At 71.4% G+C, this 114,291-nt stretch carries 99 protein-coding genes, 1 tRNA gene and 4 pseudogenes (2 of these 104 only partly in view); 29 read left to right on the top strand and 75 right to left on the bottom strand.

From position 1 onward, the window contains the following. Nucleotides 1-851: the 5' portion of an ROK family transcriptional regulator gene (locus tag P8A20_RS31445; RefSeq protein WP_306104693.1), read on the bottom strand. Its footprint begins 349 nt before the window's first position; only the first 851 of its 1,200 coding nucleotides appear in the window; its start codon is at nucleotides 849-851; the stop codon falls past the left edge of the window. Between the two features lie 143 nt (nucleotides 852-994). Between P8A20_RS31445 and P8A20_RS31440 the strand changes: the two genes are divergently transcribed. The 3 genes from P8A20_RS31440 to P8A20_RS31430 all read left to right on the top strand — a co-directional run bounded on the left by P8A20_RS31440 (nucleotide 995) and on the right by P8A20_RS31430 (nucleotide 4,739). Beyond that, nucleotides 995-2,224, top strand: coding sequence for an MFS transporter (locus P8A20_RS31440; RefSeq protein WP_147962393.1), 1,230 nt, complete (start codon nucleotides 995-997; stop codon nucleotides 2,222-2,224). Between the two features lie 155 nt (nucleotides 2,225-2,379). After that, a complete protein-coding gene (locus P8A20_RS31435; RefSeq protein ID WP_306104692.1) occupies nucleotides 2,380-3,774 on the top strand; it encodes a uracil-xanthine permease family protein in 1,395 nt (464 codons plus the stop codon). A gap of 200 nt (nucleotides 3,775-3,974) precedes the next feature. Beyond that, on the top strand, nucleotides 3,975-4,739 hold the full coding sequence (locus P8A20_RS31430) for a DUF5995 family protein (protein WP_187282331.1): 765 nt from the start codon (nucleotides 3,975-3,977) through the stop codon (nucleotides 4,737-4,739). A gap of 43 nt (nucleotides 4,740-4,782) precedes the next feature. Here P8A20_RS31430 and P8A20_RS31425 read toward each other — a convergent pair whose 3' ends face one another. The 5 genes from P8A20_RS31425 to P8A20_RS31405 all read right to left on the bottom strand — a co-directional run bounded on the left by P8A20_RS31425 (nucleotide 4,783) and on the right by P8A20_RS31405 (nucleotide 11,249). Further along, nucleotides 4,783-6,474, bottom strand: coding sequence for a flavin monoamine oxidase family protein (locus P8A20_RS31425; RefSeq protein ID WP_147962391.1), 1,692 nt, complete (start codon nucleotides 6,472-6,474; stop codon nucleotides 4,783-4,785). A 45-nt stretch (nucleotides 6,475-6,519) separates the two neighbouring features. After that, a complete protein-coding gene (locus tag P8A20_RS31420; protein ID WP_306104691.1) occupies nucleotides 6,520-7,317 on the bottom strand; it encodes a carbon-nitrogen hydrolase family protein in 798 nt (265 codons plus the stop codon). 229 nt (nucleotides 7,318-7,546) lie between these two features. Beyond that, complete coding sequence (locus tag P8A20_RS31415) at nucleotides 7,547-8,005, bottom strand: Lrp/AsnC family transcriptional regulator (RefSeq protein WP_147962389.1); 459 nt, start codon at nucleotides 8,003-8,005, stop codon at nucleotides 7,547-7,549. Between the two features lie 110 nt (nucleotides 8,006-8,115). Beyond that, entirely contained in the window at nucleotides 8,116-9,576 is a 1,461-nt protein-coding gene (locus P8A20_RS31410; RefSeq protein ID WP_147962388.1) for an aldehyde dehydrogenase family protein, read from the bottom strand. A gap of 206 nt (nucleotides 9,577-9,782) precedes the next feature. Then, nucleotides 9,783-11,249 (bottom strand): GuaB1 family IMP dehydrogenase-related protein, encoded by a 1,467-nt coding sequence (locus tag P8A20_RS31405; RefSeq protein ID WP_147962387.1) that lies wholly within the window; start codon nucleotides 11,247-11,249, stop codon nucleotides 9,783-9,785. Nucleotides 11,250-11,541: 292 nt separating this feature from the next. Here P8A20_RS31405 and P8A20_RS31400 point away from each other — a divergent pair, with 292 nt between their 5' ends. Continuing rightward, nucleotides 11,542-12,594 (top strand): terpene synthase family protein, encoded by a 1,053-nt coding sequence (locus P8A20_RS31400; RefSeq protein WP_306104690.1) that lies wholly within the window; start codon nucleotides 11,542-11,544, stop codon nucleotides 12,592-12,594. A gap of 85 nt (nucleotides 12,595-12,679) precedes the next feature. Here the strand turns inward: P8A20_RS31400 and P8A20_RS31395 are convergent, their stop codons facing one another. After that, nucleotides 12,680-13,726 carry a sugar-binding transcriptional regulator gene (locus P8A20_RS31395; RefSeq protein ID WP_147962386.1) on the bottom strand — a complete coding sequence of 349 codons (1,047 nt, stop codon included), beginning with the start codon at nucleotides 13,724-13,726 and terminating at the stop codon, nucleotides 12,680-12,682. A 78-nt stretch (nucleotides 13,727-13,804) separates the two neighbouring features. Further along, nucleotides 13,805-14,488 (bottom strand): ribulose-phosphate 3-epimerase, encoded by a 684-nt coding sequence (rpe, locus tag P8A20_RS31390; RefSeq protein ID WP_014157399.1) that lies wholly within the window; start codon nucleotides 14,486-14,488, stop codon nucleotides 13,805-13,807. Nucleotides 14,489-15,201: 713 nt separating this feature from the next. On the opposite strand from rpe, the gene P8A20_RS31385 reads away from it, so the two are divergent. The 4 genes from P8A20_RS31385 (at nucleotide 15,202) to P8A20_RS31370 (ending at nucleotide 18,917) form a co-directional block, all read left to right on the top strand. Continuing rightward, nucleotides 15,202-15,978: an ABC transporter permease gene (locus P8A20_RS31385; protein ID WP_306105220.1), complete on the top strand. Its 777-nt coding sequence runs from the start codon at nucleotides 15,202-15,204 to the stop codon at nucleotides 15,976-15,978. Nucleotides 15,979-16,043: 65 nt separating this feature from the next. Beyond that, nucleotides 16,044-17,099, top strand: a complete 1,056-nt coding sequence (locus P8A20_RS31380) for a taurine ABC transporter substrate-binding protein (RefSeq protein ID WP_147962384.1) — start codon at nucleotides 16,044-16,046, stop codon at nucleotides 17,097-17,099. Then, nucleotides 17,083-17,937: an ABC transporter ATP-binding protein gene (locus P8A20_RS31375; RefSeq protein WP_306104689.1), complete on the top strand. Its 855-nt coding sequence runs from the start codon at nucleotides 17,083-17,085 to the stop codon at nucleotides 17,935-17,937. The genes P8A20_RS31380 and P8A20_RS31375 overlap by 17 nt, the downstream gene beginning before the upstream one ends. A gap of 50 nt (nucleotides 17,938-17,987) precedes the next feature. After that, nucleotides 17,988-18,917 carry a TauD/TfdA dioxygenase family protein gene (locus tag P8A20_RS31370; protein ID WP_306104688.1) on the top strand — a complete coding sequence of 310 codons (930 nt, stop codon included), beginning with the start codon at nucleotides 17,988-17,990 and terminating at the stop codon, nucleotides 18,915-18,917. A 29-nt stretch (nucleotides 18,918-18,946) separates the two neighbouring features. On the opposite strand, the gene P8A20_RS31365 is transcribed toward P8A20_RS31370, so the two are convergent. Further along, entirely contained in the window at nucleotides 18,947-20,380 is a 1,434-nt protein-coding gene (locus P8A20_RS31365) for an RsmB/NOP family class I SAM-dependent RNA methyltransferase (protein ID WP_147962381.1), read from the bottom strand. Nucleotides 20,381-20,465: 85 nt separating this feature from the next. Further along, nucleotides 20,466-21,398: a methionyl-tRNA formyltransferase gene (fmt, locus tag P8A20_RS31360; protein WP_109882161.1), complete on the bottom strand. Its 933-nt coding sequence runs from the start codon at nucleotides 21,396-21,398 to the stop codon at nucleotides 20,466-20,468. A gap of 268 nt (nucleotides 21,399-21,666) precedes the next feature. Here fmt and P8A20_RS31355 point away from each other — a divergent pair, with 268 nt between their 5' ends. Next, nucleotides 21,667-22,179, top strand: a complete 513-nt coding sequence (locus tag P8A20_RS31355) for a hypothetical protein (protein ID WP_147962380.1) — start codon at nucleotides 21,667-21,669, stop codon at nucleotides 22,177-22,179. 83 nt (nucleotides 22,180-22,262) lie between these two features. Here the strand turns inward: P8A20_RS31355 and P8A20_RS31350 are convergent, their stop codons facing one another. The 14 genes and pseudogenes from P8A20_RS31350 to pyrR form a co-directional block, all read right to left on the bottom strand. Then, nucleotides 22,263-24,407 (bottom strand): primosomal protein N', encoded by a 2,145-nt coding sequence (locus P8A20_RS31350; protein WP_147962379.1) that lies wholly within the window; start codon nucleotides 24,405-24,407, stop codon nucleotides 22,263-22,265. Between the two features lie 116 nt (nucleotides 24,408-24,523). Then, nucleotides 24,524-25,747 carry a methionine adenosyltransferase gene (metK, locus tag P8A20_RS31345; protein WP_147962378.1) on the bottom strand — a complete coding sequence of 408 codons (1,224 nt, stop codon included), beginning with the start codon at nucleotides 25,745-25,747 and terminating at the stop codon, nucleotides 24,524-24,526. A 240-nt stretch (nucleotides 25,748-25,987) separates the two neighbouring features. Then, nucleotides 25,988-27,191, bottom strand: a pseudogene (coaBC, locus tag P8A20_RS31340) (bifunctional phosphopantothenoylcysteine decarboxylase/phosphopantothenate--cysteine ligase CoaBC). 176 nt (nucleotides 27,192-27,367) lie between these two features. Further along, entirely contained in the window at nucleotides 27,368-27,640 is a 273-nt protein-coding gene (gene rpoZ, locus P8A20_RS31335; RefSeq protein ID WP_003970369.1) for a DNA-directed RNA polymerase subunit omega, read from the bottom strand. Nucleotides 27,641-27,736: 96 nt separating this feature from the next. Further along, nucleotides 27,737-28,354, bottom strand: coding sequence for a guanylate kinase (gene gmk, locus P8A20_RS31330; protein ID WP_147962376.1), 618 nt, complete (start codon nucleotides 28,352-28,354; stop codon nucleotides 27,737-27,739). 38 nt (nucleotides 28,355-28,392) lie between these two features. Then, entirely contained in the window at nucleotides 28,393-28,716 is a 324-nt protein-coding gene (locus P8A20_RS31325; RefSeq protein ID WP_018524251.1) for an integration host factor, read from the bottom strand. A 245-nt stretch (nucleotides 28,717-28,961) separates the two neighbouring features. Next, the gene (pyrF, locus tag P8A20_RS31320; RefSeq protein WP_147962375.1) at nucleotides 28,962-29,801 is read right to left on the bottom strand and encodes an orotidine-5'-phosphate decarboxylase; all 840 of its coding nucleotides are present in this window, start codon (nucleotides 29,799-29,801) and stop codon (nucleotides 28,962-28,964) included. Then, nucleotides 29,798-30,907, bottom strand: coding sequence for a quinone-dependent dihydroorotate dehydrogenase (locus P8A20_RS31315; protein WP_147962374.1), 1,110 nt, complete (start codon nucleotides 30,905-30,907; stop codon nucleotides 29,798-29,800). The genes pyrF and P8A20_RS31315 overlap by 4 nt, the downstream gene beginning before the upstream one ends. A gap of 60 nt (nucleotides 30,908-30,967) precedes the next feature. Further along, nucleotides 30,968-34,276 carry a carbamoyl-phosphate synthase large subunit gene (gene carB / locus P8A20_RS31310; RefSeq protein ID WP_147962373.1) on the bottom strand — a complete coding sequence of 1,103 codons (3,309 nt, stop codon included), beginning with the start codon at nucleotides 34,274-34,276 and terminating at the stop codon, nucleotides 30,968-30,970. Next, nucleotides 34,269-35,411, bottom strand: a complete 1,143-nt coding sequence (gene carA, locus P8A20_RS31305) for a glutamine-hydrolyzing carbamoyl-phosphate synthase small subunit (RefSeq protein WP_147962372.1) — start codon at nucleotides 35,409-35,411, stop codon at nucleotides 34,269-34,271. The genes carB and carA overlap by 8 nt, the downstream gene beginning before the upstream one ends. Continuing rightward, nucleotides 35,408-36,031, bottom strand: a complete 624-nt coding sequence (locus P8A20_RS31300; RefSeq protein ID WP_147962371.1) for a PH-like domain-containing protein — start codon at nucleotides 36,029-36,031, stop codon at nucleotides 35,408-35,410. The genes carA and P8A20_RS31300 overlap by 4 nt, the downstream gene beginning before the upstream one ends. Further along, nucleotides 36,028-37,314: a dihydroorotase gene (locus P8A20_RS31295; RefSeq protein ID WP_147962370.1), complete on the bottom strand. Its 1,287-nt coding sequence runs from the start codon at nucleotides 37,312-37,314 to the stop codon at nucleotides 36,028-36,030. The genes P8A20_RS31300 and P8A20_RS31295 overlap by 4 nt, the downstream gene beginning before the upstream one ends. 2 nt (nucleotides 37,315-37,316) lie before the next feature. Next, nucleotides 37,317-38,333 (bottom strand): aspartate carbamoyltransferase catalytic subunit, encoded by a 1,017-nt coding sequence (locus P8A20_RS31290; protein WP_147962369.1) that lies wholly within the window; start codon nucleotides 38,331-38,333, stop codon nucleotides 37,317-37,319. A 90-nt stretch (nucleotides 38,334-38,423) separates the two neighbouring features. Continuing rightward, nucleotides 38,424-39,008, bottom strand: a complete 585-nt coding sequence (gene pyrR / locus P8A20_RS31285) for a bifunctional pyr operon transcriptional regulator/uracil phosphoribosyltransferase PyrR (RefSeq protein WP_147962368.1) — start codon at nucleotides 39,006-39,008, stop codon at nucleotides 38,424-38,426. A gap of 221 nt (nucleotides 39,009-39,229) precedes the next feature. Here pyrR and bldD point away from each other — a divergent pair, with 221 nt between their 5' ends. Then, the gene (gene bldD / locus P8A20_RS31280; RefSeq protein WP_014157378.1) at nucleotides 39,230-39,730 is read left to right on the top strand and encodes a transcriptional regulator BldD; all 501 of its coding nucleotides are present in this window, start codon (nucleotides 39,230-39,232) and stop codon (nucleotides 39,728-39,730) included. Between the two features lie 165 nt (nucleotides 39,731-39,895). On the opposite strand, the gene nusB is transcribed toward bldD, so the two are convergent. From nusB to P8A20_RS31215, 13 genes are all read right to left on the bottom strand, one after another. Continuing rightward, nucleotides 39,896-40,327, bottom strand: coding sequence for a transcription antitermination factor NusB (nusB, locus tag P8A20_RS31275; RefSeq protein WP_031097763.1), 432 nt, complete (start codon nucleotides 40,325-40,327; stop codon nucleotides 39,896-39,898). Between the two features lie 2 nt (nucleotides 40,328-40,329). After that, nucleotides 40,330-40,896 carry an elongation factor P gene (efp, locus tag P8A20_RS31270; protein WP_014157376.1) on the bottom strand — a complete coding sequence of 189 codons (567 nt, stop codon included), beginning with the start codon at nucleotides 40,894-40,896 and terminating at the stop codon, nucleotides 40,330-40,332. 73 nt (nucleotides 40,897-40,969) lie between these two features. Continuing rightward, nucleotides 40,970-42,076, bottom strand: coding sequence for a M24 family metallopeptidase (locus tag P8A20_RS31265; RefSeq protein WP_306104687.1), 1,107 nt, complete (start codon nucleotides 42,074-42,076; stop codon nucleotides 40,970-40,972). A 70-nt stretch (nucleotides 42,077-42,146) separates the two neighbouring features. Then, the gene (locus tag P8A20_RS31260) at nucleotides 42,147-42,956 is read right to left on the bottom strand and encodes a Pro-rich N-terminal domain-containing protein (protein WP_306104686.1); all 810 of its coding nucleotides are present in this window, start codon (nucleotides 42,954-42,956) and stop codon (nucleotides 42,147-42,149) included. A 107-nt stretch (nucleotides 42,957-43,063) separates the two neighbouring features. After that, on the bottom strand, nucleotides 43,064-43,507 hold the full coding sequence (gene aroQ, locus P8A20_RS31255) for a type II 3-dehydroquinate dehydratase (protein WP_147962366.1): 444 nt from the start codon (nucleotides 43,505-43,507) through the stop codon (nucleotides 43,064-43,066). Then, a complete protein-coding gene (gene aroB, locus P8A20_RS31250; protein ID WP_147962365.1) occupies nucleotides 43,504-45,150 on the bottom strand; it encodes a 3-dehydroquinate synthase in 1,647 nt (548 codons plus the stop codon). Before aroB ends, aroQ begins: the two co-directional genes overlap by 4 nt. Then, nucleotides 45,147-46,331 carry a chorismate synthase gene (gene aroC / locus P8A20_RS31245; RefSeq protein WP_015576384.1) on the bottom strand — a complete coding sequence of 395 codons (1,185 nt, stop codon included), beginning with the start codon at nucleotides 46,329-46,331 and terminating at the stop codon, nucleotides 45,147-45,149. The genes aroB and aroC overlap by 4 nt, the downstream gene beginning before the upstream one ends. A gap of 258 nt (nucleotides 46,332-46,589) precedes the next feature. Further along, nucleotides 46,590-47,426, bottom strand: a complete 837-nt coding sequence (locus P8A20_RS31240) for a shikimate dehydrogenase (RefSeq protein ID WP_147962364.1) — start codon at nucleotides 47,424-47,426, stop codon at nucleotides 46,590-46,592. Further along, nucleotides 47,413-49,251, bottom strand: coding sequence for an endolytic transglycosylase MltG (gene mltG / locus P8A20_RS31235; RefSeq protein ID WP_306104685.1), 1,839 nt, complete (start codon nucleotides 49,249-49,251; stop codon nucleotides 47,413-47,415). Before mltG ends, P8A20_RS31240 begins: the two co-directional genes overlap by 14 nt. Nucleotides 49,252-49,351: 100 nt before the next feature. Beyond that, nucleotides 49,352-49,837 (bottom strand): Holliday junction resolvase RuvX, encoded by a 486-nt coding sequence (gene ruvX / locus P8A20_RS31230; protein WP_147962362.1) that lies wholly within the window; start codon nucleotides 49,835-49,837, stop codon nucleotides 49,352-49,354. Next, nucleotides 49,834-52,503 carry an alanine--tRNA ligase gene (alaS, locus tag P8A20_RS31225; RefSeq protein WP_147962361.1) on the bottom strand — a complete coding sequence of 890 codons (2,670 nt, stop codon included), beginning with the start codon at nucleotides 52,501-52,503 and terminating at the stop codon, nucleotides 49,834-49,836. Before alaS ends, ruvX begins: the two co-directional genes overlap by 4 nt. Next, nucleotides 52,503-52,799, bottom strand: a complete 297-nt coding sequence (locus P8A20_RS31220) for a DUF6167 family protein (protein WP_147962360.1) — start codon at nucleotides 52,797-52,799, stop codon at nucleotides 52,503-52,505. The genes alaS and P8A20_RS31220 overlap by 1 nt, the downstream gene beginning before the upstream one ends. 7 nt (nucleotides 52,800-52,806) lie before the next feature. After that, nucleotides 52,807-53,256, bottom strand: coding sequence for a DUF948 domain-containing protein (locus P8A20_RS31215; RefSeq protein ID WP_147962359.1), 450 nt, complete (start codon nucleotides 53,254-53,256; stop codon nucleotides 52,807-52,809). 241 nt (nucleotides 53,257-53,497) lie between these two features. Between P8A20_RS31215 and P8A20_RS31210 the strand changes: the two genes are divergently transcribed. Next, nucleotides 53,498-55,750, top strand: coding sequence for an ATP-binding protein (locus P8A20_RS31210; protein ID WP_306104684.1), 2,253 nt, complete (start codon nucleotides 53,498-53,500; stop codon nucleotides 55,748-55,750). A gap of 14 nt (nucleotides 55,751-55,764) precedes the next feature. Here P8A20_RS31210 and rpsD read toward each other — a convergent pair whose 3' ends face one another. Beyond that, nucleotides 55,765-56,379 carry a 30S ribosomal protein S4 gene (gene rpsD / locus P8A20_RS31205; protein ID WP_014157362.1) on the bottom strand — a complete coding sequence of 205 codons (615 nt, stop codon included), beginning with the start codon at nucleotides 56,377-56,379 and terminating at the stop codon, nucleotides 55,765-55,767. Nucleotides 56,380-56,567: 188 nt separating this feature from the next. Between rpsD and P8A20_RS31200 the strand changes: the two genes are divergently transcribed. Beyond that, nucleotides 56,568-57,269, top strand: a complete 702-nt coding sequence (locus P8A20_RS31200) for a DUF2470 domain-containing protein (protein ID WP_147962357.1) — start codon at nucleotides 56,568-56,570, stop codon at nucleotides 57,267-57,269. Nucleotides 57,270-57,279: 10 nt separating this feature from the next. On the opposite strand, the gene P8A20_RS31195 is transcribed toward P8A20_RS31200, so the two are convergent. The 4 genes from P8A20_RS31195 to P8A20_RS31180 all read right to left on the bottom strand — a co-directional run bounded on the left by P8A20_RS31195 (nucleotide 57,280) and on the right by P8A20_RS31180 (nucleotide 61,742). Further along, nucleotides 57,280-58,653, bottom strand: coding sequence for a replication-associated recombination protein A (locus tag P8A20_RS31195; protein ID WP_147962356.1), 1,374 nt, complete (start codon nucleotides 58,651-58,653; stop codon nucleotides 57,280-57,282). A 44-nt stretch (nucleotides 58,654-58,697) separates the two neighbouring features. Beyond that, nucleotides 58,698-59,333, bottom strand: coding sequence for a vitamin K epoxide reductase family protein (locus P8A20_RS31190; protein WP_147962355.1), 636 nt, complete (start codon nucleotides 59,331-59,333; stop codon nucleotides 58,698-58,700). A gap of 444 nt (nucleotides 59,334-59,777) precedes the next feature. Then, nucleotides 59,778-61,040: a histidine--tRNA ligase gene (gene hisS, locus P8A20_RS31185; RefSeq protein ID WP_147962354.1), complete on the bottom strand. Its 1,263-nt coding sequence runs from the start codon at nucleotides 61,038-61,040 to the stop codon at nucleotides 59,778-59,780. Nucleotides 61,041-61,055: 15 nt separating this feature from the next. Next, nucleotides 61,056-61,742 carry an MBL fold metallo-hydrolase gene (locus P8A20_RS31180; RefSeq protein ID WP_147962353.1) on the bottom strand — a complete coding sequence of 229 codons (687 nt, stop codon included), beginning with the start codon at nucleotides 61,740-61,742 and terminating at the stop codon, nucleotides 61,056-61,058. A 149-nt stretch (nucleotides 61,743-61,891) separates the two neighbouring features. Between P8A20_RS31180 and P8A20_RS31175 the strand changes: the two genes are divergently transcribed. The 3 genes from P8A20_RS31175 to P8A20_RS31165 all read left to right on the top strand — a co-directional run bounded on the left by P8A20_RS31175 (nucleotide 61,892) and on the right by P8A20_RS31165 (nucleotide 64,896). Further along, nucleotides 61,892-62,680 (top strand): peptidylprolyl isomerase, encoded by a 789-nt coding sequence (locus P8A20_RS31175; protein WP_147962352.1) that lies wholly within the window; start codon nucleotides 61,892-61,894, stop codon nucleotides 62,678-62,680. 188 nt (nucleotides 62,681-62,868) lie between these two features. Then, nucleotides 62,869-64,098 (top strand): DUF349 domain-containing protein, encoded by a 1,230-nt coding sequence (locus tag P8A20_RS31170; RefSeq protein WP_306104683.1) that lies wholly within the window; start codon nucleotides 62,869-62,871, stop codon nucleotides 64,096-64,098. 192 nt (nucleotides 64,099-64,290) lie between these two features. Next, nucleotides 64,291-64,896 (top strand): ALF repeat-containing protein, encoded by a 606-nt coding sequence (locus P8A20_RS31165; protein WP_147962350.1) that lies wholly within the window; start codon nucleotides 64,291-64,293, stop codon nucleotides 64,894-64,896. Nucleotides 64,897-64,949: 53 nt separating this feature from the next. Here the strand turns inward: P8A20_RS31165 and P8A20_RS31160 are convergent, their stop codons facing one another. The 15 genes from P8A20_RS31160 to pgsA all read right to left on the bottom strand — a co-directional run bounded on the left by P8A20_RS31160 (nucleotide 64,950) and on the right by pgsA (nucleotide 80,447). Continuing rightward, complete coding sequence (locus P8A20_RS31160) at nucleotides 64,950-67,646, bottom strand: RelA/SpoT family protein (protein ID WP_306104682.1); 2,697 nt, start codon at nucleotides 67,644-67,646, stop codon at nucleotides 64,950-64,952. 167 nt (nucleotides 67,647-67,813) lie between these two features. Further along, a complete protein-coding gene (locus P8A20_RS31155; protein ID WP_147962347.1) occupies nucleotides 67,814-68,371 on the bottom strand; it encodes an adenine phosphoribosyltransferase in 558 nt (185 codons plus the stop codon). Next, a complete protein-coding gene (gene secF / locus P8A20_RS31150; protein WP_306104680.1) occupies nucleotides 68,371-69,468 on the bottom strand; it encodes a protein translocase subunit SecF in 1,098 nt (365 codons plus the stop codon). The genes P8A20_RS31155 and secF overlap by 1 nt, the downstream gene beginning before the upstream one ends. Nucleotide 69,469: 1 nt before the next feature. Continuing rightward, complete coding sequence (gene secD / locus P8A20_RS31145; RefSeq protein WP_147962345.1) at nucleotides 69,470-71,227, bottom strand: protein translocase subunit SecD; 1,758 nt, start codon at nucleotides 71,225-71,227, stop codon at nucleotides 69,470-69,472. A gap of 147 nt (nucleotides 71,228-71,374) precedes the next feature. After that, nucleotides 71,375-71,851 (bottom strand): preprotein translocase subunit YajC, encoded by a 477-nt coding sequence (gene yajC / locus P8A20_RS31140; RefSeq protein ID WP_147962344.1) that lies wholly within the window; start codon nucleotides 71,849-71,851, stop codon nucleotides 71,375-71,377. Between the two features lie 167 nt (nucleotides 71,852-72,018). After that, on the bottom strand, nucleotides 72,019-73,104 hold the full coding sequence (ruvB, locus tag P8A20_RS31135; RefSeq protein ID WP_306104679.1) for a Holliday junction branch migration DNA helicase RuvB: 1,086 nt from the start codon (nucleotides 73,102-73,104) through the stop codon (nucleotides 72,019-72,021). Between the two features lie 81 nt (nucleotides 73,105-73,185). Next, nucleotides 73,186-73,812 carry a Holliday junction branch migration protein RuvA gene (gene ruvA / locus P8A20_RS31130; protein ID WP_147962342.1) on the bottom strand — a complete coding sequence of 209 codons (627 nt, stop codon included), beginning with the start codon at nucleotides 73,810-73,812 and terminating at the stop codon, nucleotides 73,186-73,188. Beyond that, nucleotides 73,809-74,342 carry a crossover junction endodeoxyribonuclease RuvC gene (gene ruvC, locus P8A20_RS31125; protein ID WP_147962341.1) on the bottom strand — a complete coding sequence of 178 codons (534 nt, stop codon included), beginning with the start codon at nucleotides 74,340-74,342 and terminating at the stop codon, nucleotides 73,809-73,811. The genes ruvA and ruvC overlap by 4 nt, the downstream gene beginning before the upstream one ends. Before the next feature lie 114 nt (nucleotides 74,343-74,456). Continuing rightward, on the bottom strand, nucleotides 74,457-75,209 hold the full coding sequence (locus P8A20_RS31120) for a YebC/PmpR family DNA-binding transcriptional regulator (protein ID WP_147962340.1): 753 nt from the start codon (nucleotides 75,207-75,209) through the stop codon (nucleotides 74,457-74,459). A 61-nt stretch (nucleotides 75,210-75,270) separates the two neighbouring features. Then, nucleotides 75,271-75,903, bottom strand: a complete 633-nt coding sequence (gene pdxT / locus P8A20_RS31115) for a pyridoxal 5'-phosphate synthase glutaminase subunit PdxT (protein WP_306104678.1) — start codon at nucleotides 75,901-75,903, stop codon at nucleotides 75,271-75,273. Nucleotides 75,904-75,909: 6 nt separating this feature from the next. Continuing rightward, entirely contained in the window at nucleotides 75,910-76,830 is a 921-nt protein-coding gene (gene pdxS / locus P8A20_RS31110; protein WP_147962338.1) for a pyridoxal 5'-phosphate synthase lyase subunit PdxS, read from the bottom strand. Between the two features lie 225 nt (nucleotides 76,831-77,055). Beyond that, nucleotides 77,056-77,601 carry a LemA family protein gene (locus P8A20_RS31105; protein ID WP_147962337.1) on the bottom strand — a complete coding sequence of 182 codons (546 nt, stop codon included), beginning with the start codon at nucleotides 77,599-77,601 and terminating at the stop codon, nucleotides 77,056-77,058. A 100-nt stretch (nucleotides 77,602-77,701) separates the two neighbouring features. Then, complete coding sequence (locus tag P8A20_RS31100; RefSeq protein WP_306104677.1) at nucleotides 77,702-78,862, bottom strand: glycosyltransferase family 4 protein; 1,161 nt, start codon at nucleotides 78,860-78,862, stop codon at nucleotides 77,702-77,704. Next, nucleotides 78,859-79,782: a phosphatidylinositol mannoside acyltransferase gene (locus P8A20_RS31095; RefSeq protein ID WP_147962335.1), complete on the bottom strand. Its 924-nt coding sequence runs from the start codon at nucleotides 79,780-79,782 to the stop codon at nucleotides 78,859-78,861. The genes P8A20_RS31100 and P8A20_RS31095 overlap by 4 nt, the downstream gene beginning before the upstream one ends. Continuing rightward, nucleotides 79,779-80,447 (bottom strand): phosphatidylinositol phosphate synthase, encoded by a 669-nt coding sequence (gene pgsA, locus P8A20_RS31090; protein ID WP_147962334.1) that lies wholly within the window; start codon nucleotides 80,445-80,447, stop codon nucleotides 79,779-79,781. The genes P8A20_RS31095 and pgsA overlap by 4 nt, the downstream gene beginning before the upstream one ends. 272 nt (nucleotides 80,448-80,719) lie before the next feature. On the opposite strand from pgsA, the pseudogene P8A20_RS31085 reads away from it, so the two are divergent. Both P8A20_RS31085 and P8A20_RS31080 read left to right on the top strand, forming a co-directional pair. After that, nucleotides 80,720-82,944: pseudogene (locus P8A20_RS31085) on the top strand (elongation factor G-like protein EF-G2). Nucleotides 82,945-83,101: 157 nt separating this feature from the next. After that, nucleotides 83,102-84,772, top strand: coding sequence for an AbeC-like domain-containing protein (locus tag P8A20_RS31080; protein WP_147962769.1), 1,671 nt, complete (start codon nucleotides 83,102-83,104; stop codon nucleotides 84,770-84,772). Between the two features lie 51 nt (nucleotides 84,773-84,823). Here P8A20_RS31080 and P8A20_RS31075 read toward each other — a convergent pair. After that, nucleotides 84,824-86,433 (bottom strand): annotated as a pseudogene (locus P8A20_RS31075) (acyl-CoA carboxylase subunit beta). Between the two features lie 61 nt (nucleotides 86,434-86,494). Then, nucleotides 86,495-87,496 (bottom strand): acyltransferase domain-containing protein, encoded by a 1,002-nt coding sequence (locus P8A20_RS31070; RefSeq protein WP_147962331.1) that lies wholly within the window; start codon nucleotides 87,494-87,496, stop codon nucleotides 86,495-86,497. A gap of 174 nt (nucleotides 87,497-87,670) precedes the next feature. On the opposite strand from P8A20_RS31070, the gene P8A20_RS31065 reads away from it, so the two are divergent. After that, nucleotides 87,671-88,702 carry a ketoacyl-ACP synthase III family protein gene (locus P8A20_RS31065; protein WP_147962330.1) on the top strand — a complete coding sequence of 344 codons (1,032 nt, stop codon included), beginning with the start codon at nucleotides 87,671-87,673 and terminating at the stop codon, nucleotides 88,700-88,702. 75 nt (nucleotides 88,703-88,777) lie between these two features. Here P8A20_RS31065 and P8A20_RS31060 read toward each other — a convergent pair whose 3' ends face one another. The 9 genes and pseudogenes from P8A20_RS31060 to P8A20_RS31020 all read right to left on the bottom strand — a co-directional run bounded on the left by P8A20_RS31060 (nucleotide 88,778) and on the right by P8A20_RS31020 (nucleotide 97,239). Next, nucleotides 88,778-89,764 carry an aldo/keto reductase gene (locus tag P8A20_RS31060; protein WP_147962329.1) on the bottom strand — a complete coding sequence of 329 codons (987 nt, stop codon included), beginning with the start codon at nucleotides 89,762-89,764 and terminating at the stop codon, nucleotides 88,778-88,780. 172 nt (nucleotides 89,765-89,936) lie between these two features. Beyond that, complete coding sequence (locus tag P8A20_RS31055) at nucleotides 89,937-90,710, bottom strand: cyclase family protein (RefSeq protein ID WP_147962328.1); 774 nt, start codon at nucleotides 90,708-90,710, stop codon at nucleotides 89,937-89,939. A 274-nt stretch (nucleotides 90,711-90,984) separates the two neighbouring features. After that, a pseudogene (locus P8A20_RS31050) lies at nucleotides 90,985-91,893 on the bottom strand (FAD-dependent monooxygenase); the annotation flags it as partial. Between the two features lie 76 nt (nucleotides 91,894-91,969). Next, nucleotides 91,970-92,761, bottom strand: a complete 792-nt coding sequence (locus P8A20_RS31045; RefSeq protein WP_306104676.1) for an SDR family oxidoreductase — start codon at nucleotides 92,759-92,761, stop codon at nucleotides 91,970-91,972. 23 nt (nucleotides 92,762-92,784) lie between these two features. Next, a complete protein-coding gene (locus P8A20_RS31040; protein WP_306104675.1) occupies nucleotides 92,785-93,018 on the bottom strand; it encodes an SDR family oxidoreductase in 234 nt (77 codons plus the stop codon). Further along, nucleotides 93,006-93,524: an SDR family NAD(P)-dependent oxidoreductase gene (locus P8A20_RS31035; protein ID WP_306104674.1), complete on the bottom strand. Its 519-nt coding sequence runs from the start codon at nucleotides 93,522-93,524 to the stop codon at nucleotides 93,006-93,008. The genes P8A20_RS31040 and P8A20_RS31035 overlap by 13 nt, the downstream gene beginning before the upstream one ends. Next, entirely contained in the window at nucleotides 93,514-95,364 is a 1,851-nt protein-coding gene (locus P8A20_RS31030) for an AMP-binding protein (protein ID WP_306104673.1), read from the bottom strand. Before P8A20_RS31030 ends, P8A20_RS31035 begins: the two co-directional genes overlap by 11 nt. Beyond that, the gene (locus tag P8A20_RS31025; RefSeq protein WP_147962323.1) at nucleotides 95,357-96,400 is read right to left on the bottom strand and encodes an aromatase/cyclase; all 1,044 of its coding nucleotides are present in this window, start codon (nucleotides 96,398-96,400) and stop codon (nucleotides 95,357-95,359) included. The genes P8A20_RS31030 and P8A20_RS31025 overlap by 8 nt, the downstream gene beginning before the upstream one ends. A gap of 35 nt (nucleotides 96,401-96,435) precedes the next feature. Then, entirely contained in the window at nucleotides 96,436-97,239 is an 804-nt protein-coding gene (locus tag P8A20_RS31020) for an SDR family NAD(P)-dependent oxidoreductase (RefSeq protein ID WP_306104672.1), read from the bottom strand. A 245-nt stretch (nucleotides 97,240-97,484) separates the two neighbouring features. On the opposite strand from P8A20_RS31020, the gene P8A20_RS31015 reads away from it, so the two are divergent. The 3 genes from P8A20_RS31015 to P8A20_RS31005 all read left to right on the top strand — a co-directional run bounded on the left by P8A20_RS31015 (nucleotide 97,485) and on the right by P8A20_RS31005 (nucleotide 100,936). Continuing rightward, on the top strand, nucleotides 97,485-98,159 hold the full coding sequence (locus tag P8A20_RS31015) for an O-methyltransferase (RefSeq protein ID WP_147962321.1): 675 nt from the start codon (nucleotides 97,485-97,487) through the stop codon (nucleotides 98,157-98,159). Between the two features lie 135 nt (nucleotides 98,160-98,294). Next, the gene (locus P8A20_RS31010) at nucleotides 98,295-99,851 is read left to right on the top strand and encodes a GMC oxidoreductase (RefSeq protein ID WP_306104671.1); all 1,557 of its coding nucleotides are present in this window, start codon (nucleotides 98,295-98,297) and stop codon (nucleotides 99,849-99,851) included. Nucleotides 99,852-100,129: 278 nt separating this feature from the next. Then, complete coding sequence (locus P8A20_RS31005) at nucleotides 100,130-100,936, top strand: AfsR/SARP family transcriptional regulator (RefSeq protein ID WP_147962319.1); 807 nt, start codon at nucleotides 100,130-100,132, stop codon at nucleotides 100,934-100,936. A gap of 60 nt (nucleotides 100,937-100,996) precedes the next feature. Here P8A20_RS31005 and P8A20_RS31000 read toward each other — a convergent pair whose 3' ends face one another. After that, a complete protein-coding gene (locus tag P8A20_RS31000; RefSeq protein ID WP_147962318.1) occupies nucleotides 100,997-101,452 on the bottom strand; it encodes a nuclear transport factor 2 family protein in 456 nt (151 codons plus the stop codon). A gap of 83 nt (nucleotides 101,453-101,535) precedes the next feature. After that, nucleotides 101,536-102,009 (bottom strand): MarR family winged helix-turn-helix transcriptional regulator, encoded by a 474-nt coding sequence (locus P8A20_RS30995; RefSeq protein ID WP_147962317.1) that lies wholly within the window; start codon nucleotides 102,007-102,009, stop codon nucleotides 101,536-101,538. Between the two features lie 346 nt (nucleotides 102,010-102,355). Between P8A20_RS30995 and P8A20_RS30990 the strand changes: the two genes are divergently transcribed. The 5 genes from P8A20_RS30990 (at nucleotide 102,356) to P8A20_RS30970 (ending at nucleotide 106,391) form a co-directional block, all read left to right on the top strand. After that, nucleotides 102,356-103,627: a beta-ketoacyl-[acyl-carrier-protein] synthase family protein gene (locus P8A20_RS30990; protein ID WP_306104670.1), complete on the top strand. Its 1,272-nt coding sequence runs from the start codon at nucleotides 102,356-102,358 to the stop codon at nucleotides 103,625-103,627. Next, the gene (locus tag P8A20_RS30985; RefSeq protein WP_306104669.1) at nucleotides 103,624-104,898 is read left to right on the top strand and encodes a beta-ketoacyl synthase N-terminal-like domain-containing protein; all 1,275 of its coding nucleotides are present in this window, start codon (nucleotides 103,624-103,626) and stop codon (nucleotides 104,896-104,898) included. Before P8A20_RS30990 ends, P8A20_RS30985 begins: the two co-directional genes overlap by 4 nt. Before the next feature lie 38 nt (nucleotides 104,899-104,936). Then, nucleotides 104,937-105,182: an acyl carrier protein gene (locus P8A20_RS30980; protein ID WP_014157319.1), complete on the top strand. Its 246-nt coding sequence runs from the start codon at nucleotides 104,937-104,939 to the stop codon at nucleotides 105,180-105,182. Between the two features lie 70 nt (nucleotides 105,183-105,252). Next, nucleotides 105,253-106,155: an NmrA/HSCARG family protein gene (locus P8A20_RS30975; protein ID WP_306104668.1), complete on the top strand. Its 903-nt coding sequence runs from the start codon at nucleotides 105,253-105,255 to the stop codon at nucleotides 106,153-106,155. After that, on the top strand, nucleotides 106,152-106,391 hold the full coding sequence (locus P8A20_RS30970) for a DUF6059 family protein (protein WP_147962314.1): 240 nt from the start codon (nucleotides 106,152-106,154) through the stop codon (nucleotides 106,389-106,391). Before P8A20_RS30975 ends, P8A20_RS30970 begins: the two co-directional genes overlap by 4 nt. 44 nt (nucleotides 106,392-106,435) lie before the next feature. Here the strand turns inward: P8A20_RS30970 and P8A20_RS30965 are convergent, their stop codons facing one another. After that, complete coding sequence (locus P8A20_RS30965) at nucleotides 106,436-107,008, bottom strand: HIT family protein (RefSeq protein WP_147962313.1); 573 nt, start codon at nucleotides 107,006-107,008, stop codon at nucleotides 106,436-106,438. Between the two features lie 66 nt (nucleotides 107,009-107,074). On the opposite strand from P8A20_RS30965, the gene P8A20_RS30960 reads away from it, so the two are divergent. Then, nucleotides 107,075-107,755, top strand: coding sequence for a potassium channel family protein (locus P8A20_RS30960; RefSeq protein WP_147962312.1), 681 nt, complete (start codon nucleotides 107,075-107,077; stop codon nucleotides 107,753-107,755). A gap of 29 nt (nucleotides 107,756-107,784) precedes the next feature. Here the strand turns inward: P8A20_RS30960 and thrS are convergent, their stop codons facing one another. The 3 genes from thrS to P8A20_RS30945 form a co-directional block, all read right to left on the bottom strand. Continuing rightward, nucleotides 107,785-109,761, bottom strand: coding sequence for a threonine--tRNA ligase (gene thrS, locus P8A20_RS30955; RefSeq protein ID WP_147962311.1), 1,977 nt, complete (start codon nucleotides 109,759-109,761; stop codon nucleotides 107,785-107,787). Between the two features lie 98 nt (nucleotides 109,762-109,859). Beyond that, entirely contained in the window at nucleotides 109,860-111,101 is a 1,242-nt protein-coding gene (locus P8A20_RS30950; protein ID WP_306104667.1) for a hypothetical protein, read from the bottom strand. Beyond that, on the bottom strand, nucleotides 111,101-111,700 hold the full coding sequence (locus P8A20_RS30945) for a DUF4365 domain-containing protein (protein ID WP_306104666.1): 600 nt from the start codon (nucleotides 111,698-111,700) through the stop codon (nucleotides 111,101-111,103). Before P8A20_RS30945 ends, P8A20_RS30950 begins: the two co-directional genes overlap by 1 nt. 194 nt (nucleotides 111,701-111,894) lie before the next feature. Here P8A20_RS30945 and P8A20_RS30940 point away from each other — a divergent pair, with 194 nt between their 5' ends. After that, a complete protein-coding gene (locus P8A20_RS30940; protein WP_041667632.1) occupies nucleotides 111,895-112,620 on the top strand; it encodes a 3'-5' exonuclease in 726 nt (241 codons plus the stop codon). 61 nt (nucleotides 112,621-112,681) lie between these two features. On the opposite strand, the gene P8A20_RS30935 is transcribed toward P8A20_RS30940, so the two are convergent. Then, nucleotides 112,682-112,753 (bottom strand) — tRNA-Val (locus P8A20_RS30935). Nucleotides 112,754-112,868: 115 nt separating this feature from the next. Here P8A20_RS30935 and P8A20_RS30930 point away from each other — a divergent pair. Next, nucleotides 112,869-114,291: the 5' portion of an SCO7613 C-terminal domain-containing membrane protein gene (locus tag P8A20_RS30930; protein ID WP_261988907.1), read on the top strand. 992 nt of this gene lie beyond the right edge of the window; 1,423 of the gene's 2,415 nt are visible here — the first part of the coding sequence; its start codon is at nucleotides 112,869-112,871; its stop codon lies off the right edge, out of view.

The raw sequence follows: 114,291 nt of genomic DNA, 5'->3' as shown, positions 1-114,291 counted from the left end.
ACAGAGGGGCCCCATGGCTTGATGCCGTGGTGGGCCGCCAGCTCGCAGACGGCGGCCGAGCCCACCAGGGAGTGGAATCCCCCCTCGCAGTTGACCGACGAGGGGACGCCCGAGGTTCCGGGCACCGGCAGGAACCCGATCTCCCCGGCGCCGCCCGAGGCGCCGCGTCGCAGCTTCCCGTCGAGCATGACGGCGGCGCCGATGCCGTGGCCGAGCCAGAGCAGGACGAAGGTGTCGCGGTCCTGGGCGGCTCCGATGCGGTGTTCGGCGACGGCGGCGAGGTTGGTCTCGTTCTCCACGAGGACGGTGGCGTCCAGGCGCTGCTGGAGTTCCCTGACCAGCCCCCCGTGCCAGGCGGGGAGCCCCGCGGTGTTCCTGAGCTCGCCGGTGACCGGGTCGATCAGGCCGGGGGCGCCGATGCCGACGCTGTGCAGCGGGGCCGTGCCCGCGGTGCGGGCGGTGCGCTCCAGCATCCCCACGGCCCGCTCGACGGCGAACCGCGTGCCGGTGTCGCTGCCGATCGGCAGGGTCGCCTCGGCGAGGGTGACGCCGAGCAGGTCCGCGACGGCGACGGCGACGCTGTCCGTACGCACGTCGAGGGCGGCCAGGTGCGCACGGTCGGCGACGATCCCGTACAGCCGGGCGTTGGGGCCCCGGCGGTCCGATCCGCTCTCCCCGACCACCCGGACCAGGCCGGCGTCCTGAAGCCGGTCCACCAGATCGGCGACCGTGGGGCGGGACAGGCCCGTCAGGGTCTTCAGCTGAGTGGCCGTCAGCGGGCCGTCCTGCTGGAGGAGTCGCAGGGCGAGCCGGTCGTTGATGGCCCGGGCGGTGCTCGGGGATGCGGGCATGCCGGAATCCTTCCAGACCTCTGACGGTCCGCCGCCATAGGGGGTTATTTATCAGGCAGGGTTCCTGATAGTTTACGGCCCGCACCGCACGACAGGCGCCGGGGCACCGGTCTGCCGCAATTCATCAGGGGAGGGCACGGCGTATGACGAAGGACTCGACTGTCCCGGTCTTCGGCACGGAGCAGATCAGGCGGGCCAGATACGCGGTCGCCGCCGTCTTCGCCGTGCACGGTGCGGTGACCGGCAGTTTCGCGACCCGGGTGCCGTGGATCCAGGACCACGCCTCGGTGAGCGCGGGCCAGCTCGGTCTCGCGCTCGCCTTCCCCGCCATCGGGGCCTCCCTGGCCATGCCGCTGGCCGGCAGCGTCAGCCACCGCTTCGGTGCCCGGACGGCCCTGCGGGGTCTGCTGGCGCTCTGGACACTGGCACTGGTCCTGCCCGCCCTCGCCCCGAATCTGCTCACGCTCTGCCTGGCACTGTTCGTCTACGGGGCGACCGCCGGCATGTCGGACGTGGCGATGAACGCCCTCGGCGTCGAGGTGGAGAACCGGCTCGACCGGTCGATCATGTCCGGGCTGCACGGCATGTGGAGCGTGGGCGCCCTGGTCGGTTCGGTGGCCGGCACGGTCGCCGCGCACATCGGGTCCGACGCGCGGCTGCACCACGCCCTGGCAGCCCTGGTGCTGACGGCGCTCGGCCTGGTGGCCTGCCAGGGCGTCCTGGACCTGCGCAGCGAGCCCGACGAGGAGCCGCCGCCGCGCTTCACCCTTCCGCCGAAGTCCGCGCTGGTCATCGGAGCGGTGGGCTTCTGCGCGGTTTTCGCCGAGGGGGCCAGCATGGACTGGTCGGCGGTCTACCTCCGCGACGTCATGGGCAGTTCGGCCGGGCTCGCCGCGGCGTCGACCACGGCGTTCGCCCTCATGATGGCCATCGCCCGGATCGCCGGCGACAAGGTCGTCGACCGGTTCGGAGCGGTGCGCACCGTACGCGTCGGAGGCGTCCTGGCCACGATCGGCGGACTGCTCGTGGTCCTGTCGTCCGGTCCGGCCCTGGCGCTCTGCGGCTTCGGCCTGCTGGGCCTCGGAGTGGCGGTGGTCGTGCCGCTGGCGTTCGCCGCGGCCGGACGCAGCGGCACGAACCCGAGCAGGGCCATCGCGGGCGTCGCCACCATCACGTACACCTCCGGGCTCATCGCACCGTCCGCGATCGGTTCACTGGCCGAGGCGACCTCGCTGCTCGTGTCGTTCGGCCTGGTGACGGTGCTGGCGTTCGGGCTGGTCCTGGGCGCGGGAGTGCTGCGGGCGGGCGACCGCAAGGTCGCGGAGGGTGGCATGGCGCTGCCGTCGCCGACCAGGAGCACGACGGACGGCTGACAGCTGACGGCGGCCGGCCGGGAGCGGGACCGTGCCCGGTTCCGCTCCCGGCGGGCCCGCGCGCGAGTGCACCGGCCGACGGCACTACCATGGCTCTGATCTTTTCCGCGGGTGGACCCCCAGGGCGCACCGCACACACCAATCAGGGAGCGACCATGGGCGGCCTCGGCGTGCGCTGGACCTTGCACGGCGACGGGAAGACCCCCGCACCAGGGGCTGTCGTACGCCCCGACGAGCGGCTGTCCTGGCCCCGGACGTTCGGGCTCGGCGCCCAGCACGTGGTGGCCATGTTCGGCGCGTCCTTCGTGGCGCCCGTCCTGATGGGCCTCGACCCGAACCTCGCGATCATGATGTCCGGTGTCGCCACCGCCATCTTCCTCCTGGCGACGAAGGGCAGGGTGCCGAGCTATCTGGGCTGCTCGCTCTCCTTCGTGGGTGTGGCCGCGACGATCCGGGCCAGTGGGGGCAGCAGTGCCACCGTGACCGGCGCGGTCCTGGTGGTCGGTGCCGTGCTGTTCCTGGTGGGGCTCGTGGTGCAGCGGTTCGGCGCGCGGATCATCCACGCGGCGATGCCTCCCGTGGTGACCGGCGCCGTCGTGATGCTAATCGGCTTCAACCTGGCGCCCGTCACCGCGTCGACCTACTGGCCGCAGGACCAGTGGACGGCCCTGCTGGTGATGCTGTTCACCGGCCTGGCCGTGGTCTGCCTGCGCGGCTTCTTCTCCCGTATCGCCATCTTCCTCGGGCTCGTCTTCGGCTACGTCCTGTCCTGGGTGCTCGACCTGGTCCTCGGGAAGATCCACTCCCCGGCCGGCGGCGCCGAGGCGGTCGACCACTGGCGGCTGGATCTGTCCGCCGTGGCGGACGCGGACTGGATCGGGCTCCCGTCCTTCCACGCGCCGAGCTTCGAATGGTCGGCGATCCTGGTCGCTCTGCCGGTCGTCATCGCGCTGATCGCCGAGAACGCCGGGCATGTGAAGGCCGTCGGCGAGATGACCGGCGACTCGCTCGACGACAAGCTGGGCACCGCCATCGCCGCGGACGGCGCCGCCTCGATGCTGTCCACCGCCGTCGGCGGCCCGCCGAACACCACCTACTCCGAGAACATCGGGGTGATGGCCGCGACCCGCGTCTACTCCACCGCCGCGTACTGGGCCGCCGCCTTCTTCGCGCTGCTCTTCGGCCTCTGCCCCAAGTTCGGTGCGGTCGTCGCCGCGATCCCCGGCGGGGTCCTCGGAGGCATCACCGTCATCCTGTACGGCATGATCGGCCTGCTGGGCGCCCAGATCTGGCTGAACGCCAAGGTCGACCTGCGCAATCCCCTCAACCTCGTGCCGGCCGCCGCGGGCATCATCATCGGTGTCGGCGGGGTCAGCCTGAAGATCAGCGACAACTTCGAGCTGAGCGGCATCGCGCTCGGCACGCTCGTGGTGATCACCGGCTACCACGCGCTGCGGGCCTTCGCCCCCGCGCATCTGAAGACCCAGGAACCGCTGCTTGACTCGGGCACGTCCCAGTACGACGAGAAGCCGCCGGCCGGGACCTCCTGAGCACGCCGAGCCCGGGCCGCTCGGCCCATGGCCGACTGGTCTCCGGCGCCCGGCCTCGGTCCTGTCCCACGCGGGTCCTGTTCTGCGCGCGTACACCCGGAACCCTTCGTCGCCTCCCCGGGCGCCCGGTGTTCGCCCGTTCCGATGAAGTCTCCGGCCGGTCGGCGCCGTGGCGAGCCCATGGCTGGGACGCTGCCCGCATGGAGCGGATCGAGCAGTTCGCACGTCCGGCCGGCGCCGCCGGCACGGTGACCGATGTCGGCACGGTGACCGATGTCGGCACGGTGACCGATGTCGGCACGGTGACCGATGTCGGCACGGTGATCGAGCGGATGCGCGGGTTCCGCTCGGACTGGCCGCCCGGGGACGGAGTCGCGGTCTTCAACGAGGTCTACCTGACGGTCACGGAGACGCTCGGCCTGCACCTCGCGGACGGCTCGTTCCGGGACCGGGAAGCCGTGTCCGCGCTGGACGTGCGGTTCGCCGAGCGCTATCTGACGGCGGTCGACACGGCCGTCTCGGGCGGCCTTCCCCCGGAGTGCTGGCGCCCCCTGTTCCAGTACCGGCGCCATCCGGGCGTACGTCCGCTGCAGTTCGCACTCGCGGGTATCAACGCGCACATCGGACACGATCTCGCCCTGGCCGTGGTGGACACCTGCCGGACCCTCGGCTGCGCTCCGGGGGATCTGGAGGGGGACTTCGAGCGGGTGGGCGATCTCCTCGTGATGCTGGAGGAGCAGATCCGCGAGGACCTGATGCCGGGTCCCGACCTGCTGCAGGTCGCCGATCCGCTGACCCACCTGGCGGGGGCCTGGAGTCTGGAGCGTGCCCGTGAGGCGTCCTGGTCCGCGGCCCGGATGCTGTGGCGGCTGCGTGGGGTGCCGCCGCTGGCCGAGGAGTTCAGGTCGCGGATGGACGCCGGGGCCGGGCTGGTGGGGCGCTTCCTGCTCACTCCGTGCCGCTGAAACGATGCGGCAGCACCGCACACCTCCCCCGGCTGTCTCCCTCTCAGCCCTCCGGGAGCTCGACCGGCGCGATCTCGTCGAAGACGTCTCCGGGGCCGGGGTTCGTGGGGTCGGTGGCGCCTCCGAACTGCGCCATCACCCCCCACACGGCGTTCAGCGCGGTCTGCACCGCTCCCTCGGCCCAGCCCGCCGTCCACGAGATGTCGTCGCCCGCGAGGAAGAGGCCGCGCTTGTCGGCGGGCAGCCTGTCCTGCATGAAGTGGGTGAACAGCCGCCGCTGGTAGCGGTAGTGGCCGGGCAGGTTGGCCTTGAACGCGCCCATGAAATAGGGCTCGTTCTCCCAGGAGACGGTGACCGGGTTGCCGATGACGTGCTTGCGGATGTCGACGCCCGGATAGATCTCGCCGAGTGACTTGAGCATGACGTCCATACGCTCCTTCGGGGAGAGCGGCAGCCACTTCAGGCTGTCGTCGCACCACGTGTAGGAGAGGCAGATGACGGCCGGCTTGCCGGGCCCGTCGTCCAGGAGGTACGTGCCCCGGGTCATCCGGTCCGTGAGCGTCATGGACATCGTGTCCCGGCCCGTGGTGGCGTCCTCGTCGAGCCAGAACGGCCGGTCGACCGGCACGAACAGCTTGGACGACTCCATGTAGTGGGTGCGCTCCATCGCCGTCCAGTGGTCGATCGGGAAGAGCGCGTCGTCGCAGGCGATCTTGGAGAGCAGCAGCCAGGACTGCCCGGTGAAGACCGCGGCCCGGTAGGTGCGGATGTCGCCGGTGGCGTCGGTGACGGTGATCCGGTTCCCGGCGGTGCGGTCCAGCCGGGTCACCGCGGTGCGCGGCTGCCCGTCGTGCAGGGAGGACAGCGATGTGCCGAGCGGCCAGTGCACGAGCTTCTGCGGCTCACGCTCCCAGAGGCGCAGCGGCAGTTGCTGGCTGCCGCCGACGATCCCCCGGTGGTGGTCGTCGGCCTCGGTGTAGACGACGCGGAGGATCTCCAGGATCGAGTTGGGGAAGTCGGTGTCCCAGCCGCCGGTCCCGAAGCCGACCTGCCCGAAGATCTCGCGGTGCCGGAAGGAGGAGAAGGAGTCGGAGGCGCAGAGGAATCCGTAGAAGGTCTGGTCGTCGAGCTTCTCGACGAGCTTCGCCCAGATCTCCCGGATGCGCGGCACGTCGCGCTCGCGCATCGCGCGGTTCATGTCGGAGAAGTCGGCGCCCTCCTCCAGGCAGGAGTTCCAGGCGTCCATCACCTCGCGGTACACCGGGGGCAGGTCGTCGATGGTCCGCGCGTAGTGGGACTCGCCCTTGAGGTCCACGACCGTGGACGGGGTGGCCGGGGAGAGTGGGTTGGGGAAGGGCTTGGTCTCCAGACCCACCAGGTCGATGTAGTGCTGGAGCGCCGTGGAGGAGGGCGGGAAACGCATCGCGCCCATCTCGGCGGTCAGCGTCGGGTCGCAGCCCTCGAAGCCGACGGTTCGCAGTCGTCCGCCGATCCGGTCCGCCTCGTAGACGACGGGCTTCAGCCCCATCTTCATCAGCTCGTAGGCGGCGACGATGCCGGAGAGCCCGCCGCCGATGACGGCGACCTCGGCGCCGTGTTCGGTGGCCGGTATCTGCCCGATGCCCGCCGGGTGGGCGAGGAAGTCGTCGTAGGCGTACGGGAAGTCCGGCCCGAACATGGTGATCGGCGGCTGCGCGTCGGTGTGCTGGACGGCGTTGGGCACGGTGGACGTCATGGGGTGCGGGCTCCTGGCGGGAAGGACGTGCGGCGGGGTGCGGGATCAGACGAGGGAGCCGTACAGACCGGTAACACGGTCCCGGAGGTACGGGTTGGCCGCACGGGACGCGGCGAGCAGTCCGGGGTCGGCGTCGCCGACGACGAGTTCCTCGCCGCGTCCGGCGCGGGCCCGTACGGTGCCGTCGGGGCCGGCCAGGCAGCTCAGTCCGGTGAAGTCGAACTCCCCCTCCTGGCCCGTCCTGTTGACGTACGCGATGTAGAGCTGGCTCTCGAAGGCGCGGACCGGCACCACGGCCTCGGCGACGAACGGGAAGGGGTGCATCAGCGCGGTCGGTACCAGCAGGAGCTCGGTCCCGGCCAGGGCGTGCGCGCGCACGTTCTCCGGGAACTCGACGTCGTAGCAGATCAGCAGCCCGATCCGTACGCCGTCCAGTTCGGCCTGCACCACCGGGTCCTCGCCGGGGGTGAACCACTTCTCCTCGAAGCTGCCGAAGAGATGGGTCTTGCGGTAGTTGGCGAGCGGCGCACCGTCGGGGCCGATGAGCTGCGCCGCGTTGTGGATGGTGTCGCCCGACCGCTCCGGGTAGCCGTAGTGGACGGCGAGGCCGTGGCGCACGCAGAGGTCGGCGACCGCCCGGGCGGAGGGCCCGTCCGCGGGCTCGGCCAGTTCGGGGACGGCGTCGCCGATGGCGTATCCGGTGAGGAACAGTTCCGGGCAGACCAGCAGCCGGGCACCCGCGGCCGCGGCGCGCCCCGCGGCTTCGTCCAGCGTGGCGAGGTTGGCGTCCACGGAGCCGGTTCGTCCGGAGCTCTGGAGCAGGGCGGTACGCAACGGCGGCATGGCTGACCTCGGGCGGGACGGGCGGGGTGGGGAGACGTATCGAAGGTACGGCGCGGGGGTCACGGCCGACAAGGCGCGAATGTTGCGCGTCCACCGTCGATCCGTTGCGCGCAACGGCACCCTTGCGGCGATTCGTTGCGTGGGGCGTTTTCGCAGGTCAGGCGAGTGATTTCGGTCTCGCCGCGCTCGGCGCCGGCGGGCCGGGGCGACGACGGTCCCGGCTCGCGCGTCAGGCCGGCGGGCCGGAGGAGGAGAACCGCCGCAGCAGCGGGGAGAGCACGAGGACGGACTTGGTCCGCTCGACGTAGGGCTCACCGGCGATGCGTTCCAGCACCTGTTCGAAGTGCCGCATGTCCGCGGCGAAGACCTGCACGATCGCGTCGGCGTCGCCCGTCACCGTGGACGCGGACGCGACCTCCGGGTAGCTCGACAGCCCGCGCTTGATCGCCTCGGGGGCGGTGTTGCGGCTGCAGTAGATCTCGATGAAACCCTCGGTCTCCCAGCCGAGCGCGGCGGGGTCGACCCGCACGGTGAAGCCCGTGATGGCGCCCTCGGCGCGCAGCCGGTCCACCCGGCGCTTGACCGCGGGTGCGGAGAGTCCGATGAGGGCACCGATGTCCGCGTAGGAGCGGCGGGCGTCTTCGGCGAGGGCGTGGACGATGCGTTCGTCGAGGTCGTTCAGGCGCACTTCGGGCGGATCACTTTTCTGCGGCGGAGGGCTTCGGGGGCGGCACATGCCGCCCCCGAAGTAGACCACGGGCCGCCCCGCCGGGCGCGCTCACCGCAGGCGGGGTCCGGTCAGAAGGGGAACTGCGAGCGGCCGTGCTGGACCGAGATCCACTTCTGTGTGGTGAACGCCTCCAGCATCGACTCGCCGTTCAGCCGTCCGAGGCCGGAGTTCTTCTCCCCGCCGAAGGGGACGATGGGCTCGTCGTGGACCGTGCCGTCGTTGATGTGGATCATGCCGGTGCGGATCCGCTGCCCGACCCGTACGCCGCGCTCGATGTTGCCGGTGTGGACCGCGCCGCTCAGTCCGTAGGGGGTGTCGTTGGCGATCCGGACGGCCTCGTCCTCACCGTCGAAGGGGACGAGCAGGGCAACCGGCCCGAAGATCTCCTGCTGGAGGACGGGGGAATCGGCGGCGAGGCCGGTCAGCACGGACGGGCTGACCACATTGCCCTCGGCCCGGCCGTGCAGCAGTGCGGTGGCACCGGCCGCCACGGTCTCGTCGACGAGCCTGGAGACCGCGTCGGCCTGCGAGGAGCTGATCAGCGGGCCGATGTGGGTCGCGGGGTCGGCCGGGTCACCGACGCGCAGCGAGGCGACCTTGGCGACGAACTTCTCGGTGAACTCCTGCTCCACCGAGCGGTCCACCAGGATGCGGTTGGCCGCCATGCAGACCTGGCCCTGGTGGATGTAGCGGCTGAAGACGGCCGCGTCGACGGCGTAGTCCACGTCGGCGTCGTCCAGGACGATCAGGGCGCTGTTGCCGCCCAGTTCGAGAACCGCGCGCTTGAGGTGGGCCGCGCAGACCCGCGCGACGTGGCGGCCGATCCGGTCGGAGCCGGTGAAGGAGATGACCTGCGGGACTGGGTGCTCCAGCAGGCTGTCGCCGATCTCCGCGATGTCGGTGACCACGACGTTCAGCAGCCCGGGGGGCAGGCCCGCCTCCTCGAACACCTTGGCGATCAGTGTGCCTCCGCAGACCGGGGTGTTCTGGTGCGGCTTGAGGACGACGGCGTTGCCGAGGGCCAGCGCGGGAGCGACCGACTTCAGCGACAGCAGGAAGGGGAAGTTGAAGGGGCTGATGACCCCCACGACGCCGGCGGGCAGCCGGTAGACGCGGTTCTCCTTGCCCTCGGTCGGAGACGGGAGGATCTGCCCGGTGGACCGCAGCGTGAGCTGGGCGGCCTCGCGCAGGAACTCCTTGGCCAGGTGCAGCTCGAAGCCCGCCTTGAGCCGGGTGCCGCCGAGCTCGGCGACGATCGCCTCGCCGATCTCGTCCTCACGCTCCTCGACGACGCGGAGCGCCTTCTCCAGCACCGCCCGCCGGGCGTACGGGTTCGTGTCCGCCCACTCCGGCTGGGTCCGCTCGGCGGCCCGGTAGGCCTGGTCGACCTCGTCGGCCGTCGCGACGGTGATCGAGGCGAGCTTCTCCCCGCTGTACGGGTTGAAGTCGATGATGTCCCAGGACCCCTTCCCCGGCCTCCACTCGCCGTCGATGTACTGCTGGGCCAGGTCGGTGAAGAAGGAAGTCATGGAATCCCTTTACCGCAGAGGGGGGCAGCCTGATTGCGACTCATATTACTTACCCTTCATTCAAGTTGAAGGGTTTGAAGGGGTCCTCACAGGTGCGGGTGTTCCGGCGCGCACGATCCTTCGGCACACGGACGAGAGGTGCCCCTCCCCGGCGCGATCGCCGGGGAGGGGCACCCGTGGTGCGAGCCCGTACGGCCCCCTCGTCGTCAGCTCCAGCTGGCGTGGAGCGGCTTGCCCTCCGCGTAGCCGGCGGCGCTCTGCACACCGACGACCGCCTTCTCCGCGAACTCCTCGAGCGAGGACGCCCCCGCGTAGGTGCAGGAGGAGCGGACACCGGCGATGATCGAGTCGATCAGGTCCTCCACACCGGGACGGGTGGGGTCGAGGAACATCCGCGAGGTGGAGATGCCCTCCTCGAACAGACCCTTGCGCGCACGGTCGTAGGCGGACTCCTCCGACGTACGGTTGCGGACCGCACGCGCCGAGGCCATCCCGAACGACTCCTTGTAGTAGCGCCCGTCGGCGGACTGCTGGAGGTCTCCGGGCGACTCGTACGTACCGGCGAACCAGGAACCGATCATGACGTTGGACGCACCTGCGGCGAGCGCCATCGCCACGTCGCGCGGGTGCCGGACGCCTCCGTCGGCCCAGACGTGCTTGCCGTGCTTCCTCGCCTCGGCGGCGCACTCCAGCACGGCGGAGAACTGGGGCCTGCCGACCCCGGTCATCATGCGCGTGGTGCACATCGCGCCCGGACCCACACCGACCTTGATGATGTCTGCGCCGGCCTCGATCAGGTCCCGCACGCCCTCGGCCGCCACGACGTTGCCCGCGACGATCGGCACGGCCGGGTCGAGTGCCCGGACGGCGGCGACCGCGCTGATCATGGATTCCTGGTGGCCGTGCGCGGTGTCCACGACGAGGGTGTCGACACCTGCGTCGAGGAGCTGCTTGGCCTTGCCCGCCACATCACCGTTGATGCCGACGGCCGCCGCGATCCGCAGCTTGCCGTCCGCGTCCGTCGCGGGGGTGTACAGCGTCGCCCGCAGTGCGGCCTTACGGGTGAGGATGCCGACGAGGCGGCCGTCCGCGTCGACCGCCGGGGCGAGCTTGCGGTTGGCGCCGTCGAGCTTGTTGAAGGCCTCCCGCGGGTCGATGTCCGCGTCGAGCACCACGAGGTCCTTGGACATGACCTCGGACAGCTGGGTGAAGCGGTCCACGCCGGTCAGGTCGTGGTCGGTGACGACCCCGACAGGACGGCTCTCGGCGTCCACGACGACGCCGGCCCCGTGAGCCCGCTTGTGCAGGAGGGAGAGCGCGTCGGCGACGGTCTGGCCGGGGGCCAGCACGATCGGCGTGTCGAGCACGAGGTGGCGCTTCTTGACCCAGCCGATGACCTCGGTGACGACCTCGATCGGGATGTCCTGGGGGATCACGACGAGGCCGCCGCGGCGGGCGATGGTTTCGGCCATCCGGCGGCCCGCGATGGCGGTCATGTTCGCCACGACGAGCGGGATGGTGGTGCCGCTGCCGTCCGGCGAGGAGAGATCCACGGCCTGCCGGGACCCGACCGCGGAACGGCCGGGGACCATGAAGACATCGTCGTACGTGAGGTCGTAGGGGACCGAGGGAGAGGTCGTGTAGCGACCGGTTCCGGGCTCAAGAAAACGCATAAGAACCATTTTTTCATACGAAACGGTGCAGGTCGTTTCCACGAAGACACAGCAATGAGCCCCCGCGTTCGTCAGTTCCTCCAAGGAGGCTGCCCGGGGGCCGGGCAAGTGGAACCTGCCTTACCCATGGACCCTACCCGAACACGATTCGCTCGTTCGTGATCACGATCCCTGGACCGGGTGACGAGGGGTCAGGTAGCTTCAAATCCGCAGGTCCTCGCGGTAGGCGCGACGCCGCCCACGAGCCCGGAACACCTGTCATGCGTTCGGCCGGAGAGGATGGGGACCGCCTGTGGAGAGCGAACTACCCGATATCTACTGCCCGTTCCCTCAGCGGAGCAATCCGCACGTGAGTCACACCCGCGAGCACCTCGACGCCTGGACACGGCGCACCGGCCTGGTGCACCGGGAATCGGCCAGACGACGCTTCGAGCAGGCCGACTTCGGCGCCTTCGTGGGCATGGTCCATCCGACGGCGAACAGTGAGCACCTGGATCTGGTCGCCGACTGGTTCGTCTGGCTGTTCCTGGTCGACGACCAGCTGGACGACGGGCATCTTGGGCGCAGCCCCGACCGCGTACGCGACGTGGTGGAGCGGATGCGCGCCGTGGTCGAGGGCAGGGCCCCCGCCCCCACCCCGGACGAGGAGACCCCCGCAGCACTGGTCGCCCTGGCGGACCTGTGGGAACGTACAGTTCCGCAGGCCGCCGCCCACTGGCGCACCCGTTTCACCTGGCACCTCATGACCTACCTGACGACCGCCACCACCTGGGAGGCGGGGAACCGGGCGGACGGGGTAGTGCCGCCCGAGGCCGTGTACATCGCCAAGCGCCGGCACACCGGGGCCATCCATGTCTGCATGGACCTCATAGAGATCGTGGCCGGCATCGGGGCGCCCGAGTCGGTCCACAACGACGCCCGGTTCATCACGGCACTGGAGGCGTCCTGCAACGTCGTGTGCTGGGCGAACGACGTGTATTCCTACGAGAAGGAGCAGGTGCTGGGCGAGATCCACAACCTCGTCCACCTGGTCCGCCACCACCGTGGCTACGACAAGCAGCAGGCGCTCGAACACGTATGCGACGAGATCGCCACCGAGACGGAGCGGTTCCTCACGGCCGAGAGCGAGCTGCTCGGCCTGTACCCGGAACTGGCGGACCTGCTCGTGCCCTATCTCGACGGGATGCGGAGCTGGATGCGCGGGAACCTGGACTGGTCGCGGCAGACCCCCCGCTACAACCCGGCGGACGTCAGCCAGTACGCGGAGCCCGGGGCCTATCTGGAGGAGTCCGTCCTCGGCGTGAGCGAGGACCACGCGCGGCTGGGCGCGGGCAACGGCCTCTGACCGGACACGACGGAGGCCGGGCACCCGTGCGGTGCCCGGCCTCCGTCGTCATCGGTCCGTGCCAGGCCGGCCGCGACGCCCCGGGTCAGTTGTCGGGGTCGGCCCGCTCCAGCGCCGGCCGCTGTCCGGCGGGCGACTCCGTGAGCAGGTAGTCGGCCGCCGCGGTGTCCGTGACCAGGCTGGTGACCAGCCCGGAGCGCAGCACCGCGCCGATCGCCGCCGCCTTGCGCTGTCCTCCGGCGATGGCGACCACCTCGGGGATCCGGCGCAGCCGGTCGGCCTCCACGGTGATGCACCGCTCGCCGAGGTCCCTGCCGACCCGCCGACCGTTCGTGTCGAAGAGGTGCGCGGACATCTCCGCCGCCACTCCGAGCGAGGCGTAGTGGGCACGCTCCTCGTCCGAGAGCATGTCGTGGACGGTGGAGATGCCGGGCTCCCACGATCCGATGGAGACCGCCGCGACCGTCACCTTGTCGAAGTACTCGAAAGCGCGGGCGATCCCCGTCTGATGACGCAGTGCGGCCGCCGTCGCCGGGTCGGGCAGCAGCATCGGGGCGTAGATGGGATGCGCCTCTCCGCCGGACACCTGCGCGGCGCGGCGGACAGCCTCGACCGAACCGCGCTCGGCCGTACCCGCGTCGTACACGCCGGTCAGCTGCACGACCGTGCACGGGGGCAGCCGGTCGAGGGCCGCCGCCATGTGGATCGTGGAGCGGCCCCAGGCCAGGCCCAGCACGTCGCCCTCGTCGACCAGCTCGCCGAGCAGCTCGGCAGCCACCTCACCGAGGTTCTCCGGGTCGGCGGCGTCGTCCTGCTCCTCCGCCGGGGATTCGACCACGACAGCGTGCCGCAGGCCGTAGCGCGCCCGGAGCGCGTCGGAGCGCTCCGCGTCCAGCTCCGCCGGTACCCGGATCTCGATCCGTACGAGATCACGCTCGAGGGCCGTCTCCAGGACCCGGGCCACCTTGAAGCGGCTGACGCCGAACTCCTCGGCGATCTGGATCTTCGACTTGCCCTCCAGGTAGAACCGGCGGGCCATGGCCGCCGCCTGCACCAGCTCCGCGGGTCCCATCCGCATGGCTGACCGACCCGCCGAGATGCCAGACACCGCGATCTCCTCACTGCTGTTCACACGCTCGTACGCCGTTCATCCTGTCAGATCCGGCGTTGCTTGATCAGGCCCGTCGGGCCGCGTTCATCTGAGCTTTGTTCAGTGGCCGCACGCCCAGGGCGCGGAAGCGGTGACCGTGTCCGCCTGCGCGCGCAGTGCCCGCACCGCCTCTGCCGGGTCCTCGGCCCCGTACACCGCGGAGCCGGCGACGAACACGTCCGCGCCGGCCTCGGCACACCGCTCGATCGTGGTGGCGGAGACCCCGCCGTCGACCTGGAGCCACAGTTCGAGGCCGTGCTTGGAGATCAGCTCACGGGTGCGGCGGATCTTCGGCAGCATGATGTCGAGGAACGCCTGGCCGCCGAAACCCGGCTCCACCGTCATGATCAGCAACATGTCGAGCTCGGGGAGCAGGTCCTCGTACGGCTCGATGGGCGTGGCGGGCTTGAGCGCCATGGAGGCGCGGGCACCCTTGGCCCTGATCTCCCGGGCCAGGCGTACGGGCGCCGCCGCGGCCTCCGCGTGGAAGGTGACCGAGCCCGCACCGGCCTCGACGTACTGCGGTGCCCAGCGGTCCGCGTCCTCGATCATGAGGTGGCAGTCCAGCGGGGTGTCCGTGGCCTTGCTCAGCGCCTCCACGATCGGTACGCCGAGCGTCAGATTGGGCACGAAATGGTTGTCCATGACATCGACATGGAGCCAGTCGGCGCCTTCCACGGCCTTCGCCTCCTCGGCGAGGCGTGCGAAGTCGGCGGACAGGATGCTGGGGTTGATCTGGGCCATGCCCCCAAGCCTGCCATGCCCGGCGCCACTTCCTCGCCGCAGTGCGCCCCAAAGCCTCACGGGATCATTACGGTTCACGCGATCCCGCCCGTCAGGCCCCGGGATTCCCTCCCCGCCCGTTGCCGTCCGCGCCCTCCTCCGCTGTTCCCCTCAGCGGTCCGGCGGGCGGCGGTCCGGCGGGCGGCGCACCGCTCCGGTCCGTACCAGGACGCGGACAGCCCCTGGTGCCCGCCTTGAGCCTGTGTTAGAAAATTCCCGTGATCAGCGACCAGTTCCTGAAGGAGCGTCTCAGCATCGATCTCTGCCGTGTGACCAGCTGCTCCTGTTGAGCCTGGCCCGGCAGCGCTGAGCGCTTCCAGAACTGTGCGGCATCGTCCGCCCGCCTTCCGGCCACCCCTCGGGTGAGCCGGCGGCCCCCTCCAGAACCCGCACCCGATCCGGACCGGACGTTTCCGTCCCTTCCCGGCGTCCGGCCGCACGCGTTCTGCGGGGTCCCTCCCCCGTTGCCCGCGGGCGCCGTCGTCCGCGCGCCCCGCGTCCCCTGCCGCACGCCCGTCCGCCGCCCGGCGGCCGGGTCTCCGCGGCACCTCTCGACGGAGCCCGCCCATGACCACGTCCACCACCACGGAGAAGCAGCCGTCAGGCCCGGCCCTCTCCCCGGACCCGCCCCCGCGCGCCCGGCGCGCCGCCGATCGCCGGAGAGGACCGCGCGGCTGCGCCGGGCCGGGCTGCGGCTGGTCGCGCTGGTCGTGCTGCTCGCCCTGTGGCAGCTCGTGACCGCGCTCCGGCTGTGGTCACCGCTGCTCGTGCCGCCGCCCTCGGCCGTCTGGGACGCACTCGTCACGACGTCGGGCACCCATGACGGGGTGCGCGGCTACCAGGGCCACACCTTGATCGAGCACCTCGGCATCAGTCTGCGCCGGATAGCCATCGGCGCGGGCGCCGGTGTCCTGGCCGGTCTGGTGGCCGGGATCCTGATGGGCACACTGCCGTGGGTACGCGTGGTGTTCGAACCGGCGGTGGCATTCCTCCGGACCCTGCCGCCGCTCGCCTACTTCAGCCTGCTGATCATCTGGTTCGGCATCGACGAGGCGCCCAAGCTGTGGCTGCTGGCGATCGCCGCCATGCCACCCGTGGCCGTGGCCACCGCGTCCGCCGTCGCCTCCGCGCCCGCCTCGCTGGTGGAGGCGGCACGGGCCATAGGGGCCCGACGCTCGCAGGTGGTGGCGTCCGTCGTCCTGCCGTCCGCGCTGCCGGAGATCCTGGTCGGCGTCCGGCTGGCGTTCGGCATCGCCTACTCCTCGGTGGTCGCCGCCGAGACCGTCAACGGACTGCCCGGCATCGGCGGCATGATCCGTGACGCCCAGCGCTACAACCAGTCCGACGTGGTCGTACTCGGACTCTTCGCGATCGGCGTCTCCGGCCTGCTGATCGACGCCCTGCTGCGGGGCGCCGAGAACCGGCTCGCTCCGTGGCGCCGGCTGTCGTGACCACCGGGCACCGCACCGCCGCCCCACCCGCCATGCCCCTCGATCACCGAACGAAGGACCACACCATGCCCGGAACACGCGGTCTGCGCCGCGCCTCCATGCTCGTCGCGGCTCTGGGAGCACTCGTCGTCGTCACCGCCTGCGGGACGGGAGGCGGCGGAGGCGGTGACGACCAGGGCGACGGCAGGACGATCCGGATCGGTTATCAGGCCTTCCCCAGCGGCGACCTGATCGTGAAGGAGAAGGGCCTGCTGGAGAAGGCCCTGCCGGACCACACGATCAAGTGGATCAAGTTCGACTCCGGCGCCAGCATCAACACCGCCTTCGTCGCGGGCTCGGTCGATCTCGCCGCGATCGGCTCCAGCCCGGTGGCGCGCGGTCTGTCCGAGCCGCTGAACATCCCGTACCGGGTGACCTGGGTGCTGGATGTCGCCGGTGACAACGAGGCGCTGGTGGCGCGGGACGGCGCCGGCGTGAAGGACCTCGGGGACCTGGCGGGCCGCAAGGTTGCCACCCCCTTCAGCTCGACCTCGCACTACAGTCTGCTCGCCGCGCTCGACAAGGCGGGCGTGGACGCGTCGAAGGTCGATCTGCTCGACCTCGAACCGCAGGACATCGTCGCGGCCTGGTCACGCGGGGACATCGACGCGGCCTACGTCTGGCTGCCCACGCTCGACGAGCTCGGGAAGACCGGCAAGACCCTGCTCTCCAGCCGGGAACTGGCCGCGGCCGACAAGCCCACCCTCGACCTCGGAGTGGCGTCCACCGCCTTCATCGACAAGCAGCCCGAGGTGATCGCGGCCTGGCGCAAGGCCCAGGCGCAGGCCCTGGACCTGATCCACGACGATCCGCCGGCCGCCGCCGAGGCCGTCGGCAAGCAGCTCGGAATCAGCCCCGAGGACGCCGCCGCCCAGCTGAAGCAGGGCATCTTCCTCAAGCCGGCCGAACAGGCCGACGACAAGTGGCTGGGCCGCCCCGGGAAGGTCGGCAACCTGGCGGAGAACCTGCACAGCGCGGCGGAGTTCCTGGCGGGACAGAAGCAGATCCCGGCCGCACCGGAGCTCTCGGAGCTGGAGAAGGCCGTGTACGTGGAAGGGCTGAGCGATGCCGTCTCCGGATGACCGACAGGCGGACGCCCCCCACGAGGCGCGGGGGGCCGCAACGGCAACCGCCGCGGCCGCGCGTGAAGTGACGCCGGCCGCGTCCGTGCGTGAGGTCACGCACCGCTACGGACGCGGCGCGGACGCCGTGACGGCCCTCGGGCCGCTGTCGCTCGACGTCCCGGCCGGTGAGTTCCTGGTGCTCGTGGGCCCCTCGGGCAGCGGGAAGAGCACGCTGCTGAGGCTGATCGCCGGCTTCGAGCACGCCACCTCGGGCGACGTCACCGTGCACGGCGGAACGCCTGAGCCGGGACGCCAGGCGGGCGTGGTCTTCCAGCAGCCGCGGCTGTTCCCCTGGCGGACGGTCGGGGAGAACATCGCGCTGGCGCTCCGTTACGCGGGAGTCCCCCGGGCCGAACGCCCCGCGCGCGTCGAGGAACTGCTGGAGCGGGTCGGGCTGGCCGGCACCGCGGGCCGCAGGACCTGGCAGATCTCCGGGGGCCAGCAGCAGCGGGTGGCCATCGCCCGGGCCCTGGCCGGCGGCAAGGACCTGCTGCTGCTGGACGAGCCGTTCGCGGCTCTGGACGCGCTCACCCGTGAGCGGCTCCAGGAGGACCTGCGCACGGTCAGCGCGCGTACGGGGATCACGTCGGTCTTCGTCACGCACAGCGTGGACGAGGCCGTCTTCCTCGGTACCCGCGCGGTCGTCCTGAGCGCCGGTCCAGGCACCGTTGCCCTGGACATCCGCATCCCCCTGCCCCGGACGGGGAAGGACGACCCGGACGGGCTGAGGGGGCTGCCCGAGTACGCCGCCCTGCGCGCCGAGATCGGCGCGGCCGTCCGCGACGCGGCCCGCTGAGCCCGGACGGGCCGCCCCGCCCGCACATCCACACGCAGACAGGAGTCCCCATGTCCCTCATCACGTCACCCGGTTCCGCGCTGCGCGCCACCCGGCTGCCCCCGGACGGGCTGTACGAGGGCGCCCGCGAGCTGCGCAGGCTGGCGCCGGGCCGGCCCGACCGGCCCTACACCCTGTTCGGCCTCGTTCCCCTCGGCCCGGTCATCGGCGCCGAGATCGGCGGTGTCGACCTGACCCGCCCGCTCGCGCCCGCCGTGCGCGAGGAACTCGACCGGGCGCTGCTGGAGTGGAAGGTGCTCTTCTTCCGCGGGCAGCACCCCAGTTCGGCCCAGCAGCGTGCCTTCGCCGGCAACTGGGGCGAGCTGGAGACCAACCCCCTGCTGGCGGCCGGGGACGATCCCGAGGTGGCGCGCTTCGACCGCTCCTCCGCGCCGAGCTTCGAGAACGTCTGGCACACCGATGTGACGTTCCGGGAACGGCCGGCACTCGGCGCGGTCCTCCACCTGCGCGAGGTGCCTCCGTACGGCGGGGACACGATGTGGGCGGACATGGCCGCGGCGTACGACAACCTCGCGCCGGAGATGAAGGAGCGTCTGGAGGGGGCGCGCGCGGTGCACGACTTCGTCCCGGGCTTCGCGCGTTTCACTCCTCATGAGCGGCTGGTCCCCTTCCAGGACCGCTTCCCGCCGGTCGAGCACCCGGTGGTCCGGACGCACCCCGTCACCGGACGCCGGATGCTCTTCGTCAACACCTCGTTCACCACCCGGATCGTGGGCTGGGACCGTGACGAGAGCGACCGGATGCTGCGGCTGCTGTTCCAGCAGGCGCATGTGCCCGAGTACCAGGTCCGCTTCACCTGGCGCGCGGGGGACGTCGCGTTCTGGGACAACCGGGCGACGCAGCACTACGCGGTGAACGACTACGCCCCGCACCGCAGGGTGGCGGAGCGGGTGGCCGTCGCGGGAGACCGTCCGCGCTGAACGGACGGCTCCCGCGGTGCTGCGGACCCTCAGCCCGTACGGCGCAGCAGGGCCAGGTACATCGCGTCGGTGCCGTGCAGATGGGGCCACAGCTGCACGTCCGGCCCGTCCCCCAGGGCGGGCACTCCGGGGAGCAGGGGGCGGGCGTCGATCCACTCGGCCTCGACGGCCGCCCCGCCGCGCCCCTTGAGCACGTCCTCGACGACGACCCTGGTCTCCGCGAGGTGCGGGGAGCAGGTCGCGTAACCGACGACGCCGCCGATCCGTACGGCCTTCAGCGCCTCGCGCAGCAGGCCGCGCTGCAGGGGGGCGAAGCTCTCCAGGTCCTCCGCGCGGCGGCGCCAGCGGGCTTCGGGGCGCCGCCGCAGGGCGCCGAGGCCGGAGCACGGTACGTCCATGAGGACCCGGTCGAAGGAGCCGGGCTGCCACGGGGGCCGGGTGCCGTCGGCGATGATCACCTGGTAGGGCCCCGGGTTGCCCGCCAGGGCGCGCTCGACGAGCCGTGCGCGGTGCGGCTGCTTCTCCGCCGCCAGCAGGGTCGCCCCGCGTCCGGCGGCGAGCGCGGCCAGCAGCGCGGCCTTGCCTCCCGGTCCCGCGCAGCCGTCGAGCCACCGGGTGTCGGTGCCCTCGACGGGCGCGGCGGCCAGGGCGGCGGCGACGAGCTGGCTGCCCTCGTCCTGGACGCCGGCGCTGCCGTCCCGTACGGCGGCCAGTGCTCCGGGCTCGCCGCCCTCGGCCATCCGCACGGCGTACGGCGACCAGCGGCCGGGAAGGCCGCTCTCCTCGCCGAGGGCCTCCAGCAGTTCGTCGGTGGTCGAGCGGCCGGGGCGGGCGACCAGCGTCACCTCGGGGCGCTCGTTGTCCGCCTCGAGCAGGTCCTCGATCCCGGCGCGTCCGCCGCCCAGGGCGTCCCAGAGCGCCGAGACGACCCAGCGGGGGTGCGAGTGGACGACGGAGAGGTGTTCCTCGGCGTCCTCGTCGTACGAGGGCGCGACGCGCTGCACCCATTCGTCCAGATCGTGCGCGGAGACCTTGCGCAGCACCGCGTTCACGAACTTGGCACGGCCCTCACCGAGCACCACCCGCGCCAGCTCCACGCTGGCGGACACGGCCGCGTGGGTCGGGATGCGGGTGCCGAGGAGCTGGTGGACGCCCATGTTGAGCACGTCGAGCACCGGCGGGTCGACCTCGCGCAGCGGCCGGTCGATGCAGGCGGCGACGATCGCGTCGTAGGTGCCCTGGCGGCGCAGGGTCCCGTAGACCAGTTCCGTCGCCAGCGCCGCGTCCCTCCCCTCGAAGTCGCCCTTGGCCCGTGCCTTCTTGAGCAGGGGGGGCAGGACGAGGTTGGCGTAGGCGTCGCGCTCGTCCACGGCCCTGAGCACCTCGAAGGCGAGGAACCTGACGGGGTCCTTCTTGGGACGGCGGTGAGGCTTGGCGGGACGACGGCGCTGCTGGTCGTTCACGTGAAAGGTGCTCCGCTGATGGTGAGGGGGCGAACCCGTCCAGCGTACGTCGCCCGCCCCCTGCCCCGTCCCGGGCCGCCGCGGCTCAGAGCCCCAGCAGCTCCCCGTGGGCGATGCGCACCCCGCGGGCCCAGTCGGCGGCCCGCATCGGCTTCTTGCCCTGGGGCTGGACCCAGAGGAGTTCCACGGCGTGCGAGCCGGTGCCCACGTACACGTTGTTCTTGCCCGCGGAGAGCTCGCCCGGGGCCAGATCGGTGCGGTCCAGGACGGGAGCGGCCTGGACCAGCTTGAGGCGTTCCCCGCGGAACAGGGTCCACGCGCCGGGGGCGGGGGTGCAGCCGCGCACCACGCGGTCGACGCGGAGGGCGGGCGCGGACCACTGCACCTGGGCGTCCTCGACGGTGATCTTGGGTGCGAGGGTGACGCCCTCGGCGGGCTGCGGGACGGCGTGCAGGGTGCCGTCCTCGATGCCGTCCATGGTCGCCGCGAGCAGCCCGGCTCCGGCGAAGGCGAGGCGGGTGAGCAGATCACCGCTGGTGTCGGTGGGCCGTACCTCCTCGGTCAGGACGCCGTACACCGGTCCGGAGTCCAGGCCCTCCTCGATCAGGAAGGTCGACGCGCCGGTGACCTCGTCGCCGGCCATCACGGAGTGCTGCACCGGCGCGGCCCCACGCCAGGCGGGCAGCAGCGAGAAGTGCAGGTTGACCCAGCCGCGCGCGGGCACGTCGAGCGCCACCTTGGGCAGCAGCGCACCGTAGGCGACCACGGGGCAGCAGTCCGGCGCGATCTCCCGAAGCCGTGCCAGGAACTCCTCGTCGCGCGGCTTGGCCGGCTTGAGGACCTCGATGCCCGCCTCCTCGGCCCGTTCGGCCACCGGACTGGCGACCAGCCGGCGCCCCCGTCCGGCCGGTGCGTCGGGACGCGTCACCACGGCGGCCACCTCGTGGCGGCCGGAGGCGATCAGGGCGTCCAGGGCGGGAACGGCTACCTCGGGGGTGCCTGCGAAGACGAGCTTCATGGGTGGCGGACTGCCTCTCGGGCGGAACGTACGTGGCGAGCAGCACACCAGTCTAGGGGTGGCCCCGCGCCCCCGCCCGGCCCGCCCCGGCTGTCCGGGCCCGGCGGGCAGGGGGCGTACGCAGGCCCACGCGCCCCCGCGCGCACAGACATACGCCCCAGTTGCGTGACCACATGGCCGGGTGACGCGTTGGTCAAGTGAGATTGACCGAAGTGGACCGCCCCCGGGCGGTCCGATCCCTTTCAACGCCGGTTCGAAAGGCTTGTTCATGGCCGACCACGCAACCCACGACGCCCAAGCTCGTGCCAGCCTGCATTTGTTGGTGCGGGACATCGAGCGGGTCCGGCGGCAGGTGGACGCGCTGCGTACCCTCACCGCGCAGCTGGGCAACGTCTACCGCCCTCGCCGCACGGGCCCGTCCGCGGGCTTCGTCGTCTACGGCAGGGCACCCGCCCCGACGGTCCGGCTCGCCCAGGAACTGCGCGACAGCGTCGAGACGCTGGTCACCGCCGCGGTGGACTTCGACCGCTCGCTGGGCTTCTCGTGGGACGCGGTGGGGTCCGCCCTCGGTGTCACCAAGCAGGCGGTGCACCGCCGTTACGGCGCCCGCCGCGCCACCCCTCAGCCGGGGGCGGCCGAAGCGACGTCCGAGGCCACGACCCGCACGGTCCCCGCGGTGCCGGGTTCCTCCTCCGCGGTGCCGGCCGTACCGGCCGCCCGCTCGATGCCGCCGCAGCCTTCGGACCGTTCCGGCGCCTTCCCCGGCCCGCGCAACGGCTGAGGACTACGGCCAGGACCCTGCCGGGCCCGCCGGCGGGCCCGTTCTCCGTGGCCTTCCGACGTCCCGACCCGCAGCCGGCAGCGTCAGCCGATGTCCGGCGGGTCGATCCTGATCCGCACGGGGTCCCCGGTGCCTCTGGCCGTCCGTGCGGCCTGAGCCGCCTTCAGCGCGGAGGCCAGCGCCGCTCCACGCCCGGGCGGAACCCTGACCAGCGCCCGCTCCCAAGTCTCGCCGGGCGGGGCGTCCCCCTGTCGGCGGGGCCTGCCGGGAGCGCCTCCCTGTACCGGCACAGGACCGAGCACCTGCGCCTCGGGCGGCAGCTCCGCACCGGCGAGATAGGCCGCGACCGCCTCGGGCGGCCCGGTCACCGAAGCCATTCTGGACACCGGCGGGAAACCGAGCTCCGCGCGATCCGCGAGTTCACGGCGGGCGTGACCGACCGGGTCCCAGCGGACCAGGGCCTGCACCGGCGCCAGCGTCGGCTCGGCCACGATCACCACCGTGCCTCCCTCCGGTCGGCCCCGCACCAGCGCGGCGGCGGCCGTCCAGCGCCGCAGCGCCTCCTCGCCCGCCCGCAGGTCGGGCCGGCCGACCATCGCCCAGCCGTCCAGCAGCAGCGCCGCCGCGTAACCGCCCTCGGCGACAGGCTCGGCCCCGGGAGTGCTGACGACGAGAGCCGGCAGGCCCGGCACCGAGTCCAGCACATGGTCCCGGCCGGAGGTCCGCACCGGGACGGCGGGAAACGCCCGCCCCAGCTCCTCCGCGGTCCGTCCGGCTCCGACGATCCTGGCCCGCAGGCGTACGCCGCCGCAGGCCGGGCAGTTCCACGCGGTCTCGGCCCGCCCGCACCAGGCGCAGTTGAGGTCCTGCTGGTCAGGGGCCTGCAGCGGCCCCGCGCAGTGCCGGCACCGGGCGGGTTCACGGCACCGCTCGCAGGACAGCCTGGGAGCGTAACCCCGGCGGGGCACCTGTACGAGTACGGGACCGCTGCGCAGGCCGTCCCTGACGGTCTGCCAGGCCAGGCTGGGCAGTCGTGCCGAGCGCGCGGCGCCGTCCCGCGCGAGCTCCCCGTCGTCGACGGTACGCACGAGAGGCGCCGCGATCCGCAGTTGCTCCCGGTCCGGGCGCAGGGGCAGGGCCCAGCCGTTCTCGACCAGCTGGGCGGCCTCCACCGTGCAGTTCGTGCCGCCCAGCAGGAAGCCGCAGCGGCCGTGCGCCGCCCGCAGCTCCAGCACCTCCCTGACGTGCGGGAAGGGCGCGTTGTCGTCGCTGTGGCTGGAGTCCCCGTCGTCCCAGAGGGCCACGAGGCCGAGATCGGCGACCGGGGCGAACATCGCGGCCCTGGTCCCCACCACCGCGCGCACGGAGCCGCGCCGGACCGCCAGCCACTGCCGGTAGCGTTTCTCGGGGCCGGATTCGGCGGTCAGCAGCGCGTGCCGCCCCTGCCCCAGTACCTCGGTGAGGGCGGCGTCGACCCGCCCGGCGGTCCGCCCGTCCGGCACGACGACGAGCGCGCCCCGGCCCGAGGCCAGGGTCGCGGCCATGGCACGGGCGATCTCCTCGGGCCAGTGCGGTCCGGGGAGCGCGGTCCACACGGCCCGCGGCGCACCGCCCTCGGCCAGCGCGCGCAGGAAGCCGGGGCCCTGGGCGTACCGCTCCCAGGAGCCGGGCGAGGGGGCGGGGGGCGGCGGCAGGGGTGCGGGCGACGGCTTGCTCTCGGCGCGCGCGTTCCTCGGGGGCACGGCGAGCTGGAGCACGTCGGCGAGGCTGCCGGCGTAGCGGTCGGCGACGGCCCGTGAGAGCTCCAGCAGCTCCGGGCCGAGCACCGGCTCGGGTGAGACGACGTAGGCGAGGGCCGCCAGGGCTCCCTGGTAGTCCGAGGTGGCGCGGCGTTCGATCAGGAAGCCGTCGATCAGACCGCCGCCCTCGCGCCTCCCGCCTCGGACCTGACGTCCTCCGGCCCCGAACCGCACCCGGACGCGGACGCCCGGCCGGGCCTGTGCGTCGAGCTCCTCGGGAACGGCGTAGTCGAAGTACTGGTCGAGGTGGAGTGCGCCCTTGTTCACCAGGACGCGGGCGACGGGCAGTTCCCCGGCGAGCGGGGCGCCGCGCCACGTGCGCGGCTTGGCCCGCGGCACCTTGGCCCGGCGCACCGTCTCCCGGATGAGCGCAAGCTGCTCCGGCGCCCCGGCACCGGGCTCTTCGGACTGCTCGTCGTCGCTGCTCACAGCCACATTCCTACCAGACACCACTGACACGTCCCGGGTGTGCGGGACGGGCGCACACGCCGGGGCCCGGACACCTCGTACGGTGTCCGGGCCCCGGTGTGAGAACTACCCGCGTGCTACAGGCCCGCGGCCGCGCGCAGCGCGTCCACACGGTCGGTCCGCTCCCAGGTGAAGTCGGGGAGCTCGCGGCCGAAGTGTCCGTACGCAGCGGTCTGGGCGTAGATCGGGCGGAGCAGGTCGAGGTCGCGGATGATCGCGGCCGGGCGGAGGTCGAAGACCTCGCCGATGGCGTGCTCGATCTTCTCCGTGTCGACCGCGGCGGTGCCGAAGGTCTCGACGAACAGGCCCACGGGCTCGGCCTTGCCGATCGCGTAGGCGACCTGGACCTCGCAGCGCGTGGCGAGCCCGGCCGCGACGACGTTCTTGGCGACCCAGCGCATGGCGTAGGCGGCCGAGCGGTCGACCTTGGACGGGTCCTTGCCGGAGAAGGCGCCGCCGCCGTGGCGGGCCATGCCGCCGTAGGTGTCGATGATGATCTTGCGGCCGGTGAGGCCGGCGTCGCCCATCGGGCCACCGATCTCGAAGCGGCCGGTCGGGTTCACCAGCAAGCGGTAGCCCTCGGTGTCCAGCTTGATGCCGTCCTCGATGAGCTGGTTCAGGACGTGCTCGACGACGAACTCGCGGATGTCGGGCGCGAGCAGCGAGTCCAGGTCGATGTCGGAGGCGTGCTGCGAGGAGACGACGACCGTGTCGAGGCGGACGGCCTTGTCACCGTCGTACTCGATGGTGACCTGGGTCTTGCCGTCGGGACGCAGGTACGGGATGGTCCCGTTCTTGCGGACCTCGGAGAGCCGGCGCGAGAGACGGTGCGCGAGGTAGATCGGCAGCGGCATCAGCTCGGGCGTCTCGTCGCAGGCGTAGCCGAACATCAGCCCCTGGTCGCCGGCGCCCTGCTTGTCGAGCTCGTCCTCCTCCTCACCTCGGGAGGCTCCCTCGACGCGCTTCTCGTACGCCGTGTCGACGCCCTGGGCGATGTCCGGGGACTGCGCCCCGATGGAGACCGAGACGCCGCAGGAGGCCCCGTCGAAGCCCTTCTTGGAGGAGTCGTAGCCGATCTCCAGCACCTTGTTGCGCACGAGGTTGGGGATATCGGCGTAGGCCTTGGTCGTGACCTCACCCGCGACATGCACCAGACCGGTGGTGATCAGGGTCTCGACGGCGACGCGCGAGGTGGGGTCCTCGGTCAGGAGCGCGTCGAGAATCGTGTCGCTGATCTGGTCAGCGATCTTGTCGGGGTGGCCCTCGGTGACGGACTCCGAGGTGAAGAGACGGCGGGACACATCGCTCCCTGGGGTTGCAGCGGCTGCTGGCTGATCATTGGTGGAACTCCGGGAGCTGCGCCCGGCACATTCCGTCGACCAGTTTATCGGTCGCTTCCGGTGATTGGGTCACGCGTCTCGCCCCTTGGGAGTTCTGTGATCTGCGGCACTGTTGACGGCAGTACGACAATCCCTCCTTCCGGGGGCGAGTCATCGCCGTCCGTCCCGAGTTCCCTCGCGCCGGAGCGGCATCTGTGCAATCTAACCGAAACGCGCCGTCACCAGGTCCCACACCGTGTCGGCGAGTGCTTCCTTCGGCCCGTACGGCACAGCGGTCTCGCCGCCGTCGGATCCGAGCACGACCGCCTCGTTCTCCTCGGACCCGAAGGTCTTCCGCTCCCCCACCTCGTTCACGACGAGGAGGTCGCAGCCCTTGCGGCGGAGCTTCTCGCGTCCGTTGGCGAGGACGTCGTCGGTCTCGGCGGCGAATCCGACGACGAGCTGCCCGGGCCGGGCCCGGTCGGCGGCGACCTCGGCGAGGATGTCGGGGTTGCGTACGAGCGTGATCGGCGCCGGCTCCTGGCCGTCCTTCTTCTTGATCTTCCCCGACGCGTAGGCGGCGGGCCGGAAGTCCGCGACGGCCGCGGCCATCACGACCACGTCGGCGTCCGCGGCCGCCTTCAGCACGGCCTCGCGCAGCTGGACGGCGGTCCCGGCACGCACGACGTCGGCGCCCGCGGGGTCGGGGAGCCCCGTGTTGGCCTCGATCAGCGTCACCCGGGCGCCACGCGCGACGGCGGTGCGGGCGAGTGCGTAGCCCTGCTTGCCCGAGGACCGGTTGCCCAGGAAGCGCACCGGGTCGAGCGGCTCACGGGTGCCGCCCGCACTGATCACCACGTGCCAGGCCCGCGAGGTCGGGCGTGACGGGACCACGGGCGAGGACGCGCCGGCAGACCTCGAAGATCTCCCCCGGGTCCGGCAGCCTGCCCTTGCCCGTGTCCACACCGGTGAGCCTGCCGACGGCCGGCTCGATGACGACGGCACCGCGGCGGCGCAGGGTGGCGACGTTCTCCTGGGTGGCGGGGTGCTCCCACATCTCGGTGTGCATCGCCGGTGCGAAGACGACCGGACAGCGCGCGGTGAGCAGGGTGTTGGTGAGGAGGTCGTCCGCCAGGCCGTGGGCGGCCCTGGCGAGCATGTCCGCGGTGGCCGGGGCGACCACGACGAGATCCGCACCCTGTCCGATCCGGACGTGCGGCACCTCGTGCACGCTCTCCCAGACCTCGGTCGACACGGGGTTCCCGGAGAGGGCCGACCAGGTGGCGGCCCCGACGAAGTTCAGCGACGCCTCGGTCGGTACGACCCGTACGTCGTGGCCGGACTCGGTCAGCCTGCGGAGCAGTTCGCACGCCTTGTACGCGGCGATGCCTCCGCTGACCCCCAGGACGACCTTGGGCTTGTCCACTGCGTCTCCCCGCACTCGTGTCCCAGCGCACTCGCGTGCGCCTCATGACGTACGCCCCCATGCTGCCTCACCGTCCCCGGCCCGCTCCGGCGGGCCCGGGGCCGGACACACCACAGGCCCGGCGGTTACGGGCCGCCGGGCCTGTGGTGAAGGTGCGTTTCCTGCGTGCCGCCTGCTTACTGCGCGGGGCCCTCGATGGCCTCGGAGGTCAGCAGACCCGCGTTGATCTCGCGGAGCGCGATCGAGAGCGGCTTCTCGTGCACGTGGGTGTCGACGAGCGGACCGACGTACTCGAGGAGGCCTTCACCGAGCTGCGAGTAGTACGCGTTGATCTGACGCGCGCGCTTGGCGGCGTAGATCACGAGGCTGTACTTCGAGTCGGTGGCCTCGAGGAGCTCATCAATCGGCGGGTTGATGATGCCCTCGGGCGTGGTGATGGAAGAGGACACTCTCTGCCTTCCGAAGGGGATAGAGATCAAAGAGATCTTTGATCATGCTGGTTCCGCAGTGATGCTCTGCGTCCGCGGACGTGTGGACCGTTGAGGTCAGTCGTCACTGCCGCGGAGGCCGGAAGCCTGCAGCATCAACGTTAGCAGCTCGCGTGCGACGTCCTCGACGGAGGTGTTGACGAGCGTCGTGTCGAACTCCGACTCCGCGGCCAGTTCGACCTTCGCCGCCGCCAGCCGCCGCTCGATCACGTCGGGCGCCTCGGTCCCGCGGCCGGTGAGCCGGCGAACCAGCTCGTCCCAGCCGGGCGGCGCGAGGAAGACGAGCTGCGCCTCGGGCATCGACTGGCGGACCAGCCGCGCGCCCTGCAGGTCGATCTCCAGCAGCACCGGCTCGCCCGCCTCCAGGCGGTCGAGCACGGCCCGGCGGGGCGTGCCGTAGCGGTTGCCGGCGAACTCGGCCCACTCCAGCAGCTCGCCGTTGGCGATCAGCTTGTCGAACTCCTCGTCGTCCACGAAGAAGTAGTGGACACCGTTACGCTCGCCGGGTCGCGGCTTCCGTGTCGTCGCCGACACCGAGAGCCAGACCTCGGGGTGAACCGTGCGCATATGAGCGACGACCGTGCTCTTGCCGACCCCGGAGGGGCCGGAGAGCACGGTCAGCCGCGGACGTACGTCCGGGGGTACGGGGGACGTCCCCCGGGATGTTGCAGCCATGGGGCGATTATCCCCGTTCTCAGGAGTGCCTGAGAACGTCAGGCGGCGCTGCCGCCGAACTCACGCTCCAGGGATGCGATCTGGTTGGAGCCGAGACCCCGGACCCGGCGGCTCTCGGAGATGCCGAGCCGCTCCATGATCTGCTTGGCGCGGACCTTGCCCACGCCCGGCAGGGACTCGAGGAGAGCGGAGACCTTCATCTTGCCGATGACGTCGTTCTCCTGGCCCGACTTGATGACCTCATGGAGGGAGGCACCGGAGTGCTTGAGTCGATTCTTGACCTCGGCCCGCTCCCGGCGAGCCGCGGCGGCCTTTTCGAGCGCGGCTGCGCGCTGTTCAGGGGTAAGGGGCGGAAGAGCCACGCCTACGTCACCTCGGATGTCGATCTGTCGGATACGGACCGGTACGGAGCCTGGATGGCTCCGCACCTGGTGAGCAACGAACAACGAGTGCTCGTTGGCTCTCGACGGAGACTAGCGGCCAAGGGCGCCTGAGTCAGCGAGAACAGACGAAAAGTCCTGGTCAGCTGGCACCGACCCGGACATTTAGCCCATAACAACCCGGATTTTCGGTCAGGATTCCGCCAACAGGCTGTTACGTGGCATGGTCAGCTTTCCGGGACGGCCGTTCGGACCTCGTCCGCGAACCGTCCGGCGGCTTCGCGCAGCCCTGATACATCCGGTCCGTGACGCAGCACCCCCCGGCTCACACTCGGCACGACGTTGCGCACCGCGGCGCCGAAGACCCGGGGAAGATCCGCGGGCGTGGCGCCCTGGGCGCCGATGCCGGGTGCGAGGAGCGGACCATTGATCGACAGGTCGGCTCCCGTGTCCCCGAGCGTGGCGCCGACCACGGCCCCGACGGAGCCGAGCGGCGTGGCGCCCTCGTTCTCGGCGGCCATGTGGTCGAGCATCAGCTGGGCCAGCGACCGGCCGTCGGCGGAGGTGGCGCGCTGGACCTCGGCGCCCTCCGGGTTGGAGGTGAGGGCGAGCACGAAGACGCCCGCACCGGAGGCCTCGGCGGCGTCGAGCGCCGGACGCAGCGAGCCGAAGCCGAGGTACGGCGAGACGGTGACCGCGTCGGAGAACAGCGGCGAGTCCTTGTCGAGGTACGTGGCGGCGTAGGCGCCCATCGTGGAGCCGATGTCGCCCCGCTTGGCGTCCATGAGCACGAGGGCTCCCGCGGCGCGGGCCTCCTCGACCGCCTTTTCCAGGACGGCGACGCCTCGCGAGCCGAACCGCTCGAAGAACGCGGACTGCGGCTTGAGCACGGCGACCCGGTCGGCCAGCGCCTCGACGACCGTACGTGTGAAGCGCTCGAGGCCGGCGACGTCGTCGTTCAGGCCCCAGGAGCTGAGCAGGGAGGCGTGCGGGTCGATGCCGACGCAGAGCGGCCCGCGGGTGTCCATGGCGTGGCGCAGGCGTGCGCCGAAGGGTTCAGGGGTCACTGCATGACCTTCCGTGTCTCGGCGCCGACGGCCTCGGAGAGGGTTGCGTACGGCGAGGCGGCCAGCCGGGCGGCCAGTCCCTTGTGGATCGCCCGGGCGTAGAACGGGCCCTCGTAGATGAAGGCGCTGTAGCCCTGTACGAGCGTGGCACCGGCCAGGATGCGCTGCCAGGCGTCCTCGGCGTTCTCGATGCCCCCGACGCCCACCAGGGTGATCCGGGTCCCCACACGGGCGTACAGGCGGCTCAGGACCTCCAGGGAGCGCTCCTTGAGGGGCGCGCCGGAGAGTCCGCCGGTCTCCGCGACCAGGGTGGAGTCGGACTTCAGGCCGAGGCCCTCGCGGGCGATGGTGGTGTTGGTGGCGATGATGCCGTCCAGGCCGAGCTCGACGGCGAGGTCGGCGACCGCGTCGACGTCCTCGTCCGCGAGGTCCGGGGCGATCTTGACCAGCAGCGGGACGCGCCGGTCGGTGACGGTGCGGTCGGCGGCCTCGCGCACGGCGGTGAGCAGCGGGCGCAGCGCCTCGGTCGCCTGGAGGTTGCGCAGACCGGGCGTGTTGGGCGACGAGACGTTCACCACGAGGTAGTCGGCGTGGGCGGCGAGCCGCTCGGTGGACTTCACGTAGTCGCCCACGGCCTCGGCCTCGGGGACCACCTTCGTCTTGCCGATGTTGACGCCGACGGTGGTGCGGAAGACGGGGTTGCGGGCGGCGAGGCGCTCCGCCACGGCCGCCGAGCCCTCGTTGTTGAAGCCCATGCGGTTGATCAGCGCACGGTCCGCGACCAGGCGGAACAGCCGCTTCCTGGGGTTTCCGGGCTGCGGCTCGCCGGTGACCGTGCCGATCTCGATGTGATCGAAGCCGAGCATGGACATGCCGTCGATGGCGACGGCGTTCTTGTCGAAGCCGGCGGCGAGCCCGAAGGGGCCGTGCATCCGCAGCCCGAGGGCCTCGGTGCGCAGTTCCTGGTGGCGGGGGGCGAGCGCGGCGGCGACGAAGGTGCGCAGCACGGGGGTGCGGGCGGCGAGGCGGATCCACCGGAAGGCCAGGTGGTGGGCCTGCTCCGGGTCCATCCGCTTGAAGACCAGCTGGAAGAAGAGTTTGTACATCACGGTGTCCTCATGAAGAGGGGGACACCGTTTCCGGTGTCCCCCTGCTGGGCCTGGCTGCTAGTCGCGGGCCGCGGTCAGATGTTCCGCGTGTTCCTGGAGGGAACGTACGCCGACCCCGCCGTGGTTCAGCGCGTCGATGCCCTGGACGGCGGCGGCGAGCGCCTGGACCGTCGTGAGGCACGGCACGGACCGGGCCACGGCCGCGGTGCGGATCTCGTAGCCGTCGAGCCGGCCGCCCGTCCCGTACGGCGTGTTGACGATGAGGTCGACCTCGCCGTCGTGGATCAGCTGGACGATGGTCTTCTCGCCGTTCGGGCCCTCGCCCTCGGAGAGCTTGCGTACGACGGTGGCGTTGATCCCGTTGCGCTTGAGGACCTCGGCGGTGCCGGAGGTGGCCATCAGCTCGAAGCCGTGGGCGACCAGCTCGCGGGCCGGGAAGATCATCGTGCGCTTGTCGCGGTTGGCGACCGAGATGAACGCACGTCCCTTGGTGGGCAGCGGTCCGTAGGCGCCGGCCTGCGACTTGGCGTACGCCGTGCCGAAGACGGAGTCGATGCCCATGACCTCACCGGTGGAGCGCATCTCCGGGCCGAGGACCGTGTCGACGCCGCGGCCCTGGATGTCGCGGAAGCGCGACCACGGCATGACGGCCTCCTTGACGGAGATCGGCGCGTCCAGCGGCAGGGTGCCGCCGTCGCCGGTCCTCGGCAGCAGGCCCTCCTCGCGCAGCTCGGCGACGGTGGCGCCGAGCGAGATGCGGGCGGCGGCCTTCGCGAGCGGGACCGCGGTCGCCTTCGATGTGAAGGGGACGGTCCGGGAGGCGCGCGGGTTGGCCTCGAGGACGTAGAGGATGTCGCCGGAGAGGGCGAACTGGATGTTGATCAGTCCGCGGACGCCGACTCCCTTGGCGATGCCCTCCGTGGAGGCCCGCAGCCGCTTGATGTCGTAGCCGCCGAGCGTGATCGGGGGCAGCGCGCAGGCGGAGTCGCCGGAGTGGATGCCGGCCTCCTCGATGTGCTCCATGACGCCGCCGAGGTAGAGCTCGGTGCCGTCGTAGAGCGCGTCGACGTCGATCTCGATCGCGTCGTCGAGGAAGCGGTCGACCAGGACCGGCCGGGTGGGGCTGATCTCGGTGGACTCCTCGATGTACGAGGAGAGGCGGGTCTCGTCGTAGACGATCTCCATGCCGCGGCCGCCGAGCACGTACGAGGGGCGTACGAGGACGGGGTAGCCGATCTCGTCGGCGATGGCCTTGGCCTCGGCGAAGGTGGTGGCGGTGCCGTGCTTCGGCGCCGGCAGTCCGGCCTCGGCGAGCACCCGGCCGAAGGCTCCGCGGTCCTCGGCGGCGTGGATCGCCTCCGGGGGCGTCCCCACGACGGGCACACCGTTGTCCTTGAGCGCCTGGGAGAGGCCGAGCGGGGTCTGGCCGCCGAGCTGCACGACGACACCGGCGATCGGGCCCGCCAGCGACTCGGCGTGCACGATCTCCAGGACGTCCTCCAGGGTGAGCGGCTCGAAGTAGAGCCGGTCGGAGGTGTCGTAGTCCGTGGAGACGGTCTCCGGGTTGCAGTTGACCATCACGGTCTCGTAGCCCGCGTCGTGCAGGGCGAACGAGGCGTGGACGCACGAGTAGTCGAACTCGATGCCCTGGCCGATGCGGTTCGGGCCGGAGCCGAGGATGATCACCGCGGGCTTGGTGCGGGGCGCGACCTCGCTCTCCTCGTCGTAGGAGGAGTAGAAGTACGGCGTCTTCGCGGCGAACTCGGCGGCGCAGGTGTCGACCGTCTTGTAGACCGGGCGGATGCCCAGAGCGTGCCGGACCTCGCGTACGACGTCCTCACGCAGGCCGCGGATCTCACCGATCTGGGCGTCGGAGAAGCCGTGCCGCTTGGCCTCGGCGATCAGCTCGGCGTCGAGGCGCTCGGCGGCGGCCAGCTCGTCGGCGATCTCCTTGATCAGGAAGAGCTGGTCGACGAACCAGGGGTCGATCCTCGTGGCGTCGAAGACCTCTTCCTGGGTGGCGCCGGCGCGGATCGCCTGCATCACGGTGTTGATGCGGCCGTCCGTGGGGCGGACCGCCTGGGCGAGCAGCTCGGCCTTGTCGCCGGTCTCGCCGGTGAAGGCGAACTGCGAGCCCTTCTTCTCCAGGGAGCGCAGGGCCTTCTGCAGGGCCTCGGTGAAGTTGCGGCCGATCGCCATGGCCTCGCCCACCGACTTCATGGTGGTGGTGAGGGTGGAGTCGGCGGACGGGAACTTCTCGAAGGCGAAGCGCGGGGCCTTGACGACGACGTAGTCGAGGGTCGGCTCGAAGGAGGCCGGTGTCTTCTCAGTGATGTCGTTGGGGATCTCGTCCAGCGTGTAGCCGACGGCCAGCTTGGCTGCGATCTTCGCGATCGGGAAGCCGGTGGCCTTGGAGGCGAGCGCGGAGGACCGGGAGACGCGCGGGTTCATCTCGATGACGATGACCCGGCCGTCGGCGGGGTCGATGGCGAACTGGATGTTGCAGCCGCCGGTGTCCACGCCGACCTCGCGGATGATCGCGATGCCGACGTCACGCAGCCGCTGGTACTCACGGTCGGTGAGCGTCATCGCCGGGGCGACCGTGATCGAGTCGCCGGTGTGGACGCCCATCGGGTCGAAGTTCTCGATGGAGCAGACGACCACGACGTTGTCGTTCTTGTCGCGCATCAGCTCCAGCTCGTACTCCTTCCAGCCGAGGATGGACTCCTCCAGGAGCACCTCGGTGGTCGGCGAGAGCGTGAGGCCCTGTCCGGCGATGCGGCGCAGCTCCTCCTCGTCGTGGGCGAAGCCGGAGCCGGCGCCGCCCATGGTGAAGGAGGGGCGGACGACGACGGGGTAGCCGCCGAGGGTGTCGACGCCGGCGATGACGTCGTCCATGGTGTGGCAGATGACGGAGCGGGCGGACTCGCCGTATCCGATCTTGGCCTTGACGGCTTCGACGACGCCCTTGAAGAGGTCGCGGTCCTCGCCCTTGTTGATGGCCTCGACGTTGGCGCCGATGAGCTCGACGCCGTACTTCTCCAGCACACCGTTGTCGTGCATGGAGATCGCGGTGTTGAGCGCGGTCTGGCCTCCCAGGGTCGGGAGCAGCGCGTCGGGGCGCTCCTTGGCGATGATCTTCTCGACGAACTCGGGGGTGATCGGCTCGACGTACGTGGCGTCGGCGATCTCCGGGTCGGTCATGATCGTCGCCGGGTTGGAGTTCACCAGGATGACGCGCAGGCCCTCGGCCTTGAGCACGCGGCAGGCCTGGGTGCCGGAGTAGTCGAACTCGGCGGCCTGCCCGATGACGATCGGACCGGAGCCGATGACCAGGACGGACTGGATATCGGAGCGCTTAGGCACGCTGGCCCTCCATCAGGGTGACGAAACGGTCGAAGAGGTACGCGGCGTCGTGCGGGCCCGCGGCTGCTTCGGGGTGGTACTGGACGCTGAAGGCCGGCTGGTCGAGCAGCTGGAGCCCTTCGACGACCTGGTCGTTCAGGCATACGTGGGAGACCTCGGCGCGGCCGAACTCCGTGTCGGAGACCTTGTCGAGCGGGGCGTCGACGGCGAAGCCGTGGTTGTGCGCGGTGACCTCGACCTTGCCGGTCGTGCGGTCCTGCACGGGCTGGTTGATGCCGCGGTGGCCGTACTTCAGCTTGTAGGTGCCGAAGCCGAGCGAGCGGCCCAGGATCTGGTTGCCGAAGCAGATACCGAAGAGCGGGGTCTTCCGCTCCAGGACGCCGCGCATGACGGAGACCGGGTGGTCGGCGGTGGAGGGGTCGCCGGGGCCGTTGGAGAAGAACACGCCGTCGGGCTCGACCGCGTACACGTCCTCCAGGGTGGCGGTGGCGGGCAGGACGTGCACCTCGATGCCGCGCTCGGCCATGCGGTGCGGGGTCATGCCCTTGATGCCGAGGTCGATCGCCGCGACGGTGAACCTCTTGGTGCCGACGGCGGGGACGACGTAGGTCTCCTTGGTGGCGACCTCGGCCGCGAGGTCGGCGCCCGTCATCTCGGGGGCCTGGCGCACCTTGGCGAGCAGTATGCCCTCGTCCTGGACGGCGTTGCCGGAGAAGATGCCGACGCGCATCGCGCCGCGCTCGCGCAGGTGGCGGGTGAGCGCGCGGGTGTCGATGCCGCTGATGCCGACGACGCCCTGGCTCGCGAGCTCCTCGTCCAGCGACCGGCGGGAGCGCCAGTTGGAGGGGACCCGGGCGGGGTCGCGCACCACGTAGCCGGAGACCCAGATGCGCTTCGACTCGGGGTCCTCGTCGTTCACGCCGGTGTTGCCGACGTGCGGGGCCGTCATGACGACGACCTGGCGGTGGTACGAGGGGTCGGTCAGCGTTTCCTGGTAGCCGGTCATGCCGGTGGAGAACACCGCCTCGCCGAAGGTCTCCCCCACGGCCCCGTAGGCGCGGCCGCGGAAGGAGCGGCCGTCCTCCAGGACGAGTACGGCGGGAGCTTTTCCGGCTCCCCGGGTGGAGATCGTCATCGTGCGGTGCCTTCCGTCGTGCTGGTGGTGGTGCTGGTGAGGTGGTCGCCGACCGTGCCGGCGAGGTGGTTGACGGCGTCGACCCACGCCTGGTGCTCGGCCGCGTGGTCGGAGCGGAAGCCCGAGTCGATCAACTGGTCGCCGTGCGCCCAGGTGATGACCAGCAGGCCGCCCTCGGGGAGGACCTTCCCGGCGAGCGCCTTGTCGAGCCTGGCCTCGCGCAGGGCGGCGGCCGGCACGAAGAAGTCGGCCGCGCCGGGGCGTACGACGTCGAGGCCCTGCCCGGTCAGGGTCAGCTCGGTCCGGCTGCGGGTGCCGAGGCCGTGCGCCACGATCCGGTCGAGCCACTGTCCGGCGGTCGTCGAGGCGTGGTAGCGGCCGGTGAGGGTGAGAAGGGTCTCACCGTCGGCGAAGCCCTCGGGGGTCGTCGCGAGCTCGGGCAGGCCCGACTGAAGGCTGCCCCGCCACTTCCATCCCTGGCGCATCAGCCAGTAGACGAACGCGATGAGGACGACCAGTCCGAGAACCCAGCTGATGCGGGCGGACCAGTCCGTCACCTCGGCCGACTTCTGCTCGGCGGCCAGCCGGTACAGCTGATGAGTGGGGTTGAGTGTTGTCACGCGAGCTTCCCGTCGACGACCGTGGCACGGCCCCGCAGGAAGGTGTGGGTCACTCGGCCGGGCAGCTCGCGACCCTCGTACGGAGTGTTGCGGCTGCGGGAGGCGAAGCCCGCGGGGTCCACTGCTCCACGGTATGCCGGATCGACCAGGGTGAGGTTGGCGGGCTCACCCGCCGAGACGGGCCGGCCGTGTCCTTCGAGCCTGCCGATGGCCGCGGGGCGCAGCGACATGCGGTCGGCGACGCCCGCCCAGTCGAGGAGCCCGGTGTCCACCATCGTCTGCTGGACCACGGAGAGCGCGGTCTCCAGGCCCACCATGCCCATGGCGGCGGCGGCCCACTCGCAGTCCTTGTCCTCGTGCGGGTGCGGTGCGTGGTCGGTGGCCACGCAGTCGATGGTGCCGTCGGCGAGGGCCTCGCGCAGGGCCATGACGTCGGCCTCGGTGCGCAGCGGCGGGTTCACCTTGTAGACCGGGTTGTAGGTCCGTACGAGTTCGTCGGTGAGCAGCAGGTGGTGCGGGGTCACCTCGGCGGTGACGTCCCAGCCCTTGGACTTGGCCCAGCGGATGATCTCCACGGAGCCGGCGGTCGACAGGTGGCAGATGTGGACGCGGGAGCCGACGTGGGCGGCGAGGAGCACGTCGCGGGCGATGATCGACTCCTCGGCGACCGCGGGCCAGCCGCCGAGACCGAGCTCGGCGGAGACGACGCCCTCGTTCATCTGGGCGCCCTCGGTGAGGCGGGGCTCCTGGGCGTGCTGGGCGACGACCCCGTCGAAGGCCTTCACGTACTCCAGCGCGCGGCGCATGATCACCGCGTCGTCGACGCACTTGCCGTCGTCGGAGAAGACCTTCACTCCTGCGGCGGAGTCGTGCATGGCGCCGAGCTCGGCGAGCTGCTTGCCCTCCAGGCCCACGGTGACGGCGCCGACGGGCTGTACGTCGCAGTAGCCGGACTCCTTGCCGAGCCGCCAGACCTGCTCGACGACGCCGGCGGTGTCGGCGACGGGGAAGGTGTTGGCCATGGCGTGTACGGCGGTGAAGCCGCCGACCGCGGCCGCCTTGGTGCCGGTGAGGACGGTCTCGGAGTCCTCGCGTCCCGGCTCACGCAGATGGGTGTGCAGGTCGACGAGGCCGGGCAGCAGGATCTGGCCGGCCGCCTCGATCACGGTGGCGCCCTCGGCGTCGAGCCCGGTACCGGTGGCGACGATGTTCTCGCCCTCGATGAGGACGTCCTGCGGCTCTCCGCCGAGGACCTTCGCGCCGCGGATCAGGATCTTGCTCATGGTTACTTGTTCTCCTCGGTACGGGCGGCGGCGGACGGCAGGGCGGTCTCGGAACCGCCCAGCAGCAGGTACAGGACGGCCATGCGGGTGGAGACGCCGTTCGCGACCTGTTCGACGGCGGTGCAGCGGTCGGAGTCCGCGACCGCGGCCGTGATCTCCATGCCGCGGACCATCGGGCCGGGGTGCATCACGATGGCGTGCTCGGGCATCCTCGCCATGCGCTCGCCGTCCAGGCCGTAGCGCCGTGAGTACTCGCGCTCGGTCGGGAAGTAGGCGGCGTTCATCCGCTCACGCTGCACACGGAGCATCATGACCGCGTCCGACTTCGGCAGCACGTCGTCGAGCCGGTAGCTGACGTCGCAGGGCCACTGCTCGACGCCGACCGGCACGAGGGTGGGAGGCGCGACCAGCGTGACGTGCGCGCCGAGCGTGTGCAGCAGGTGGACGTTGGAGCGGGCCACGCGGCTGTGCAGGATGTCGCCGACGATCGTGATCCGGCGGCCGTCCAGGTCGCGGCCGATCCCCGCGTCGGGCCCGACCAGCCGGCGGCGCATGGTGAACGCGTCCAGCAGCGCCTGGGTGGGGTGCTCGTGCGTGCCGTCACCGGCGTTGACGACCGCGCTGTCGATCCAGCCCGAGGTCGCGAGGCGGTACGGGGCGCCTGAGGCGCCGTGCCGGATGACGACGGCGTCGGCGCCCATGGCCTCCAGGGTCAGGGCGGTGTCCTTGAGGGACTCGCCCTTGGAGACGGACGAGCCCTTCGCGGAGAAGTTGATGACGTCGGCGGAGAGGCGCTTGGCGGCGGCCTCGAAGGAGATCCGCGTCCGGGTCGAGTCCTCGAAGAAGAGGTTGACGACCGTTCGTCCACGCAGGGTGGGGAGCTTCTTGATCGGCCGGTCCGCGACCCTGGCCATCTCCTCGGCGGTGTCGAGGATCAGGACGGCGTCGTCGCGGGTGAGGTCTGCGGCCGAGATCAGGTGACGGGGGGTCCGGGGATTGTCCCCGTGAGGGCGCAGCATCTGAGTGTCTCCGTGAAGGGTGGAGGGATCAGGCAGGCGGGCGTGCCGGAGCCGCCGTGCGGCCGGTGGGGCGCACGGGACGGGACTCGGCTACTGCTCGCCTGCCGGAACGGTCTGCTTGACACCGAGCAGCACGGCGTCGCGGCCGTCCTCCTCGGCGAGCTGGACCTTGACCGTCTCCCGCAGCGACGTGGGGAGGTTCTTGCCGACGTAGTCGGCGCGGATCGGCAGTTCGCGGTGGCCGCGGTCGACGAGGACCGCGAGCTGTACGGCACGCGGACGGCCGATGTCGCCGAGCGCGTCGAGTGCGGCGCGGATCGTGCGTCCGGAGAAGAGCACGTCGTCGACCAGGACGACGAGGCGGTTCTCGATGCCCTCACCGGGGATCTCGGTGCGTGCCAGGGCGCGCGCGGGGCGCATCCGCAGGTCGTCGCGGTACATCGTGATGTCGAGTGACCCGACCGGCGTCTTCCGGCCGGTGATCTCCTCGAGCTTTTCGGCCAGTCGGCCCGCGAGGAAGACCCCTCGTGTCGGGATGCCGAGCAGCACCACGTCGTCGGCGCCCTTGGCGCGTTCGACGATCTCGTGGGCGATTCGGGTCAGTGCCCGGGCGATGTCGGGAGCCTCGAGAACGGGGCGTGCCGCATTGCCGGTGTGGTCATGCTGTGCGTCCATAAGAAACGGACCTCCTTCTCCGCCTCACTGGACGGACGTTAAAGGACGTCGAAATTGCGTCATCCACGTTACCAGGGCTTGCGTGAGAGCCTGGCCCCGCCCCCAGGAGGTGGCACTCCGGACCTTTCGGCTTGACGCAGCCATGTAACGCTGCGTAACCTCACAGTGAGTTACCAGCCACGCGGCCCAGCCGCAGAATGTTCCAGCGTCCGGGGAGCCTTATGTCCAGCGAATACGCAAAGCAGCTCGGGGCCAAGCTCCGCGCCATCCGCACCCAGCAGGGTCTCTCCCTCCACGGCGTGGAGGAGAAGTCGCAGGGCCGCTGGAAGGCCGTCGTGGTCGGTTCCTACGAGCGCGGCGACCGCGCCGTGACCGTGCAGCGCCTTGCCGAGCTGGCCGACTTCTACGGCGTCCCGGTGCAGGAGCTCCTGCCCGGCACGACCCCCGGCGGCGCCGCGGAGCCGCCGCCGAAGCTGGTCCTCGACCTGGAGCGTCTGGCCCACGTGCCGCCGGAGAAGGCCGGGCCCCTCCAGCGTTACGCCGCGACGATCCAGAGCCAGCGTGGTGACTACAACGGCAAGGTGCTCTCGATCCGCCAGGACGACCTGCGCACGCTGGCCGTGATCTACGACCAGTCGCCGTCCGTGCTCACGGAGCAGCTGATCAGCTGGGGCGTGCTGGACGCCGACGCGCGTCGCGCGGTGGCGCACGACGAGGGCTGATCAGCCCCACGGAAGTCGTACCGCCGGGTCGGCGGGGCCTTCGGGCCCGGCGGCCCGGCGTTTTCGTGTCCCTGCCGGCCCGTACCGGCGCGGCAGGGCACGCCGAAGGGCCCACGGTCGACATCTCGACCGTGGGCCCTTCGCGCGGCTCGACGCCGCCGGGGATCACTGCTCCCGGCGGAGATTCGGCTTGAGGTCCTTGAACCGGGCCAGCAGGCCGTTCACGAAGGCCGGGGAGTCGTCCGTGGAGAACTCCTTGGCGAGCTGGACCGCCTCGTCGATCACCACGGCGTCCGGGGTCGAGTCCATCCAGATCAGCTCGTACGCGCCGAGCCTCAGGATGCTCCGGTCGACGACCGGCATGCGGTCGATCTCCCAGTCCACGGCATAGGTGACGATGAGGTCGTCGATCCGGTCCGCGTACTGCGCGTACCCCTCGACCAGCTCCATCGTGAATTCGCCGACCGGCGGCTGACGGTCGTCGGTCCGCGAGAGCCGTACCCAGTCCGCGAGGACCGTCTGCACGGACTCGCCGCGCTGGTCGGCCTCGAAGAGGATCTGGAAGGCGCGCTTGCGGGCCTTGTTCCGGGCAGCCACGGTTAGCTGTTCACCCGGCCGAGGTAGTCGCCCGAGCGGGTGTCGACCTTGATCTTCTCGCCGGTGGTGATGAAGAGCGGGACACCGATCTCGTAGCCGGTCTCCAGGGTGGCGGGCTTGGTGCCACCGGTGGAGCGGTCGCCCTGGACGCCCGGGTCGGTGTGCTGGATGGTCAGCTCGACCGCGGCGGGCAGCTCGACGTAGAGCACCTCGCCCTCGTGCTGGGCGACGGAGGCGGTGAAGCCCTCGATCAGGAAGTTGGCGGCGTCGCCGACGGACTTGCGGTCGACCATGAGCTGGTCGTACGTGTCCATGTCCATGAAGACGAAGTACTCGCCGTCCATGTACGAGAACTGCATGTCCCGGCGGTCGATGGTGGCCGTTTCGACCTTCACGCCGGCGTTGAACGTCTTGTCGACGACCTTGCCGGAGAGCACGTTCTTGAGCTTGGTGCGCACGAAGGCGGGGCCCTTGCCGGGCTTGACGTGCTGGAACTCGACGACGGACCAGAGCTGGCCTCCGTCGAGCTTGAGCACCAGGCCGTTCTTGAGGTCGTTCGTGGAAGCCACGGTTGCGGAATCTCCTGGACTGAAGCTGGTGGACGACAAAGGATGCGCGCCGGAGTCCCCGCGAGAGGTTCTCCTAGAGCGCGAGCAGCTCCTTGGTCGTAATGGTGAGTAGCTCGGGTCCGCCGTCCGCCTCGGGGCGCACGACGAGCGTGTCATCGATCCGGACACCGCCCCGGCCCGGGAGGTGGACCCCCGGTTCGACGGTGACCGGCACGCAAGCGTCCAGTTTACCCATGGCTGTCGGTGCCAACTGCGGGTCCTCGTCGATTTCGAGTCCGACACCGTGCCCGGTGCGGGGCGGGAGGCCGTCCGAGTGGCCCGCCGAGTCCAGCAGATGCCTGGCCGCGCGGTCCACGTCACGGTAGGCGGCCCCGGGGAGCAAGGCCTCCCGTCCGGCCTTCTGAGCGGCGAAAACAAGGTCGTAGAGCTCGATCTGCCAGTCCGCGGGACTGGTGCCGATGACGAACGTCCGGCCGATCTCGCAGCGGTATCCGCGGTAGTTCGCTCCGAGGCAGACGGAAAGGAAATCGCCTTCCTCGACCCGGCGGTCGGTGGGCCGGTGACGCCCCTGCCCCGAGTGGGGGCCCGTGCCGACGGAGGTGGCGAAGGCCGGGCCGTCGGCGCCGTGGTCCACCAGCCGGCGCTCCAGCTCCAGGGCGAGGTGGCGTTCGGTGCGCCCGACCAGGATGGATTCGAGGAGTTCTCCGAGGGCCTGGTCGGTGATCTCCGCGGCGATCCGCAGACAGGCGATCTCCTCCTCGTCCTTCACCAGGCGCAGCTGTTCGACGGTGCTCCCGAGGTCGCCCAGGCGCAGACGGGGGGCGACGGCGGCCATGGCGCGGTGGCGGGCGACCGTCAGGTCGTGCTCCTCGACCGCGAGGGAGTCCGCGTGCAGACCGCCGGTGAGGCCGGCCGCCACGACGACCGGGTCGCCGTCGTCGTCAGGCAGGACGGTCAGTCGAAGCTGTTCGTCGGGGCGCCCGTGGGGTGGGGCCCCGGCCGGTGCCCGGGGGCAGAGCAGGACGTCCTCACCGGGGCCGAGCAGCAGCACGGCGCCGGGCGGGGCGCCCCCCGCGAGATAGCGGACGTTGGCGGGTCGGGAGACCAGGGCGGCCGCGGATCCGGCGGCGGCGAACCGGTCCCGCAGCAGCCCGCGTCGGACGGCGTACACCTCTGACATGTTTCCGAGCGTACGAGCGCGGGCCGGGCCCCGCCCGGTCAGCGCACCCGACCGGGAAACCGTGCGGCAGCTACCAGGCCGGCGGGCTTGCTATGGAGCGGGCCAGGACGTCGTCGAGGACCCGCGCGGTCGTCTCGACGTCGTAGGTGGAGTTGTCGATGATCGGCAGGCCGGAGCCGTACCAGCCGGCCATCCGGCCGTGGATCCGGGCGACCTCCTCGTCGGAGAGCCTGCGGTTCCCGCTGCGAGCCGCGTTGCGCTCGAGGACGACCTCCAGACCGGGCAGGAGGACCACGGGCAGGAGCCCGGGACCCACATGGCGCTTCCAGCCGCCGAGACCGACGACGGGCCGGTCGGGGAAGACCGCGTCGTCGAGGATGCAGGAGATGCCGTTGGCGAGGAAGTTACGGGCGGCGAAGCCGCAGGTACGCCGGGCCAGCCGGTACTGGGCCTCGGAGTGGTCGTTCCATCCGGCCTGCGGGTCGGCGAAGCCGGAGCAGACCCACTCGCGGACGTCGTCCAGGGAGACGTGCGCGGTGGGGACGCGGCGGCGGCCCGCCCAGAGCTTGGCGACCGTGGTCTTGCCGGCTCCGGCGGGTCCGATGAGGAGCACGGCCAGGGTCGCCGCACCGGTCCCAGGCTCGGCGGGAGGCGCGGGCAGCGGGACGGGGCCGCCGGGCGGCAGCTGGATGTGCCCGGTGGTCTCCCGCGAAGGGGGCACCGGGGCGTGCTGGGGCGCCGGGGGCTGATGGCCGGGCGCCGGGGGAGGAAGAGGCGGCCCCGGGAGGCCGGGGTGGCCTGAGTGCTGGGCCTGCGTCGTCCACGGTCCGTTCCCGGAACCCTGGGGCGGCGGCAGCGGGGCCCCCACTGCGTGCTGCATCCGGTGCCACTCCGTCTCGTACAGGCATTTGGCGCTGATCGACGGCAACCGTACCTTCCCCGGCCGCCATGCGGTGAACGGGCGGGGAAGGTACGAAGTGCCCGGTGTCAGCCCGTCAGTTCGTCCGCGAGGGCCCTCAGGGCCAGCCGGTAGGAGCCGATCCCGAACCCGGCCACGGTGCCGGTGGCCACCGGGGCGACCACCGAGGTGTGGCGGAACTCCTCCCGTGCGTACGGATTCGAGATGTGCACCTCGATCAGCGGGGCGGTGCGCTGGGCCGCCGCGTCACGCATTCCGTACGAATAGTGCGTGAAGGCACCCGGGTTGAGGACGACCGGAACCGAACCGTCCGCGGCCTCGTGGAGCCAGCGGATGAGTTCGCCCTCGTCGTTGGTCTCGCGGACGTCGACGTCGAAGCCGAGCTCCTTGCCGAGGACCTGGCAGGCCTCCACGAGACCGGCGTAGGACGTCGCCCCGTAGACGTCGGGCTCGCGGGAACCGAGACGGCCCAGGTTCGGTCCGTTGAGGACGAGGACCCTGCGGGCCGTCACGCGGAGACCTCCCCGTAGGCGGCGAGCAGGACGGCCGGGTCGGGGCCCTCCAGGACTGCGGGCTTGCCGATGCCGTCCAGGACGATGAAGCGCAGCAGGTCGCCGCGGGACTTCTTGTCGACCTTCATGTTCTCCAGGAGCTTGGGCCACTGGTCACCGCGGTAGGTGAGCGGCAGTCCGACGGACTCCAGGACGGCGCGGTGCCGGTCGGCGGTGGCGTCGTCGAGACGTCCGGCGAGCCGGCCCAGCTCGGCGGCGAACACCATGCCGACGGAGACGGCGGCGCCGTGGCGCCACTTGTAGCGCTCGTTCTTCTCGATGGCGTGGGCCAGGGTGTGCCCGTAGTTGAGGATCTCCCTGAGGCCGGACTCCTTGAGGTCGCTGGAGACGACCTCGGCCTTGACCCGGATGGAGCGCTCGATCAGCTCCGCGGTGTGCGGTCCGGCGGGCGTACGGGCGCCCTCCGGGTCCGCCTCCACCAGGTCGAGGATCACGGGGTCGGCGATGAATCCGGCCTTGATGATCTCGGCCATGCCGGAGACGTAGTCGTTGACGGGGAGCGAGTCCAGCGCGGCGAGGTCGCAGAGCACCCCGGCGGGCGGGTGGAAGGCGCCGACGAGGTTCTTGCCCTCGGCGGTGTTGATGCCCGTCTTCCCGCCGACCGCGGCGTCGACCATGGCGAGCACGGTCGTCGGGACGGCGATCCAGCGGACCCCGCGCAGCCAGGACGCGGCGACGAAGCCGGCGACGTCGGTGGTGGCACCGCCGCCGACGCCGACGATGACGTCGGTGCGGGTGAAACCGGTCTGGCCCAGCGCCTTCCAGCAGTAGGCGGCGACCTCGACGGTCTTGGCCTCCTCGGCGTTCGGCAGCTGGATCGCGATGGCCTCGTAGCCCTGGGCCGCGAGGTCCTCACGGATCGCCTCACCGGTCCCGGCGAGCGCCTCGGGGTGCAGGACGGCGACCCGCTTGACCCGGTCACCGATGAGGTTCGGCAGCTCACCGAGGAGCTGGTGGCCGACGAGCACCTCGTAGGGGTCGGTGCCCGCCGTGCCGGCGATCTGGATACGGGTGGTGCCCTGCTCGGTCATCGTGGGGTTCTCCTGGCCGGCCGGCACGGCCGCGGCCGTACGCTCCGGCAGTCCTGTTGCGTCGAGGACCGCCTGGGCGACCTCTTCGGGGGTGCGTTCGTCGGTCGCGACGGTGGCGCCGGCGACTTCCTCGTACAGATGGCGCCTGGCGTCCATGAGTTCACGCCACTGCCGTCGCGGATTGACTGCGAGCAGCGGGCGGGCGGTGTTCAGCCCGACCCGCCTCACGGCCTCGTCCACGTCCATCGACAGGTAGACGACCCGGTGGCCGGCGAGCAGCGCACGGGTCGATTCGTCGAGCACCGTGCCGCCGCCGAGCGCGAGGACGCCCGGATGCTCGGCGACCGCGTCCCGCACGGCCTGGCGTTCCAGGGCGCGGAACCGCTCCTCGCCCTCGTCGAAGAAGATCTCCGCGATCGACTTGCCCGCCTCGGCGACGACGTCCGCGTCGGTGTCGCGGTAGGTGGTTCCGAGCCGGTCGGCGAGCAGTTCGCCCACGGTCGACTTGCCGACCCCCATCGGGCCGACCAGGACGATCAGCGGGGCGCTCACCGGATCTGGAGGTGGGAGAGGTACGACTGCACGTTGCGGTGGGTCTCGGCCACACTGTCGCCGCCGAACTTCTCGGCGACCGCGTCGGCCAGCACCAGGGCGACCATCGCCTCCGCGACGATCCCGGCGGCCGGGACGGCGCACACGTCGGAACGCTGGTGGTGGGCCTTGGCCGCCTCGCCGGTCACGACGTCGACGGTGGCGAGCGCGCGGGGCACGGTCGCGATGGGCTTCATGGCGGCGCGGACCCGCAGCAGCTCACCGGTGGTCAGCCCGCCCTCGGTGCCGCCGGAGCGGCCGGAGGTGCGCCTGATGCCGTCCGGGGTGGCCACGATCTCGTCGTGCGCCTTGGAACCGGGCACCCTGGCGAGGTCGAAGCCGTCACCGACCTCGACGCCCTTGATGGCCTGGATGCCCATCAGGGCGGCGGCGAGGCGGGCGTCGAGCCTGCGGTCCCAGTGGACGTGCGAGCCGAGGCCGACGGGGACGCCGTAGGCGAGCACCTCGACGACTCCCCCGAGGGTGTCGCCGTCCTTGTGGGCCTGGTCGATCTCCTCGACCATGGCCTTCGACGCCTCGGCGTCCAGACAGCGCACGGGGTCGGCGTCGAGCCGCTCGACGTCGGAGGGCTTCGGGTAGACACCGTAGGGCGCCTTGGCCGCGGCCAGCTCGACGACGTGGGAGACGATCTCGATGCCCGCGGTCTCCTTGAGGTAGGAGCGGGCGACGGCGCCGAGAGCGACGCGGGCCGCGGTCTCCCGGGCGCTGGCGCGCTCCAGGACCGGCCGGGCCTCGTCGAAGCCGTACTTCTGCATGCCCGCCAGGTCGGCGTGACCGGGGCGGGGGCGGGTCAGCGGGGCGTTGCGCGCCTGCTCGGCCAGTACGTCGGGGTCGACCGGGTCGGCCGACATGACCTGTTCCCACTTGGGCCACTCGGTGTTGCCCACCATGACGGCGACGGGCGATCCCATGGTCAGGCCGTGCCGGACACCGCCGAGGAAGGTGACCTCGTCCCTCTCGAACTTCATCCGGGCGCCGCGCCCGTAACCGAGCCGTCGCCTGGCGAGCGCGTCCGCCACCATCTCCGTGGTGACGGGGATACCGGCGGGAAGACCCTCCAGCGTCGCCACCAGTGCGGGGCCGTGCGACTCTCCGGCGGTCAGCCAGCGCAACCTGCTCAACGGTGCTCCTCATGCTCGCGCCTGTAACTGCAACGGCGCGACCGGGTGCGCGGCCCTGGCCCGCCGCCCCCGATCCTCCCACGATCAGGAGGACCGGCCCGCCGCCGGTCCAGCAGACGGACGCCGTGGTCCCGTCCCCCGAGGCCGGGAGACGGGACCGGGAGCCGGTGCGGACCGTCAGCCGCGGTTCGAGTAGGTGCTGGTGTGCCACCGGTCACGGATGCTGGAGGTGCCCGTCTCCTGGTCAACTGTCGGAAACTAGTGGCTCTGTGCCGCGAGCGCCGCCTCGCCCGCCGCGCGCATGACGGCGAGCGGTGCGTCCAGGCCGGTCATCTGCTCGACCTGCAGGACGGCCTGGTGCACCAGGAGGTCGAGGCCTCCCACGACACTCGCTCCGGTCCCCGCCCAGCGCGAGGCCAGCGCGGTCGGCCAGGGGTCGTACAGGACGTCGAAGAGCGTGCCGGGCGCCGAGGGGACGGCGCCGGCAAGGGCGTCCGTGGTGCCGGCCGGGGTGGTGGCGATCACCAGGGGCGCGCGAAGGGCCTCATCGGCCTCGGCCCAGTCCGCGATCCTGACGTCGACGCCGAGGCGCTCGCCCCAGCCGCGCATCTCGTCGGCCCGCGCCTCGCTGCGCACGTAGGCCGTGACCGGCCCGGTGCAGATCTCGGCGAGAGCGGCCAGCGCCGAGGACGCCGTCGCTCCTGCGCCCAGGACAGCCGCCGTCTCGACCTTCTCGACCCCGCGTTCGCGCAGGGCGGCGACCATTCCGGGGATGTCCGTGTTGTCGCCGAGCCGTCGGCCGTCCTCGGTGAGGACCACCGTGTTGACGGCCTCGACCGACGCGGCCGTGTCGCTGGTCCCGTCCAGCAGCGGGATGATCGCCCGCTTCAGCGGCATGGTCAGGGAGAGCCCGGCCCAGGAGGAGTCCAGCCCCTCCATGAACCCGGGGAGCCCTGCCTCGTCCACCTCGAAGCGGTCGTACGACCAGTGGTCGAGGCCGAGCTCCGCGTAGGCGGCCCGGTGCAGGACCGGGGAGAGGGAGTGGGCGATGGGCGAGCCGAGGACGGCGGCCCGGTGGGCCTCATTCGAGCGCATCGAACTTTTCCTTGAGCTTCAAGAATTCTTCGTAGTTCTTGGCGAACTCGGTCTTGTGCTGCCCGTCGGTGGCGACGAAGTAGATCCAGCCGTCCGCAGTCGGGTTCTTCGCGGCGGCGAGGGCATCGGCGCCCGGGTTGCCGATGGGACCGGGCGTGAGGCCTCGCTGGGTGTATGTGTTGTACGGATCCTTGTTCTTGTGGATCTCGGACACACTGATGTTGATCTTGCTCTGCTTCTTGAGGTAATTGAACGTCGAGTCGAACTGAAGCAGCTGATTCGTCTCGGTATTGCTGGGCTTGAGGCGGTTGTAGATGACTTCGCTCATCTTCCGGAAGTCGTCGTGCGTCTTGCCCTCCGCCTGGACGAGGCTCGCGACGGTGAGCACCTGCCAGGGACCGTCGAGATCGTGCTTCGCGGCTGTCTCTTCGAGGTCGAGCTTGTCGTACTCGACCGTGGCCCGGCCGACCATTTTCTTCAGTACTGCTTCGGGCTTCGTCCCCTTGGAGACCGGATAGGTGGCAGGGTAGAGGAAGCCCTCCAGCGGATCCTTTATCAGCGGGTCGTTGTCGGCCCACGAGGGCAGGCCCAGGCTGCCCGCATTCGTTTTGGCGACCTCCGCCGTCGTGCCGGCCTTGAGGTCCAGTTTCTCGTCGATCAGCTCGTAGACTTTGGCATTACGCGTACCCGGGGTCACCATCAGCCCGTTCTGGCTCTTCGGGTCGAGCAACAACTCGAAAGCACTCTCGGCAGACATCTCCTTCTTGAGGATGTAGCTGCCCGCCTGAACGGATTTCCCCTTGAACTTCCCGTTCTGCGCGGAAATGAAGGCGTCGACGGATTTGACGACACCGGCCTTCTTGAGAATGCTCGCGATCTCGTTCCCGTAAGCGCCGTCGGGGATCTCGATGTCGACCGATCCCGTACCGCTGCCCTCGTAGTCGGGCGCCGCACCGAACTGGTTCTGGTAGTACGAGTAGCCGACATAGGCCACTCCGCCGAGTCCGCCGACGAGGACCGCCGCCACGCCAAGGCAGGCGCAGCCGTTGCGGCTCTTCTTCTTGCCCTTGCCGCGACGTTCACCGCCACCCCTGCGGGATTCGCGCGGGTCGTCGTCGTGGTCGTCCTCGTCGTGCTCGGCGTCGTCCCGGGAGCGGGAGCGGGAGTCACGGCCGTCGGCCGGCTCGTCGGCACCGGTGAAGAAAGGATGCGTCTCCTCCTGCGGCACCTCCGGATCCCAGTCCGGGCTCTTCTGCTGCGCGGGCTCCTCGCGGCGCCCCGGAGGCTGCGGCGGCGGATAGGCCTCAGGGGTTCCGTAGTGGTCACCCTGGTCGCCGTAGCCGCCGGGGGTGTTGCCGTACGGGGGCTGCTGCTGGGCCACGTACGGCATCGTCGCCTGCTGACCCGTGTCCCAGCCGCCGTCGTACTGCGGCTGCTGGGGCTGGGGCTGGGCGTAAGGATCCTGCGGGGACCCGTACTGCTGGTGCTGCTGCGGCTGCGCGTACGGGTCCTGCTGGTGCTGCTGTGCGTACGGGTCCTGCTGCTGGTACGGGTCCTGCTGCTGCTGCTGCTGCTGGTAAGGGTCCTGCTGGTACGCGTCCTGCTGCGGCTGCTGCTGTGCGTAGGGGTCCTGCTGGTAGCCCTGCTGGGCGTACGGGTCCTGTGCGTAGTGCTGCTGCCGGCCGTCGTACTGGCCCTGGTCGGACTGCTGGCCTTCGTACTGGCCCTGGCCGTGGGCGGCCTGGTGGCCCCATCCCTGGTCCCCGTACAAGGGGTCCTCGGGATGCCACGGTTCGGAGCCGGGGCCCCGGCCATACTCAGTCATCGATCCCCTTGAGCCGCGAGACGACGCTCCGTCTCTTCGCTTTGCTGTGCGGTGCCTGTTCGAACACCGGCGCATCGCGCGGAACGTTACCGTATCGCGATCAGACAACCACTTCGACGCCCTCGCCCGGAGCGGTGCCTGACGCCCGTTCGGACTCCAGAGCGTTCTGGAGGATCACCACAGCGGCAGCCTGGTCGATGACAGACCGGCCCTTCTTGGACTTCACGCCCGAAGCGCGCAGCCCCTGAGTGGCCGTCACTGTGGTCATCCTCTCGTCCAGGAGGCGCACCGGGATCGGCGCGACGGCGCGGGCCAGCACCTGGGCGAAGGCGCGGACCTTCGCCGCCGCCGGGCCCTCGCCGCCGCCCAGCGAACGGGGCAGGCCGACGATGACCTCGATCGGCTCGTACTCCTCGACGATCTGCCCGAGCCGCCGGTGGGCGGCCGGGACGTCACGTCCCGGCACGGTCTCCACCGGCGTGGCGAGGATCCCGTCGGGGTCGCACGAGGCGACCCCGATACGGGCGTCACCGACGTCGACGGCGAGTCGGCGTCCACGGCGCATCTGCGACATGCCGGGCGTCACGCCGTCTCGGTGACGAGGCGTTCGACGGCCGCCATGGCGTCGCCGACGGCGTCCGGGTTCTGGCCGCCGCCCTGGGCGACGTCCGGCTTGCCGCCGCCACCGCCACCGAGGGTCTTGGCGGCGGTGCGCACCAGGTCACCGGCCTTGAGGCCGCGCTCGCGGGCCGCCTCGTTGGTGGCGATGACCGTCAGCGGACGCCCGTTGGCGGTGGTGAACAGGGCCACGACGGCCGGGCGGCCGCCCTGGATGCGCCCGCGCACGTCCAGGACCAGCTTGCGCAGGTCGTCGGCCGTGGTGCCGTCCGGCACCTGCCCGGTGACGAGGGCGACACCGCGCACGTCCCTGGCCGTCTCCACGAGTCCGGCGGCGGCAGCCAGGACCTTCTCCGCGCGGAACTTCTCGATCTCCTTCTCGGCGTCCTTGAGCTTGCCGAGCATGCCGGAGATCTTCTCGGGGAGCTCCTCGGGACGGCCCTTGAGCAGTTCCTGGAGCTGGGCGACGACCGTGTGCTCCTTGGCGAGGAAGTTGTACGCGTCCACACCGACGAGGGCCTCGACGCGGCGGACACCGGAGCCGATCGACGACTCACCGAGCAGCTTCACCAGGCCGAGCTGGGAGGTGTTGCGGACGTGCGTGCCGCCGCACAGCTCCTTGGAGAAGTCCCCGATGGTGACGACGCGGACCCGCTCGCCGTACTTCTCGCCGAACTCGGCGATGGCGCCCTGCTTCTTGGCGTCGTCGATGGACATGACCTCGGCCTGGACGTCGAGTTCCCGGGCGAGGACCTCGTTGATCTTCTGCTCGACGTCGGTCAGGACCGTGCCGGGGACGGCGGCGGGCGAGCCGAAGTCGAAGCGGAAGCGGCCGGGCGAGTTCTCCGAACCGGCCTGGGCGGCGGTCGGGCCGAGCGCGTCGCGCAGCGCCTGGTGGGTGAGGTGCGTGGCGCTGTGGGCGCGGGCGATGGCGCGGCGGCGGGTGTTGTCGATGGCGGCGTAGGCGGTGGCGCCGACCGTCACCTCTCCGACCTGGACCGAACCCTTGTGGACCGAGACCCCCGGGACCGGCTGCTGTACGTCGCGGACCTGGATGACGGCGCCGCTGTCGAGCCTGATCCGGCCCTGGTCGGCGAGCTGTCCGCCGCCCTCGGCGTAGAACGGGGTGCGGTCGAGGACGACCTCGACCTCGTCGCCCTCGGAGGCGGCGGGCGAGGAGACGCCGTCGACGAGGAGCCCGACGATCTTCGACTCGCCCTCGGTGGAGGTGTAGCCGGTGAACTCCGTGACGCCCGAGTTGTCGGCGACCTCACGGTAGGCGGACAGGTCGGCGTGACCGGTCTTCTTGGCCCTGGCGTCGGCCTTGGCGCGGTCCCGCTGCTCCTTCATCAGGCGGCGGAAGCCGTCCTCGTCGACCGAGAGGCCCTGTTCGGCGGCCATCTCCAGCGTGAGGTCGATCGGGAAGCCCCAGGTGTCGTGGAGCAGGAACGCCTTGTCGCCGGCCAGGACCTTGCCGCCGGCGGCCTTGGTCTCGGTCACGGCGGTGTCGAGGATGTTCGTGCCGCCCTTGAGGGCCTTGAGGAAGGCGGCCTCCTCCGCGAGGGCGACGGTCTCGATGCGCTTGCGGTCGGTGATCAGCTCCGGGTACTGCTGCCCCATGGTTTCGACGACGACGTCGACGAGCTCACGGACGACCGGACCGGTGGCGCCCATCAGCCGCATGTTGCGGATGGCGCGGCGCATGATGCGGCGCAGGACGTACCCGCGGCCCTCGTTGCCGGGGGTGACGCCGTCGCCGATGAGCATCACGGAGGTGCGCACGTGGTCGGCGACGACGCGGAGCGAGACGTCGGAGCCCTGGTCGGCGCCGTAGCGCACGCCGGTGAGCTCGGTGGCCTTGTCCATGACGACGCGCAGGGTGTCGGTCTCGTACATGTTCTGCACGCCCTGCAGGATCATGGCGAGCCGCTCGAGGCCGAGCCCCGTGTCGATGTTCTGCGACGGCAGGTCGCCGAGGATCGGGAAGTCCTCCTTGCCGTCACCGGCGCCCCGCTCGTACTGCATGAAGACCAGGTTCCAGATCTCCACGTAACGCTCGTCGTTGACGGCCGGGCCGCCCTCGACGCCGAACTCGGGGCCGCGGTCGTAGTTGATCTCGGAGCACGGGCCGCAGGGGCCGGGGACGCCCATGGACCAGAAGTTGTCCTTCTTGCCCAGGCGCTGGATGCGCTCGGCGGGGACGCCGATCTTCTCGCGCCAGATCTGCTCGGCCTCGTCGTCGTCCAGGTAGACCGTGATCCACAGACGCTCGGGGTCGAGGCCGAAGCCGCCCTCCTCCACGGAGTTCGTGAGCGCCGCCCAGGCGAACTCGATGGCGCCTTCCTTGAAGTAGTCGCCGAAGGAGAAGTTGCCGCACATCTGGAAGAACGTGCCGTGCCGGGTGGTCTTGCCGACCTCTTCGATGTCCGGCGTGCGGACGCACTTCTGCACGCTGGTGACGCGCGGGGCGGGCGGCTTGACCTCGCCGAGGAAGTACGGCTTGAAGGGGACCATGCCCGCGGGGACCAGCAGCAGAGTCGGGTCGTCCGCGATGAGCGACGCCGAAGGCACGACGGTGTGACCGCGCTCCTCGAAGAAGCTCAGCCAGCGGCGGCGAATTTCAGCCGACTCCATTAGTGGTCCTCATTCCGGTTGTTCGGGTTGTAGGGAAGTGCGCGGTGGGCGACGAGTTCGGGGTCGGCCGGGGCCTCGATACCGAGGGCCCCGCCCAGTTCGGCCTCGCGCCTGACCATGCCCTCACGCACGTCGAGGGCGAAGTCCTTCAGCTTGTGACCCGCTTCGATGGCCTTGTCCGCGGCCTGCGCCGCGAGGCTCTCGGGGGTCAGCTGCCGGATCTTGCGGTTGACCTTGGTGGTGGCCCAGACGCCGGCGGCTGCGCCGGCGGTGAACCAGAACGTACGGCGGAACATCGCTGGGTCAGTCCTTCTGTCCGCGGGAGCTTCGGCCGTTCCGCTTCCTGTCGCGGGCGGACGGCACGGTTCGGCCGACGATCACGGCGCGGCGGGCGGTGCGGCGGTCGGGCTCCGGCTCCGCCGCGGTGCGGCGGCCGATCGCCTGCCGCACGCCGTAGCCGAAGGCCGCGACCTTCACGAGCGGGCCGCCGAAGGTCGAGGCGACGGTCGTGGAGAGCGCGGAGGCGTTGGAGGTGACCTCCTGGACGTCGCTCGCGATGGCGTCGACCTTGTCCAGCTGGGTCCGTGCGGAACGCAGCGTGGCGGAGGCGTCGGCGAGCAGCGGGACAGCCTGCTCCGTCACGTCCGCCACCAGCGCGGTGGTCGCCCTGAGCGTCTGGGCCAGCCTCACCAGTACCACGGCGAGGAAGGAAACCAGGATCGCCCAGAAGACAGCCACCAGGATGCCGGCCACCTCTCCACCGGACACAGTGCACCGCTCTCTGCTCGTCGCCCGCATCGGCGGGGACCTCTCCCCGCCGGTGTCTGCCTGTCACCGTTCGGCCGGCGCGTCCTGCCACCTCTGCCGATCGTCGTCCCCCCGAGCCTATCGCGCCGGGCGTCGCACGCCGTACCGCATTACGGGCGGGCGCCACCGGCGCCGGGAGGCGTGGAGATTGTACGGAGAGCTTATGTGCCAGTACTCTGCGTGTTTCATGCGACACCCTCAGCGCCCCTCCCCCACGCCCGACGGCACGGAGCCCACTCCCGTACGCGGAAATCTCCCGGCGGAGCTGAGCACCTTCGTGGGACGCGAGGCCGAACTGGCCGAACTGGAATCGCTCCTGGGCGAGTCCAGGCTCGTCACCGTCGTGGGGGTCGCCGGTGTGGGCAAGACCCGTATCACCGCCCGGGTCGCCGCTCTGATGGAGAAACGGTACTGCGACGGCGTGTGGATCGCCGAGCTCTCCGACGTCCATGACCCGGAGCTTCTCGTGCACACGCTGGTCGACGCCCTGGGGCTCACCGACCACACCAGCAGGTCACCTCGCGCGGTACTGGCCGAGCACTGCGCGGAACGCCGGCTCATGCTCGTCATCGACGGTTTCGAGCATCTCGCCGGCCCGTGCGCCGAACTCGTACGGGAGCTGCTGCGCCGGGCACCCGGACTCCGGGTGCTCGCGGCCGGGCGCAGGCCCCTGCGGGTGGAGGGCGAAGTGACCTTCCCGCTGCTGCCGATGACGGACGACGACGCCCTGGAACTCTTCGTCCGGCGCGCCTGCGCGGTGCGCCCGGACTTCCGGCTGCCGGGCGGGGACCGGGAGACCGCCCTGGAGCTCTGCCGCCGGCTCGACGGCATCCCGCTGGCCCTGGAACTCGCCGCCGGGCGGCTGCGGGCCCTGACGACGGAGCAGGTGCTGCACCGTCTCGACGACCGCTTCCGGCTCCTGACCGGGGGCAGTCCCTGCGCGCTCCCCCGGCATCAGACACTGCGCACGGCCATCGGCTGGAGCCACGAGCTGTGCGCTCCAGAGCAGCGGCTGCTGTGGGCGCGGCTCTCGGTGTTCGCCGGGCAGTTCGACCTGGAGGCCGTCGAGTACATCTGCAGCGGCCCGGATCTGCCCGCCGACTCGGTGCTCGACGTGCTGGACGAACTGCTGGCGCAGTCCGTGGTGCTGCGCGAGGACTCGGCCGTCGGCAGCCGCTACCGGCTGCTGGACACCGTGCGGGAGTACGGCGCCGAGTGGCTGCGGGCGACCGGGGACGCCGGTCGGCTGCGCCGCAGACACCGGGACTGGTACCTGGGCCTGGCAACGTGGTGCGAACTCGACTGGTTCAGCCCCAGACAGGCGGAGGCCGCGGCGCGGATCGACAGCGAACTACCCAATCTCCGCCGCGCGATGGAGTGCTCGATGGAGAGCCCGGACGAGGTCCATCTCGCGCAGTACCTGGCAGGCACGCTGTGGTTCTACTGGGCGGGCTGCGGGCGCCTCGCAGAGGGCCGCCACTGGCTGGACCACGTCCTGGAGGAGGAGTCCCCCTACGACCACTCGCGACTGAAGGCCCTGTGGGTACTGGGGTACGTCGCGGTGCTTCAGGGGGACCCGGTGGGAGCGGTGTCGGCCCTGCAGGAGTGCCGCGAGGAGGGGGAACGCTCGGGGGACGCCACCGCCGTGGCCTACGCCGTCCACCGCACGGGCTGCCTCTCGATCGTCGCGGACGACCCGGCCCGGGCCGAGGACCTGCTGCGCGAGGCGCTGGGGCGCTACCGGGAGATCGGCGAGCTGAACAGCAACGTGCTGATGGCGCAGGTCGAGCTGGGCATGGCGGTGGCCTTCCGCGGCGACCTGGAAGCGGCCACGGCGATCTGCGACGAGGTCCGTGAGATCTGCGAGGACCACGGTGAGCGGTGGACCCTGGCCTACGCGCTGTACGTCCTGGGTTACGCGGCCCTGCGGTCCGGGCCGAGCGGACGGGCACGCCGGATGCTCGCGGAGTCACTGTCCATCTCCCACGCCTTTGACGACCTGTTGGGCACGGTCCTCTCCCTGGAGCTGCTGGCCCTCGTCACCGCGACGGAGGGCGACGCCGCCGAGGCCGCGGTGCTGCAGGGAGCCGCCGACCGGATCTGGCCCTCGGTGGGTCTGCCGCTGTTCGGCTCCGTCCACTACGGCAGACCGCGGGCGGAGTGCGAGGAGCGGGCGAGAGCGCAGCTCGGCGACGCCCGGTACGACGTGGAGCGGCACTCGGGCCGCCTGCTGGACGTGCGGGCCGCGGTGGCACGGGCACTCCGGGCCGGGGCGGACGACGGGTCGGCACCTGCGGGCGGTGACGGCACGGCCCCGGGGGCGGCGCCCGGTGCGGGTGCGGCCGGAACCGGGTCACCCGACGGGGCCGGGACGGCCGGGGATACGCGAAGGCCCGCCGCCTCCCGTACATCAGGGAGGGGCGGGCCCGAGCTCGGTTGAGAGCTACGCCTGCGTCAGCGGGCGTAGTACTCGACGACGAGCTGCTCGTCGCAGATGACCGGAATTTCCTTGCGGTTCGGGTCACGGTCCAGGCGGAAGGCCAGGGCCTTCAGGTTCACCTGGAGGTAGCGCGGGGTCTCACCGTCGGTGTCGTAACCACCCTCACGGGCCACCTGGAAGGGGACCTTGGAGCGGCTGCGCTCGCGGACCTGCACGACGTCGTCGGGGCGCACGCGGAAGGACGGCTTGTCGACCTTGCCACCGTTGACCTCGATGTGGCCGTGGACGACCATCTGACGGGCCTGGTAGATGGTGCGGGCGATGCCCGAACGCAGGACCAGGGCGTCGAGGCGGCGCTCGAGCTCGACGACCAGCGCCTCGCCCGTCTTGCCCTCGGCCTTACGGGCGCGGTCGTAGGCGCGCGCCATCTGGCGCTCGCTGATGTCGTACTGCGCACGCAGACGCTGCTTCTCGAGCAGACGGACCTTGTAGTCCGAGTTCTGCTTGCGGCCACGGCCGTGCTCGCCCGGCGGGTAGGGGCGGGCTTCGAAGTACTTGACAGCCTTCGGCGTCAGGGCGATGCCGAGGGCACGCGACTTCTTGACCTTGGGACGCGACTGGTTAGGCACGTTCTCCAGACCTCCGTTGTAGGTTAGGTTAGGCTTACCTTACTCAAGGAGATCGCATGTCTCGCCCTGGGAACACCACACACGTCACGGACAGCACAGACAGCGGCAGCACACCAAAAGGTGCTGCTACGACGGAAGGCCGATCTGATCGTGGTCAGCCGCGTCCCAGCGGGCTTGAAAACACTCGGATGCCGTCAGCAGCCGAGCGCACACGAACTCTCGTACAGAGTACCTGCTCCGCGGTGCTGCTCGTACCGGGGCTGTCGGTCATCCATCCGGACCAGCTGATGCCCGACAGCAGGAGCATCGGCCCCGAGGGGGATCTGTTCCTGGGGTTCCCCGCCGATTCCCCGGTCGTACGGGCCGCGACGCACGCCCAGGGCGACGAGCTCACCGCTGTGCTGGAGATCACCGACGTCGCTCCGGTCTCCGTCCCCCACCGCATCCGCGGACGCGCCAGGGTCGCCGGCTGGCTCACCGCCGTGCCGGGGCTCGCGCAGCCCGGCCGGATGATGCTCCGGCTGGAGACCGGGGAGGCGTCGGTCGACGATCTGTGGGGCTTCGAGGAGGTGGAGCCGGAGCACTTCCGGGACGCCGTCGCCGACCCGCTGGTCGATCACGAGGCCGAACTGCTCCAGCATCTGCACGCCGCCCACAGCGAGCAGATGGCCACCTTGTCCGCGTTGCTGGGCGACCGGGGCGAGTGCGGCTGCGCCGAGCACCGGCTCGACGCCGTCCCGGTCGCGGTCGACCGGTTCGGTCTCCGGGTCCGGTTCGTCGAGGACGGAGACGCCTGCTTCGACGCCCGGTTCGAATTTCCCGATCCCGTACGGGACATCAGCGAGCTGCGCCGGGCGATGCACGTCCTCTTCGAGGCGGCGGCCTGCTGAGCGGCCGCTGTCACGAGGACTCGGGACCGCTCTGCTCACCGCGGCCGAGCCGCTCACGGACCCGCTCCGCCACGTCGGCGTAGCGCGCTTCCGCGCCGTAGCGCGTGGGTTCGTAGTAGCGCCTGCCGCGGACGGCGTCCGGGGCGTACTCCTGGGCGGCGATCCCGCCCGGGACGTCGTGCGGGTAGACATAGCCCTGGGCGTGGCCGAGCTTGGCGGCGCCCTTGTAGTGACCGTCGCGCAGATGGGCCGGGACCGGGCCCGCGAGTCCTCGGCGCACGTCGTCCTGCGCGGCGGAGATCGCCAGTGTCGCCGCGTTCGACTTGGGGGCGAGCGCCAGCGCGATCGTGGCATGGCTGAGGGTGAGCGCCGCCTCGGGGAAACCGATCATGGCGACCGCCTGGGCCGCCGCCACCGCCGTGGGCAGCGCCGTCGGGTCGGCGAGCCCGATGTCCTCGCTGGCGGAGATCATCAGCCGCCGGGCGATGAAGCGCGGGTCCTCCCCCGCCTCGATCATCCGGGCCAGGTAGTGCAGTGCGGCGTCCACGTCGGATCCGCGGATCGACTTGATCAGGGCGCTCGCCACGTCGTAGTGCTGGTCGCCGTCACGGTCGTACTTCACGGCGGCGCGGTCGACGGTCTCCTCGAGCGTCTCCAGCGTGATCTCGTCCTCGTGCTTGGAGAGTGCCGCTCCCGCGGCGGCCTCCAGCGCGGTCAGCACCCGCCGGGCGTCTCCCCCGGCGATCCGCAGCAGGTGTGCCTCGGCGTCCCCGGGGAGTGCGACCGCTCCGCCCAGTCCTCGCTCGTCGGTGACGGCCCGGTGCAGCAGGGCGCGCAGGTCGTCGTCGCCGAGGGGCTCCAGGGTGAGGAGCAGGGAGCGCGACAGCAGCGGGGAGATGATCGAGAAGTACGGATTCTCCGTGGTGGCCGCGATGAGCGTGACCCAGCGGTTCTCCACGGCGGGGAGCAGCGAGTCCTGCTGGGCCTTGGAGAAGCGGTGGATCTCGTCGAGGAAGAGGACGGTCTCCTTGCCGAAGCCGCCGGTGGCGCGCCGCGCGCCCTCGATGACCGCCCGGACCTCCTTGACGCCGGCGGTGATCGCGGAGAGCTCGACGAAGCGCTTGTTGGTGGCCTTGCTGACCACGTACGCGAGGGTCGTCTTCCCGGTGCCGGGCGGGCCCCAGAGGATCACCGACGACGGTCCGGCGGGGCCTCCGCCGCCCTCGCCGACGAGCCGACGCAGCGGCGAGCCCGGCTTGAGCAGATGCTGCTGGCCGACGACCTCGTCCAGTGTGCGAGGGCGCATCCGGACAGCGAGGGGGCTGCTGGACGGGTCCTTCTCCTGGCGGTCTTCTGCTGCTGCGGTAAAGAGGTCGGGCTCCACGCAAGGAAGCCTATGTCACCCCACTGACAGGACCGCCCTGCGCGTCAGCTGGTCCAGAAGTCCCACCAGCGGGTCAGGATCAGCATGCCGATGATCCCGATCCAGAGCACCGGCGGCACCCAGTGGAACTCGGTGAGCGTGTTCCGCAGCCAGGCGGGGGCGGGCAGGATGCCGTGCTTGATGTTGTGCGTGGTGACGTAGCAGAACATGAAGATCGTGGCGACCCAGGCCAGGCAGCACCACAGGCACAGCGAATTGATGTTGTACAGCGACTGGTACTGCAGCCAGGTGCAGAACCCGACGCCGAACAGCGTGCCCGCGTTGAGGCCCAGCCAGTACCAGGCACGGAAGCGGGCACCGGCGAGGAGTGCCATGCCGATGCCGATGACCACCGAGTAGGTGGCGATGCCGAGCATCGGGTTGGGGAAGCCGAAGGCGGACGCCTGCTCGCTCTTCATGATGTTGCCGCACGCGACCACCGGGTTCAGGCTGCAGCCCGGGGTGAAGCTCGGGTCCTCGAGCAGCTTGAACTTGTCGATCGTGATCACCCAGGCGGCGAGCAGCCCGGCCGCTCCCGTGATCACCAGCAGCAGTGCGAGCGCGCGACTGCCGCCGAAGGTCTTCGCGCCGTCGTCCTCTTCCTGCTGTGAGGAGGGGTGGTCTACCGCTGCCATCGTCATATCGCCGTTCCATCACTGAGTAGCCGGCCGGGCTTCGTCATTGTGCCGCACCGGCGGCACGGCCATCCGTTCGATGCGCATAAAGGCGTTCCCCGAGGGGGCCTCCGGTCCGGTGCTCGGGCGGATCCGCGTCACCGGCCCCGTCGCACGGCCGGCCCGCGCGGACCCGGTGGGTGTCATGTCCGCCCGGGCGCACCGCGGGGGCCCCGACCTGCGGCTCCCGTCCACCGGAGGGGCCCGTGGGGCCCGGGTGAGTGGCGGGGACGCTCGTGGGCGGTCCCGCCGTCTCGGACAGCCGGAGGTGTTCCCCGATCGAGGCCACCTCACAGGATGAATTCGCGCGCACCGGATTGACGCAGCCGCTCCCGGTCCGCACGGACGGCCCCGGACGCGCCTGTGCCCGCCCGGACGGACCGGGCGGGCACAGGGGGACGGATCGTCGGCTCAGGCGAGCTTCGCCTGGATGACGGTCACCAGGTCGCCGACCGCCACCGCTTCCTGCTCGCCGGACTCCATGTCCTTGAGCTGGACGTTGCCCTCGGCGAGGTCCCGCTCCCCGGCCACGACCGTGTAGCGGGCGCCGGAGCGGTTCGCACTCTTCATGGCGCCCTTGAGGCCGCGGCCGCCGAACGCGAAGTCCGTCGCGACGCCGGCCTTGCGCAGTTCGGTGACGAGGCCGAAGAGCACGCGCCGTGCCTCCTCACCGAGCGGCACCGCGTAGACGCTGGTCGAGGCGGGGATGTCGAGCTCGACGCCCTCCGCCTCCAGCGCGAGCACCGTGCGGTCCACGCCGAGGGCCCAGCCGACGGACGGCAGCGCGGGGCCGCCGATCATCTCGGACAGACCGTCGTAGCGCCCGCCGCCGCCCACCGCGGACTGGGAGCCCAGACCGTCGTGGACGAACTCGAAGGTCGTACGGGTGTAGTAGTCGAGGCCGCGGACCAGCTTCTCGTCGTCCTCGAACGCGACCCCCGCCGCCGTCAGCAGGTCGCGGACCTCCTCGTGGTACGCCTTGCAGGCGTCGCAGAGGAAGTCGCGCAGCATCGGGGCGCCGGTCAGCTGCTTCTGGACGTCGGTCCGCTTGTCGTCGAGGACCCGCAGCGGGTTGATCTCGATGCGCCGGCGGGTCTCCTCGTCGAGGTCGAGGTCCCGCAGGAACGTCTGGAGCGCCTCGCGGTAGACGGGCCGGCACTCCTTGTCGCCCAGGGAGTTCAGCAGGATGCGGAACTGTGTGAGGCCGAGCGAGCGGTACGCCTGGTCCGCGAGGATGATCAGCTCGGCGTCGAGTGCGGGGTCCTCCGTGCCGATGGCCTCGGCGCCCACCTGCGAGAAGTGGCGGTAGCGGCCCGCCTGCGGGCGCTCGTAGCGGTAGTACGAACCCGAGTACCAGAGCTTGACGGGGAGGTTGCCGGCCTTGTGGAGGTTGGCCTCCAGCGCGGCGCGCAGCACGGACGCGGTGCCTTCGGGGCGCAGCGCGAGCTTGTCACCGCCCTTGGTCTCGAAGGCGTACATCTCCTTGGACACGATGTCGGTGGACTCGCCGACGCCCCGGGCGAACAGGGCGACGTCCTCGAAGCCGGGGGTCTCGATGTACCCGTAGCCGGAGTTCTTCAGGGGCGAGGAGATCGCCTCGCGCACCGCGAGGAACTTCGCGGAGCGGGGCGGCGTCAGGTCGTACGTGCCCTTGGGGGCCTGGAAGGTGCTCACAGGTTTTTTCTCTCGTCACATTCCTCGGCGGGGCGCGTCCAGTCCGTGCATGTACGGATTGGAGGCGCGCTCGCGGCCGATGGTCGTCTGGGGGCCGTGGCCGGACAGCACCACGGTCGAGTCGTCGAGCGGCAGGCACACGCGGGCCAGGGACTCGATCAGCTCGGCGTGGTCGCCGCCCGGCAGGTCGGTGCGTCCGACGGAGCCGGCGAAGAGCAGGTCGCCCGAGAAGAGGATCTGCGGTACGTCCGCGACCTCGGGCATCCGGAACGTCACCGACCCCTTGGTATGGCCGGGTGCGTGCGCGACGCCGAACTCCATGCCCGCGAGCTTGAGTGCCGCGCCGTCGGACAGTTCTTTCACGTCGTCCGGCTCGCCGACGGTCAGCTCGCCCATCAGCGGCATCCCGATGGAGCGTCCCAGCGCCTTCTCGGGGTCGCTCATCATGTAGCGGTCCTCGGGGTGGATCCAGGCGGGGACGTCGTGGGCCCCGCACACGGGAACCACCGAGGCGACGTGGTCGATGTGGCCGTGGGTGAGGACGACGGCGACGGGCTTGAGCCGATGCTTCTTCAGCGTTTCCTCGACGCCCTGGGCGGCCTGGTGGCCCGGGTCGATGATCACGCACTCCTCGCCTGCGGCGGGGGCGACCAGGTAGCAGTTGGTCCCCCAGGCCCCGGCGGGGAACCCGGCAATGAGCACGATCGTCCTTAGGTTTTTCGTCCGACGAGGAGGGCCGCGGAGGGGAATGCGGCAGACCAGAGACTACCGGCGCTCCTCATTCCACAGCTAACCCATATACCGTACGGGCATTCCAGGTCCGATCACACGACGCACAAGGAGACCATCCGGTGGTCAGCAGCGATCAGCGGCGACGGCAGCTCGCCCGGGAGAAGTTCGAGCGGCAGCAGCAGCGCCGGGAGGAAGCGCGCCGGAGGACCAGGCGTCTCACGGTGATCATCGCTTCGTCGGTGGCCGTGGTCGCGGTCATCGGCGTGGGCGCGTACCTCTCGCTCGACGGGGACGACACGAAGAACTCCGCGGACGCCGCCGCGAGCGCGAGCCCGTCGGCGTCGCCCTCGGAGAGCGAGAGCAAGGCTCCCGAACCCGCGATGGAGATCGACAAGAAGGCCCAGTACACGATGTCGCTCAGGACGAGCCAGGGCGACATCGGCATCGCGATGGACGCGGCGAAGACCCCGCACACCACGAACTCGTTCAAGGCGCTGGCGGACAAGGGGTACTTCGACGACACGAAGTGTCACCGCCTGACCACCGAGGGCATCTTCGTCCTCCAGTGCGGCGACCCCAAGGGCGACGGCACGGGCGGCCCCGGCTACACGATCCCGGACGAGAACCTGACAGCGCTGGGCAAGGCGGGCGACACCGGTTCCGTGACGTACCCCGCGGGCACCGTCGCGATGGCGAACACCGGCCAGCCGGGAACGGGCGGCAGCCAGTTCTTCCTGGTCTACAAGGACACCGAACTGCCGCCCAGCTACACGCCGTTCGGCACCATGGACGATGCGGGCCTGAAGGCGGTCAAGAAGGTCGCCGAGGCGGGCGTCGCCGAGGGAGCGGGTGACGGTGCCCCGAAGAAGGCCGTCACGGTCGAGAAGGTGACGGTCGACAAGGCCTGACGCCGCACGCGGCCATCCGGCAGGAGGTTCCCGGAGCACACCGGAGAATTTCAGCCGCGCTGAGTGCGGACAGCCGGGTGGCCGGTCGCCTAGATTGGCGTTGTGCAGGGCGGGCGCAGCCCGCCCCAGGAAACTGTGGACGATGCACGGGGGCGAACCCCCTCGATGCATCAGGTGGAGGAGGCGCTGTGAGCAGCGACCCGTGGGGCCGTGTCGACGAGACGGGCACCGTGTACGTGCGTACGGCCGAGGGCGAGCAGGTCGTCGGATCGTGGCAGGCCGGTTCCCCCGAGGAGGCACTGGCCTATTTCGAGCGCAAGTACGAGGGCCTGGTGGTCGAGATCGGCCTCCTCGAGCGGCGGGTGAAGACCACCGACCTGTCGGCGAAGGACGCCACGGCGGCGATCGATCACCTGCGTCAGCAGGTGGACGAGCATCACGCCGTCGGTGACCTCGTGGCGCTCGGCAAGCGGCTGGACGCGCTCGTCGCGACGGTCGACTCGCGGCGCGAGGAGCGCAAGGTCCAGAAGGCGAAGCAGACCGACGAGGCCCGTCAGGCCAAGGAGTCGCTCGTCGTCGAGGCCGAGGAACTGGCGCAGAGCGAGCAGTGGCGGTCGGCGGGTGAGCGTCTGCGGGCGCTCGTCGACACGTGGAAGGGGTTGCCTCGTCTGGACCGCAAGTCCGACGACGAGCTGTGGCACCGCTTCTCGCATGCCCGTTCCGCCTTCTCCAAGCGCCGTAAGGCCCATTTCGCCGCGCTGGACGCCCAGCGCGAGGACGCCCGGAAGGTCAAGGAGAGGCTGGTCGCCGAGGCCGAGTCGCTCTCCGGCTCGACCGACTGGGGTGCGACGGCCGCGCGTTACCGCGACCTGATGACGGAGTGGAAGGCTGCGGGCCGCGCCCAGCGCGAGGCCGAGGACGAGCTGTGGAACCGCTTCCGCGGTGCCCAGGACGTCTTCTTCGGTGCCCGCAGCGGTGTCTTCGCCGAGCGGGACGCGGAGCAGGGCGAGAACCTCAAGCTCAAGGAGGAACTCGCCGCCGAGGCCGAGAAGCTGGTGCCGGTGAAGGACCTGAAGGCGGCCAGGGCCGCGTTCCGTTCCATCAACGAGCGCTGGGAGGCCATCGGCCACGTCCCGCGTGACGCCCGCCCGAAGGTCGAGGGCCGGGTGCAGGCTGTGGAGCGGGCTCTGCAGGAGTCCGAGGAGTCCGAGTGGCGCCGGACGAACCCGGAGGCGCGGGCACGCGCCGCGGGTCTCACGGGTCAGCTCCAGGCGGCCGTCGACAAGCTGCGCACGCAGATCGACACGGCGCGCGCCTCGGGCAACAACGCCCGGGCCGACAAGCTCTCCCGGGAGCTCGAGGGCCGGCAGGCCCTGCTGGACCAGGCGCTGAAGGGCCTGGAGGAGTTCGGCGGCTGAGCCGCGCGACCCGTCCGGAACGAGAGGGGCTCCCGTACGCCTGGCGTACGGGAGCCCCTCTCGTGTGCGGACAGCATCGAAGAGCGGTGCGGTTCAGCCGGTGCCTTGTCAGACCCAGGCGCGATGATCTCCACGTCGGCACGCGCAGGTGTGCCGGCACCGGGTTCACTACGACTTGAGGCAGGTTCACCCATGAGACCCACCCGTGCCGTTCTGACCGTCGCAGCCACCGCCCTGGCCCCGGCTCTCCTTCTGGCCGGCCCGGCCTTCGCCACCGGCACCGTCTCCTCACCCGCCCCTGTGGCCGTGTCACCGGCGGTCGTGGTCCTGGAGACCCCGGTGGACGAGATGTCCGACGACGACGTACGCGTCGCCCTCTCACGCATACTGGCCGACCCGGACTCCGGGAGGAGGGTCATCCGCGAGGTCAACGCGCTCCTCGACTCCGGTACACCGGAGGAGATGCGCGCGTGGCTCGGAACCGGCTACCGCCTGGCCCAGGCCGAGGACGACACCGTCGCCCTCTCCCGCATACTCGCCGACCCCGACTCCGGCAGACGAGTCGTCAAGGAGATCAACGCACTCCTCGACGACGGCACCCCCGAGGAGATACGCACCTGGCTCGAAACCGGCTACCGCCTGGCCCAGGCCGAGGACGACCGCGTCGCCATCGTCAGCATCCTGAACCGCCCCGGCATAAGTGACGCGCTGCGCGCCGCGGTCCAGGAGGCCATCGACGGCACGCCCGAGGAGATGCGCTACTTCCTGGAGTACGGCCAGTACGAGGTCGACGCGTAGACGACCCCGGACGCCGCGTCCGGCAGGCTCAGCGTCTGCCGGACGCGGCGTCCTCAGGGACGCCGTGCCGAGGTGACCCGGTAGACGTCGTAGACGCCCTCCACGCCGCGTACGGCCTTCAGGACGTGGCCCAGGTGCTTGGGGTCCCCCATCTCGAAGGTGAACCGCGAGGTGGCCACACGGTCGCGGGAGGTCTGCACGGCCGCCGACAGGATGTTCACGTGCTGGTCGGACAGGACGCGGGTGACGTCGGAGAGCAGCCGCGAGCGGTCCAGTGCCTCCACCTGGATGGCCACCAGGAAGACGGACGACTGGGTGGGCGCCCACTCGACGTCGAGGATCCGCTCCGGCTGCTGCGAGAGCGAGTCGACGTTGACGCAGTCCGCGCGGTGCACGGAGACGCCGCTGCCCCGGGTGACGAATCCGATGATCGGATCGCCGGGCACGGGGGTGCAGCAGCGGGCCAGCTTGACCCAGACGTCCTCCACGCCCTTGACGACCACACCCGGGTCGGCCTTGGCCCGGCGCTTGCCGCGCCCGTGCGAGGGCGGGGAGCTCTCCGCCAGGTCCTCGTTGGCCGCGTCCTCGCCGCCGAGTGCCTGGACGAGCTTCTGGACGACGCCCGCCGCTGCGACATGCCCTTCACCGATCGCCGCGTACAGCGACGAGATGTCGGGGTAGCGCATCTCGTGGGCCAGCGTGACCAGGGAGTCGCCTGTCAGGATCCGCTGGATGGGCAGGTTCTGCTTGCGCATGGCCCGCGCGATGGCGTCCTTGCCCTGCTCGATCGCCTCGTCGCGCCGCTCCTTGGAGAACCAGGCGCGGATCTTGTTGCGCGCCCGGGGCGACTTGACGAACTGGAGCCAGTCGCGCGAAGGCCCGGCGCCCGCCGCCTTGGAGGTGAAGACCTCCACCAGGTCACCGTTGTCGAGGGTCGACTCCAGAGGGACGAGCCGTCCGTTGACCCGGGCTCCTATGGTCCGGTGGCCGACCTCCGTGTGGACCGCGTACGCGAAGTCGACCGACGTCGCGCCGGCGGGCAGCGCTATCACGTCGCCCTTCGGCGTGAAGACGAACACCTCGTTGCGCGACAGGTCGAAGCGCAGGGACTCCAGGAACTCGCTTGGGTCCTCGGTCTCCTTCTGCCAGTCCAGGAGCTGGCGCAGCCACGCCATGTCGTTGACGGTGTCCTGGCCGCGGCCGCCCGCGTGCTTGGGGACGTCGGTGCGCACCTTGGAGGCGCCCGCGACGGCCTCCTGCTTGTACTTCCAGTGCGCGGCGATGCCGTACTCGGCGCGGCGGTGCATGTCGAAGGTGCGGATCTGGAGCTCGACGGGCTTGCCGCTGGGACCGATCACCGTGGTGTGCAGCGACTGGTACATGTTGAACTTGGGCATCGCGATGTAGTCCTTGAACCGCCCGGGCACCGGATTCCACCGGGCGTGGACGGTGCCGAGCGCCGCGTAGCAGTCGCGGACCGTGTCGACGAGGACCCTGATGCCCACCAGGTCGTAGATCTCGGCGAAGTCGCGGCCCCGCACGATCATCTTCTGGTAGACGCTGTAGTAGTGCTTCGGCCGTCCGGTCACGGTGGCCTTGATACGGGCGGCGCGAAGGTCGGCCTGCACCTCGTCGGTCACTATGGCGAGGTACTCGTCACGCTTGGGCGCGCGCTCGGCGACGAGGCGGACGATCTCGTCGTACATCTTGGGGTAGAGGATCGCGAACGCGAGGTCCTCCAGCTCCCACTTGATGGTGTTCATGCCCAGGCGGTGGGCCAGCGGCGCGTAGATCTCGAGGGTCTCGCGGGCCTTCTTCTCCTGCTTCTCCCGCTTGAGGTAACGCATGGTGCGCATGTTGTGCAGGCGGTCGGCGAGCTTGATGACGAGGACCCGGGGGTCCTTGGCCATGGCGACGACCATCTTGCGCACGGTCTCGGCCTGGGCGGCCTCACCGAACTTGACCTTGTCGAGCTTGGTGACGCCGTCGACGAGGAGGGCGACCTGGTCGCCGAAGTCCTTGCGCAGGGTGTCCAGGCCGTACTCGGTGTCCTCGACCGTGTCGTGGAGCAGCCCGGCCATCAGTGTCGCCGGGTCCATGCCGAGCTCGGCGAGGATCGTGGTGACGGCGAGCGGGTGGGTGATGTACGGATCGCCGCTCTTGCGCTTCTGACCGCGGTGCCAGCGCTCGGCGACCTGGTAGGCGCGCTCGATCTGGCGCAGGGTGGCGGACTCGATCTTGGGGTCGTTGCCGCGGACCGTGCGCAGAAGGGGTTCGAGCACCGGGTTGTACGGGCTGGAGCGCTGTACACCCAGTCGGGCGAGGCGGGCCCGGACACGGCTGGAGGAACCGCCGGAGCGCGCGGGCGGAGCCGGCGGTGTGGCGGACGGCCTGGCCGGGGGCTTCACCGCGGGAGCGGGGGCCGGGGGCTTCTGCGCCGCGGGGGCGGAGGCGGGCTTCTCCTGCGGCGCGGGCTTCTCCTCCGCCGCGGGCTTCTCCTCCGCCACGGACTGCGCTCCGGAGGACGGCGCCCCGGAGGACGGCGTGGGCTTCGTCCCGGGAGGCGGTGTCGGCTTCGGCGCCGGGGTGCCGGGCGACCCGGGGTCCGGAGCCTGGGCAGGGCCCTGCGTGCGCTCGCCCGCGGAACCGGAGGTGCCGGGACCGTCGGGCTGCGTCTCCCCGGGCGTGGCGGAGGCCGCCGCGGGCCTTTCGGGCTGCGGGGCGGCGACTGGCTGGGCCTCGTCTGGCAAGAGCGCTCCTCGTGCGGATCCGGGCTACCGGAAAGCCCATGGTATCGACCTCTGGGCAGGACCTCGCCCGGGGACTGCGGAACCCCTCACAACGCAGGACGGGTACCCGGTGTTCCCGGGTACCCGTCCTGTACGTCCCTACGCGCGCCACACGGACGCGGCGCAGGTCAGAGGGTGATCAGAGCCTCCAGCGGGGCTTCCCGCAGCCCCGCCCCGAGCCGGTCGCGGCCGGCGAGGAAACCGAGCTCCATGAGGACGGACACCCCCGCGACCTGCGCACCGGCCCGCCGGATGAGCTCCAGCGATGCCTCGGCGGTGCCGCCGGTGGCCAGGACGTCGTCGATGACCATGACGCGGTCGTCGGCGGACAGGTCCTCGGCGTGGATCTCGATCTCAGCCGTGCCGTACTCCAGCTCGTACGCCTGCCCCAGCGTGGCACCGGGCAGCTTCCCGGCCTTGCGCACGGGGACGAACCCGAGCCCGGCCCGGACCGCCACCGGCGCGGCCAGGATGAAGCCGCGCGCCTCCAGTCCGACGACCTTGGTGGCCCCGTGCCGTGCGCACAGCTCCACGAAGAAGTCGGTGAGCGCGGTGAAGGCGACCGGGTCCGCGAGCAGGGGGGTGATGTCCTTGAACAGCACTCCGGGCTTCGGATAGTCCGGTACGTCGCGGATCCGGCTGAGCAGCAGCTCCCGGGTCGTGTCGGTGACGCTCGTGCCGGTCATCAGCGGTTCCTCGGGGTCCGGCCGTGACCGCCCGGCTGGCGGCGCTGACCGACCACGGCACCCGCGGGCTCCGAGTCGTCGTCCGCCAGGTCGTCACGCTCGTCCTCGGCGGACTCGCCCTTGGCTGCCGCGGCGGCCCGCTTGGCGAGGATCCTCTTCTTCAGTGCCTTTATCTGCGGCTCGCGTTCCTTGAGGTCGGCGACCAGCGGGGTGGCGATGAAGATGGAGGAGTACGCACCGGCGGCGAGGCCGACGAAGAGCGACAGCGAGATGTCGTTCAGCATGCCCGCGCCGAGGACACCGCCACCGATGAACAGCAGACCGGCGACCGGGAGCAGCGCGACGACGGTGGTGTTGATGGACCGCACCAGCGTGCCGTTGATGGACCGGTTCGCGATCTCGCTGTAGGTCCAGCGGGTCTGCTTGGTGATCCCGTTCGTACCCTCCTTGAGGCTGTCGAAGACGACGACCGTGTCGTAGAGGGAGTAACCGAGGATCGTCAGGAGACCGATCACGGTGCCGGGGGTGACCTCGAAGCCGACGAGGGCGTAGACACCGACGGTGATCGTGATGTCGTGGATCAGCGCGATGAGGGCCGCGACGGCCATCCGCCACTCGAAGGCGATGGCCAGGTAGACCACCACGAGGACCATGAAGATGCCCAGGCCGGCCCAGGCCTTGTTGGCGATCTGCTCACCCCAGCTGGGGCCGACGAGGTCCGCGTTGATCTTCGCCTCGGGGATGCCGAGGTCCTCGGCGAGCTGGGTCTTGATCTGGTCGGCCTTCTTGGTGTCGACCTCGGTGATCTGGATCCGGAGCCCGCCGTTGCCGAGTTCCTGGACGATCGCCTCGTGGCCGGAGGCCTCGACCGCGTCCTCGTGGGCCTGGGAGACGGACACCTTGGCCTTGGTGTCGGTCGTGAAGACGGCACCGCCCTTGAACTCGATGCCCATGTTCAGGCCGCTGACCGCCAGGCCGAGGATGGCCGTGATGGTGATCAGGATCGAGACGCCGTACCAGATCTTGCGCTTGCCGATGAAGTCGTAACCGACCTCGCCACGGTAGAGCCGGGCGCCGAGATTGCCGAGTCGCGACATCTCACGCCTCCTTCGGGTGGTCGGTACGGGCGTTGACGCGGCGCGAGCGGCGCAGCGGCGGCTTGGCACCGAGCCGCTTCGGGTCCAGGCCGGACCACGGGTGACCGCCGCCGAAGAACTTCGTGCGGGCCATCAGCGTCATGACGGGCTTGGTGAAGAGGAACACCACGACGACGTCGAGCAGGGTCGTGAGGCCGAGCGTGAACGCGAAGCCCTGGACCTTGCCGACGGTGACGAGGAAGAGCACCGCCGCCGCGAGGAACGACACGAAGTCGGACACGAGGATGGTGCGACGGGCTCGCGGCCAGGCGCGCTCGACGGCCGGACGGAGTGTGCGGCCCTCACGGATCTCGTCCCGGATGCGTTCGAAGTAGACGATGAACGAGTCCGCCGTGATACCGATCGCCACGATCGCACCGCAGACGGCCGGGAGGTTCAGCGCGAAGCCGATGGCCGGGCCGAGCAGGGCCATGATCGTGTAGGTCAGGATTCCGGAGGCCACCAGGCTGAGGAGCGCGATGAGCGCCAGACCGCGGTAGTAGGCCACCAGGTAGATGACGACCAGGGCCAGTCCGATGGCACCGGCGATGAGACCGGCCTCCAGCTGCTCGCCGCCGAGGGCGGCGGTGACCGTGGTGACGGTGTCCTCGCTGAAGGAGAGCGGGAGCGCGCCGTAGGACAGGACGTTGGCCAGGTCCTCCGCCGACTGCTGCGTGAAGCTGCCGGAGATCTCGGCGCTGCCGCTGAGCGTCTCGTTCACCTGGGGTGCGGAGACGACCTCGCCGTCGAGGGAGATCGCGAACTGGTTCGCCGGGGACTGCTGCGCCGAGAGCTTCTTGGTGATCGTCTGGAACTTCTTGGAGCCCTTGTCGGTGAACTCCATGGAGACGAGCCAGATGCCGCGCTGCTGGTCGAACTGGGCCTTCGCGTCGTCGACGTCCGTACCGGAGACCTCGGCCGGGCCGAGGAGGTACTTGGCGTCACCCTCGGAGCTGCACGCGACCGTGGGGTCCGTCGGCTTCACACCGTCGCCGGCGGCCGCGCGGGCCGCCTTGTCGGTGCAGTCGAGCTCGGTGAACTTCTTCTGGAGCGCCGCGGTGGCCGCGTCGGGCGTCTCGGTCGCGGCGGGGGCGTCCGACTCCCCGGCACCGGCGGTGCCGGAGGGGGTCGGCGTCGCGTCCTTCTTCAGGGCGTCGGTGACGGCACGGCCCTGGGTGGTGGAGTCGGCCGAGGGCGTCGTCTTCGAATTCGAGGCCGTCTCCGGGTCGCTCGCCTTCGCACTGGGCGTGGCGCTCGGCTCCCCGGATCCGCTCGCGGACGGGCTCGCGGAACCTTCGGGCGTCGGTGCGCCGCCGGTGACCGTGAGCACGGGCCGGAAGTACAGCTGGGCGGTCGTGCCGACCTGCTCCCGGGCCTGTGCCGAATTCGTCCCCTTGGGGATGTTGACGATGATGTTGGATGCGCCCTGGGTCTGAACCTCGGCCTCGGAGACACCCAGACCATTGACACGGCGTTCGATGATGCTGACCGCGGTGTTCATGTTGGTCTCGTTGATCGCCTCGGGCTTGCCGGGCTGGCTCTTGGCCTTGAGGGTGATCGACGTGCCGCCGGCCAGGTCGATACCGAGCCGGGGCGTGGTGTGACCGGACAGGAACATCCCGCCGGTCAGGGCGACCATGGCGATGAGGATCAGTGCCAGGGCACGGCCCGGCCTGCCCTGTCCACCGGTTGAGCCCCGGCCTTTCTTCGGTGCTGCCACCTTTTCGTTTCTCCCTGTCCAACCGCCCCGCGCCGGGTGCGCGCCCGAGCGGCCACTGAGTGATGTGGGGACCCGACCCCGCAGAAGGGCCCACGGCCCGCGAGACGCCGGACACCCGCAGGCATCCGGCGTCCGGGGATCGTGGAACTACTTCGCGTCGCCCTCGCCGTCGGCCTTGGCGTCCTTGACCTCGGAGCCCTTGACCTCGGTGTCCTTCGGCGCTGCGTCGTCCTCGGCCTTCTTGCCCAGGTCGATCTTCGCGACGTCGTCGTCCGCGGACTCACCGTCGGTGAGCGAGGAGGCGTCGTCGGGCACGACCGTGTCCTCGCCCTCCAGCTCGTCGTCGCCGTGGACGATGCGGTTGTACTCCGCGTCGTCCAGGACCGCGCCGATGGCGTTCTTCGCGTAGACGGCGTGGACGCCGGGTGCGACCTCGAGGAGAACCGTGTCGTCCTGAATCTCCTTGACGGTGGCGTACATGCCTCCGATCGTCCGGACGCCGGTGCCGGGCTGCATGTCGTTGCGCATCTGCGCAGCCGCCTGCTGCTTCTTCTTGGCGGACCGGGTCATCAGGAACATGGCCCCGATGAGCACGATGAAGGGGAGGAGGGTCACGAGACTCACGGGACGGAACTTCCTTCGCACGACCACGCTGATTCACGCGGCCTGGTCTACGGGGGTGGGTACACCGACCTGTACGGGCGGCATCGGCGGAGTCTAAGCGAGTCCGCATCATTGGAACAACGTCCAGCATCGCACCGGGGTTCCCCTGCTGGCCAACCCGTCCTGCGTCACGCCCCGAACAGGCCCTGTTGTCCCTTTGCGCCTTGCTGCGGAGGGACCAGGCCGAGGTGGGCCCACGCCGCGGGGGTCGCGACCCTGCCGCGCGGGGTCCTGGCGAGGAGTCCTTCCCGTACGAGGAAGGGCTCGGCGACCTCCTCGACCGTCTCGCGTTCCTCCCCCACGGCCACCGCGAGGGTGGACAGCCCGACGGGGCCTCCGCCGAAGAGTTTCAGCAGGGCGCCCAGCACCGCACGGTCCAGCCGGTCGAGTCCCCGGGCGTCGACCTCGTACACCCGCAGGGCGGCGGCGGCGATGTCCCGGTCGATCCGTCCTTCCGCCTTCACCTGGGCGTAGTCGCGGACGCGGCGCAGCAGGCGGTTGGCGATGCGGGGGGTGCCCCGGGAGCGTCCGGCGATCTCAGCGGCGCCGGCGGTGTCTATGGCGACGTCGAGCAGGCCGGCGGAGCGGTGGATGACCCGCTCCAGCTCGGTGGGGGCGTAGAACTCCATGTGTCCGGTGAAGCCGAAGCGGTCGCGCAGCGGGGGCGGGAGCAGTCCTGCCCTGGTGGTGGCGCCGACGAGGGTGAAGGGGGGCAGTTCCAGCGGGATGGCCGTGGCGCCGGGGCCCTTCCCGACGATGACGTCGACCCGGAAGTCCTCCATCGCCATGTAGAGCATCTCCTCGGCGGGCCGCGACATCCGGTGGATCTCGTCGAGGAAGAGGACTTCCCCCTCCTGGAGGGAGGAAAGGATCGCCGCGAGGTCTCCGGCGTGCTGGATCGCGGGGCCCGAGGTGATCCGGATCGGGGCGCCCATCTCCGCAGCGATGATCATGGAGAGGGTGGTCTTGCCCAGGCCGGGGGCGCCGGAGAGCAGGACGTGGTCGGCGGTGGCGCCGCGGGCGCGGGCGGCCTTGAGGACCAGGTCGAGCTGTTCGCGCACCTTCTCCTGGCCGACGAATTCGTGGAGGTCCTTCGGGCGCAGGGCGGCCTCGACCGCGGTGTCCTCGCCGTCCGCGCCGGCGTCGACCAGGCGGTCGTCCAGCCGCTCGTCGGTGAGGTCGCCGGTGTCGGGCCCGGTCTCGTCCCAGTTCATCTCGTCAGTCCCGCCTCGGTGTTTCGGTGCCGGTCCGTGCGGTGTCCCGGCCGGCGTGCGGGGCCGCCTGGGCCCCTGGGGTCAGCGTGCGCGGTTGAGCGTCTGCAGGGCTGCACGGAGCAGCTGGGGCACGGGTGCCTGGCCGCCCCCGGCGATCGCCGCCTCGGCCTGCGGAGTCACGGCGGTCACCGCCTCGTCGGCCTCCCGGGTGGCGTAGCCGAGGCCGATGAGGGCGGCCTGCAGCTGGTCGCGCCAGGAGGAGCTGACGGCCGTGCCGACGCCCTGCTGCCCGATGCGCGCGCCGACCGGGTCGCCGAGCCGGTCCTTGAGTTCGAGGAGGAGCTTCTGGGCGCCCTTCTTGCCGATGCCGGACACGGCGGTGAGCGCCTTCTCGTCACCGGTGGCGACGGCGATGCGCAGGGCGTCGGGGCTGTGGGTGGCGAGCATCGCCTGGGCGAGCCGGGGGCCCACGCCGCTGGCGGTCTGGAGCAGCTCGAAGACCTGCCGCTCGTCGTCGTCCGCGAAGCCGTAGAGGGTGAGCGAGTCCTCCCGGACGACCAGGGAGGTGGCCAGCCTGGCGTCCGTGCCGATCCGCAGTCCGGCGAGGGTTTCGGGCGTGCACTGGACGGCCATGCCGATGCCGCCGACCTCGATCACGGCCGTGGTCGGGGCTAGGGCGGCCACCGGGCCGGAGACGAAGGCGATCATGCGGTACGGCCTTTCAGCGTGCGATGGGCGGCGACGGCCTGCTGCAGTCGGTTCTGCGCGGGCGCGCGCCAGATGTGGCAGATGGCGAGGGCGAGGGCGTCGGCGGCGTCGGCGGGCTTCGGGGGTGCGTCGAGGCGCAGCAAGCGGGTCACCATCGCCCCGACCTGCGCCTTGTCGGCGCGTCCTGATCCGGTGACGGCCGCCTTGACCTCGCTGGGCGTGTGCAGGGCGACGGGGATGCCGCGGCGGGACGCGCAGAGCATCGCGACCGCGCTGGCCTGGGCCGTGCCCATGACCGTGCGGACGTTGTGCTGGGCGAACACCCGCTCCACCGCCACGAACTCGGGGCGGTGTTCGTCGAGCCACTGCTCGATGCCCCGCTCGATGGCGACCAGCCGGTGGCCGAGCTCCGCGTCGGCCGGGGTACGCACGACGCCGACGCCCACCATGGTGAGCGGCCGTCCGGCGACGCCCTCGACGACTCCGACACCGCACCGGGTCAGCCCCGGGTCCACACCCAACACCCGCACGAAAGGGCCCCTCCGCCACTCGGTCACCTGTTCCCGCAGGCTATCGGGTCGCACCGACAATGCGACGGGCCGACGGGGTGTGTCCCGTCGGCCCGTCGGTGTACCGCACCGCCCTCAGGCGTCGACCTTCTCCATGACCTCGTCGGAGACGTCGAAGTTGGCGAAGACGTTCTGCACGTCGTCGCTGTCCTCCAGCGCGTCGATCAGCTTGAAGATCTTGCGCGCGCCCTCCTCGTCGAGCTCGACCTGCATGGTCGGGACGAAGTTGGCCTCGGCCGAGTCGTAGTCGATGGAGGCGTCCTGCAGCGCAGTGCGGACCGCGACCATGTCGGTGGCCTCGCTGAGCACCTCGAAGGTGTCACCGAGGTCGTTGACCTCCTCGGCACCCGCCTCGAGCACGGCACCGAGCACGTCGTCCTCGGACAGCTCGCCCTTGGGGACGATCACGACGCCCTTGCGGTTGAACAGGTACGAGACCGAGCCCGGGTCCGCCATCGAACCGCCGTTGCGCGTCATGGCGACACGGACGTCGGACGCGGCACGGTTGCGGTTGTCGGTGAGGCACTCGATGAGCACCGCGACGCCGTTCGGGCCGTAGCCCTCGTACATGATCGTCTCGTAGTCGGCGCCGCCGGCCTCCAGGCCGGCACCGCGCTTGACCGCCGAGTCGATGTTCTTGTTCGGGACCGAGCTCTTCTTGGCCTTCTGGATGGCGTCGAAGAGGGTCGGGTTGCCGGACACGTCGGCGCCGCCCGTGCGGGCCGCGACCTCGATGTTTTTGATCATCTTCGCGAAGAGCTTGCCGCGCTTGGCGTCGATCACGGCCTTCTTGTGCTTCGTCGTAGCCCATTTAGAGTGGCCGGACATCTGCCTTCTCCTTCGCGTCACCAAAATCGATCCGAACCCGAGAGATCCTACCGGGATCGCATCAGCCCACGGCGCGCACCATGTCGGTGAAGAGCGCGTGCACACGGTGGTCCCCGGTCAGCTCCGGGTGGAACGACGTCGCCAGGGCGTTTCCCTGGCGTACGGCCACGATATGGCCGCCGTGCACCGCGAGGACCTCGGCGCGGGCGCCGACCGACTCCACCCAGGGGGCCCGGATGAAGACGCCCTCGACGGGTCCGCCGGGAACCCCGTCCATCTCGACGGCCGCCTCGAAGGACTCGTTCTGCCGCCCGAAAGCGTTACGGCGCACGATCATGTCGATGCCGCCGACCGTCTCCTGGCCGGGCACGGGGTCTCCCCCGCTCGAACGGAGTCGAGAGCTCGGGGAAGGGTTGAGGATCTTGTCGGCCAGCAGGATCATCCCGGCGCAGGTTCCGTACACGGGCATCCCCGAGGCGACCCGCTCGCGCAGCGGCTCCAGCATCCCGAAGATCACCGCCAGCTTGGACATCGTGGTGGACTCGCCGCCGGGGATGACCAGCCCGTCGACCTCGGCGAGCTCCACGGGCCGCCTGACCGGCCTGGCCAGGGCGTCCGCCACGGCCAGGGCGGTCAGGTGTTCCCGTACGTCGCCCTGGAGCGCCAGGACTCCGATGACAGGGGTGTCGGTCATCGGTGCTTACCAGCCGCGGTTGGCGTAGCGCTCGCCCTCGGGCAGCGTGTCGCAGTTGATGCCGACCATGGCCTCGCCCAGGTTGCGCGAGGCGTCCGCGATGACCTTCGGGTCGTCGTGGAAGGTGGTGGCCTTCACGATGGCGGCGGCACGCTTGGCCGGGTCGCCGGACTTGAAGATGCCGGAGCCCACGAAGACGCCCTCGGCGCCGAGCTGACGCATCAGGGCCGCGTCCGCGGGGGTGGCCACACCACCGGCCGAGAACAGGACGACGGGCAGCCGGCCGAGCTCGGAGACCTCCTTGACCAGCTCGTAGGGCGCGCGGAGCTCCTTCGCGGCGGCGTACAGCTCGTTGTTGTCGTAGCCGCGCAGCCGGGCGATCTCGTTCTTGATCTGGCGCAGGTGGCGCACGGCCTCGACGACGTTGCCCGTGCCCGCCTCGCCCTTGGAGCGGATCATCGCGGCGCCCTCGGCGATCCGGCGCAGGGCCTCGCCCAGGTTCGTGGCGCCGCAGACGAACGGGGTGGTGAAGGCGAACTTGTCGCTGTGGTTCACCTCGTCGGCCGGGGTGAGCACCTCGGACTCGTCGATGTAGTCGACGCCGAGGGACTGGAGCACCTGGGCCTCGACGAAGTGGCCGATGCGGGACTTGGCCATGACCGGGATGGAGACGGCCCCGATGATCTCCTCGATCATGTTCGGGTCCGACATCCGGGCCACGCCGCCGTCCTTGCGGATGTCGGCGGGCACCCGCTCGAGCGCCATGACGGCCACGGCACCCGCGTCCTCGGCGATCTTCGCCTGCTCGGCGTCGACGACGTCCATGATCACGCCGCCCTTGAGCTGCTCGGCCATGCCGCGCTTGACTCGGGCGGTGCCGGTGGCCGGGGTCTCGGCGGACTGCGGGGTGCTGGGAAGCGTGGACACGGATCGACCTCACTGGGGTGGAGAAGACAACGGGGTGCTGCTGCTTCTCCGAGCAAACGCCCCTGGAGCAGTCCACAGCAAGGGCCAATGAACACCCCGTGGACCGTTCCGTACGTCCCGGGAGCCCGCACCCGGCCGGGTCAGACCTCCGCCGGGCCGGTCCGCACCCAGTGGGCGCGCCGATCCGTTCCCGGCCCCGTGCGGCGGGAACGGGCCGGGCCGCCGTCAGCTGCCGGGGCGGTCCGCCAGGGCCACCGGCGGCTCGTCGTCCATCTCGAAGGCGAGCGGGAACGGGGCGTGGCCGGCGAGCCGGAGCAGTCGCACCGTCCGGTGCCTGCGCAGGGCGCGGGCGGCCCGCACCGAATCGTTGTGGAAACGGCGCGCCATCGGCACCCGGCGTACGGCGGCGGCCAGTTCCCTCGCCGCGTCCTCACCGCCCGGGAACTCCTTCACGGCGTCGACCTGTGCCGGCTCACCGAAGACGGCCCGCAGGGCGGTGCTCAGCTCGCTCTCCGCGACCTCACGCTGCTCCTCCTCGGCCTGCCGTGCGGCGTGGGCGGCCTCGTACAGCACGATCGACGCGGCGGGGTCCAGGACCCCGGACGTGGCCAGTTCCTGGGTGACCGAGGCACGGCGCAGCAGCTGGGCGTCGAGCGCGGCCCGCGCCGCGTCGATGCGCGCGTGGAGCCGGTCGAGCCGCCCTGCGGTCCAGCTGAGGTACAGGCCGATCGCGAAGAGCGCGACGACGGTCCAGATGAGGATTTCGATCACGGGCGGCAAGGCTACCGTCGGCGGCGGCCGCCCGGGCCCCCCGGTACGGCCCGGGCCCGCCTGCCGGGCGGAGGGGCACCCCGGGCCGGGTGGGCCGCGCTCAGTCCCTCGCGAGGCCGAAGCGCGCGCGGAGCCCCGTGCGTTCGTCGGTGTCCACGGCTGCCGCTCCGTCCGTGACCGTCTCGTACACCGCGAGGATGTCCGCACCGACCGTCGTCCAGTCGAAGCGGCGCACATGCGCGCTGCCGCGTTCCCGGAGTCCCTCGCGCCGCTCCGGGTCGCCCAGCAGCCGGATCGCGGCCGCGGCCAGGGCGTCCGCGTCCTCGTTGGCGAACAGGTCACCGGCGGAACCCTGGTCGAGCACCTGAGCGAAGGCGTCCAGGTCGCTGGCGAGGACGGGCGCTCCCGCCGACAGTGCCTCGACCAGGATGATGCCGAAGCTCTCGCCACCGGTGTTCGGCGCGACGTACACGTCGACGCTGCGCAGCAGCCGTGCCTTGTCCTCGTCGCTCACCATGCCGAGGAACTCGACGCGCGAGCGCATCTCCTTCGGCAGCGAGGCGACCGCCTCCTCCTCGTCACCGCGTCCGGCGACGAGGAGCCTCGTCTCCGGACGGGCGGCGAGGATCGCCGGGAGCGCCTTCATGAGGACGGGCAGTCCCTTGCGCGGTTCGTCGATGCGCCCTATGAAGCCGATCGTGCCGCCCTGCCACTCGGCCTTCGGCTCGGCCCGGGCGAAGAAGTCCACGTCGACGCCGTTGGGGATGACCACGGCGTCGCCGCCGAGGTGCTCGACCAGCGTCCGCCGCGCGTACTCGCTCACCGCGATCCGCGCGCTGATCTTCTCCAGCGCGGGCTGGAGGATCGGGTACGCCGCGATCATCGCCCTGGAGCGCGGGTTGGACGTGTGGAAGGTGGCCACGATCGGCCCCTGCGCCGCCCAGCAGGTGAGCAGGCCCAGCGAGGGCGCGGTGGGCTCGTGGATGTGGATGACGTCGAAGGTGCCGTCGTTCAGCCAGCGCCGGACGCGCGCGGCGGACAGGAACCCGAAGTTCAGCCGGGCGACCGAGCCGTTGTACGGGACGGGCACCGCCCGGCCCGCGGACACGACGTACGGCGGGAGCGGCGTCTCGTCGTCGGCGGGCGCGAGCACCGAGACGTCGTGGCCGAGGCGGATCAGGTGTTCGGCCAGGTCGCGGATGTGGAACTGCACCCCGCCCGGGACGTCCCAGGAGTACGGGCAGACGATGCCGATCTTCACGGAGCTTCCCCCTGGGGTTCCAGATCGGCGAGCCAGAGCCGCTGCAGCATGTGCCAGTCCTCCGGATGCTCGGCGATCCCGGTGGCGAAGGCGTCGGCCAGCGCCTGTGTCATGGAGGACGTCTTCTCGGCCCGTGTACCTGTCTCCGGTACGGGGACGGGCGGATGGACCCGCGCACCCATCACGGGGGTGCCGTCGTACCAGAGGGTGACGGGCAGCAGCAGGGCGCCGGTCTGCTGTGCCAGCAGGGCGGGCCCCGCGGGCATGCGTGCGGTGGCGCCGAAGAAGTCCACCTCGACGCCGGAGGCCGACAGGTCGCGGTCGGCGACGAGGCAGACGAGCCCGCCCGCGCGCAGCCGCCGGGCCAGGGTGCCGAACGCGGCCCCGCCGCTGTGCGGCAGGACCTCCATGCCGAGGCCCTGCCGGTAGGCCACGAAACGGTCGTAGAGGGTCTCCGGCCTCAGCCGCTCGGCGACCGTCGTGAACGGCACCTCGAGGTCCGTGGTGACCCACGCGCCCGCCAGGTCCCAGTTCCCGAGGTGCGGCAGCGCGAGGACGACCCCCCGGCCCGCGTCCAGCCCTTCCGTGAGCCGGTGGGCGTCACGGACGTCGATGGACGCCTTGATCCGCTCCGGGCTCCAGGTCGGCAGACGGAAGGACTCCATCCAGTAGCGCATGTACGAGCGCATACCGGCCCGGGACAGCTCGGCGAGCCGGGCGGCGTCCGCGTCGGGTACGACCCGGGCGAGGTTGGACTCCAGCCGGAGCACGGACTTCCCGCGCCTCTTCCACACCTGGTCGGCCAGGGAGCGGAAGAGCGCGGCCGCGGCGGGCTCCGGGAGCTTCTTGACGGCGCCCCAGCCGAGGCCGTAGAGCCCGTCCGTCAGCCGTCCCCTCAGGTCGGAACGGGTGCCGCTCACTGCGCGGACCCGCTCCCGCCCTGGGCGGCGGCCGCGGCGTCGGCCTCGGCGGACTCCCTGCGCACGGTCACCACCCGCTGGATCAGTGTCACCAGGCTGCCCGCGGCGACGATCCACAGCGCGATGGGCAGCAGGACCTGGATTCCCGGAACCCCGAAGCCGTGCAGACCGGCGAGGCCCGCAGCGACCAGGGAGATCACGAGCCGCTCCGCGCGCTCCACCAGTCCGTTCACCGCGACCGGCAGACCGATCGACTCACCCCTGGCCTTCGTGTACGAGACCACCTGGCCGCTGGCCAGACAGAAGATCGCGACCGCGCACAGCACGTTGTCGTCGCCGCTGCCCGCGTACCAGAGCGCGAAGCCGGCGAAGATCGCCCCGTCCGCCACCCGGTCGAGAGTCGAGTCCAGGAACGCGCCCCACCGGCTGGAGATGCCCGCCTGACGGGCCATGTTGCCGTCGACGAGGTCCGAGAAGACGAAGACCGTGATCACGATCGTGCCCCAGAAGAACTCCCCCATCGGGAAGAAGACCAGCGCACCTGCCATCACTCCGGCCGTGCCGACGAGAGTGACCGCGTCGGGGCTGACCCCGAGACGGAGCAGCAGAGCGGCGAACGGTGTGAGGACACGCGTAAAAAATGCACGCGCGTACTTGTTCAGCATGGCCTTCCCGAGGTTCGGTGGGCGCCGCGGCCCCTTCGGCCACCGGCTGGCCCATCGTAGTCACGAGCCGTGCCGGGCACCGGCGGGGCACCCCGTCCCGCCGGATGTCCCGGAAGTCATGCCACGCCACGCGCGACGTATGGACGGCGTCCGGTACGGGTGCCACGCTCGTAGGACCGCGGGCGTCGCCGAAGCCGCCGCGCTCCCGTACGCCCGTGCATCCACTCCCCAGTTCTTGCGGCACCACGCCACCGATCGGGAGGCACGCAGCCATGGGCGACAGGACACACACGCACACCGGGGCCGCCGGCAGGGCGATGACGGCCGCCGGCCCGGTTCCGTACGGAACGTCGCGCTGGTCGGCCACAGCGGCTCCGGCAAGACCACCCTGGTCGAGGCGCTGGCGCTGACGGCCGGGGCCCTGAACCGCGCCGGCCGGGTCGAGGACGGCGCGACCGTCTCCGACCACGACGAGATCGAACAGCGCCGACAGCGTTCCGTACAGCTCTCGGTGGTCCCCGTCGGCTGGGACGGCTGCAGGATCAATCTTCTGGACACCCCCGGCTACGCGGACTTCGTCGGGGAACTCAGGGCCGGTCTGCGCGCGGCGGACGCGGCCCTCTTCGTCGTCTCGGCGGCCCAGGAGGCCGACGCGGTGGCGGGCACCACCCGGGCGCTCTGGGAGGAGTGCGCGGCCGTCGGCATGCCGCGGGCCGTCGTCGTCACGCATCTGGACACCGCGCGTACGCCCTTCGACGAGCTGACCCGGATCTGCGGCCGGATGTTCGGGCACGACGACCCCGACGCCGTGATCCCCCTCCACGTGCCCGTGCAGGGGCCCGAGGGCCCGGACGGGCACGCCCCGCTCACCGGCCTCACCGGCCTCCTCACCCAGCGGATCTTCGACTACTCCTCGGGGGAACGGCGGGAGGAACCGCCCTCCGGCGAGCAGCGCGGCCCCCTGAAGGAGGCACGTGACCGGCTCATCGAGGGGATCATCGCCGAGAGCGAGGACGAGACCCTGATGGACCGCTATCTCTCGGGCGGCGAGATCGACGTCGCGACCCTCCTCGGCGACCTGGAGCGAGCCGTCGCGCGCGGTTCCTTCCACCCCGTCCTCGCCGCCGCGCCCGCGCCGGAGGGCGCGCGCCAGGGCATCGGGACCGTGGAACTCCTCGACCTGATCACCCGCGGCTTTCCCTCCCCCGAGGAACGCGTCCTCCCCGCCGTCACCGCTCCGGACGGCTCCCCGCGCCCCGTTCCGGTCCGTGATCCGGCGGCCCCCCTGCTCGCCGAGGTCGTGAAGACCGCGTCCGACCCGTACGTCGGCCGGGTCTCCCTCGTCCGCGTCTTCTCCGGCACCCTGCGCCCCGACGCCACCGTGCACGTGTGCGGCCACGGGCTCACCGACCCCGGCGGCCGGACCCGCCCGGGCCATGAGGCCGAGGTACGCGTCGGCGCCCTCACCTCGCCCTTCGGCAAGCAGCAGCGCCCCCTGGAAAGCTGTGCCGCGGGAGACCTGGCGTGCGTCTCCAAGCTGGGCGAGGCGGAGACCGGGGACACCCTCTCGGGAGACGGCGACCCGCTGCTGATGGAGCCGTGGACCACGCCCGACCCGCTGCTCCCGCTGGCCGTCCGGGCCCACGGCAAGGCCGACGAGGACAGGCTCTCGCAGGGGTTGGCGCGTCTGGTCGCCGAGGATCCGACGATGCGCCTGGAGCAGAACCGGGAGACCCGTCAGGTCGTCCTGTGGTGCATGGGCGAGGCGCACACCGAGGTGGCGCTGGAACGCCTGCGCAGCCGCTTCGGCGTCCAGGTCGACGCCGAACCCCACCGCGTCCCGCTGCGCGAGACGTTCGCCTCCCGGTCCGCCGGGCGGGGCCGTCACGTCAAACAGTCCGGTGGCCACGGCCAGTACGCCGTCTGCGAGATCGAGGTGGAGCCGCTGCCGCCCGGTACCGGAATCGAGTTCGTCGACAAGGTGGTCGGCGGCTCGGTCCCGCGGCAGTTCGTCGCGTCCGTGGAGAAGGGCGTACGCGCCCAGGCGGCCCGCGGCGTAGCGGCCGGGCATCCGCTCGTCGACGTGCGCGTCACCCTGCTCGACGGGAGGTCGCACTCGGTGGACTCCTCCGACGCCGCCTTCCAGACGGCCGGCGCTCTGGCGCTTCGTGAAGCCGCGGCCGACACCCGCATCGAGCTCCTCGAACCCGTGGCCGAGGTCGGTGTCCTCGTTCCCGACGACTACGTGGGCGCCGTCATGAGCGACCTCGCGGGGCGGCGCGGCCGGGTCGTCGGCACCGAGCAGGCGGTCGGGGAGCGAACGCTCGTACGCGCGGAGGTGCCGGAGACCGAGATCGGCAGGTACACGGTCGACCTCCGCTCCATGACGCACGGCACCGGACGTTTCGACCGGGCGTACGCCCGGCACGAACCGATGCCTCCGCAACTCGCCAGCCGCCTCCGCGAAAGGGCTGAAAACGGATCAAACAGCGCCTAGCTGACTGGAAATGGCGCCTGACGCCCGCCTCCGGGCCGGATCTCCGGGCGGGCGCGCCGCCCGGACGATAGGCTGTGGGCCCAGCTCAGAAGGTGTGCGACGTACCGTAGTTGGGAACAGCCGCAGGAGCAGACCGTGCGGGTGAGTGGGGGCGACAGTGGCCAACGACGGATTCGACTTCTCTCCTGGAGCGCAGATCCCGCTCCAGGGTTCCGGGGGGCAGGCGGTGGCGACCAACGCCCTCGCCTCCGCCGCGTACCGCGACAGCGATGTGACGGAGATCCTCAAGGCCAACAGCGAGTGGCACAAGTCCGAGGTGAAACCGGGCTCGTCCAAGCTGTTCAAGTCCGACTACTTCAAGCCGAATCTGGGTGAGGCGTTCTCCCGGGCCGTGCAGGAACGGATGCTCGGCGGCGGTCGTGCCGCACTCATCCAGTCCTTCGGCTCCGACCCTCAGACCGTCGTCGAGCACTGCCTCTCCGCCACCCGGCTGCGCAAGGCACGTGACTCGAAGCTCACCCTGATCACCGTCGTCTTCGGCATCCTCTTCCTGCCCGGCCTGCTGCTCTGGGTCCTCGGCTTCCGGCTCCGGGACTTCCTCAACAAGTCCAAGGACAAGTTCTTCCAGGCGCTGGGCGGCGTCCTGCTCGTCGCACTCGGCGCCGCCGCCGCGTTCTTCCTGATCACAATGCCGCTCACCGGCTTCCTGGCCCTCTACCTGCGCGCCGCCGCCATCGCCCCGCTCATCGGCTGGCTGCTCGCCAAGCGGGTCTCGGAAGCCTCGGTCAAGGACCTGCGTGCCCGCTGGGAGGGGCTCCTCTCCGGCGGGGGCGTCACCGCGAAGATCCCCGAGGCCGTGCCCAAGAACCCCAACGAGACAGCCCGCGAGGCGCTGCGCCAGGGCCTGGAGAAGCTCTCGGCCGAGCAGCAGTCCAACGCCGTCTTCTACGCGGGCCCCAAGGGCATCCTCGGGATGGGTACCCGTTGGGGCAGCTGGCAGCTCGCCGAGGAACTCACCCCGAAGGACGCGTCCAAGGAGATCCACCAGTTCCGCAGCTGGGACGTCGTGCGGGCCATCCACGACCAGCTGAAGATGCTGGAGCGCGGCCCGCTGAACACCGGCGGGTTCCCCACCCCGTCCGTGAAGCACTGGATCGTCTCCCCGGTCGGCGAGAACGCGGGCTCCGTCTCCCGGCCCGAGGGTGAGGACGTCGCCACCTTCCAGATCAAGCCCCACGAGATACAGCGCATCTGCAACCACCAGCAGTTCGGCAGCGGCGACCGCCACTACCTGGGTGTCCAGTTCACCCTCTGGGACGGTCAGCTGGTGATCACGATGCTGATCACCGTCACCGTGCTCCACGAGACGCTGCGGATCGAGGTCACGGGACACGCCCTGGGCCCGGTCCACGGTCTCTTCCTGACCAAGCCGGAGGCACCGACGAAGACGGTCAAGAAGGCCGTCCGGTTCTGGGAGACCCGGAGCATCGCGCTGCCGATCGTCAAGGCGAGCGAGGTCGTCAGGCTCGCGCTGCGCGCACCGCTCACCTGGTACCCGCCGCTGCTCGACTACCTGGGCGGCAAGATCGTCCTGCCCGAGCCCTTCGGACTGCGCCACGCCTGGGCGGCCAAGCCCTGGGGCCACCGCTTCATGGCTGACGACGCCATGCGGACGGCCACCCCGGTCCTGCGTGTGGTCCACTCCGCGACGATGCGGGTCCTGAAGGAGCACGGTGTCGACATCGAGCGCTTCGACAACCGCTCCATGGTCCTCAGCGGCATGGTCCAGGACCCCTCCCCGAAAAAGGCCGACGTCTACGACGCGTGAGGCGGCCCCCGGGCCGGCCCGGGCACGACGGCGCCCGGGCCGCGCCCACGCCTACAGCGGTGGGTTGCCGTGCTTGCGGGGTGCCGGCTCGGTTGTCTTCGTCCGCAGCACGGTGAGGGCCGCGGCCAGGACCTCCCGGGTGGCGGCGGGGTCGATGACGTCGTCCACCAGCCCGCGTTCCGCCGCGTAGTACGGGTGCATGAGTTCGGCCCGGTACTCCTTCACCAGCCGGGCGCGGGTCTCGTCCGGGTCCTGCGCCTCGGCGATCTGCCTACGGAAGATGACGTTGGCCGCGCCCTCGGCACCCATCACGGCGATCTCGTTGGTGGGCCACGCGAAGGTGAGATCGGCGCCGATGGACTGCGAGTTCATGACGATGTACGCGCCGCCGTACGCCTTGCGCAGGATGACGGTGATCCTGGGCACCGTGGCGTCGCAGTAGGCGTAGAGCAGCTTGGCACCGTGCCGGATGATGCCGTCGTGCTCCTGCCCGACGCCGGGCAGGAACCCGGGGACGTCCACCAGGGTGACCAGGGGGATGTTGAACGTGTCGCACATCTGGACGAACCGTGCCGCCTTCTCGGACGCCTTGATGTCCAGCACCCCGGCCAGCGACAGCGGCTGGTTCGCGACGACGCCCACGACCTCCCCGGCCAGTCTGATCAGGACGCACAGGATGTTGGGGGCCCATCGCTCGTGGACCTCCAGCACCTCTTCGTCGTCCGCCAGTTCGGCGATCACCTCGCGCATGTCGTACGGCCTGCTGCCCTCGGCCGGAACCAGGTCCAGCAGCCGCTGCGAGCGCCGTCCGGCGGGGTCGCCGGACTCGGCACGGGGCGGGCGTTCGCGGTTGTTCCCCGGCAGCATGCCGAGCAGGTAGCGGACCTCCAGGAGGCAGGACTCCTCGTCGTCGTAGGCGAAGTGACAGACCCCGGAGGTCTCCGCGTGGACGTCCGCGCCGCCCAGGCCGCTCAGGGTGACCTCCTCACCGGTGACCGCCCTCACCACGTCCGGGCCCGTGATGAACATCTGTGAGGTGCCGCGCACCATGAACACGAAGTCGGTGAGCGCCGGGCTGTAGGCGGCGCCGCCCGCACAGGGGCCGAGCATGACGCTGATCTGCGGGATCACCCCCGAGGCCCGGGTGTTGCGCCGGAAGATCCCGCCGTATCCCGCGAGCGCCGAGACTCCCTCCTGGATACGGGCGCCGGCCCCGTCGTTGAGGGAGACGAGGGGCGCGCCCGCCGCGAGAGCCATGTCCATGATCTTGTGGATCTTCGCCGCGTGGGCCTCGCCGAGCGCACCACCGAACATGCGGAAGTCGTGTGCGTACACGAAGACGGTCCGCCCCTCGACCTCCCCCAGCCGGTGATCACTCCGTCCGTGTACGGGCGGTTCGCCTCCAGGCCGAAGCCGGTGGCCCGGTGCCGGCGGAACTGCTCCACCTCGTGGAAGGTGTCCGGGTCCAGCAGGAGAGCTATCCGCTCCCGGGCGGTCAGCTTGCCGCGGGCGTGCTGGGCTCCGGTCGCCTTCTCGCCCGGCCCGGCGTGCACCTGGTCGCGCAGGACGCCGAGTTCACCGACGCGGCGGCGCATGCCGGAGGCGGCGGGTGGGGCGGGGACCGGCGCGGCTGCCGGTGCGGGGGTGTCCATGGTCGTCATCGGGTCGGCCTTTCTGCGGGGTCGGTCCGGCCGGTGGCGGCGCCGGGACGGAGGGCACCGGTCAGGCGGCGTACCCGGTCAGGAGCGAGCGGGCGGCGGCCAGGTCGTCACGGGCGCGGGAGGCCTCGGCCGGACCTGCGGGCAGAAGCGGAAGAACCCTGCTGCGCCCGGCCAGTACCGCGGGGTGGCGCCGGGCGAGGGCGGACAGTCCCCGGCCGGGTCCGCATTCCACGAGCTGCCGCCCCGGGCCGCCCAGCAGGTGGTCCAGCGCCGGCCAGAACCTCACCGGCGCCGCCGGATGGGAGGACCACCAGGCGGGATCGGCCGCCTGGCGCGCGGTGAGCGGAGCAGCGGTGTAGCCGGAGATCAGCGGGAGGGCGGGGGGCCGGGGACGGACCGCCGCGAAGACCGCTTCCGCCGGGGCGGCGAGAGGGGCGAGCACCGGACTGTGGAAGGGCGTCGAGGACGGCACGGTCCGGCACACCAGCCCCTGCTCACGCAGCGCCCGGGTGATCTGGCCCAGGTGCGGTTCGGGGCCGGCCAGGATCGTCTGGCGGGGTGCGTTGTGCGCTCCCACCACCACGTCGTCGCGGAGGTAGGGCGTCAGCGTCTCGGGGGCGGCGGCCACCGCGACCATCCCTCCGGCCGGGCCGTCGGCGAGGCGTGTCACGCGGTCCCACATCAGACGCGCGGCGTCGCAGACGGTGAACACGTCGGCCAGGACGGCCGCGGCCATCTCGCCGACGCTGTGGCCGAGCAGCACCGCCGGGCGTACTCCCCACGACTCCACGGTCCGGCCGAGGGCGTAGTCGATCGTGAACAGCAGGATCTGGGAGCGGGTGACGTGGTCCATCGGTACGCCGGGCCGCTCCCCCAGCCAGTCGTCGCGTACGTGTGCGCCCTGGGCGCCGAGAGCGCCGAACACCTCGTCCGCGGCGGCGGTGAAGACCTCGTCGTGCCCGTAGAGTCCGGTGGCCATGCCGTGGTGCTGGGCTCCCTGGCCCGGCAGCAGGAGCGCGACGGGCAGTGGCTCCACGGCGGGGGCCGGCGTCGGGTCGGTCATCGTTTCCCCTCCCGCGTACCGCGCCGAGCGGTACGCGGGGCCGATCCTCGCCGGACCCGCTACAGGCACGCTCGACCGCGGATGGAGGTCCTCCAGCGGTCCTCGATCGGCCGTCGAGAAGCGGGCCGGACGATCGGCGGGGCGCCCGTGGGTACGGGCCCGGAGAGGATGTCCATGAGGTGCGATCAGCTCTACGTCGCCGGTCTCGGCACCTGGCTGCCGCCCGCCGAGCCGGTGGCCGAGGCGGTGGCCCGGGGCGATGTGGAAGAGGCGGTGGCCGCGCGGAGCGGCATGCGGTCGGTGACGGTGTGCGAGGAGGGCGCGCCGGCCCCCGCGGAGATGGCGGTACGGGCCGCGGACCTCGCTCTGCGGCGCGCGGGCACGGACGGGTCGGACGTGCGGATGCTGCTGCACGCCAGTCTGTACGACCAGGGCAACGCCCTGTGGGGCACGGCGTCGTACGTGCAGCGCAGGACCGTCCACGCCGGCTGCCCCGCGCTGGAGGTACGCCAGGTGTCCAACGGGGGCATGGCCGGCCTGCTGCTGGCGTCCGCGGTACTGGCGCAGGGAGGCGGGGAGGTGCTGCTCACCACCGCCGACCGGTTCTGCCCGCCGGGCTTCGACCGGTGGCGCAGCGACCCGGGGACGGTCTACGCGGACGGCGGGACGGCGATGCTGCTGTCGGCGGGGGGCGGGTTCGCGCGGGTGCGTTCACTGGTCGTGGTCTCGGACCCCGAACTGGAGGGGATGCACCGGGAGGGCGACCCCTTCGGCGAGGCCCGGACCGCTCCGGCGGGTGTGCTCGACCTGGAGGCGCACAAGAAGCGGTACGTGGGCCGGGCCGGGATGTCGTTCAGTGTGGCTCGGGTGGCAGCGGGGCAGCGGGACGCCGTCAAGGAGGCGCTGGCCGACGCCGGGACCGAGGCTGCGGAGATCTCCCGGTGGGTGCTGCCGCACTTCGGGCGCCGCCGGCTGGAGACCAACTGTCTGCGTCCGCTGGGGATCGAGGCCGACCGGACGACCTGGGACTTCAGCAGCCGGGTGGGACACCTGGGAGCGGGCGACCAGGCCGCCGGCCTGGAGCATCTGGTCCGCTCGGGCGCGCTAGGACCGGGCGACCGCTGTGTCCTGATGGGCGTGGGCGCCGGATTCACCTGGTCGTGTGCGGTGGTGGAGATCCTGCACGTGCCCGGCTGGACGGCATGAGCCGGCGTTGAGACAGCGCTGCGGCCCGTCGCGGCGGCGGGGTGGCACCCCGCCGCCGCGACGGGCCGGCACGCGTCAGCTCTGGTCGATCGTCCGCATGAAGTGCGCCGGGTAGCGCAGTCCGGCGGTGGCACCGGCGGGGAAGAGGCCGGAGAGCCGGGCGACCTCTTCCTCGGTCAGCCGTACGTCGGCCGCCGAGACGTTCTGCTCCAGGTGGGAGACGCGCCGGGTGCCGGGGATCGGCACGATGTCGCCGCCCTGGGCCAGCACCCACGCCAGGGCGAGCTGGGTGAGGCTGACGCCCTTCTCCTTCGCCAGCTCCTCGACCGTGCGCACCAGGTTCCGGTTGTGGTCGAAGTTCTCGCTCTGGAAGCGCGGGTGGTTGCGGCGCTGGTCGTCCTCGGCGAGGTCCTCGGCGCTGTCGAAGGCGCCGGTGAGGAATCCGCGGCCGAGCGGGCTGTACGCCACGAAGCCGGTGCCGAGCTCGCGGCAGGTGGGCAGGATCTCCGCCTCGACGTGCCGCTCCCACAGCGAGTACTCGGTCTGCAGGGCGGCGATCGGGTGGACCGCGTTCGCCCGCCGCAGGGTGCGTGCGGAGACCTCGCAGAGCCCGATGTGGCGCACCTTGCCCTCGGCGACGAGCTCGCCGAGCGCTCCGACGGTCTCCTCGACGTCGACCTTCGGGTCGAGCCGGGCGAGGTAGTACAGGTCGATGTGGTCCAGGCCCATGCGCTGGAGGGACGCCTCGCAGGCCTCACGGACGTATGCGGGGCTGCCGTCCACGTAGGGCGGTCCGGCTGCCGGACGCCGCATGCCGAACTTCGTGGCGACCACGGCCTCGTCCCGGCGTCCCTCGAGTGCCGTGGCGACGATCTTCTCGGCGGTGCCCGGCCCGTAGAAGTCGGCCGTGTCGATCAGGGTGACCCCGAGGTCCAGCGCCCGGCGGACCGTGGCGACTGCCTCGTCCGTGTCCGCCGTGCCGTAGGCGCCGGCCATGCCCATGCAGCCGAGGCCGAGGGCCGAGACGCCGAGGCCGGCGGCGCCGAGCTTCCTGTTCTCCATGAATGCCTTTCCATAGCCCGCCCGTTGCGGGCGGCGCGAAGGGAACCGGCGCCGAATGCGCCGCGCGGGACGCGAGTTCGAGCTCGCGCCGGTCAAAATATAGCCGACTAACTAATGACCTGACAGGCGATCGCACGGCACGCCGGACGTCGCCCCGGGCGTGGGCCCGTGTTCACTCGTCGAGCAGCGCCACCACCCTCGACCAGCCCGCTCCGGCCCCGGCTATCTTCACGGGAAGACAGCTGACGGTGAAGCCGGTGGACACCGGGAGGTCCTGGAGGTTGGCGAGCCGTTCGAGCTGGCAGTACTCCTCGCGGCGCCCGGCGAAGTGGGCGGGCCACAGGACCCCCTTGTCCCCCGTGCGGTGGAACTCCCGGATGATGTGGGTGAACGGCGCGTCGAGGCTGAAGGCGTCGGTCCCGATCACCCGCACCCCCAGTTCGAGCAGCAGCCGGGTGGCCGGCCCGTCCAGGCCGGTGAACTCGGTGAAGTACTCCGGTTTGCCGAGATGCCGGTCGGCACCGGTGTGCAGGAGAACCACGTCCATCGGCCGGGGGCGGCGCCCCACCCGGTCGAACTCCCGCTCCAGTTCGGCGACTCCGGCCGTTCCCGTGCCCACGTCCCGGAGGTCCAGGACCATCCCGGGCCGCATGAACCAGTCCAGTGGCATCTGGTCGATGGTCCGGGGGGTGTGTGCCCCTTCCGCGGGACCGTAGTGCGCGGGGGCGTCGACGTGGGTGCCGGTGTGGGCGGTGAGCGTCAGGTAGTCGTTGGTGAGGAAGGCACCGTCCGGGAAGACTTCGGGATCCAGCTCCAGCCCGAAGTGCTCCTTCATCTCGTCCCGTACGTGCACGGCGGCCTGGTGCGCGTCGAGCACACGGTGCACCACCTCGTCCGGCTCCCAGAACGACGCGTCGACGGGTGAGGACAGATCGATGATCCTCATGCTCCGGCCGCCTCTCCGCGGAGTGGTTCCGCCTCACCGAACAGATCCGAGCGCACGGAGACCGGCCGGGCGCCGAACGCGATGGCGCGCAGGATCTTCCCGTAGAGCGGGGTGTGCGCGAGGGCGCGCGCCGCCAGGGGCCGGACCGCGCCGGCCAGCCGGCTCCGCCCCCCAGCATCGCCTTGCTCTGTCTCGCCTGAAGGGTGAAGACCGCGTCGATGTCCTTCCTGCGCTCGGGCACCCAGCGCGAGAGCGTGGACTCACCGAAGTCACCGCTGTCCAGGGCGCCCACCAGGACCGGGTGCAGGAGCGCGGCGTCCTGCAGGGCGAGGTTGATGCCCTGCGCCCCGATCGGACTGTGGGTGTGCGCGCTGTCCCCGACCAGGACCAGCCCGTCGTCCGCCCACCGGTCCGCGTAGCCGGAGAAGACGTCGAGCAGTGTCAGGTCGCTGAGCGTCTTCACCTGGTCGAGGACCTGGTCGGCGTAGTCGGGCACCGCGCGCGCGATCCGCGAGCGCAGCGTCTCCACTCCCTCCTCGGCCAGCTGCCGGTACCCGTTGTGCGGCAGGGTCCAACCGATCTGTACGCAGTCGGGGTACGAGTCGTAGATGAGCACCGGGGTCCCTCCGGTGCGGTGCACCCGCACCGAGCGGTCCGTCCTGCCCCCGGCCGGGACCCTGAACCAGAGGATGTCGTGGGCGAATGTGTCCAGCCGGTGCTGCTCGATGCCCGCCAGCCGGCGGGTCTTGGAGTAGCGTCCGTCCGCGGCGACGGTGACCGGGGCCGTGATCCGGCGGCGGTCGTCACCCCGGCCGCAGACCACGCCGGTGACGGCTCCCCCTTCCCGCACCAGCTCCCTGATGCCGCAGCCCTCCAGGTAGGTGAACTCCGGGTACCGGGAGCAGGCCTCGAACAGCTCGGTCAGCAGGTGCCGTTGGGGCAGGCTCAGCAGGAAGCCGTAGGGCGGGGGCAGGGTGCCGTAGTCGATGTCCATCAGCAGGCGCTCGTTCTCGACCAGCTGGAACCGGCCGAGCTCGTACCCGCCGCGGGCGCGTGCCCCGTCGAGCACCCCGAGGTGGTCGAGCAGTGTCATGGCTCCGGGCTGAAGGATCTCGCCGCGGTACTCGCGCTCGAAGGAGCGGGTGCGGTCCAGCACCGTGACCCGGGCGCCCGAACGCAGCATCAGCAGTGCCAGTGTCAGACCCGCCGGGCCGGCCCCGACCACACAGATGTCGGTGGTGATGTCCATGTCCGCCTCCTCAGGCACGCAGGCCGAGGCCGCCGTCGGCCACGACGACCTGCCCCTGGATCCAGGCGGCCTCCGGTGCGCACAGCAGGGCGATCACATCGGCGACGTCCTCGGGCCGGGTGAGACGCCCGTTGGGGGTGCGGGAGGCCAGCAGACCGGCGATGGCGGGGTTGGAGGTGTGCTCCCCCTTGTCGAGGAGATGGGTGGAGACGGCGTTGACGGTGATCCCGAACGGCGCGAGGTCGACGGCCAGGTAGCGCACCAGGTTCTCCAGGGCCGCCTTGGCGACACCGGTCGCCAGATAGTGCGGAATCACCTCGAACGCCCCGTTGCCGGAGACCGCGACGACCCTGCCGCCCTTCGGCATGAGCTTGGCGACGGTGGCGGCGCCGTGCAGCAGGGGGTTCAGCGCGAGGGCGATCTCGTCGAAGAGGGGGACGATCTCCGGCGCCACCGGAAGCATCGGGTGCATGGTGGCGGCGTTGTGCACGAGGATGTCCAGCTGCCCGTGCTCGTCCCGGATCCGGTCGAGGAGCCCTTCGAGGAAGTCCGCCGAGCGGATGTCCCCCTTGACGGGTGTCGTACTGCCCGGGAGGGCCGCCGCCGCCTCGACCGCCTCCGCGGCGGCCGCGTCGTCGTGCGCGTAGTTGAGGTAGACGTGGCAGCCGTCGGTGCGCAGCCGGTGGGCGACGGCCCTGCCGAGGCCGCGGGAGGCCCCAGTGACCAGGGCGACGCGGCCGGGCGGGAGGAGTCCCGCATGCCGTTCGGGACGAGGGCTGTGGTGCGCGAGTGGTGCGTTCATGCTGTGGGACCGCCTTCGTGTGGTCAGGGCCGCCCGCCGTTGACCACCTGGAGGTGGCCGTTGACGGGACCGGACAGGTCTGAGGCGAGTGCGAGGACACAACCCGCGACTTCGTCAGGGGTGTTGGGCGCGACGCCGGGCCCCAGCGGGCCGGCGTGCGTGACTCCGGGCTCCTGCACGGGGCCGGGCGCGACGCAGTTGACCCGGACGCCCTGGCCCGCCAGGTCGTGGGCCAGAGCCAGCGTCAGCCCCGCCACCCCCGCCTTCGCGGCGCAGAGGTGGGCGGCGGCGGCCGGCCGCGGACCCCGGCGAGCGAGGACAGCAGCACCACCCTGGCGCCGCCGGACGCGGCGAGCAGCGGGAGCACGGTGGTGACCAGCGTGTGCACGGCGACCAGGTCGGTCTCCAGCACCGCGCGGAACTCCGCGGCCGTCAGTTCCGCGGCGGGCCGGGGCAGTCCGTCGTATCCGGTGACGCAGTTCACCAGGACGGCCAGCCGGTCCACGCCTGCCGCCGCGAGTCCGGCGCGCAGCACCCGCGGAGCGTCGGGGGAAGTGAGGCCCGCGGTCAGCGGGTGCGCGCGGACGTCGTACTCGGCGGTGAGGGCGTCGGCGAGAGCCCCGGTGCTCCTGCCGTTCCGGCCGTGCACGACGACCTCGGCCCCCCGTGCGGCGAAGGCGCGGGCGACCGCGCCGCCGACCCTGCCGGTCGCCCCGGCCACCAGCACCGGGGCGCCCGCCAGGCCCAGCGGGTCAGCGCTCAACGTGCGACACCACGGTGTGCAGCTGAGGGGTCGCCCTGGCGACACCGGCGAGTTGCCGGATGTGGTCCTGGAAACCGTCGGACTGGACGACCTGGATGTGCGCGGCGGCGTCCTCCCAGCGCGCGATGTTGATGTAGGTGTTCGGGTTGGTCATGGAGCGGACCAGGGTGTGGTCGATGAACCCGGGCTGCTCGCGCATGTACACCGAGCTGGCCTCGAAGACCTTCTCGAACTCCTCGGGTGCCGAGGTCAGGATGAACTCGTTGATCAGGATCACCATCGGGGAACCTCCGTCGAGTCGTGCGTGGAAGGACGCCCGCAGTTCGCGCCGCGGGATCTTGCCGTTGGGGGTGCGGGGAATCCGCGCGACGACGTCGTGGCTGCGGACCTGCTTGTAGTAGGGCAGGCGGGCGTTGAGCCGGCGGAGAGCCTCTTCCGCCTCCCCCGGGGAGTCCGGGGCGGCGAGGACCAGGAGCGCGTGGGCGACCGCGCCGGACACCGGGTCCGGCCTGTCGAGGACGACGCTGTCGGCCACCGTGGGGTCCTCGGCCAGCAGCGCCTCGATCTCGCTCGGCGCGACGAGCCAGTTGTCGCACTTGAAGACGTCCTTGATGCGGTCGGTGAGATGCAGCCGGCCGTCCCCGTCGATGCGGCCGACGTCGCCGGTGGCCAGCCAGCCGTCGGCGTCGACGGCCGGACCGTGCGCCGGATCGAGGTATCCGCGCATCACCTGCGGTCCCCTGACCTGGATCTCCCCGTGTTCTCCGGGCGGCAGCACGGAGCCGTCCTCCAGCGAGACCGCACGGTGTTCGGTCCCCTCGACCGGCCTGCCCACCGATCCGGGCAGGTGCTCGCCCGGCCGGTCGAAGTGGGTCAGCGGGGATGCCTCCGCGAGCCCGTACCCCTGGACCACGGGGACACCGAAGTGCCGGGAGAGGGTGCCGGCGAGGGCCGGTGCAAGGGCCGAACCTCCGGAGGCGATCATCACGGCGTCCGGCAGGCGCATCCCGGCGAGCCGGGGATGGGCGGCCAGCTGGGCCAGCCGGGCGGGCAGCGAGTAGATGTACCCGGCGCCGCACGTACGGGCCCGTTCCATCGCGTGGGCGGGGTCGGCTTCCGGCACCAGCACCTGGGTCGCCCCGGCGGCCAGCGCGGAGTTCATGTGCATGGGGTGGTAGCTGGGGAAGTGCACGAGGGTGACGGAGCCGGCCTCCAGCCCGTGTGCCCTCGCGGTCTGTACGGCGTTGACCGTCACGTTGAGGTGGCTGAGCACGACGGCCTTCGGCAGGCCCGTGGTGCCGCTGGTGAAGTGCAGTGCGGCCGGGGCCCCGGGATCGGCGTGCCACTCGGGCGCCCCGGGCACGGCGGCCTCCAGCAGCTGGGCGAGGCTGGGCGGCCGCCCCGGGTCCGCGTCCCCGGGTTCCTCCCCCAGCAGGGCGACGAGCTCCAGCCCGGGCAGCCCGTGCCGCACCCAGCTCAGACGTTCGTGGAGCGCCGCTCCCACCAGGGCGGCCCGCGCCCCGGACGCCTCGAGCACGTACTGCAGTTGCTGTTCGCGCAGCAGTGGGATCACCATCAGTGCCTGGTTCCCGCTGCGCAGGGCCCCGTGGTAGGCGATCACCACGTCGGGGTGCAGGTCGGCGCCGATCGCCACGACCGCTCCCCCGGCGCCGAACCGTTCCCGCAGGACGGCGGCGCACCGGTCCACCGCCGCGTCGAGCTCCGCGTAGGTGACCTTACGGCTGCCGAGGACGAGCGCGGGCCGGTCTCCGTGGCGCTGCGCGGCGGCGTGCAGCAGCAGGTCGGCGCGGGCGGGGAGCCCGTCCAGGAGGTCAGGCACCGGACGTCCCCTCGGCGAAGGCCTTGGCCTGCCGCAGCGTGGCAGAACTGTTGCGGCCCAGGGCGTCCCGGACGAAGGCCCGGGCCTTTTGCACGTCGGCGTCCGGCCCGAGCACCTGGGCGATGGCGGCCGTCTCCAGGACGACGGTGTGCTCCGCGACGACGGTGACGCCCCGGTCGTCCTCCGTCAGGAGCCAGCTGCCGGTGTGCACCCGGAGCAGGGCCGGAGTGATGAGCTGCTTGTAGTGGATGCTGTGAGGCGCCTGGCAGATCCGGACGGACCGCGTCGTGTGGGACGACCCGTCCGCGGTCCGGGTGTCCATCTCCAGGATCTGCACACCGGGCAGGTCCTCGGTCAGACGTACCCGCGCCACGTGCGGCAGGCGCTGCTCCCAGCGTTCCGCGTCGTTCAGGAAGGCGTGGACCTCTGCGGCGCCGCTCTCGATGTGCAGGCTGTCACGGAAGGTGAAGGCCGTCTCCAGGCCGGCCTCCTTCTCCTGTGCCGCCCCGGCGAGGGCGGCCAGTTCGGCACGGCTGTTGCCGTCGACCGCCTTCTCCAGCCAGCCGAGCGTCTCGGCGTCGTCCCCGACGGCCGCGTAGGAGTGGGTGAGGACCACCTCGCTGCCGGCGTCCGCCGGGCCGACGATCCACTCCCCGCCCATGGCGGCGACGGGGCTCTGCGGGCGGTCCTGCCCGAAGGAGATGCGCCGGCGTACGGGGTCGACGAGTCGGCGGGAGGTCCAGGTGCGTACCCCGCCGTTGGCAGTGGCCCACAACTGGAGGCGTTCCGGGCCGCCTTCGTCCGGAGCGCGCTCCAGGAACCGGGCGTGCACGGTGGGTGGGAAGATCAACGGCCACCTCTCGACGTCCGCGAGCAGGGCGAAGACGACGTCCGGCGCGGCCGGCACGGTGACGGTGTGAGCCACGTCGACGCGCGCTGGGTCACCGGGGCGTTCGCCCGGTGTGCGCCTGGAGGGGCTGCCGACGACGTCCGGGCCGGTGGGCGGGGTGGTGGCACGGGAGTTGGTCCGGGACACGGGTGTTCACCTTCCGAAGGGGGCGGCGAGGGCGGTCAGTAGGAGCCGAGTCCGCCGCAGACGTTGAGCGCCTGCGCGGTGACGGCGTCCGCGGCCGGCGAGACGAGGTAGCCGACCATGGCCGCCACCTCCTCGGGCGTGGTGTAGCGGCCGAGCGGGATCTTGGCCTCGAAACGCTCGCGGACCTGTTCCTCGCCGGTGTCCCACGCCTCCGCGTACGCCCTGCGCACGCGCTCGGCCATGGGCGTCTCCACGTAGCCGGGACAGACCGCGTTGACGGTGGTCCCCGAGGAGGCGAGCTCCAGCCCGACGGCCTTGGTCATGCCGATCACGCCGGCCTTGGACGCGGAGTACGGGGCGGCCAGGACGACCCCCTGCTTGCCCCCGGTGGACGCGATGTTGATGATCCGTCCGCGTGGCCGTGCCAGCATGCCGCCCTCCGCGAGCACCTCCCGGGTCATCAGGAAGACGCTGTTGAGGTTCGTGTCGACGACGTCGTACCAGATCTCGTCGGGGAGCTGAGCGGTTGCTCCGCCGCCGTTGCGGCCCGCGTTGTTGACCAGGACGTCGATCGCTCCGAAGGCCGCGACCGCGGCGGCGACCAGCTCGGCCACCTCCGCGCGGGAGCGGACGTCGCAGGCCGCTCCGTCCGCCTCGTGACCGAGGTCGCGCAGTTCCTTGACCGTCGCGGCCACGTCGTCCGCGGTGCGGGCGCACAGGAACACACGAAGTCCGGCGGCGGCCAGGTCGCGGGCCACCGCGAGTCCGATTCCACTGGTGGCGCCCGTGATCAGGGCCGTACGCGGTTCCGCCGGGGTGCTGGGGGCGCTGGCAGGCATCTCACTCCTCGTTCCTGGCCGCTGTGCGGCGTCTCGGGACACGGGCCGGGTGCGTGGCCCGTGTCCGGCGTCGCCAGAGAGGCTTGCCGGGATCGGTCGAGTCCGGCTCGAACACGGCTGGAGCGTCCTGGAGGTCTCCACCGGCCCGTGGACTGGCCCTCAAGTGCGTCTCCAGCCGCCACTTCTACGTTGTCCAGGTCTTGGCGACTGCCGGGGCCCGTGGGGGCCCTGAAAGAGGAGTGACGATGGAATTTCCTGCCGACCAGCCGATGCGGGTGCAGGCCACCCAGGAGGTCGTCGACTACGTGGTCGCGAGCGGCATCGCACCGCTGCCCGCCCACCACGAGCTGGTGGCGCGCACCGAGAAGGAGACCGGGGACAAGGCCGGCATGCGGATCGCACCCGAACAGGGCGCTCTCATCACGCTGCTGGCCAAGACGGTCGGGGCACGGCGGGCGGTCGAGGTGGGCACCTTCACCGGCTACTCGTCGCTCTCCATCGCCCGGGCGCTGCCGGCCGGCGGGCACCTGCTGTGCTGCGACACCAGCGAGGAGTGGACACGCATAGCCCGGGACGGGTGGGAGTCCGCCGGGCTGGCCGGTCTGATCGAGCTGCGTCTCGGCCCGGCCCTGGAGACCCTGCGGTCCCTGCCCGTCGAGGAGGACATCGACTTCTCGTTCGTGGACGCGGACAAGACCGGATACGCGGCGTACTTCGAGGAGTTGGTGGTCAGGACCCGGCCGGGGGGCCTGATCGTCCTCGACAACGTCCTGTACGGCGGCCGTGTGCTCGGCGACGAGCCGGTGACCGGAAACGCCGCCGCCCTGCGCGAGTTCAACCCGGCGCTCGCGGCCGACCCCCGGGTCGACGTGGTCATGCTGCCGCTCGCCGACGGTCTGACCATCGCCCGCAAGCGCTGATCCGGGCCCCTCCGCCCGCGCCGCCCGTACCGGGGCGCCGACGGTGAGGTCACCGTACGCGGGGGCGCCCGCCGGCCGGGCTTCCGGCCGCGGCGCGCCCCCGGCCGCAGTCCTTCGCTCAACAAGAGGAGTGGAATGTCAGGCAGAAAGTCGCTCTCGCGTCGACGGTTCCTCACCGGCGTCGCGGCAGGCACGGCGCTCGGGGCGCTCCCGCTGCGGTCCGCCGTGGCCTCGGCCGCGGAGCCGGTCGAGACCCTCATCATCGGCAGTGGTTACGCGGGCAGCGTCGCCGCCCTCCGGTTCGCCCAGGCGGGCCTGCACTCGGTGGTGCTCGAACGTGGCAGGCGCTGGCCGGTCACCAGCGCGGGCGGTACCTTCGCCACCCCCGCGGCGCCCGACGGCCGGGCGTCCTGGCTCAGCTCCTGGAGCCCGTTCGTCCCCCAGCAGCTCGACGTGTACCCCGGTGTGCTGGAGGCCTTCCGCGCCGACGGGGTCATCGCTCTCGCCGGCGCGGGTGTCGGCGGTGGGTCCCTGGTCAACAACGCGGTGATGCTGAAGCCCTCCGAGGCGGCCTTCAACCGGGCGTTCGGCACCGACATCGACTTCGACGAGATGAGCGAGCGCTGGTACGCCCGGGCCCGCACCCTGATCGGTCCGGCCCCGATGCCGGACGACGTCTACGTCTCGTCGCACTACACCGCAGCCCGCTCGTTCAGCGCCGAGGCCGCGGCGGCGGGCCTGGCCCCGTTCCGTGCGGACATGGCCGTCGACTGGCAGGCCGTACGGGAGGAGCAGGCGGGCACCCGGGAGGCGTCGCTGATCATCGCCCGTTCCATCTGGGGTGCCAACAGCGGGGCCAAGCGCAGTGTCGACCGGACCATTCTGGCCGCCGCGGAGGCGACCGGCCGGGTGTCGGTGGAGACGCTGACGCGTGTGGTGGACGTGGTGCCATCGGGCGACCGCTACGTGGTGCGGTGCGAACGCATCGACGACACGGGGGCCGTGGTCGCCCGCCCCGACTACAGCGCGAAGCGCGTGTTCTTCGCCGCGGGTTCGCTGGGGACCAGCCGGCTGCTGGTGGCCGCGCGGGGACGCGGCAGCCTGCCCGCGCTGCGCGCCTCGGTCGGCAAGGGATGGGGAACCAACAGCGACCGGCAGACGGTGCGGGTGGGCATGCCCTGGAACAACTCCACGCAGGGAGGGCCGTCCGGCATCGTCGCCCAGGACCTCGACAACCCGTACGAGCCCGTCACGATGATCAACTTCCCGTGGCCGGTGCCGCCCGCGGACGGGACCGGAGCGCTCGGCGCCCTGGCCATGACCACGTGCGCCGCGGACGGGTACTTCAGTTACGACGCGGCGACCGGCGGGGTCTCTCTGACCTGGCCGGCCACGGGTGCCTCGGCCGTACGCGCCACCCAGGCGGTGACGGCCACAGTGGACCGTCTCAACGCCGCCAACCCCGGTACCTCGACCCTGCGCGTGAACGCCGACACCACCTCGCACACGCTCGGCGGAGCGGTCCTCGGCAAGGCGTGCAGGCTGGACGGCCGACTGCACGGCTACGACAACCTGCACGTCATCGACAGCTCGCTCATACCCGGCACGATGGCGACGGTTCCGCCCGCCCTGACCGTCACCGCTCTCGCCGACCGCTGCGTGCACAAGGCACTGGACCGCATGCTGAACTGACGCCCGGCCCCGCGCCCTTCCCGCCACGGCCGGGAAGGGCGGACCGCCCGCGGGATGCTCCAGGAGACCCGCCGGCCACCACCTAGCAGCACCTCATGAACAGTGCAAGCGCCTTCAGGACAATTCGCGTCGAGCCTCGACGCGTCCATTCGACAGTACCCACGGCCCGTCTGGGTAGCGTTCGGGTGCATCACAGGCACTACACACAAAGCGGCCAGGTCGCACCGGTACTCGGGGGAGTCCGTCATGGCCACGGCAATGCAGATCTTGGGGGGGAAATGATGGACATTTCCGTCGTCATACTGGGGATCCTGGATTTACGATTCGGCGACATTGCCTGCGTTCCCAGCGCACCGAAACCGAAGAAGGTGCTGGCGCTTCTCCTCATCTACCGCAACCAGATCGTCCCCGTCTCCGCTCTGGTGGAGGAGTTGTGGGGCAACCGTCCACCGGCCAGCGCCAGGACGACGCTCCAGACGTACATACTGACGCTCCGCAAACTGCTTCAGGCCGCCGCACCCTCCGCGGGGGAACTGCTGGTGACGGCGGGTCCCGGATACATGCTGCGCATTCCCGACGACGCCGTCGACCTGCACCGCTTCGGCCGGCTCGCCAAACAGGGGCGCGAGGCCATCAGCCGGGGGGACGACGAGACGGGCGTGGTGCTCCTCTCGCAGGCCCTCGACCTCTACCGCGGACAGGTGCTCGCGGATGTGGACACGGGCCAACCCGTCACCGCCCACGTGACACGGCTGGAGGAGCTGCGGCTGACCACCCTGGGGCTCTGTATCGACGCCGAGATGAGGCTCGGCCGGCACCAGGAACTCCTCGACGGGCTGGCCACACTGACCGCCCATCACCGCTTCCACGAGAACCTTCACGCGCAGTACATGAGGGCCCTGTGGCGGTCGGGGCGCCGCTCGTGCGCACTGGACGTGTACCAGCGGCTACGACGCGCCCTGGCCGAGGAACTCGGAATGGAGCCGGCCTGGTTCCTCCAGCAGCTCCAGCGCGCCATACTCTCGTCGGCCTCGCCGCAGCCTCAGATGCTGGCGGGAGGGATGCCGTACGAGACGGCCGGCTGACCCCGGCCGGGCGCCGGTGACGTTCCGCGGGGCCCCGGGAGGGGCCCCGCGGCATGCCCGTCAGGCCAGGTCGTCCCGGCTGACCTGGCGGTGCTCGACCAGCCAGGTGTCACCGTCGCGCACCAGCACGTCCTCGCACACGGTGCTGCGGTGCAGGGCCGGGGTTCCGCCGAGCCCGGTGGCGATGACCAGGGCGTAGCAGCGGGCCGCGACGCTTCCGTCGGGCCTGGGTTCCACCGCCAGCATGCCGAGCCAGTGCCGGTGCGTGACACCCTGCTCGGCCAGTGCGGCACGGGCCTTCGCGCTGCTGGCGGCGAGCGCGGGGCGGCCCTCCGCACGGTCGTGGCCGCCGTGCAGGAGGAAGACGCCGTCCTCGGTGAACGTCCGCGCCCAGTCGTCGGTCCTGCCGTCGTCCAGGGCCTGCATCTGCCGTGCGTAGAAGTGGGTGATCTCGCCGTGGAGCCGGTCGGTGCCGGGCCTGGCCGGGTCGAGCGGTGCCGTGCCGGTGTGCGGCATCGGACCTCCTTCGCGCTGTAGGGGCCACCAGCGTGCTCGGCCGGTCTGGAAGGCGGCTGGAGCCCCGCTGGAACACCGGGTGCTCAGCCCGTACGGCTTCCGTCCGCGCCGTCACCTTCCGCGGGGAGGGACGTCTCGTACAGCCGCAGCAGGAGCGACATGAACTGCTCCCTCTCCTCCTGCGTGAAGGGCGCGAGCAGATCCCGCTCCAGCTCGGCGAGCGCGGCGGTCACCAGCGGCCAGGTGTGCCGGCCGAGCGGTGTCAGCCAGACCCGGCTGCGCCGGGCGTCCTGCTCGTCCGGGGTGCGGCGCACCATCCCGGCCGCCTCCATGCGCTTGACGGCCTGGGTCGCCGTCGGCGCCTCCACCCTGACCCGCCGGGCGAGTTCCCCGACCGTGCTTCCGTCCTGCTCCCAGAGACAGCGCATGAAGAACTGCTGGCCGACGTGCAGTCCGAAGTCGTTGAGCAGACGTTCGGACCGAAGGCGCGTGGAACGCCCTGCCAGGGCGAACAGGGTGCTGAAGTCCCCGAGGGACACGGCGGGCTGAGCAGCCATGCAGAGGTGACCTTCGCGGGTTGCGGGCGGCATACGGGCGGGCTCACGACACGACGGACCGCACGCCCCCGGCGATGATACGCGGCCCGCACTCCGGGGCGGTTTCCCGGCTCCACCGGTTCCCGAGCCCCCCTCCAGCGGCGGCGCGGAGGATGATCCGCGTCCCTCCACGGGGGATGCGTCACGCCACCGGCCGAGTACGGGAAAGGGTCGATCAGATGGACAGCGCACAGCGCGCGACGGGGGCCGCCCAGCACAGGGCGGAAACCACGCGAAACCTACCGGATCACTGGAAACCGCCTGTTCTCGCGTGGGATAGATCCGGCCATTCCGTGGGCGTGCCGAGGTGAACCGCAGGGTCGCCGTCACCGGAATCGGCGTGGTCGCGCCCGGCGGAAACGGGACGAAGGAGTTCTGGTCACTGATCACTTCCGGCCGGACCGCGACGGGCCCCCTGACGGCCTTCGACGCGACGCCCTACCGTTCGCGCATCGCCGCACAGTGCGCCTTCGACCCACTGGCCGCCGGCTTCTCCCCGCGCGAGGTCCGCAGACTGGACCGCGCGGCCCAGTTCGCCGTGGCCTGCGCCCGGGAGGCGCTCGCGGACGCCGGTCTCGCGTCCGGCACCACCTCGGTGCCCGAGCGGACCGGAGTGTCCCTGGGCACCGCCGTCGGCTGCACGACGAGCCTGGAGAACGAGTACGCCGTCGTCAGCGACGGCGGCCGCGAGTGGCTCGTGGACCATCGCCACGCCGTGCCGCAACTGGTGGACCACCTCGTCCCCAGCAGTCTGGCCCGGGAGGTGGCGTGGGCGGCGGACGCCCTCGGCCCCGTCGCGGTGATCTCGGCCGGCTGCACGTCCGGGCTGGACGCCGTGGGACACGCCTGCGAGATCATCCGCGAGGGCACCGCCGACGTCATGCTCACCGGCGGAACCGACGCGCCGATCTCCCCGATCACCGTCGCCTCCTTCGACGCCATCAGGGCGACCTCCGCGCGCAACGACGACCCGGCCACCGCCTCGCGGCCGTTCGACCGCACCCGGGACGGCTTCGTCCTGGGCGAGGGCGCCGCCGTGCTGGTGCTGGAGGAGTGGTCGCACGCCGAGGCCCGGGGCGCGCACGTCTATGCAGAGATCGGCGGTCACGCCTCGCGCGGCAACGCCTACCACATGACGGGTCTGCGTCCGGACGGCCGGGAGATGGCGGAGGCGATCACCCGGGCGCTCGACGAGGCCCGGCTGGACCCGACCGCGGTCGACTACGTCAACGCGCACGGCTCCGGCACCCTGCAGAACGACCGCCACGAGTCGGCTGCCTTCCTGCGTGCCCTCGGCGAGCACGCCCGGGGCGTTCCTGTCAGCTCCATCAAGTCGATGATCGGCCACTCGCTCGGGGCGATCGGGGCCATAGAGATCGCCGCGTGTGCCCTCGCCCTGGAGCACGGAGTCGTGCCTCCCACCGCCAATCTCCACGAACCGGATCCCGAGTGCCCGCTGGACTACGTGCCGGTCACCGCCAGGGAGCAGCGACTGGACGCCGTCCTCACGGTGGGCAGCGGTTTCGGCGGCTTCCAGAGCGCCATGGTGCTCACCCGGCCCGAAGGGACACGCAGATGACCGTCCACGCGCCCATGTCCGTGTCCACGGCCCCCGGAACCCGGCGGGACACGGCCCTCGTCACCGGCCTCGACGTACGCGCGGCCAACGGAAACGGCACCGAGGAATTCTGGCAGGGCCTTCTGGAGGGACGCGGCGGCATCGGTCCGATCACCCGCTTCGACGCCTCCGGTTACCCGAGCACGCTGGCCGGCGAGATCGCCCACGATCCCGGCGAGGACCTGCCCGGCCGCCTGTTGCCCCAGACCGACCGCGTCACACAACTCGCGCTGGTCTCCGCCGCCGAGGTGCTGAGGGACTCGGGCCTGGACCCGGCCGAGGCGCCGGAGTACGGGATCGGAGTGGTCACCGCCAACGCCGCCGGAGGGTTCGAGTTCGGTCAGCGGGAGCTCGAGAACCTGTGGGCGAAGGGCCCCCTGTACGTCAGCGCCTACCAGTCGTTCGCCTGGTTCTACGCCGTCAACACCGGCCAGATCTCCATCCGGCACGGCCTGCGCGGTCCCAGCGGCGTCCTGGTCACCGGCCAGTCCGGCGGACTGGACGCGGTCGGCCACGCGCGCCGCATGCTGCGCAAGGGCACCCCGGCGGTGCTCACCGGGGCGATGGAGTCGGCGCTGTGCCCCTGGGGGCATGTGGCGGAACTGACCGGCGGCCGGCTGAGTACGGCCGACAGCGCCGAGGACGCCTGCCTGCCCTTCGGGGAGCGCGCCGCCGGCCATGTCGTCGCGGAGGGCGGCGCGCTGCTGATGCTGGAGGACGGGGCCGCGGCTCACGCCCGGGGCGGTGTCCGCCCTTACGGCGAGGTGGCGGGTTACGCGGCCTGCTTCGACCCTCCCCCGGGCTCGGGGCGCACCGCCGGCCCCGCCCGGGCCGCGAGGGCGGCACTGGCCGACGCGGGGATCGAACCGGCGGACATCGGCGCGGTCTTCGCCGAGGGAGCGGCTGTTCCCGAGCTCGACGCGCAGGAGGCCGCGGCGATCACCGAGGTCTTCGGGCCGGACGCCGTCCCGGTCACCGCGATCACCTCCCGCACCGGACGCCCGGGGGCCGGCGCCTCCGCACTCGACCTCGCGGCGGCGCTGCTCGCCGTCCGCGACGGGCTGATCCCCCCGACCGCCGACGTCGGCCGTCTTCCGGCGGCGTACCGGATCGATCTCGTGACCGGCCGGCCCCGACCCATGGCCGGCGGCGCGGCACTGGTGCTGGCGCGTGGGCACGGCGGCTTCAACAGCGCCGTGGTCGTGCGCCGGTGCGAACGGACACCCCGATGACCCACCCCTGCACAGATCCCCAGTGAAAGGTGACCACCATGAAGGGCTTCACCCTCGCCGACCTGAAGCGCGTGATGCGGGAATGCGCCGGGGAGGACGAGAACGTCGACCTGGACGGCGACATCCTGGACGCGCCGTTCGAGAACCTCGGCTACGACTCGCTCGCGCTGCTCGAGACGGCGACCCGGATCGAGCGCGAGCTCGGTGTGCGCATGCCGGAGGAGGTGCTGAGCGGGGCGAGGACGCCCCGGCTCCTGCTGGACGCCGTGGCATCCGCCCGCTGACCCGCTGCCGGTGGCCGGCGTCAGGAGCGGCGGCCACCGGCTCGCTGAGCCGACCCGAAGGTGAAGAACCATGACCGACAGACCCCTCGTCCTCGTCACCGGAGCCACCGGGGCCCAGGGCGGGTCCGTGGCCCGCCACCTCCTGCGGTCCGGCCGCTGGGCGGTGCGGGCCGTCACCCGCGACCCCCGGTCGGCGGCCGCCGCCGCGCTCACGGCCCTGGGCGCCGACGTGGTCGCCTGCGATCTGACCGACCCCCCTCAGGTGCACCGGTCGGTGGCCGGAGTCGATGCCGCGTTCCTGGTCACGGACTACTGGTCCCTGAAGGAGCGTGAGTACGAGGTGGCCCGCCGGACGGCGGACGCCGTCCTCGCCGCGGGCGCGGGGACGCTGGTGCACAGCAGCCTGCCCGAGGCGCACCGCCGCAGCGGCGGCGCGCTGGCCCTCCCGCACCACGACGGCAAGGCGCGGCTGGAGGCGGAGTTGCGCGCGAGCGGCTCGCCCGTCGTCACCGTCCATCTGTCCACCTACTACGAGAACTGGCCGGCATGCCGGCTGCGCAGGCAGGAGGACGGCACGTTCGCGTTCACGCTGCCCCACGGGGACACCCCGCTGCCCGCCGTTTCCGTCGCCGATCTCGGCCCGCTGGTCGCGGCGGTGCTGGACGCGGGACCCGCGCTCCACGGCGACGTGGTCAAGGCCGTCGGTGATCTTCTGCCGCCCGCCGCCTACGCCGCCGCGCTCACCCGTTCACTCGGTGTCCCGGTCGCCTACCGGGACGTGCCCTACGAGACCTACCGGAAGCTGCCGTTGCCCCACGCACGCGCCGTCGCGGACATGCTGGAGTTCACCAGGCGGTACCCCGACGTCACCACCGCGGACGTGGCGCGCGCCCGGGCCCTGCACCCGGGCCTGCGGACCTTCGAGTCCTGGGCGGACTCCGCCCAGGACCGGTTCGCCCACCTCCTGCGGTGAGGCGGGGCCGGAGGTGGACGGCGGGAACGCCGCTCGCCCTGCGCCTGTTGCGCGCGCTCTGCCGCTCGCTGACCGCCTACGGGGCGCCGTACGCGGGGGTGGATCCCGAGAGCACGGTCACCGGGCCGTCCCCGGCGGGGAGCGGGCCCGCCGGGGCTCACCCGGAGCGGGTGCGGCCGGACGTACCGCTCACCCCGTCGGAGCGCGCCCACGCCAGGGAACTGGGCTCGCCCTGAGCGCCGGCCTCCGGGTCGGCACGCACCGCCGCCCCGGGGAGAGGTCAGCCGGACGGCAGTTCGGCCGGCCACACACCGGCCAGCATCGACCGGGTGTCGCCGAGCAGTTGCGGGAGCACCTTGGTGTGTCCGACGACCGGCATGAAGTTGGTGTCCCCGCCCCAGCGGGGCACCACGTGCTGGTGGAGGTGGGCGGCGATGCCGGCGCCCGCCTCGGCGCCCTGGTTCATCCCGATGTTGAAGCCGTGCGCACCCGAGGCGGCTCGCAGCGCGACCATGGCCCGCTTGGTGAAGTCGGCCAGCTCGGCGGTCTCCGGACCGTCCAGCTCCGTGTAGTCGGCGACGTGCCGGTAGGGCACCACCATCAGGTGCCCGCCGTTGTACGGGTACAGGTTGAGCACCGCGTAGACCTTGTCGCCGCGCGCGACGACGAGCCCGTCCTCGTCGGACTTCGACGGAATCTCGCAGAACGGACAGCCGTCGCCCGCTCCCGGGCCGCTCGGCTTGCTCTCCCCCTGGATGTAGGCCATCCGGTGGGGGGTCCACAGGCGCTGGAACGCGTCGGGCGTCCCCACTCCGATCTGCTGTTCCGGCTCACTCGTCATGCCCGTCAGCATATTGCGTCACTCCCGGCGCGCGTGTCGCCGGGGGCGAGCCCGCGGCCGCACCGGGATGCTGGCGCCATGAGCGACCGCACCACCGCCCCCGTCCCCCCTCGGCTCCAGGCGTGGGAGCAGCGCACGGAGGTGCCGCTCTTCGTCGCGGGCATGGTCTTCCTGACCGGCTACGCGGTCCGTGTCCTCGCCCCGGCCGACATCGGCCCGGTGCGTGACCTCGCTCTCGCTCTCGTCTACGCGACCTGGCTGCTCTTCGCCGTGGACTACGCGGTGCGGTTCCGTCTGAGCGGTCTGCGGGCGTGGAGCTTCGTGCGCACCCACTGGCTGGACGCGGTCGTCCTGCTGCTTCCGTTGCTGCGCCCGCTGCGCCTGGTGCAGGTCTACACGGCGGTCCAGAAGCGCCGGGAACAGCCCCGGCTGAGCCTGTACGCGCGGGTGATGGCGTACGCGAGCCTCACCGCAGTCCTCCTCGGTGTCTCCGCCGCGCTCGCGGTCTACCACCAGGAGCACGACGCCCCGGGCGCTTCGATCCGCACCTTCGGCGACTCGGTGTGGTGGGCGTGCGCCACGCTCACCACGGTGGGCTACGGGGACGCGGTCCCGGTCACGTTCGGCGGCCGGTTCGTCGCGGTGGGCCTGATGGCCTGCGGGCTCGCCCTGCTGGGGGCGGTGACGGGGTCGTTCTCCTCGTGGCTGGTGCAGGTGTTCAGGCGGGAGGACGAAAAGGGGCCCCCGGGGGACGCATAGCGCTCCCCGGGGGCCCCGTACGGCTCGGATCAGACCTGGACGCGGTCCTCGACGGCCTTCGCGATCTTGGCGATGGCCTCGTCGACCGGGATGCCGTTCTCCTGCGAACCGTCGCGGTAGCGGAAGGAGACGGCGCCGTTGGCCATGTCCTCGTCGCCCGCGATGATCATGAACGGCACCTTCTGCTTCTGCTGGTTGCGGATCTTCTTCTGCATCCGGTCCGAGGAGGCGTCCACGTCGACCCTCAGCCCCTGCTTGCGCGCCTTGGCGGCGAACTCCTGGAGGTAGGGGATGTGGGTGTCGCCGATCGGGATGCCGACCGCCTGCACCGGGGCGAGCCACACGGGGAAGGCGCCCGCGTAGTGCTCGAGCAGCACCGCGAAGAAGCGCTCGATGGAACCGAACAGCGCGCGGTGGATCATGACCGGACGCTGCTTCGTGCCGTCCGGGCCGGTGTACTCCAGGTCGAAGCGCTCCGGCAGGTTGAAGTCGAGCTGCACGGTCGACATCTGCCAGGTGCGGCCGATGGCGTCCTTGCACTGCACGGAGATCTTCGGGCCGTAGAACGCGGCGCCGCCCGGGTCCGGGACGAGCGGGAGGCCCTGCTTCTCGGCGACCTGGCGCAGCGTCTCGGTGGCCTCCTCCCAGATCTCGTCGGAGCCGACGAACTTCTCCGGGTCCTTGGTGGAGAGCTCCAGGTAGAAGTCGGTCAGGCCGTAGTCGCGCAGGAGGTTCAGGACGAAGGTCAGCGTCCTGTCGAGCTCCTCCGCCATCTGCTCCTTGGTGCAGTAGATGTGCGCGTCGTCCTGGGTGAAGCCGCGCGAGCGGGTCAGCCCGTGCACGACGCCCGACTTCTCGTAGCGGTACACCGTGCCGAACTCGAAGAGGCGGAGCGGGAGCTCACGGTAGGAGCGGCCGCGCGCGTCGAAGATCAGGTTGTGCATCGGGCAGTTCATCGGCTTGAGGTAGTAGTCCACCCCGTCGTCGAGCTGCATGGGCGGGTACATGCCGTCGGCGTACCAGTCCAGGTGGCCGGACTTCTCGAAGAGCTTGCCCTTGGTGGCGTGGGGGCTGTAGACGAACTCGTAGCCCTCCTCCTCGTGGCGGCGGCGCGAGTAGTCCTCCATGGCCCGGCGGATGACGCCGCCCTTGGGGTGGAAGACGGCGAGGCCGGGGCCGATCTCGTCGGGGAAGGAGAAGAGGTCCAGCTCGTTGCCGAGCTTGCGGTGGTCGCGCTTGGCGGCCTCCTCCAGGAACTCCAGGTGCGCCTTCAGCTCGTCCTTGGTCGGCCACGCGGTGCCGTAGATGCGCTGGAGCATCGGGTTCTTCTCACTGCCCCGCCAGTACGCCGCGGCGTTCCGCATCAGCTTGAACGCGGGGATGAACCGGGTGGTGGGCAGGTGCGGACCCCGGCAGAGATCCTTCCAGCACAGGTCACCGGTCTTGGCGTCCAGGTTGTCGTAGATGGTCAGCTCGCCGCCGCCCACCTCGACGTCCGCGCCGTCGTCGGAGGACGCGGAGCCCTTGATCCCGATGAGCTCCAGCTTGTACGGCTCGTCGGCGAGCTCCTCGCGGGCCGCCTCGTCGGTGACGACCCGGCGGGAGAACCGCTGTCCCCGCTTCTGGATCTCCTGCATCTTCTTCTCGATGGCCTTGAGGTCCTCGGGCGTGAACGGCTTCTCGACGTCGAAGTCGTAGTAGAAGCCGTCCTTGACCGGCGGGCCGATGCCCAGCTTGGCCTCGGGGTGCAGTTCCTGCACGGCCTGCGCCATGACGTGCGCGGTCGAGTGCCGCAGGATGTTCAGGCCGTCCTCGGAGGAGATCTCGACGGGTTCGACGACCTCGCCGTCCTTGAGCTCGTACGCGAGGTCCCGCAGCTCTCCCTCGACCCGTGCGGCGACGACGGTGCGCTGCCCGGGGAAGAGCTCGGCAGCCGTCGTGCCCGTCGTCACCACGCGCTCTTCCCGCTCGGAATCGCGTTGGATGATCACACGGACGTCTGACACCGGTCTCTCCTGACTGAGGGGGTGCGTCGCATTCCTCCTGCGCGCGCAAGAGGAATCGTACCGAGCCGGGGGGCCTCGACGCGAAAGGGATACCGCGGCTACCCCTCCTCCCCCGTGCAGGCCTCCTCGAAGTGGTCGACGTTCTCCTGGAGCGACTTCATCAGCCGGTCCCGTTCCGCCTCGTCCACCTGGACCGGTGTCACCTGCGAGGCGCCGCTCAGCCTGCGGAATCCGCCGCGGTTCTCCAGCCTGCCCTCCACCCGCAGCGGCAGCCCGACCAGATGGGCGTGGCCGGCGATCCGGTAGGCCTCCTCGTCGAGCTCGATCCGTACGTGCGCGACCTCCGCCCCGGCCAGCACCCGCAGCCGTACGACGCCGGGGCCGCGGGGCCCCGAGCGGCGCAGCCGTACGACGGCGCCCGTGATACGCACGGCGACCGGCGGTTCGTCCCGCAGGTAGCGCGCTCCCGCCAGCCTGAGGGCGGGCAGGTCACCGGGCGAGAACTCGACGGGCTCGGGGCCGGCCGGGCAGCCCTCCGGGGTCCCGGCGGCGGGCGCCCAGGCCAGGGTGATCCTGATGCCCTCCGCTCCCCGGACGAGGGCGACCACAGCCTCGGTCAGCTCCCGGCTCACCCCCGCGGCGACAGCGGTGTCGAACGCCTCCGTCCCGCCGGTGGCCCGCTGGTAGTCGACGGCTTCCCGGGCCGCGTGCAACGCCGCGTAGAGCTGTACGGCGACGGGGCGTCCCGCGGTGACGGGGACGAACGCGGTGAGGCCGCGGCCGTCGTCGGTGGACCCCACGAGGGTCCCGTCCAGTGCGCTCCGGGCCTTCCTGCGGTGCCGGGCGCCGTGGTACCCGGCCCGGCCACGGACGGCGAGCGAACCGGCGAGGAGCACCTGGCGGGCCGCTGCGCGCAGCTGGTCGGCGCCGGCCCAGTCGGCGGCTCCCGCGGTCCCCTCCGGGACGTCGCGCCACCAGCGGATCTCGTCGCTGGGCACGGTGAGGGCGACCAGGATGTCGCGCGCGGAGGGGGCGGCGCTGCGGGTGAGCGCGGCGAGGGCCTCCGCGAGCAGGTCCTCGCTGTCGGGGAGGACCGCCGTGTCCGGCACGAGGAGACTGGTCCCCGTGGCGGCCGCGCCCGGCGGGACCCAGCGGCTGTAGCGGCCCTGCGCGCCTCCGCGCCGCTGCCAGCCGTGGCGGCGCAGCAGGACGCCGAGGACGCGCGGGTCGACGCGTGCGGGGTCTGGGCCCGGTCCGGGGTCCGGGCCGTCGGCGTACGGATGCGCGCGGCTGCCCGCGGGGGCCGTCCCTCCGGCGGGCTCGTCCATCGACCGGTGCATCAGGGTCTCCCTCCCGCCCCGACCCGGGCCATGATCTCGCAGAGTGCGCGGTCGTCGAAGATCCGCGAGGTCGGGATCCGCACGGTGGTCCGGTGCCGGCCCGTCACCGGGTGGCCGGCCAGATTCGTCCAGTAACAGCAGTACCGCAGGTCCAGCCCGTCGTGTCCGGCCCGCAGCCAGTCGTCCTGACTGCGGGGCACGAGCATCACGACCAGGATCTTGTGCACCGACACGGGGGTTCTCGCGAGCTTCACCAGATGGGCGTTGTCGAGGGTGAAGGAGAACGTGGCGCCGGGTGGGTTCGGGGCGATCTGGTAGGTGCATTTGAGCTGCACCTTGATGGTCACCTCGTCGTCGACGGTGTGGCCGGGGGCTCCGTGGCTGACGTGCCAGTCGATGCCGTTGTCGGGGAAGGGCTGCGAGAGCGAGCAGCCCGCCGCGGCGGCGACGGCGTGGAGGTAGCCCACCTGGAGGGTCTCCATGCAGGCGGTGGTGGCGAGTGTGCCGCGCATCGGTGGTGTGTTCCGCTGCTGCGGCGGCTTTCCCCCGTGGTCCTCGGTGCGGGCGGGACTCCCTGGGTTCGGCTGCGCGAGCGCCATGGCTCCGTGCCTTCCGGGCTGTGCCGACCGGTTGCCCGGTCTCCACTGGCGGGCTGGTCAACTTCCTTGCCCGTCCCTTGTGTTGTCACCGCAGGAGCCCGGCCGTAAACGGCGTATCAGGCATAGGGTGCGGGTATCACCGAACCGGGCAGAGGAATCCCGCCATCTGCTGTGCCGGCGCGAGGAGTTCGGGGATGACGCATTGGTTCGAGGGGCCGCTGGCGGCTTTTGACACCGAGACGACAGGCGTGGACGTCGAGGAGGACCGGATCGTTTCGGCCGCCCTCGTCGTCCAGGACGCGGCGGGCGGACGGCTCCGCGTCACCCGCTGGCTGGTCAATCCGGGGATTCCGGTGCCGCCCGGCGCCACCGAGATCCACGGTCTGACGGACGACCATCTGCAGCGCAACGGCCGGTGGCCCGCACCGGTCGTCGAGGAGATAGCCAGGTCGCTGGCGGAGCAGTGCGCGACGGGGCGGCCGCTGGTCGTGATGAACGCGCCGTTCGACCTGACGCTGCTGGACCGGGAGCTGAGGCGTCACCGGGCCTCGTCACTGGCCGGCTACCTGGGGAAGAAGCCGCTCTGCGTGCTGGATCCGCGGGTGCTGGACAAGCACCTGGACCGCTACCGCAAGGGCCGCCGCACCCTGACGGACCTGTGCGAGCTGTACGGGGTCACCCTGGACGGCGCGCACGACGCGGCGGCCGACGCCGCGGCCTCCCTCGAACTGGTGCGGGCGGTGGGGCGGCGGTTCTCGGCCCGGCTGGAGCGGCTGTCACCGGCGGAGGTCCACTCGCTGCAGGCGGTGTGGCACGCGGCCCAGGCCCGCGGGCTGCAGGCGTGGTTCGAGAAGAACGGTGCGCCGGAGGCGGTGGATCCGGCGTGGCCGCTGCGCCCGGAGCTGCCCGCGGCCGCCTGATCCCTGGCGGGTACGCGAAAGCCGGTCCGTCGATGCTGCTGACGGACCGGCTTTTCCCGGGTGGGCGATACTGGGTTCGAACCAGTGACCTCTTCGGTGTGAACGAAGCGCTCTCCCACTGAGCTAATCGCCCGGGAACGGGTTGAACCATACAGGGATCGGAGCCCTGGGTTCAAACTCCTACTCAGGTGCGGAACTGAGTAGGCGAGCCCATGCCGCCGGGTGTGTCCGCCGCCACACTCCCGTACATGAGACATGTGCCGCCGCCCGCCGAGGAATTGGCCCTCCTCGATCATGAACTGGCCCGGCTGGACGCCCGCCGGCTCCAGTTGCTGAGCCGTCGCGCCTGGCTCCTCGGTGTCCTGCGCGCACCGGCCGCCCCTCCGCCGCCTCCTCGGGCACCGTTCCCCCGGCCCTACGCCCAGGCGGCACCGGCACCCGTGCACGCACCCGCGCGCGGCGCGCAGAACGTACTGCTGGTGCTCGGCGGTCTGCTGCTCGCGGTCGCCGCGATCGCCTTCACGCTCTTCAGCTGGGGCGAGATGGGCATCGCCGGCCGTTCGGCGGTGCTGGCGGTGGTGACGGCGGGTGCGCTGGTGGCGCCCGCGCTGCTGCTGGGCCGCGGGCTGCCCTCGACGGCGGAGGCGGTGGCCGTCCTGGCCTTGGTGCTGACGGTGCTGGACGCGATCGCGCTGCACGCGGTCGCGGCGCCGGGGACGGACGGCCTCGCGTTCTCGGCGGTCGCGTCGGCGGTCCTGGTGGCGGTGTGGACCCTGTACGGACTGCTGCTCGGCCGGCTGCGGTCGCCCTTGCCCGCGGCCGTGGTGGCGGGGCAGTTCCCGCTGGTGTTCACCGCCTGGGCCGTGGAGGCTCCGGCGACCGGTTTCGCCTGGGCGCTCCTGGTGACGGCGGCGGCGGATGTCGTGGTGGCCTCGTGGGGCCGGGGGCCCGCCGTCCGGGTCACGGCGTACACGGGGGCGGTGCTGACGGGGCTGGTCTCACTGGCTCTGGCGCTGGTGCTGTCCGTGTCGGCGGACGGTGTGGACGGGGCTGTGGGCCCGGGCGCGCTGCTGCTGGCCGGAGCGGTGGTGGCGGTGGCCGGTACCTGGCGCGCGCCAGGGCCGACGGCCGTCCTCGGGGGTGTCGTGGGGGGCCTGGCGGCAGTGGCCGCGGTGGGCGGCGTGCCGGGTGCGGAGCTGCCGTGGCACTGGGCGGTCCTGGTGTATCTGCTGTGCGGTGCCGCCCTGTCGGCCGTGGTGCGGTTCCGGGTCCCCCGGCCTGTCGTGCGGGGGGTCCTGGGCGCGTCGGCCTCGGTCGTGGCGGGCGCGGTGCTGTGGGCTGCGCCCGTGGTCGCCGCCGCGCTGCTGGGGCCGGCGTCCGTTCCGGCGGGTGTGTGGTCCGGAGCACCGGGCGGTCTCCGGGACGCGGTGGGGCCGGCGGTGCCGTGGTCGGGGTCGGCCTCCGCCCCGGTGGTGCTGATGGTGGCCGCCGGACTGACGGCGGCGCTCCACTTCAGGTGGCCGCGGGCCCTCCCCGAGAAGGGATGGCGTATCGCGGCGGCGGCCGGTACGGCGGTTCTCGGCTGGGGTGCGGTGCTCGCGCTGCTCGCGGTGGCGGATGCGCCCTACGCGGTCGCCGTGGGCGTGGAACTTCTGCTGGTGGCGGCGCTGA

This window comes from Streptomyces sp. Alt3 (assembly GCF_030719215.1).
In the GTDB taxonomy this organism is placed as follows: Bacteria; Actinomycetota; Actinomycetes; order Streptomycetales; family Streptomycetaceae; genus Streptomyces; species Streptomyces glycanivorans.
Note: the sequence above shows the minus strand (reverse complement) of the source record. Positions and strands in the feature narration are given on the sequence as shown.

Bases quoted from the DNA above. Each gene is read 5' to 3' on its own strand.
- P8A20_RS31190 (WP_147962355.1), bottom strand. From the start codon at position 59,333: ATGACGATGGCAGCGGTAGACCACCCCTCCTCACAGCAGGAAGAGGAC.
- P8A20_RS30995 (WP_147962317.1), bottom strand. From the start codon at position 102,009: ATGGCTGCTCAGCCCGCCGTGTCCCTCGGGGACTTCAGCACCCTGTTC.
- P8A20_RS31010 (WP_306104671.1), top strand. From the start codon at position 98,295: ATGTCAGGCAGAAAGTCGCTCTCGCGTCGACGGTTCCTCACCGGCGTC.
- P8A20_RS30960 (WP_147962312.1), top strand. From the start codon at position 107,075: ATGAGCGACCGCACCACCGCCCCCGTCCCCCCTCGGCTCCAGGCGTGG.
- P8A20_RS31155 (WP_147962347.1), bottom strand. From the start codon at position 68,371: ATGACCGGCACGAGCGTCACCGACACGACCCGGGAGCTGCTGCTCAGC.
- P8A20_RS31065 (WP_147962330.1), top strand. From the start codon at position 87,671: ATGAGGTGCGATCAGCTCTACGTCGCCGGTCTCGGCACCTGGCTGCCG.
- P8A20_RS31000 (WP_147962318.1), bottom strand. From the start codon at position 101,452: ATGCCGCACACCGGCACGGCACCGCTCGACCCGGCCAGGCCCGGCACC.
- P8A20_RS31210 (WP_306104684.1), top strand. From the start codon at position 53,498: ATGCGACACCCTCAGCGCCCCTCCCCCACGCCCGACGGCACGGAGCCC.
- P8A20_RS31375 (WP_306104689.1), top strand. From the start codon at position 17,083: ATGCCGTCTCCGGATGACCGACAGGCGGACGCCCCCCACGAGGCGCGG.
- P8A20_RS31240 (WP_147962364.1), bottom strand. From the start codon at position 47,426: ATGCGCTCGAATGAGGCCCACCGGGCCGCCGTCCTCGGCTCGCCCATC.
- P8A20_RS31260 (WP_306104686.1), bottom strand. From the start codon at position 42,956: ATGCAGCACGCAGTGGGGGCCCCGCTGCCGCCGCCCCAGGGTTCCGGG.
- P8A20_RS31200 (WP_147962357.1), top strand. From the start codon at position 56,568: ATGCCGTCAGCAGCCGAGCGCACACGAACTCTCGTACAGAGTACCTGC.
- P8A20_RS30985 (WP_306104669.1), top strand. From the start codon at position 103,624: ATGACCGTCCACGCGCCCATGTCCGTGTCCACGGCCCCCGGAACCCGG.
- P8A20_RS31070 (WP_147962331.1), bottom strand. From the start codon at position 87,496: ATGACCGACCCGACGCCGGCCCCCGCCGTGGAGCCACTGCCCGTCGCG.
- P8A20_RS31165 (WP_147962350.1), top strand. From the start codon at position 64,291: ATGAGACCCACCCGTGCCGTTCTGACCGTCGCAGCCACCGCCCTGGCC.
- alaS (WP_147962361.1), bottom strand. From the start codon at position 52,503: ATGGAGTCGGCTGAAATTCGCCGCCGCTGGCTGAGCTTCTTCGAGGAG.
- P8A20_RS31405 (WP_147962387.1), bottom strand. From the start codon at position 11,249: ATGCGTTTTCTTGAGCCCGGAACCGGTCGCTACACGACCTCTCCCTCG.
- P8A20_RS31380 (WP_147962384.1), top strand. From the start codon at position 16,044: ATGCCCGGAACACGCGGTCTGCGCCGCGCCTCCATGCTCGTCGCGGCT.
- P8A20_RS31370 (WP_306104688.1), top strand. From the start codon at position 17,988: ATGTCCCTCATCACGTCACCCGGTTCCGCGCTGCGCGCCACCCGGCTG.
- P8A20_RS31435 (WP_306104692.1), top strand. From the start codon at position 2,380: ATGGGCGGCCTCGGCGTGCGCTGGACCTTGCACGGCGACGGGAAGACC.
- P8A20_RS31055 (WP_147962328.1), bottom strand. From the start codon at position 90,710: ATGAGGATCATCGATCTGTCCTCACCCGTCGACGCGTCGTTCTGGGAG.
- mltG (WP_306104685.1), bottom strand. From the start codon at position 49,251: ATGACTGAGTATGGCCGGGGCCCCGGCTCCGAACCGTGGCATCCCGAG.
- P8A20_RS31420 (WP_306104691.1), bottom strand. From the start codon at position 7,317: ATGCCGCCGTTGCGTACCGCCCTGCTCCAGAGCTCCGGACGAACCGGC.
- P8A20_RS31315 (WP_147962374.1), bottom strand. From the start codon at position 30,907: ATGTACAAACTCTTCTTCCAGCTGGTCTTCAAGCGGATGGACCCGGAG.
- P8A20_RS31295 (WP_147962370.1), bottom strand. From the start codon at position 37,314: ATGAGCAAGATCCTGATCCGCGGCGCGAAGGTCCTCGGCGGAGAGCCG.
- P8A20_RS31425 (WP_147962391.1), bottom strand. From the start codon at position 6,474: ATGACGTCCACCGTGCCCAACGCCGTCCAGCACACCGACGCGCAGCCG.
- carA (WP_147962372.1), bottom strand. From the start codon at position 35,411: ATGACGATCTCCACCCGGGGAGCCGGAAAAGCTCCCGCCGTACTCGTC.
- P8A20_RS31290 (WP_147962369.1), bottom strand. From the start codon at position 38,333: ATGCTGCGCCCTCACGGGGACAATCCCCGGACCCCCCGTCACCTGATC.
- P8A20_RS30950 (WP_306104667.1), bottom strand. From the start codon at position 111,101: ATGCACCGGTCGATGGACGAGCCCGCCGGAGGGACGGCCCCCGCGGGC.
- P8A20_RS31265 (WP_306104687.1), bottom strand. From the start codon at position 42,076: ATGTCAGAGGTGTACGCCGTCCGACGCGGGCTGCTGCGGGACCGGTTC.
- ruvB (WP_306104679.1), bottom strand. From the start codon at position 73,104: ATGAACTGGGACGAGACCGGGCCCGACACCGGCGACCTCACCGACGAG.
- P8A20_RS31020 (WP_306104672.1), bottom strand. From the start codon at position 97,239: ATGCCTGCCAGCGCCCCCAGCACCCCGGCGGAACCGCGTACGGCCCTG.
- bldD (WP_014157378.1), top strand. From the start codon at position 39,230: ATGTCCAGCGAATACGCAAAGCAGCTCGGGGCCAAGCTCCGCGCCATC.
- P8A20_RS31220 (WP_147962360.1), bottom strand. From the start codon at position 52,799: ATGTTCCGCCGTACGTTCTGGTTCACCGCCGGCGCAGCCGCCGGCGTC.
- P8A20_RS31120 (WP_147962340.1), bottom strand. From the start codon at position 75,209: ATGTCCGGCCACTCTAAATGGGCTACGACGAAGCACAAGAAGGCCGTG.
- P8A20_RS31005 (WP_147962319.1), top strand. From the start codon at position 100,130: ATGATGGACATTTCCGTCGTCATACTGGGGATCCTGGATTTACGATTC.
- P8A20_RS31410 (WP_147962388.1), bottom strand. From the start codon at position 9,576: ATGACTTCCTTCTTCACCGACCTGGCCCAGCAGTACATCGACGGCGAG.
- P8A20_RS31060 (WP_147962329.1), bottom strand. From the start codon at position 89,764: ATGGAGAACAGGAAGCTCGGCGCCGCCGGCCTCGGCGTCTCGGCCCTC.
- P8A20_RS30975 (WP_306104668.1), top strand. From the start codon at position 105,253: ATGACCGACAGACCCCTCGTCCTCGTCACCGGAGCCACCGGGGCCCAG.
- rpe (WP_014157399.1), bottom strand. From the start codon at position 14,488: ATGGCCCAGATCAACCCCAGCATCCTGTCCGCCGACTTCGCACGCCTC.
- secF (WP_306104680.1), bottom strand. From the start codon at position 69,468: ATGTCGCGACTCGGCAATCTCGGCGCCCGGCTCTACCGTGGCGAGGTC.
- P8A20_RS31015 (WP_147962321.1), top strand. From the start codon at position 97,485: ATGGAATTTCCTGCCGACCAGCCGATGCGGGTGCAGGCCACCCAGGAG.
- P8A20_RS30940 (WP_041667632.1), top strand. From the start codon at position 111,895: ATGACGCATTGGTTCGAGGGGCCGCTGGCGGCTTTTGACACCGAGACG.
- P8A20_RS30980 (WP_014157319.1), top strand. From the start codon at position 104,937: ATGAAGGGCTTCACCCTCGCCGACCTGAAGCGCGTGATGCGGGAATGC.
- P8A20_RS31430 (WP_187282331.1), top strand. From the start codon at position 3,975: ATGGAGCGGATCGAGCAGTTCGCACGTCCGGCCGGCGCCGCCGGCACG.
- P8A20_RS31355 (WP_147962380.1), top strand. From the start codon at position 21,667: ATGGCCGACCACGCAACCCACGACGCCCAAGCTCGTGCCAGCCTGCAT.
- P8A20_RS30945 (WP_306104666.1), bottom strand. From the start codon at position 111,700: ATGGCGCTCGCGCAGCCGAACCCAGGGAGTCCCGCCCGCACCGAGGAC.
- gmk (WP_147962376.1), bottom strand. From the start codon at position 28,354: ATGGCTGCAACATCCCGGGGGACGTCCCCCGTACCCCCGGACGTACGT.
- P8A20_RS31045 (WP_306104676.1), bottom strand. From the start codon at position 92,761: ATGAACGCACCACTCGCGCACCACAGCCCTCGTCCCGAACGGCATGCG.
- pdxT (WP_306104678.1), bottom strand. From the start codon at position 75,903: ATGACCGACACCCCTGTCATCGGAGTCCTGGCGCTCCAGGGCGACGTA.
- P8A20_RS31440 (WP_147962393.1), top strand. From the start codon at position 995: ATGACGAAGGACTCGACTGTCCCGGTCTTCGGCACGGAGCAGATCAGG.
- pgsA (WP_147962334.1), bottom strand. From the start codon at position 80,447: ATGCTGAACAAGTACGCGCGTGCATTTTTTACGCGTGTCCTCACACCG.
- ruvA (WP_147962342.1), bottom strand. From the start codon at position 73,812: ATGATCGCCTTCGTCTCCGGCCCGGTGGCCGCCCTAGCCCCGACCACG.
- pyrR (WP_147962368.1), bottom strand. From the start codon at position 39,008: ATGGACGCACAGCATGACCACACCGGCAATGCGGCACGCCCCGTTCTC.
- fmt (WP_109882161.1), bottom strand. From the start codon at position 21,398: ATGAAGCTCGTCTTCGCAGGCACCCCCGAGGTAGCCGTTCCCGCCCTG.
- P8A20_RS30965 (WP_147962313.1), bottom strand. From the start codon at position 107,008: ATGCTGACGGGCATGACGAGTGAGCCGGAACAGCAGATCGGAGTGGGG.